The organism is Acidovorax sp. 100 (genome assembly GCF_003688355.1).
In the GTDB taxonomy this organism is placed as follows: domain Bacteria; phylum Pseudomonadota; class Gammaproteobacteria; order Burkholderiales; family Burkholderiaceae_C; genus Acidovorax; species Acidovorax delafieldii.
Genome location: NZ_REFD01000002.1, coordinates 1 through 115343 on the forward strand (window position 1 = coordinate 1; position 115343 = coordinate 115343).

The 115343-nt window shown below is 56.8% G+C and carries 108 protein-coding genes and 1 pseudogene (1 of these 109 running past the window's edge); 51 read left to right on the plus strand and 58 right to left on the minus strand.

Going from position 1 to position 115343, the window contains the following annotated elements:
- From C8C96_RS23560 to C8C96_RS24925, 4 genes and pseudogenes are all read right to left on the minus strand, one after another.
- Positions 1–938: pseudogene (locus C8C96_RS23560) on the minus strand (hypothetical protein); the annotation flags it as partial.
- Positions 935–1450: an ABC-three component system middle component 2 gene (locus C8C96_RS23565; RefSeq protein ID WP_056642957.1), complete on the minus strand. Its 516-nt coding sequence runs from the start codon at positions 1448–1450 to the stop codon at positions 935–937. The pseudogene C8C96_RS23560 and the gene C8C96_RS23565, both read right to left, overlap by 4 nt.
- Entirely contained in the window at positions 1438–2439 is a 1002-nt protein-coding gene (locus tag C8C96_RS23570; protein ID WP_199737512.1) for an ABC-three component system protein, read from the minus strand. Before C8C96_RS23570 ends, C8C96_RS23565 begins: the two co-directional genes overlap by 13 nt.
- Positions 2440–2523: 84 nt before the next feature.
- Complete coding sequence (locus C8C96_RS24925) at positions 2524–2682, minus strand: hypothetical protein (RefSeq protein WP_156391413.1); 159 nt, start codon at positions 2680–2682, stop codon at positions 2524–2526.
- Positions 2683–3511: 829 nt separating this feature from the next.
- Here C8C96_RS24925 and C8C96_RS25480 point away from each other — a divergent pair.
- The gene (locus tag C8C96_RS25480; protein WP_370107407.1) at positions 3512–4423 is read left to right on the plus strand and encodes a TniQ family protein; all 912 of its coding nucleotides are present in this window, start codon (positions 3512–3514) and stop codon (positions 4421–4423) included.
- Between the two features lie 307 nt (positions 4424–4730).
- On the opposite strand, the gene C8C96_RS23585 is transcribed toward C8C96_RS25480, so the two are convergent.
- Both C8C96_RS23585 and C8C96_RS23595 read right to left on the minus strand, forming a co-directional pair.
- Complete coding sequence (locus tag C8C96_RS23585; RefSeq protein WP_082576703.1) at positions 4731–6434, minus strand: TnsD family Tn7-like transposition protein; 1704 nt, start codon at positions 6432–6434, stop codon at positions 4731–4733.
- 647 nt (positions 6435–7081) lie between these two features.
- Positions 7082–7477 carry a helix-turn-helix domain-containing protein gene (locus tag C8C96_RS23595; RefSeq protein WP_056637541.1) on the minus strand — a complete coding sequence of 132 codons (396 nt, stop codon included), beginning with the start codon at positions 7475–7477 and terminating at the stop codon, positions 7082–7084.
- A gap of 111 nt (positions 7478–7588) precedes the next feature.
- Between C8C96_RS23595 and C8C96_RS25485 the strand changes: the two genes are divergently transcribed.
- From C8C96_RS25485 to C8C96_RS23620, 5 genes are all read left to right on the plus strand, one after another.
- Positions 7589–7855: a DNA-binding protein gene (locus C8C96_RS25485; protein WP_082576702.1), complete on the plus strand. Its 267-nt coding sequence runs from the start codon at positions 7589–7591 to the stop codon at positions 7853–7855.
- Between the two features lie 476 nt (positions 7856–8331).
- Entirely contained in the window at positions 8332–9060 is a 729-nt protein-coding gene (locus tag C8C96_RS23605; protein ID WP_147455635.1) for a hypothetical protein, read from the plus strand.
- Complete coding sequence (locus C8C96_RS23610) at positions 9057–11180, plus strand: hypothetical protein (RefSeq protein WP_147455636.1); 2124 nt, start codon at positions 9057–9059, stop codon at positions 11178–11180. Before C8C96_RS23605 ends, C8C96_RS23610 begins: the two co-directional genes overlap by 4 nt.
- 104 nt (positions 11181–11284) lie before the next feature.
- Positions 11285–12550 (plus strand): hypothetical protein, encoded by a 1266-nt coding sequence (locus C8C96_RS23615; protein WP_147455637.1) that lies wholly within the window; start codon positions 11285–11287, stop codon positions 12548–12550.
- A gap of 423 nt (positions 12551–12973) precedes the next feature.
- A complete protein-coding gene (locus tag C8C96_RS23620) occupies positions 12974–13594 on the plus strand; it encodes a hypothetical protein (protein ID WP_147455708.1) in 621 nt (206 codons plus the stop codon).
- A gap of 325 nt (positions 13595–13919) precedes the next feature.
- On the opposite strand, the gene C8C96_RS23625 is transcribed toward C8C96_RS23620, so the two are convergent.
- Both C8C96_RS23625 and C8C96_RS23630 read right to left on the minus strand, forming a co-directional pair.
- Positions 13920–14189: a hypothetical protein gene (locus tag C8C96_RS23625; protein ID WP_121944157.1), complete on the minus strand. Its 270-nt coding sequence runs from the start codon at positions 14187–14189 to the stop codon at positions 13920–13922.
- Between the two features lie 8 nt (positions 14190–14197).
- Positions 14198–14878 (minus strand): helix-turn-helix transcriptional regulator, encoded by a 681-nt coding sequence (locus C8C96_RS23630; RefSeq protein WP_121944158.1) that lies wholly within the window; start codon positions 14876–14878, stop codon positions 14198–14200.
- A gap of 171 nt (positions 14879–15049) precedes the next feature.
- On the opposite strand from C8C96_RS23630, the gene C8C96_RS23635 reads away from it, so the two are divergent.
- From C8C96_RS23635 to C8C96_RS23645, 3 genes are read left to right on the plus strand one after another with little or no spacing between them, the layout of a single operon-like run.
- A complete protein-coding gene (locus tag C8C96_RS23635) occupies positions 15050–15886 on the plus strand; it encodes a hypothetical protein (protein ID WP_121944159.1) in 837 nt (278 codons plus the stop codon).
- 17 nt (positions 15887–15903) lie between these two features.
- A complete protein-coding gene (locus C8C96_RS23640; RefSeq protein WP_121944160.1) occupies positions 15904–16197 on the plus strand; it encodes a hypothetical protein in 294 nt (97 codons plus the stop codon).
- Positions 16194–17138, plus strand: coding sequence for a hypothetical protein (locus C8C96_RS23645; RefSeq protein WP_121944161.1), 945 nt, complete (start codon positions 16194–16196; stop codon positions 17136–17138). The genes C8C96_RS23640 and C8C96_RS23645 overlap by 4 nt, the downstream gene beginning before the upstream one ends.
- On the opposite strand, the gene C8C96_RS23650 is transcribed toward C8C96_RS23645, so the two are convergent.
- From C8C96_RS23650 to C8C96_RS23670, 6 genes are all read right to left on the minus strand, one after another.
- Positions 17119–17643: a DUF6036 family nucleotidyltransferase gene (locus C8C96_RS23650; protein WP_121944162.1), complete on the minus strand. Its 525-nt coding sequence runs from the start codon at positions 17641–17643 to the stop codon at positions 17119–17121. The two genes, C8C96_RS23645 and C8C96_RS23650, sit on opposite strands and share 20 nt — an antisense overlap.
- Positions 17640–18314, minus strand: coding sequence for a helix-turn-helix domain-containing protein (locus tag C8C96_RS23655; RefSeq protein ID WP_121944163.1), 675 nt, complete (start codon positions 18312–18314; stop codon positions 17640–17642). The genes C8C96_RS23650 and C8C96_RS23655 overlap by 4 nt, the downstream gene beginning before the upstream one ends.
- Before the next feature lie 180 nt (positions 18315–18494).
- On the minus strand, positions 18495–19568 hold the full coding sequence (locus C8C96_RS24715; protein WP_147455709.1) for a hypothetical protein: 1074 nt from the start codon (positions 19566–19568) through the stop codon (positions 18495–18497).
- Between the two features lie 181 nt (positions 19569–19749).
- Positions 19750–23238 carry a hypothetical protein gene (locus C8C96_RS23660; protein ID WP_121944164.1) on the minus strand — a complete coding sequence of 1163 codons (3489 nt, stop codon included), beginning with the start codon at positions 23236–23238 and terminating at the stop codon, positions 19750–19752.
- A gap of 1 nt (position 23239) precedes the next feature.
- Positions 23240–24850: an ATP-binding protein gene (locus C8C96_RS23665; RefSeq protein ID WP_121944165.1), complete on the minus strand. Its 1611-nt coding sequence runs from the start codon at positions 24848–24850 to the stop codon at positions 23240–23242.
- A 48-nt stretch (positions 24851–24898) separates the two neighbouring features.
- Entirely contained in the window at positions 24899–25099 is a 201-nt protein-coding gene (locus C8C96_RS23670; protein ID WP_147455710.1) for a hypothetical protein, read from the minus strand.
- 796 nt (positions 25100–25895) lie between these two features.
- Here C8C96_RS23670 and C8C96_RS23680 point away from each other — a divergent pair.
- Positions 25896–28688, plus strand: a complete 2793-nt coding sequence (locus C8C96_RS23680; RefSeq protein WP_121944168.1) for a DNA methyltransferase — start codon at positions 25896–25898, stop codon at positions 28686–28688.
- Positions 28689–28739: 51 nt separating this feature from the next.
- Here C8C96_RS23680 and C8C96_RS23685 read toward each other — a convergent pair whose 3' ends face one another.
- The 3 genes from C8C96_RS23685 to C8C96_RS24720 form a co-directional block, all read right to left on the minus strand.
- A complete protein-coding gene (locus tag C8C96_RS23685; protein WP_121944169.1) occupies positions 28740–29546 on the minus strand; it encodes a hypothetical protein in 807 nt (268 codons plus the stop codon).
- A gap of 9 nt (positions 29547–29555) precedes the next feature.
- A complete protein-coding gene (locus C8C96_RS23690; RefSeq protein WP_158605787.1) occupies positions 29556–30101 on the minus strand; it encodes a ProQ/FINO family protein in 546 nt (181 codons plus the stop codon).
- A gap of 221 nt (positions 30102–30322) precedes the next feature.
- Positions 30323–30595: a hypothetical protein gene (locus tag C8C96_RS24720; protein WP_147455711.1), complete on the minus strand. Its 273-nt coding sequence runs from the start codon at positions 30593–30595 to the stop codon at positions 30323–30325.
- 176 nt (positions 30596–30771) lie between these two features.
- On the opposite strand from C8C96_RS24720, the gene C8C96_RS23695 reads away from it, so the two are divergent.
- The 3 genes from C8C96_RS23695 (at position 30772) to C8C96_RS23705 (ending at position 34340) form a co-directional block, all read left to right on the plus strand.
- Positions 30772–31821, plus strand: a complete 1050-nt coding sequence (locus C8C96_RS23695; RefSeq protein ID WP_147455712.1) for a hypothetical protein — start codon at positions 30772–30774, stop codon at positions 31819–31821.
- Between the two features lie 10 nt (positions 31822–31831).
- Complete coding sequence (locus C8C96_RS23700; RefSeq protein ID WP_121944172.1) at positions 31832–32932, plus strand: hypothetical protein; 1101 nt, start codon at positions 31832–31834, stop codon at positions 32930–32932.
- 130 nt (positions 32933–33062) lie between these two features.
- The gene (locus tag C8C96_RS23705) at positions 33063–34340 is read left to right on the plus strand and encodes an ETX/MTX2 family pore-forming toxin (protein ID WP_121944173.1); all 1278 of its coding nucleotides are present in this window, start codon (positions 33063–33065) and stop codon (positions 34338–34340) included.
- A gap of 143 nt (positions 34341–34483) precedes the next feature.
- Here the strand turns inward: C8C96_RS23705 and C8C96_RS24725 are convergent, their stop codons facing one another.
- The 15 genes from C8C96_RS24725 to C8C96_RS23770 all read right to left on the minus strand — a co-directional run bounded on the left by C8C96_RS24725 (position 34484) and on the right by C8C96_RS23770 (position 45694).
- On the minus strand, positions 34484–34975 hold the full coding sequence (locus C8C96_RS24725) for a hypothetical protein (protein WP_158605788.1): 492 nt from the start codon (positions 34973–34975) through the stop codon (positions 34484–34486).
- An 80-nt stretch (positions 34976–35055) separates the two neighbouring features.
- Positions 35056–35880: a hypothetical protein gene (locus C8C96_RS23710; RefSeq protein ID WP_121944174.1), complete on the minus strand. Its 825-nt coding sequence runs from the start codon at positions 35878–35880 to the stop codon at positions 35056–35058.
- Complete coding sequence (locus C8C96_RS23715) at positions 35877–37109, minus strand: hypothetical protein (protein WP_121944175.1); 1233 nt, start codon at positions 37107–37109, stop codon at positions 35877–35879. The genes C8C96_RS23710 and C8C96_RS23715 overlap by 4 nt, the downstream gene beginning before the upstream one ends.
- The gene (locus C8C96_RS23720) at positions 37106–37777 is read right to left on the minus strand and encodes a hypothetical protein (RefSeq protein WP_121944176.1); all 672 of its coding nucleotides are present in this window, start codon (positions 37775–37777) and stop codon (positions 37106–37108) included. Before C8C96_RS23720 ends, C8C96_RS23715 begins: the two co-directional genes overlap by 4 nt.
- Entirely contained in the window at positions 37764–41468 is a 3705-nt protein-coding gene (locus C8C96_RS23725; RefSeq protein WP_121944177.1) for an ATP-binding protein, read from the minus strand. Before C8C96_RS23725 ends, C8C96_RS23720 begins: the two co-directional genes overlap by 14 nt.
- A gap of 63 nt (positions 41469–41531) precedes the next feature.
- Positions 41532–42206, minus strand: coding sequence for a hypothetical protein (locus tag C8C96_RS23730; RefSeq protein ID WP_121944178.1), 675 nt, complete (start codon positions 42204–42206; stop codon positions 41532–41534).
- Positions 42207–42250: 44 nt separating this feature from the next.
- On the minus strand, positions 42251–42691 hold the full coding sequence (locus C8C96_RS23735) for a hypothetical protein (protein ID WP_121944179.1): 441 nt from the start codon (positions 42689–42691) through the stop codon (positions 42251–42253).
- 3 nt (positions 42692–42694) lie between these two features.
- On the minus strand, positions 42695–43069 hold the full coding sequence (locus tag C8C96_RS23740; RefSeq protein ID WP_147455714.1) for a hypothetical protein: 375 nt from the start codon (positions 43067–43069) through the stop codon (positions 42695–42697).
- Positions 43070–43071: 2 nt separating this feature from the next.
- Positions 43072–43356, minus strand: coding sequence for a hypothetical protein (locus tag C8C96_RS24730; protein ID WP_147455715.1), 285 nt, complete (start codon positions 43354–43356; stop codon positions 43072–43074).
- 12 nt (positions 43357–43368) lie between these two features.
- A complete protein-coding gene (locus C8C96_RS23745) occupies positions 43369–43602 on the minus strand; it encodes a hypothetical protein (protein ID WP_121944181.1) in 234 nt (77 codons plus the stop codon).
- An 11-nt stretch (positions 43603–43613) separates the two neighbouring features.
- A complete protein-coding gene (locus C8C96_RS23750) occupies positions 43614–43856 on the minus strand; it encodes a hypothetical protein (protein WP_147455716.1) in 243 nt (80 codons plus the stop codon).
- A gap of 12 nt (positions 43857–43868) precedes the next feature.
- Positions 43869–44051 (minus strand): hypothetical protein, encoded by a 183-nt coding sequence (locus tag C8C96_RS23755; protein WP_121944183.1) that lies wholly within the window; start codon positions 44049–44051, stop codon positions 43869–43871.
- Positions 44052–44059: 8 nt separating this feature from the next.
- Positions 44060–44395: a DUF6283 family protein gene (locus tag C8C96_RS23760; RefSeq protein WP_121944184.1), complete on the minus strand. Its 336-nt coding sequence runs from the start codon at positions 44393–44395 to the stop codon at positions 44060–44062.
- A gap of 31 nt (positions 44396–44426) precedes the next feature.
- Positions 44427–44954: a hypothetical protein gene (locus C8C96_RS23765; RefSeq protein ID WP_147455717.1), complete on the minus strand. Its 528-nt coding sequence runs from the start codon at positions 44952–44954 to the stop codon at positions 44427–44429.
- Between the two features lie 113 nt (positions 44955–45067).
- Complete coding sequence (locus C8C96_RS23770; protein ID WP_121944321.1) at positions 45068–45694, minus strand: DUF1643 domain-containing protein; 627 nt, start codon at positions 45692–45694, stop codon at positions 45068–45070.
- Between C8C96_RS23770 and C8C96_RS24930 the strand changes: the two genes are divergently transcribed.
- Entirely contained in the window at positions 45693–45851 is a 159-nt protein-coding gene (locus tag C8C96_RS24930) for a hypothetical protein (protein ID WP_158605789.1), read from the plus strand. The two genes, C8C96_RS23770 and C8C96_RS24930, sit on opposite strands and share 2 nt — an antisense overlap.
- Before the next feature lie 311 nt (positions 45852–46162).
- On the opposite strand, the gene C8C96_RS23785 is transcribed toward C8C96_RS24930, so the two are convergent.
- From C8C96_RS23785 to C8C96_RS23825, 11 genes are all read right to left on the minus strand, one after another.
- Positions 46163–46489, minus strand: a complete 327-nt coding sequence (locus C8C96_RS23785) for a helix-turn-helix domain-containing protein (protein WP_121944188.1) — start codon at positions 46487–46489, stop codon at positions 46163–46165.
- Positions 46490–46603: 114 nt separating this feature from the next.
- On the minus strand, positions 46604–46768 hold the full coding sequence (locus C8C96_RS24935; RefSeq protein WP_158605790.1) for a hypothetical protein: 165 nt from the start codon (positions 46766–46768) through the stop codon (positions 46604–46606).
- Between the two features lie 2 nt (positions 46769–46770).
- A complete protein-coding gene (locus C8C96_RS23790) occupies positions 46771–46971 on the minus strand; it encodes a hypothetical protein (protein ID WP_158605791.1) in 201 nt (66 codons plus the stop codon).
- Positions 46972–46987: 16 nt separating this feature from the next.
- On the minus strand, positions 46988–47266 hold the full coding sequence (locus C8C96_RS24735; RefSeq protein WP_147455719.1) for a hypothetical protein: 279 nt from the start codon (positions 47264–47266) through the stop codon (positions 46988–46990).
- A gap of 38 nt (positions 47267–47304) precedes the next feature.
- Positions 47305–47763, minus strand: coding sequence for a hypothetical protein (locus tag C8C96_RS23795; protein ID WP_121944190.1), 459 nt, complete (start codon positions 47761–47763; stop codon positions 47305–47307).
- 55 nt (positions 47764–47818) lie between these two features.
- Positions 47819–48214 carry a hypothetical protein gene (locus tag C8C96_RS23800; protein WP_121944191.1) on the minus strand — a complete coding sequence of 132 codons (396 nt, stop codon included), beginning with the start codon at positions 48212–48214 and terminating at the stop codon, positions 47819–47821.
- Positions 48215–48223: 9 nt separating this feature from the next.
- Positions 48224–48931 (minus strand): adenylosuccinate synthase, encoded by a 708-nt coding sequence (locus C8C96_RS23805; RefSeq protein ID WP_121944192.1) that lies wholly within the window; start codon positions 48929–48931, stop codon positions 48224–48226.
- A 47-nt stretch (positions 48932–48978) separates the two neighbouring features.
- Positions 48979–49224, minus strand: coding sequence for a hypothetical protein (locus C8C96_RS23810; RefSeq protein WP_147455720.1), 246 nt, complete (start codon positions 49222–49224; stop codon positions 48979–48981).
- A 238-nt stretch (positions 49225–49462) separates the two neighbouring features.
- Positions 49463–49819, minus strand: a complete 357-nt coding sequence (locus C8C96_RS23815) for a hypothetical protein (RefSeq protein WP_121944194.1) — start codon at positions 49817–49819, stop codon at positions 49463–49465.
- Positions 49816–50493, minus strand: coding sequence for a YkgJ family cysteine cluster protein (locus C8C96_RS23820; RefSeq protein WP_158605792.1), 678 nt, complete (start codon positions 50491–50493; stop codon positions 49816–49818). The genes C8C96_RS23815 and C8C96_RS23820 overlap by 4 nt, the downstream gene beginning before the upstream one ends.
- Positions 50477–50848, minus strand: a complete 372-nt coding sequence (locus C8C96_RS23825; protein ID WP_121944196.1) for a hypothetical protein — start codon at positions 50846–50848, stop codon at positions 50477–50479. Before C8C96_RS23825 ends, C8C96_RS23820 begins: the two co-directional genes overlap by 17 nt.
- 221 nt (positions 50849–51069) lie before the next feature.
- Between C8C96_RS23825 and C8C96_RS24740 the strand changes: the two genes are divergently transcribed.
- Both C8C96_RS24740 and C8C96_RS23830 read left to right on the plus strand, forming a co-directional pair.
- Positions 51070–51792, plus strand: a complete 723-nt coding sequence (locus C8C96_RS24740) for a hypothetical protein (protein WP_147455721.1) — start codon at positions 51070–51072, stop codon at positions 51790–51792.
- 77 nt (positions 51793–51869) lie between these two features.
- Entirely contained in the window at positions 51870–52757 is an 888-nt protein-coding gene (locus C8C96_RS23830) for a hypothetical protein (protein ID WP_121944197.1), read from the plus strand.
- 77 nt (positions 52758–52834) lie between these two features.
- Here the strand turns inward: C8C96_RS23830 and C8C96_RS23835 are convergent, their stop codons facing one another.
- The 6 genes from C8C96_RS23835 to C8C96_RS23865 all read right to left on the minus strand — a co-directional run bounded on the left by C8C96_RS23835 (position 52835) and on the right by C8C96_RS23865 (position 59344).
- Positions 52835–55453 carry an AAA family ATPase gene (locus C8C96_RS23835; RefSeq protein WP_121944198.1) on the minus strand — a complete coding sequence of 873 codons (2619 nt, stop codon included), beginning with the start codon at positions 55451–55453 and terminating at the stop codon, positions 52835–52837.
- A 53-nt stretch (positions 55454–55506) separates the two neighbouring features.
- Entirely contained in the window at positions 55507–56898 is a 1392-nt protein-coding gene (locus C8C96_RS23840) for a transposase (protein ID WP_121944199.1), read from the minus strand.
- 580 nt (positions 56899–57478) lie between these two features.
- On the minus strand, positions 57479–57913 hold the full coding sequence (locus C8C96_RS23850) for a hypothetical protein (protein ID WP_147455723.1): 435 nt from the start codon (positions 57911–57913) through the stop codon (positions 57479–57481).
- 220 nt (positions 57914–58133) lie between these two features.
- Complete coding sequence (locus C8C96_RS23855) at positions 58134–58421, minus strand: H-NS family nucleoid-associated regulatory protein (protein WP_121944202.1); 288 nt, start codon at positions 58419–58421, stop codon at positions 58134–58136.
- Positions 58422–58479: 58 nt separating this feature from the next.
- Positions 58480–59142: a phospholipase D family protein gene (locus C8C96_RS23860; protein ID WP_158605794.1), complete on the minus strand. Its 663-nt coding sequence runs from the start codon at positions 59140–59142 to the stop codon at positions 58480–58482.
- Position 59143: 1 nt separating this feature from the next.
- Positions 59144–59344, minus strand: coding sequence for a hypothetical protein (locus C8C96_RS23865; protein ID WP_121944204.1), 201 nt, complete (start codon positions 59342–59344; stop codon positions 59144–59146).
- A gap of 124 nt (positions 59345–59468) precedes the next feature.
- Here C8C96_RS23865 and C8C96_RS23870 point away from each other — a divergent pair, with 124 nt between their 5' ends.
- Complete coding sequence (locus C8C96_RS23870) at positions 59469–59936, plus strand: hypothetical protein (protein ID WP_121944205.1); 468 nt, start codon at positions 59469–59471, stop codon at positions 59934–59936.
- Here the strand turns inward: C8C96_RS23870 and C8C96_RS23875 are convergent.
- Entirely contained in the window at positions 59926–60372 is a 447-nt protein-coding gene (locus tag C8C96_RS23875) for a hypothetical protein (RefSeq protein WP_121944206.1), read from the minus strand. The genes C8C96_RS23870 and C8C96_RS23875 overlap by 11 nt on opposite strands.
- A 179-nt stretch (positions 60373–60551) precedes the next feature.
- Here C8C96_RS23875 and C8C96_RS23880 point away from each other — a divergent pair, with 179 nt between their 5' ends.
- Positions 60552–61043, plus strand: a complete 492-nt coding sequence (locus C8C96_RS23880) for a DUF1870 family protein (protein ID WP_158605795.1) — start codon at positions 60552–60554, stop codon at positions 61041–61043.
- A 393-nt stretch (positions 61044–61436) separates the two neighbouring features.
- Here the strand turns inward: C8C96_RS23880 and C8C96_RS23885 are convergent, their stop codons facing one another.
- The 4 genes from C8C96_RS23885 to C8C96_RS23900 form a co-directional block, all read right to left on the minus strand.
- Complete coding sequence (locus tag C8C96_RS23885) at positions 61437–62075, minus strand: DNA-binding protein (RefSeq protein ID WP_121944208.1); 639 nt, start codon at positions 62073–62075, stop codon at positions 61437–61439.
- Positions 62076–62310: 235 nt separating this feature from the next.
- Positions 62311–63258 (minus strand): hypothetical protein, encoded by a 948-nt coding sequence (locus tag C8C96_RS24750; RefSeq protein WP_147455726.1) that lies wholly within the window; start codon positions 63256–63258, stop codon positions 62311–62313.
- 1397 nt (positions 63259–64655) lie between these two features.
- Positions 64656–65759: a ParB N-terminal domain-containing protein gene (locus tag C8C96_RS23895; protein WP_121944210.1), complete on the minus strand. Its 1104-nt coding sequence runs from the start codon at positions 65757–65759 to the stop codon at positions 64656–64658.
- Entirely contained in the window at positions 65759–66886 is a 1128-nt protein-coding gene (locus C8C96_RS23900) for a ParA family protein (protein WP_233584371.1), read from the minus strand. Before C8C96_RS23900 ends, C8C96_RS23895 begins: the two co-directional genes overlap by 1 nt.
- A 444-nt stretch (positions 66887–67330) precedes the next feature.
- On the opposite strand from C8C96_RS23900, the gene C8C96_RS23905 reads away from it, so the two are divergent.
- The 25 genes from C8C96_RS23905 (at position 67331) to C8C96_RS24015 (ending at position 98548) form a co-directional block, all read left to right on the plus strand.
- On the plus strand, positions 67331–67651 hold the full coding sequence (locus tag C8C96_RS23905) for an H-NS family nucleoid-associated regulatory protein (RefSeq protein WP_158605796.1): 321 nt from the start codon (positions 67331–67333) through the stop codon (positions 67649–67651).
- Positions 67652–67953: 302 nt separating this feature from the next.
- Positions 67954–68313 carry a hypothetical protein gene (locus tag C8C96_RS23910; protein ID WP_147455727.1) on the plus strand — a complete coding sequence of 120 codons (360 nt, stop codon included), beginning with the start codon at positions 67954–67956 and terminating at the stop codon, positions 68311–68313.
- Between the two features lie 8 nt (positions 68314–68321).
- The gene (gene traD / locus C8C96_RS23915; protein WP_121944214.1) at positions 68322–70217 is read left to right on the plus strand and encodes a conjugative transfer system coupling protein TraD; all 1896 of its coding nucleotides are present in this window, start codon (positions 68322–68324) and stop codon (positions 70215–70217) included.
- A 2-nt stretch (positions 70218–70219) separates the two neighbouring features.
- Positions 70220–70828, plus strand: coding sequence for a DUF4400 domain-containing protein (locus C8C96_RS23920; RefSeq protein WP_121944215.1), 609 nt, complete (start codon positions 70220–70222; stop codon positions 70826–70828).
- Positions 70825–71499 (plus strand): EAL domain protein, encoded by a 675-nt coding sequence (locus C8C96_RS23925; RefSeq protein ID WP_121944216.1) that lies wholly within the window; start codon positions 70825–70827, stop codon positions 71497–71499. Before C8C96_RS23920 ends, C8C96_RS23925 begins: the two co-directional genes overlap by 4 nt.
- Positions 71500–71582: 83 nt before the next feature.
- Positions 71583–72017: a lytic transglycosylase domain-containing protein gene (locus C8C96_RS23930; protein ID WP_121944217.1), complete on the plus strand. Its 435-nt coding sequence runs from the start codon at positions 71583–71585 to the stop codon at positions 72015–72017.
- A 20-nt stretch (positions 72018–72037) separates the two neighbouring features.
- A complete protein-coding gene (locus tag C8C96_RS25245; protein ID WP_233584373.1) occupies positions 72038–75787 on the plus strand; it encodes a hypothetical protein in 3750 nt (1249 codons plus the stop codon).
- 151 nt (positions 75788–75938) lie between these two features.
- A complete protein-coding gene (locus C8C96_RS24755) occupies positions 75939–76544 on the plus strand; it encodes a hypothetical protein (protein WP_147455728.1) in 606 nt (201 codons plus the stop codon).
- Positions 76541–76819 (plus strand): type IV conjugative transfer system protein TraL, encoded by a 279-nt coding sequence (gene traL / locus C8C96_RS23940; RefSeq protein ID WP_121944218.1) that lies wholly within the window; start codon positions 76541–76543, stop codon positions 76817–76819. Before C8C96_RS24755 ends, traL begins: the two co-directional genes overlap by 4 nt.
- A complete protein-coding gene (locus tag C8C96_RS23945) occupies positions 76816–77622 on the plus strand; it encodes a TraE/TraK family type IV conjugative transfer system protein (protein WP_121944219.1) in 807 nt (268 codons plus the stop codon). Before traL ends, C8C96_RS23945 begins: the two co-directional genes overlap by 4 nt.
- Positions 77622–78737 (plus strand): type-F conjugative transfer system secretin TraK, encoded by a 1116-nt coding sequence (locus C8C96_RS23950; protein WP_121944220.1) that lies wholly within the window; start codon positions 77622–77624, stop codon positions 78735–78737. Before C8C96_RS23945 ends, C8C96_RS23950 begins: the two co-directional genes overlap by 1 nt.
- Positions 78734–80290: a TrbI/VirB10 family protein gene (locus tag C8C96_RS23955; RefSeq protein WP_121944221.1), complete on the plus strand. Its 1557-nt coding sequence runs from the start codon at positions 78734–78736 to the stop codon at positions 80288–80290. The genes C8C96_RS23950 and C8C96_RS23955 overlap by 4 nt, the downstream gene beginning before the upstream one ends.
- A gap of 5 nt (positions 80291–80295) precedes the next feature.
- Positions 80296–80799 (plus strand): type IV conjugative transfer system lipoprotein TraV, encoded by a 504-nt coding sequence (gene traV / locus C8C96_RS23960; RefSeq protein WP_233584380.1) that lies wholly within the window; start codon positions 80296–80298, stop codon positions 80797–80799.
- 22 nt (positions 80800–80821) lie between these two features.
- Positions 80822–81202, plus strand: a complete 381-nt coding sequence (gene traA, locus C8C96_RS23965; protein ID WP_233584382.1) for a TraA family conjugative transfer protein — start codon at positions 80822–80824, stop codon at positions 81200–81202.
- 34 nt (positions 81203–81236) lie between these two features.
- On the plus strand, positions 81237–83690 hold the full coding sequence (gene traC / locus C8C96_RS23970) for a type IV secretion system protein TraC (RefSeq protein ID WP_233584387.1): 2454 nt from the start codon (positions 81237–81239) through the stop codon (positions 83688–83690).
- 3 nt (positions 83691–83693) lie between these two features.
- Entirely contained in the window at positions 83694–84158 is a 465-nt protein-coding gene (locus C8C96_RS23975) for a TrbI F-type domain-containing protein (RefSeq protein ID WP_121944224.1), read from the plus strand.
- Between the two features lie 9 nt (positions 84159–84167).
- Positions 84168–84734 carry a signal peptidase I gene (gene lepB, locus C8C96_RS23980; RefSeq protein WP_233584391.1) on the plus strand — a complete coding sequence of 189 codons (567 nt, stop codon included), beginning with the start codon at positions 84168–84170 and terminating at the stop codon, positions 84732–84734.
- Between the two features lie 166 nt (positions 84735–84900).
- Positions 84901–85881 carry a TrbC family F-type conjugative pilus assembly protein gene (locus C8C96_RS23985; RefSeq protein WP_233584393.1) on the plus strand — a complete coding sequence of 327 codons (981 nt, stop codon included), beginning with the start codon at positions 84901–84903 and terminating at the stop codon, positions 85879–85881.
- A gap of 5 nt (positions 85882–85886) precedes the next feature.
- Entirely contained in the window at positions 85887–87029 is a 1143-nt protein-coding gene (locus C8C96_RS23990) for a TraU family protein (protein ID WP_121944227.1), read from the plus strand.
- A gap of 2 nt (positions 87030–87031) precedes the next feature.
- On the plus strand, positions 87032–90988 hold the full coding sequence (gene traN, locus C8C96_RS23995; RefSeq protein WP_233584402.1) for a conjugal transfer protein TraN: 3957 nt from the start codon (positions 87032–87034) through the stop codon (positions 90986–90988).
- A gap of 234 nt (positions 90989–91222) precedes the next feature.
- Entirely contained in the window at positions 91223–91501 is a 279-nt protein-coding gene (locus C8C96_RS24760; protein WP_147455729.1) for a hypothetical protein, read from the plus strand.
- Positions 91498–92478, plus strand: a complete 981-nt coding sequence (locus C8C96_RS24000) for a hypothetical protein (RefSeq protein WP_121944228.1) — start codon at positions 91498–91500, stop codon at positions 92476–92478. Before C8C96_RS24760 ends, C8C96_RS24000 begins: the two co-directional genes overlap by 4 nt.
- The gene (traF, locus tag C8C96_RS24005; RefSeq protein WP_121944229.1) at positions 92466–93455 is read left to right on the plus strand and encodes a conjugal transfer protein TraF; all 990 of its coding nucleotides are present in this window, start codon (positions 92466–92468) and stop codon (positions 93453–93455) included. Before C8C96_RS24000 ends, traF begins: the two co-directional genes overlap by 13 nt.
- Positions 93456–93457: 2 nt before the next feature.
- Positions 93458–94966: a conjugal transfer protein TraH gene (locus C8C96_RS24010; RefSeq protein WP_158605797.1), complete on the plus strand. Its 1509-nt coding sequence runs from the start codon at positions 93458–93460 to the stop codon at positions 94964–94966.
- A gap of 12 nt (positions 94967–94978) precedes the next feature.
- The gene (locus tag C8C96_RS24015) at positions 94979–98548 is read left to right on the plus strand and encodes a conjugal transfer protein TraG N-terminal domain-containing protein (RefSeq protein WP_121944231.1); all 3570 of its coding nucleotides are present in this window, start codon (positions 94979–94981) and stop codon (positions 98546–98548) included.
- Here the strand turns inward: C8C96_RS24015 and C8C96_RS24940 are convergent.
- A complete protein-coding gene (locus C8C96_RS24940) occupies positions 98545–98715 on the minus strand; it encodes a hypothetical protein (RefSeq protein ID WP_158605798.1) in 171 nt (56 codons plus the stop codon). The genes C8C96_RS24015 and C8C96_RS24940 overlap by 4 nt on opposite strands.
- A gap of 181 nt (positions 98716–98896) precedes the next feature.
- Here C8C96_RS24940 and C8C96_RS24020 point away from each other — a divergent pair, with 181 nt between their 5' ends.
- The 5 genes from C8C96_RS24020 (at position 98897) to C8C96_RS24045 (ending at position 107544) form a co-directional block, all read left to right on the plus strand.
- Positions 98897–99760: a tetratricopeptide repeat protein gene (locus C8C96_RS24020; RefSeq protein WP_121944232.1), complete on the plus strand. Its 864-nt coding sequence runs from the start codon at positions 98897–98899 to the stop codon at positions 99758–99760.
- A 55-nt stretch (positions 99761–99815) separates the two neighbouring features.
- Positions 99816–102665: a fibronectin type III domain-containing protein gene (locus C8C96_RS24765; protein ID WP_147455730.1), complete on the plus strand. Its 2850-nt coding sequence runs from the start codon at positions 99816–99818 to the stop codon at positions 102663–102665.
- 415 nt (positions 102666–103080) lie between these two features.
- On the plus strand, positions 103081–105981 hold the full coding sequence (locus C8C96_RS24035) for a fibronectin type III domain-containing protein (RefSeq protein WP_158605799.1): 2901 nt from the start codon (positions 103081–103083) through the stop codon (positions 105979–105981).
- Positions 105982–105995: 14 nt separating this feature from the next.
- Positions 105996–106685, plus strand: a complete 690-nt coding sequence (locus tag C8C96_RS24040) for a hypothetical protein (protein ID WP_147455731.1) — start codon at positions 105996–105998, stop codon at positions 106683–106685.
- Between the two features lie 73 nt (positions 106686–106758).
- Entirely contained in the window at positions 106759–107544 is a 786-nt protein-coding gene (locus tag C8C96_RS24045) for a DsbC family protein (RefSeq protein WP_121944237.1), read from the plus strand.
- 600 nt (positions 107545–108144) lie between these two features.
- On the opposite strand, the gene C8C96_RS24050 is transcribed toward C8C96_RS24045, so the two are convergent.
- From C8C96_RS24050 to C8C96_RS24060, 3 genes are read right to left on the minus strand one after another with little or no spacing between them, the layout of a single operon-like run.
- Positions 108145–109113, minus strand: a complete 969-nt coding sequence (locus C8C96_RS24050) for a hypothetical protein (RefSeq protein WP_121944238.1) — start codon at positions 109111–109113, stop codon at positions 108145–108147.
- Positions 109103–109801 carry a hypothetical protein gene (locus C8C96_RS24055; protein WP_147455732.1) on the minus strand — a complete coding sequence of 233 codons (699 nt, stop codon included), beginning with the start codon at positions 109799–109801 and terminating at the stop codon, positions 109103–109105. Before C8C96_RS24055 ends, C8C96_RS24050 begins: the two co-directional genes overlap by 11 nt.
- A gap of 7 nt (positions 109802–109808) precedes the next feature.
- Complete coding sequence (locus C8C96_RS24060; RefSeq protein ID WP_121944240.1) at positions 109809–111104, minus strand: GspE/PulE family protein; 1296 nt, start codon at positions 111102–111104, stop codon at positions 109809–109811.
- Between the two features lie 232 nt (positions 111105–111336).
- Between C8C96_RS24060 and C8C96_RS24065 the strand changes: the two genes are divergently transcribed.
- The 3 genes in view from C8C96_RS24065 to C8C96_RS24075 are tightly spaced (at most 22 nt apart) and all read left to right on the plus strand, a layout consistent with a single transcriptional unit that may run on beyond the window.
- Positions 111337–111723 (plus strand): hypothetical protein, encoded by a 387-nt coding sequence (locus C8C96_RS24065; protein ID WP_147455733.1) that lies wholly within the window; start codon positions 111337–111339, stop codon positions 111721–111723.
- Positions 111724–111725: 2 nt separating this feature from the next.
- Positions 111726–112595: a hypothetical protein gene (locus tag C8C96_RS24070; protein ID WP_121944242.1), complete on the plus strand. Its 870-nt coding sequence runs from the start codon at positions 111726–111728 to the stop codon at positions 112593–112595.
- A gap of 22 nt (positions 112596–112617) precedes the next feature.
- Positions 112618–115343 carry the 5' portion of a DEAD/DEAH box helicase gene (locus C8C96_RS24075; RefSeq protein WP_147455735.1) on the plus strand. The gene runs 484 nt beyond the window's last position, so the window shows 2726 of its 3210 coding nt (coding positions 1–2726); the start codon lies at positions 112618–112620; its stop codon lies beyond the right edge, outside the window.

The window sequence follows — 115343 nt, forward strand, 5'->3', positions numbered from 1 at the left end:
TCCTCGATGGAATGCAGCCGGTCCAAGTCGGAGTTGTAGACCGCCTGCAGCTTGGCGAAGCGTTCCAGGGTGATGTCGAGTTCTGCAGCTCGTGCGGTGAGTTCCTGGCGGCGGTCAACCGCGGCACGCCGCTCGGCGGCGTTGTCATCCAGCATGGTCTGCACGGCCCGCAGCTCGGCGGTGGTCGTTGCGCCACTGGCGTCCAGTTCCGCGAGCTGTGCGTCCACCTGCGTCCGGTCTGCCGGGGCGTCGCCCAGTTCCTTGTCGAGCTGCGCCAGCATCTCGTCGACGAGCTCCAGTTTGGCCGCCTTGGCGGCAATCCGCGCGGGCTCGGTGGGGACTGTCACGGTGGCCGCGTCGTCCTGACCGGTGAGGAGCAGCTTGAACAGGTTTTGATCGAGGGTGCGCTCCGTATAGCTGTTCGACACGTAGGCGGGGCTTCGCTTGGACATGATGTCCTCCTCCCCAACCACGGCGAACTTCGCCAGTACGCGGAAGGCCAGCTGTTCCTTCTCACCGCTGGCATTGCGCACAATCCACCGGTCCTGCAGGCCCAAAGTCTCGAGGATCCGGTAGGAGACAGAGTCGGTTGCCTTCGCGCTGTGCTTCCCTGACAACACCTCTCCCTTGCCGGTCGGGTGGGAGGTGATGAGACCCGGGAAGAGCTTGAGGTTTCCACCCTTGGTCGGACGATACAGGGTGAACTCGCCCTGGTCGCCAAGGGTCAGGCCGAGCCAGACTGCGTCGTAGGCCTTGATTTCATCGGTCTTTGGAAGCTTGGAAACCGCGCCGAGCATGAAGAGCACCGCTTCCGATGCGAACGACTTGCCGGTGTTGGACGCGCCGTAGATGATGTTCAGGCCGTCGACGAATTCAAGTTTGGCAGGCTCAATGTTGGGCCCGGTGAAGGCCAGGTGGCGCAGCCGGATACCGTTCATGCGCGTGCTCCCGCAAACGTCTCTTCAACGCGGAAGTCGGCGGTCCACCGCCCGATTCGCTTTTCCATCTGCTCGCGCATCTCTGCGGCCGGCTTGTTGGCAAAGCGCTCGGCCATCCACTGGGCGCGCTCCTTGAGCGCGACGGAATACGATGCCTGCAGCAGGTCGAGGTAGATCGGGGCGTCGTCGCTCGCACCGAAGGTGATGCCGTCTTCAGTCTCGAAGACGTCGACGAGGTGCAGCTGCTGCATCAGCCGAAGGCTTTTCTCTACCAGCGGACGCCTCACCACGAGCTCGGCCGCGCGGTTGGGCAGATCCGGGTGCAGGCTGCTCGGGGCATCTGGGTCGTCGAGATCCCCGGTGTGAACGACCAGGTGGTCGAGCCAGGTCATCTCCAGCAGGTCGCAACGCCGCGGATGGAAGGCTTCCAGCACGACCAGCGCGCGGATGCCTGTTTCGAGCGTGCTATTGAAGGGGTGCGTGCTGGGCGCCGGCCTGTCTACCGATCCCATGGCATGACCCCCTCGTTGGCAAGCAGGTGGCAGGTGCCCTGCTTGACCTGCGGCCCGGCATGCCGGCCCAGCACGCCGGAAGCTTGCAGCAGGGCGGCCTGCTGCATGACCTTGTTCAGGCGGGCGAACTTGTTGGTGTGATCGGCGTCGTGGACGTCGACAACGCCGTGGTGGACCTCGTCGCGGAAGGTCTGGACGAACTCCTCCGGCGTCGAGTCACGGTAGAAGCGGTCGAACGCCGTGGCGTCGAAGAAGCGGGTGCGCTGGATCTTGAGATGCGGCCCCACATCGGGGCAGGCCAGCGCGGCATCGGGATCGGGGTAGGTACCCGGCCCCCGCTCCTCGTACACCTTCAGCAGTTGGCCGAGGTAGGCCGATTCGCTGGCGTGGATCGCAGCGGGCACGACGCCCCTGGGGCTCTGGCCGGGGTCGGCATCAAACCATTTGACCAGCGCCGGCATGCATGCCGGATCCTTGGCCAGCAGCCTAGCGTCGAGCCAGTGGACGTTCGCGAAATCGAAAGCCCTGATCTTGGCCTCGATCTCCGGCGTCAGCTTTACCGTCGCGTTCTCCACCAGGTCACCCGCGATGTACGTGTCCCAGCGATCCAGGAACGCCTGCTTCAGCCGGTCCGGGTGCGCGACGAACTCGCGTACCTTGCGCACGACGCCCAGGGGCGCCACGAAGGTGTAGGCCCGCGGCAGCGCGTACGCGCCTGCCGCCGAGTGCATGAAGATCTTGCCCAGCTCTACGAACAGCGCCTTCTCGGACAGCGGCTTGCTAAGCTGCTTGCACTGGAAGTTGTCCCATGGCCCGTCCATCCGACGGTCGGTGACGTAGCCCGTGACATCGCGGCCCAGGTCGCCCGTGCCGCTCCACCGGTCGTGCGAGTGGTAGTCCTTGCAACGCTGGTGCAACCAGTCGTCGACGAAGTCCTCGAGCTCCGCCGCGGTCAGCACGGAGATCAATCCGGGGTAGTTCTTGTGCAATGGGGCTCCTCCCAGGTCCGATCTTAGATGGGGCGTCGATACCTGGCGGGCCAATGATAGCGACGCCTGAAGCTGTCCACGGTGTCAGCGCGGCGCCGGGCCCCGGCCGTAGACCAGCGCGTCGCGAATCTCGACGTCAAGGCCGGCGACCAAGCGCACTGGCGCTTCGGTGGTCAGGTCGGATCGGCTGTTGACGACCGCCAGACCGATGGTGCTGCACTCAAGGCACAGGGCGACGGTCATCCAGAATCGGCCGACCGCCGCACCCTATCGAGTACCCGGTCTCCGATGCGCAGCGGTCATACGAACCGCTGCACATCGAATGTCGGGTGACGAACGCGGCGGTCGCTCGGACCGTCTGCCGTGAATGACTCTGACCAGCCTGGAGCAGTCCTCAATCCTCGGACCTCGGTTTGGCAGTGCTGCAGGCTGCGTAGCCGTTCAACCAGCGCCTCGGCATTGGCCGCGGTCATACCTGTCTTGCCATCCACGAGGAACAATGAGCGATTGAACGGACGGTACAGCCATGAGCGGTCGTCAATAGCCAACCATGGAAACACAACGCGATCATTGGCACGTACCCAAGGCCTGCACTCCTGAAGTGGTTGCTTCAGCGACACAAGTGGGCACCTCCAGCCTTTCCTGGAAGAAGTATTGCGTGCTCTTCACGTCGATTTGCGCGTTACCTAGCAATGTGTAATAGTGGAACAATGTTCGTATATCCCACATCTCAAGGAGAGCTATTTCGAGCCGCGCGCGGTACACGCACGCAGGCAGAATTTGCGAAGTTGCTAGGTTGCGATCGCTCGTGTCTCTCGCGCTATGAGAGGGAGCAGCTCGGCGCTTCGCCCATGGTGATTGGTCGGTGTTTAGACATCGTTGCGAAGTCGATGAGGATCAGCGGGGAGACGCCTCGGCCGTATGAACGTGCGCTTGTGCAAGCGCGTCGTGTTGTCGCTGAACTGGAGAGGTTGGAGGACAAATGACTTTGCCGCGATTGGCTCCAATGCCCCATGAGTTCGTTCTTGCACATGCAGGGCGAATTGGGCTCTTTTGCTGTGGCCTGATCGATATGAATCGAAGGCTGCGGCTAGTTCAGAGAGTGGCGGAGGAGCACTGTGAAGGTGCGGCAGGTTTCTCCCTACTGGAGCAGTTGGCCACGATCGCGGGAATGAGCGTTACCGACTATGCAAGACACCACAGCCTCTTGCCCACGATACGAGTTGCAGATAGCGATACCGACCCAGTTCATCACGGATCTGCAAAGAGGCCGAGTATTACAAGGAACTTTGGGGCACGACTGCACACAGCGAAGGTGCACCTGTGCTGCAGGTGCGTTGACGAAGATATTTCGCATTGGGGCTATAGCTGGTTTCGACGTACTCACAACCTTGTGGGTGTCGAGGTCTGCCCCTTACATGGCGAGGCTTTGAACTGGGTGACGGATCCAGATCCGTTTTCACGTCTTCCACAGCACTGGGTGAAACTGGGCGATATCGAGCGTGTTGAATACGACCATGCTAGCCAAGCAGAGCGCCAGTTTCAAACGCGCTTGCATGAAATCTATGAGCTATTTCTCGATAGAGATAGGCCATTTGCCTCGCCTTCGATCGATGGTCCGTTGGCCTTGAGGTTGCATGAGCTTGGGCTGACGGGGAGCTCCAATGGGAAGAAGCCATTGCTTAGCGACTATGTTTTGAACTCCACGCCACGCGCATGGCTCCGTCGCCATTGTCCACAGCTTTGCGAGAAAGAACCAGGAGTGCGTTTTTCAACTTTCGATCGGCTTCCCAGACCCTATGCCCTGCCAGGTAGCGGTTTCGCATATGCCATAGCGTTTGCGACGCTCTTCGATTCAGCGGAAGACGTGGCTCGATCGATTTCTAGATCAGTTGTACGACGTAAGCGAGATTATGAAAACTCTGGGATGGAAACTCAGAAACGACGTAGTTCTGGAGAGTGGATGTTCCATGGGTGTGCGTGAATTGGGCGGCAGCGAATCGCAACCTTGAAGCAACTTGACCTTGGCAGGCGCTGTGTTGCAAGGAGAGCAAGAAGTCTCGTAGCGCCGGCCCAAAAGGGCAACGCCTCGCCCCACCGTTTAGGTGAATTGGTACGAGAGTGTTCGTGTTGGAAAGCAAGCAACTGCTAGCTCGGCTGATACTGTTGGGCTCTTTGCGTCACTGCCTCGTCTAGTGTCGCTTGGCTGTGTGATTTACCTTGCATCTAGAGTTGGACCGAGTGTCAGTCGCTTGGCTTGGGCGACCTGTTCAAGGATTCTGACGATGCTCTCAGAGGCCGGTCCTGGGCCCAACAACATCGAAGATTACAGCGCGCGTGAGCGGAAGGCGATCCAGCGTATTCAGCTTGGCCTTCAACTCGGGGATTCGCTGATAGAGATGGTGGAGTTTGATGCGCCGCACACGCTCTACTTCGACCAAGCTCAGCGCAGTCACGCGGACCAGATCGGCAAGTTCTCGATCTCGGGTATCCCAGTCGACGCGAGACTGAGGGCGTCGGGCTTCCTTGGCCATATCGCCAGTCCTTTCGCTAAGCCAGTCGCGGTCGTTGCGGTAGAGCCAAGCGTAAGTGGCTGGCTCAGCCATCCGTGCAGCCTTGACACCAGAGAGCGGGTTTATCGCGATGAATCGCTGCCAGGTACGTCGATAACGCAGTCGTGCGTTCTCGAACCCTGCAAGCCGCCAGGCCTCATGCAGACCCACTTCCGTTCTGAGCAATGTGGTGACGGTCTGGATGGAGACCTTGCTGTAGGTGGCCGCGTCAGCCTTGGGCAATCCCTGGCGCAGCAGCTTGATAAGCTGCGTCCGATCATTGCCCTTAAGCGTCTTTGGGCGTCGAGGCGTGGATAACCCGGCAGATGCAGCCCAGACCATGCCTGTTGTCGTGTCGATACCGGCCTCTCTTGAGGCTGCCGAGGTCGACAGACCGGAGGCCAGCACTTTGAAGAATTGCGCACGTCGCGGATCTACGGGACTCGGTGCCTCCCTCGCGTCTTTAGTGACCTCAAGTGCCTTCGGCGCAGTCGCCTGATCAACGCATGCAAGCAACTGGTCGAGGTTATCGAACAGCCACGCAGCAAGAGTAAGACGTCTCAACGGATGGACGCCGGATCGCTCTGAGGCGATCTGCCGGGCGATTTCGGCACAGGCTTCATCTGCGGATGACGGAAGTCCATCCATTTGCTCGAGGTTAAGCAGCGGCGCAAGGAATGCTACGTAGGCATCGCCTGCGGCGGCATGTTTTAGACGCTGCTTTGGACCTGTGAGAAAGCCTTTTTGAGCGAGCGCGGTCCGAAATGCTGCTCCCAGCATCGGTGTAGAGAGGCGTACGTCGGATCTGCCAACGAGATCAGCCACCATCCGCGCAAGCCGCACGGTGCTGTCGGCTATAGCGGTTGGCTCCGCTGGGTCAGTGAACTGGGAGGGCGAAGGCAATACCCAGTGAAACCTTGACACACCCGTGGCCTTGAGGTTTGATGTCTCTAGCTTGCGCCCGTGGCGAAGACACACCCAGACCCCTGGCAACTGATGCTCGCGATGCCAGTACGGCGTGCTGTGCGCCTTCATGTCCTCGTCCATGCAATAGGGGCAGGCCTTGAGCGGGTGGTTTGCCCGGAACCTGCTCGTGAGGAGCCCGAGTTGGAACTTCAGCCTGCCTGAAGAATTCAGGGCGGCCGCATTGAGGGTTGCATTGACTTGGTTTGTGCTGGCGAACCGAAGGTACAGCGGCAGGACTGTTCGGTGCTCTACGATGTGCTCAACGCTACCGAGTGTGTTTCCAGAAACTGCTAGGAAGTGATTGAGCCGCGCAGGAAAGTCGTGGGCGCATCCCTGGTTTGGATGTCCAAAAAGCAATCGACATGTCGTTGATGCCAGTCGTTGTCCACTGGCGCGGTGATACCGGCTACACAGGCTGAATAGCGTTTCGTCTGGCAACCAGGACTGAGGTAGCCCTAGCTCGATTGTGGCCAGCATCGTTCTCGCGCCATCAGTTGGCAGGACTACGACATCCTACGGAGGTGTCTACCGGCCTGGGACGTTTTCCTGCGGCGTTCGATTGCGACAAGTTCCTGCGCACGCAGCGCTGCTTTGGAGGCCCTTTTGATCTGCCAAGCGCCGGTGGCAAGTAGGATGATCGAGTAACCCGACCACATCAGTACGTCAAGATGGTCCTTGCCTGGAAGCGGTGCGACGGAGACGCACACGCAGAACGCAGCCAGAGCCAGCATACTGATCCCAAAATGCCGCTGCCTGTTGGCGAGGGCCTGAGATGGTTCGTTCAGTGACTCGCCAACTTCTCCCGCGAGTCCCTCAAGGCGCTCACTCATCTCCCGTTTGCCCGCGTGATCTATCAACCAAGCGCCAAGGAACATCAGCACGATGGCCAGGACGCCGAGCGCTAGTCTCCAAAATGGTAACGATGTAGAAAGCGGAGATAGCGCTGTAATCGCAACCATGCACCCGCTAGCAAGGATAAGCAGCGTGGTACCGGCAAGACGCTGACGGCGACGCAGCCCTAGAGTGCGAGGATCTGGCTGATGCAGCAGCAGATCCTGCAGTGCCTCATCCAGCAATATGGCAGTTTCGCTCGCAACATCAGGGGGAGGAGGGCGATTCACAACTCAGGCCGCCATCTGCAGAGTTTCGTTCAGCAGGTGTGCGTCGATCTGCTCTCGTGACGCGAACTGCAGGTACAAGTGCTTGACGAGCAGTGCCTTCTTCTCGGGATGCAGCTTGACGCCCCGCATTCTTGCCCAGTCGTCTACTGATTCTGAAATCTTCATGGCCAAATCCCAGTTCAGCAATCGACCAGCCGCTGTCTTACCTGGTTCGTCGGTAAGAACCTTGAGTACGTCAAAGCCGGCCGCACCGAGCTTCAAGAGTCGCTCTGCGCCGAGAGAGGTCTGGTCCGTTTCGATCATGCCGACGACTGATCTGCTGGTGCCGAGCACCGTGGCCACCGCTTCTTGGCTGAGCTTCAATCGTTTTCGCTCGGAAGCGAGACGAGAGCCAAACATTGTGAGTACTCCTTGAATGTACGGATGCTATCAAAATTTTGAGCACATGTCGCAATTTCGATCATATGCACAAAATTTTGACAAATGTTGGAATAAGAGAGACGATTCAGCATGCCATCTCTCAGAACGCCGACCGAGGCCCGCGCCTGGCTGCTACGCCACGGTGTAACCATTACGGAGTGGGCCCATGTTCATGGGTTTAAACCGTCAGTCGTGGCCTCGCTCTTGGCCGGACGGTCGCAGGGTAACTGGGGGGAAGCGCATCAAGCGGCAATCGCGCTGGGGCTGAGATCGCCACCGGCACCCGATGAGGAGCATCCGCTGGCTTCAGCCCAGCCGCAGGCTGCGCAGCTAAATCACGGAGGAGTTCCTTCATGACCTGACCCACAACCTCAACAATCGTGGGATAAAAGCACCACGCCCGGAGACCTCGCCAAAGGTCACCGGGCGTGTTTGGAATGTGCGAGCCAGTTCTTGACAAAGCGGCTTGGTTCGACTTTCCATCAAATCGCGTCTCCTGTCAATCCGTTTCGAGGAACCGGATTGCATCGCGTTGCTTGTCCCGAACTCGACCTTTCGGCTGCGGCCGATGCTTGGAGACGGAGATGGAAAAGCACAGGCTTACGGAGTCCCGCTATCGAACGATCCTGAGGCGCCAACTGACACCGACCTTTGGGCCAGGTTATGAACCCTCGATCAAGGCATGCCGTGAAGAGGCGCCCGCTAAGAGCAGTCCCGCGACCGTATGGTCTGACCTATTGCAGCGAGAAATACACACATTGTCGGAGCCCGAGCGATACGTCCTTGCGGTCCTGCTCTACTGCCCCTGGCTCGTGGACCTGCAGGAGCAGCGCATGTTGCCAAACGTTCCGGCTGCCCACCCGCTGGAAGGGCACCCACTTGCTGGCCCTATGGAACTGAAGCGGTTTCGAGGCACTCTGGCAGTAGCCGCCGATCTGCACCACATGCACTTTCATCCCGTCGTCACGTGGACCACCGAGGGCAAGGAAAAGCGCGAGACACCCGGCTGCTGGATCGGCGATTTCCTCGTGTTCCTGAAGGACGCGCAAGGACTCTACTGCGTCAACTTCAATGTCAAGCAATCGCGGGGCGAATTCACCGTTCCGGCGGTGGGTGTGACAGTAAAGACCAACATGAGGCGCGCTACGGTAAGAGAGACTGGAAGGCATGAAGTAGAGAAGCAGGTCTACGCAGAAGTTGGCATTCGTACCGTTGAAGTGGCTGCCGATGAGCTCCCGAGCATCTTGGTTGCCAATCTGCGATGGGCACAGAGCTGGCAGCGGCGAAAACACGGCCTCTCGACTGCGCAGCAGCAAATCGTCCTTGACGCGCTCAACGATGGCCTAGATAGGTATGAGTCGGCGTTGGACGTGATGAACGGTGTGGAAGTCTCCCATGGCATTGACCTGTATCGGCAAAAAATTGTTCTAGCGCACGGTGTCATGGCTCGAAAGGTCCGCCTTGATCTATTTGAATGTCACTTCTTCATAGACAAGCCGATGCTCCCCGAGCAGCAGGATGTACTAAAAGTGTTTGCTGACTGGTTCAGGCGGCCGACATGAGCATCACTTCTGGAACTGTCATCCACGCGCCAAAGGGGTTCCATGAACTAGCAACCGGAGCAACTTACTTCTTTCTGCGTAGCAGTCCGCAAACGAAGATTGTCACGCTGCTGGAGTTTGTGGAACGCCCTGCAAAGGTAGTTGTCGGCGAAAGTAAGAAAGATGAGGGCGGAGAAGATGGAATGAGAAAGAAGAGGCGGAGACGGACGGTCACTCGGTTGCCGTTGCCATTGCCAATTCCGATCCATCTGCCCCGCGACGTATGGGAGAGTGGCTTGCTACGGGGGATGGTCGTCGCTGGAGAGGCCAAGACAATGCCGCCTTGGCTTGATGCTCTCGAAGGATTGGACTTGGCGGAAATCGACCTACACCGCACCGACGCCGCGAAGCTACATCGGGACAGGGTCGATGACAAGCTCTTTTGCATCTCGAAGCTGGTGGCTGAGGCGCCCGAGATTTTGGACCATGAGAACCTCGACAAATACATCAATGCTCATGCGCGCAGCTTGATGCCCGTCCAGAATGAGACGCGCGTCAGATTGTGGTTTTACGTGTACCTAGTCTTCGGTCGAAACAGGGACGCGCTTCACTATCCGATCCATCGCATTGGGCACTGGGACCGAATGGCGCCTGAGCATGCGCAAGACGAGAAACGTGGCGCTCCGGGCCGCAAAGGCGGCTACAACACCACAACGGAAATGCGGCAGATGATCATCGAGTCATATCCGCGTCGCGCAGGAATTGGTGTCAGCGACGATCAGGTCTACACGGACGCGATGACAAAGGACTTCGGGTGTAAGTCACGAATCGTGTGCCGAGGCCATGTAAAACAGTTTGAGTTGTATCACCCTGAAGGAAAGGCGTTTCCGCAGATTGGAGCGTACTTCTACTACGTCAATCAGCACTTCAGGCCACACCTAGTGCGTGAAACGCGGCTAGGAAAGAAACGGGCGCAGTCCAAGTTCAAACCCGCTCTCGGTAGTTTTACCGAATCGGCCTGGAATTTGATGCAACGTGTCGAAGCAGATGGGTATCGTGTTTTCGACTTACCCAAAGGCTACATTGAAGGCAGCGACCTTCCGGCGTTAGTTGTAGTCACTATACGAGACGTCGCCAGCGGAAAAAAGGTTGGCATCGGGTTCTCCCAGGGCAGCGAAACCGCTGCTGCTTACCGCATGGCGCAGTTCTGCGCAGCAATTGGTCTGGAAGCCTTCGGGGCGCTTCTCGGTCTGAAAATCAAAGACAGTGCAAAGGGCGTTTCTCCGCACATGGTCACCGATCGAGGACCTGGTGCGACGGCTGGAGGGCTCCCGCGCGATGCGGAACTGCTGCCCGTGGTTCGGCAGCTCACGCCGTCCTATTCAGGCAAGTCAAAGGCCATTGTGGAGACATCCAATCCAAAGACACCGTCCGACGACGAAGCTCCTTCATTTCGCCGATCCAACCAGACGACCGTAGCACTCGCACGGCGTGAGGTCGGCAACCTGCTGGCCTACAACGAATTGACGCAGGTCGCTAACCGGGTAGATCCGGAGCTGGAACATCGCGTAAGCCGCCTTAGCCCCAATGGGGTCTGGGACGCGATGGACTCGGTAGGGCGCAATGACGCCGTCCAGGTGAACTTCGAGTCTGCAGTCCGCGGCTACCTGGACCTTGTGCCAGCGAAACTGAAAGACGGCTACCTGGAGATAGCAGGACGCAGGTACTACTCAAAGTCGGAAGCTTTTATGGAAGCTCTTTCCGCCGTGAAGGGCGGAGGCCGCCAGATAGATGTGAAAGTCTACGTCTTGAACTGCTGCATTCGGCATGTTTGGTTCGAGTGGAAAGGCAGGCTCGTTCAGCTAGACGTTCGGTATCCGACGCCCGTTTCTAAGGAAGTGATGGATATGTCGCTCGACGAAGCCGTCGAGTTCGACGCGCACATGCAAGGCCGCATCAAGGAGCACACGGAACATAAGCGCGGCGCAAGGGTCTTTTTCGAACAAGACTACAAGGAGCAGACCGGAGAAGAACTGGTGTCCGGCAGTCGCGTTGTCGGGCGACCCAAGCGTGGCGGTGCTGTAGCCCAACGGGAGGCCAAGGAGGCGAAAAATAGCGCTGTGGGGCGCAAGGTAGCGTGACCAAGATTGATCCATCAATCTGGGCTGGGCGGTACGAAGACGCCCTCAAGCCTGGAGTTATCAAATCTCGAGGCGAGAGCCGAGGCAGGCCTTTGCAGTCCCATATGACGTTGGACGTTGAAGCAGCATGTAAGGCAATTCGGGAAGGGATGGAAGAGGTAGTTCTGGTAACTGCTCAGGTGGAGGCAATCGCGACAACCCTGATCCAAAGAGCAAGGGCTCATGCCGTGGATATCTATAAGGATCCACATGCTGTACTGAAATTTGCGTACCACGGAACAACGATTGAGGACTTTGTTACACCGATGTTCCTGACGGGACTGGCTGGGGTCGGCAAGTCAAGCCTTCGAATCGTGCTCCGAAGGGTGCTTTCAGGACGCAGAATGGTTCAGATAGATGCGGCACATCCTGCTGTGCCCCTGATCGATTTCATCGACGGCAATATCGGTAGGAAGACCGGCCCCTCTGCCGTCGTGAAGAGCTTGATTGAAGAAGTCTTGGGCATCGGTGACATGGACGGTAAGGGAGGGGCGGTTGAAGAGTGCGCCCGTGTCATCCGCCTCAGCGGTGCGTGTCTCCTCGGTGCGGATGAAACGCAGTTCATGGCGCAGTCAGCCTCTGCAGCAACACTGATAACTCGCACCTTGCTGAGTCTCGCGAATCTCCAGGTTCCTTGGTTCGTGATCGGAAACTACTCTTTGGGGTGGAAGCTGTGTGAACGCGATCCCGAGGCGACGCAACGTCTTATCCATGACCCTGTGATCATGATGCCCGATCCGCCCGAGTCCTCAGATTGGGTAAATCTTTTGGCTGAGTACCAGGTCGTGTTAGCGGAGGTGCTGGACTTTGAGTTGTTGACCTATCAAGTTGAACTCTGGAATCTCAGCGCTGGCCTAAAGCGCGAGCTCGTCAGCCTTCTCGTGACCAGCTACCGCATATCTCGGCATGGGGGAGACTCGCAGATTTCCTGGTCACACGTACGCCGAGCTTTCGCCTCTGCATCTTTTAGTGTTGCGCGTGCCGACATAAACGCCTTGATCTCAAATGCTGGGCAGGGAGGCAAACTCAAGAAGGGTTTACGGTGCCCATTCGATGGTCCCGAGATCCAGGCCGCCATCAGCACGTATTCAGAAAAGCTCCGCGAGGCACGTGCTGAAAAGGTGGCAATCGCCACTGTGAAAGCGTCTATGAACCGGCAAGAACGAGAGGCTATCGAGAACATTGAAAAAGCCGCCGAGCCCTCGCGAGCATCGCCGGCGCAAGTCATCAAGATGCCAAAGAGTCGTAAACCTCGTACGCTCGAGGGCATGCAGGAGGCGGCTCAAGATTTCTTGGCATCGCTGGCAAAAGATCCGTCTGCAAAGACCTAGCCTCGCATTTCCTGAGCACTTTGCTGGGCAGCCTAGGAGCCCTTCTCGAAAGGCCAGCTCAGTCGCTTCGTGTGGGTATCGTCGGTAGGCGGCAACTGAAACGGCGCAGTTCTGTGTAGGGTCGGCGTCGGAACCGTTAGCGTTCTTCAGCTCGGGAAACATTTGGCGCGGCGGTCAGTCGTGAATTTGTACTGAGCCGCTTCGCATGCACGGCGTCTCGGATCTGACTTGGACTTCCGACGGACTATATTTACGATGGCGCAAGGTCTCCCTTCTGTTTGGCAATCTCCGACGAACTTTCGCGCAATGCGCAAGTGTCGAAAAATCAACAGCTTATGAGCGGTGATCTCGACGCACTTTATTTGTCCGAGTCACCGGAAGCAGCCCGATATACTCCTCGTAAGTTGTAACAAGCCCCCCAGCATGGCCCCCATTGCCCGCCGTCTTGGCCTCTACGCCATCCCTCTTCTCGCGTCCCTGTCCCTCCCGGTTTGGGCTGCAGGCCCCGTGGGGCTCGGGTATCTCAAGATGGGGATGAGCAAGAGCGCGATTGAGCAGGGCGACTCCAGCGGCGCGATCAAGCTGCTCGGCCCCCTGCAGGAACTGAAGCTGCCGACCAAAGCAACAGTGGCTGACGACTACTACACGACCCAGGCGGTATTACCGTTCTCTCCCGACCCTGTGAAACTCAGTCTTGGCTTCAAGGGGGAGTCTCTCTCGGTCATCAACATTCAGCTCCCCGATGAAGCCATGGAGAACAAGATCCGGGCTGAGCTTGAGGGCAAGTACGGCCCACCAAAGCTGGATGATGGCCGCAAGGACGAGCAGTGCATCTACCGGAACGGCAACAGCTTCACCCTGAAGTCGGGCGTGATGTCGGTGGGGTGGACGGACGAAGAAACCTCAACCACCACGGCGCTCAACCTGGTGCACTTCCAGTCCTGCCCTTCCAGCCTCAGTGGCGATATGGTCAGGACACGGCCTTCCCGCAGCCTCTCGATTCAGCGTCGGCCCGCCCCCGCCAAGGCCAGCGGACTCTTCTGACCGCCCTCCTCCCCCTCGGGCCGCAAAAGCGCCTTTTTGCTCAAGTGCGAAGCACTCACGAGTGAGAAAAGCGGTCGAACTCAACAGTCGGTTGTAGGAGGCAGAGCGCACGCAGCCTGACCCCGGATTTGGCCGGGTCATGTAATCCAAATTCATGACTTCGGGTGCCAAACCGCCTATTTTTTCGACCCAAAACAATGTTTGAAAAATCCACGGCATGGCCGTCGATTCAGAATGGCGGCGCCTTAGCGTAAGCCTTTGATTTCACTTGCGATTTCGGAATTCCGCGTATGGGCCATGCGCATGGGGCCACGGCATCCAGTCTCTACATGTGATCGTGTGACCCGGCGTGTTTGATGAGCATGCAGACCGCCTGAAAGCTCTCCATCACCATGAGTGTGCGGCTCCCTCCCTGCCCTTCCTTTGCCTTATCGCTCTCCGTGAGCGTGATCTTGGTCTTCACGCCCGATGGGTAATGCGCCTGGGACACATCCACCACGGTGCCAATCAACTGGACCAGCACCAGGGCGGAACGCGGCGTCACGAGGGCATCGCTGGTGTCGGTGACGACAGTGACATCGATATGCGCAGCCATCAATGCTTTCACTTGCCCGGATGGGGCATGTCATCCCGTGCGCGGGTCGGCAAAGAGCGCACGTCCGCGAGGTGGCGCTGGAACGAAGCCGCAACGGCGGGGCCGAATTCGTTCTCCAGCCGCTCTACTGCCTGTTCGCGGCCACCGTCGCCGGTATAGACCACCTTGAACTCATTGACGGCCAAGCGCGCCAGCAGAGAGTCCATCTCGTCACTGCGCGGCCGAGCCCCGTTGCTGCGCATGACCGTGAACTGCGCCAACATTTGGCTGCAGCGTTCATCGCTCAAGCGCCCCGACTGAACAAGCTTCACGAAAGCGTCAATCACCGCGTAATGCATCGGGTTCGACGCCACCACACTCAGGCTGTAGCTCTCTGGGGCATCCTGGGGCGGTGCGCGATCTAGCGCGTGGAGGGCTCTGGGGCTGTCTGGAAGCCCGCCCCGCTGGGCGTCTGTTAATGGCGACACCCCGCCCTCCTTGTCCATGGCCCCTTCTGCAAGCCCAAGAGCCCTTTCGATGCGTAAACAGCTATTGCGACCCATAGGAGACCTCTCGCGTTTGAAGTGGTTGATTGCGCTCTGCGACATGCCCACCATCCGAGCGAAATCCCATTGGGTCATTTTCCCGATGAGAACGTCAAGGTTGGCCAGTCGGATCTGGTTGAGGGGGTCGGAGACATCGGAGCGCATACGTTTAATAATTACTATTTATTAGTAATATTACCACACAGCAGCCAAAGGTCGAGTGTTCTTTGCTTCCGAGCCCCAAATGCAGGGTTTTGACAGCTGATCAGCCAGTCATCCCGCCGAAGGGCAATCGGTCAGCGCAAAATATCTATCCCACTACACAAGGCCCACTGCATGTCCAACCTCCGCGCGTATGTCATGAACTCCAAAGTCCAAGGGGAGTCGTTCAGCGAGGAGGTGGATGGGAAGGTTGTCCGCGACACATCGGTTTTCACATGCGAGGGGCAGCGGTTCATCTTGCAGACCAAGCCCGAGCAGCTGGCTGAAATCCTCGTTGAAAACGTCGCACCGGAGCGTGTGCCGGCAACCATGGAGGCCATAGAGCGCATCTGCTGGCTACTGGCGTTCGCAACCCAGTCGCAGGTGGCCTGCTACGGACACAACTACCCAGATGGCACCTCCCACAAAGTTCACAACTCCATCCATCGCCCTGGGCAGAACGCAGATCCCGTCATCGAACCAGCGGATGGCGCTGCGATTCGGAAGTTTGTGGACCAGACATACCCTCAGTACAAAGCCTTGGAGAGCGCGCGCAGCCTCAAGGTGGTGATCGATTACATGCTGCAGGCGGCTCGCCCTGGCCTGCCTATGGAGTGCAAGCTGGTCTTCCTGAGTGTGTTGCTGGAGAACTTGAAGCACACCTACGGAACGCAGCAGCATTACGCTTTCAGATCCGGGAAGTTCATAGACCCGGCAACGAACGCCAGCCTCAGCTTCAAGGTCATGATGACCCGCATGTTCGGCGCGGAGGGCATGGCCCCAAGCCTCAAACCTCTGGTGGACCTCCGTAACGAGGTCCTGCACACGGGTGTTGCAAGCCTGACGCACGCACAGCAGAAGCTCCAGTACGACGCTGCTACTGACCTGATTCGCGAGTACCTGCTGCGCCTGCTCGGTTTCAAGGGCAACTTCAACGTGAGCCCCACGGGGGGCTCAGTGAAGACGATCTGAACACCCGGCATACGAAGATGAGCATCGAATACGATTTTTTCCGCCCCAGGCAGGCCCCTGCCAGCGTGCTCTATGACGCCTTCCAGGCGGAGGCACTGCACCGCAAGGGACGCGATGTGGAGGAGTGGATCAGGCTTGAGCTGGAAGCCGTCCACCGGGCTGCGTGCAGCTATGCAGCGGAGCATGGTTTCAACCCGCCCCCAATGGAAGATGTCATAGCGGCCGAGCGGATCGCGAGAGGGTCCGTGGACTACGGCAGCAAGTGGGCCCTCATGGTCGCCGAGAAGATGACCAGGCCTGAGAAGAAATGAAGTTCAAGAACACCATCTGCCCGTATTCGCAAGTGGCCCTCAAGCGCTGTGCCAACGTGAACCAGGAACACATTCTGGGGAGCGCTTTGGGCGGGCCCGATGGCCTAGTCATCCGGTGCGAGGAGGCTCACAACCAGCGCTTGAATGTCGAGCTGGACGTGCCAGCGATGCGCATGGAGATGCTGCAACTATTGGCTGTGGCCAGCGGTGTGGTCTCCAGATCTGGCAAGGACAACGTGACACTCACGGGCAGCTTGCCAAATGGCGACCCCGCAAAAGTAACGCTTGCACCGAATGGGGCTCGTTTCACTGCGACAAAGCCGGTGGACGTAGATCCCACCACCGGCCTTGTCAGAGGAGTGACGGGCTTCGGCAACGAAGCTCAACAGCGCGCCGAAGAGGTGATTGCCCGCTACCGGAGCAAGGGCCTTCATCTACAGGCATCCGAGCCCCAGACTCTGCCGAGCGTTGTGAAAGTCAGTGCGACGCTGGATGGCAATCTCTTGTTGCGGTTGATGTGCAGAACTGCCTACCTGATGACAGTGGCAACTCTCGGGGATGTGGCCATCATCTCCGACAGCGGGGAGCAGTATCTACGCGCAATCAACACCAAGGGCATGACCCGCGACACCCTGGCTGACAACTTCATTGGCGCAATCCAGGCCGAGCCGTCACAGCATCCCCTGACCTTCGCAAACCCATATCCTGGTGGTCACACGCTGGCTTGTCTCGCAACGCACGACAGTTTGCTGAGCCACGTAGTGCTTTTCGGGGTCTTTTACGCCACGTTCATCACGCGCAATCCAGCGGGGTATGGTGGCGACTCCAGGGTGTTCTTCATCAACCCGGCCTCTAGGGAGTACAAGGCCAGCGACTTCAGCCGTGAGGTAACCTCTGGGCGAATCAAGGGTTTGGGGAGACCTACTTCGCCCAGCGCTTGATGCGGGCTACCAGTCGCGCGATTTCTGGGGGCTCCAGCGGCATGGAGGGAGCAAGTTCGAGACACCTTTCGAGAGTCACATATCCTCGACGCAAGAGCCCCGCGCAAAACTCCTGATCCTTCGGCCTTGCTGCAGCAGCCTTCGACATGAAAAGGTCGTCAACGTCCAGGCACCAGCCAATAAAGCTGTCAGTATTCCCGTTCTGCACCTTCCAGAGCCGTTCCTCCCACCCCTGAGGCAGGACTGCAGTCTCTGGGCCCACGCCTTGGGCATAAAAGCCGTTCGCGAGGTGAAAGTCGGAGCCCTCACCCAGCACCCCTTCGATCTTCTCCGCAAGCTCAGGCGCGTACCTGGGATAAATGTCAGCCTCTGCAGACATCTTGAACTCGGGGTCTGGGTAGGGAATCTTGCCCAGAATGGACTGGCTCCCGATCACAACGAATTCATACTCTTCAGTAATGGCACCGCTCGCCCGGATCAGATGCTCCAGCTCGTGACGATTCATGCAAGTGGCCCTTCCGCACCGAGAACAATCCCCTTCTTGAGAGCCGAAACATGACCCAAGATGCTTTCGCGCTCCTCTTTCGAGAGCAACGTGGGCAAAGGAGACGCCTGACGTAGCTCCTGTGCGTGTCTCGAACGGCCCAAAACCTTGCTCCACTTCTTCGCCATGAGGATCTTGAGCCACTCGGCGTAAAGGGTGTGGGAATGCGCGTTGCCACTTTTCATCCAGCGATCAACAGTGGCCTTGGCTTCCTCGATCAGCTCGGGGTTGGCCCGCACCCGCTCCACAGCCTTTTCGTGAAGAACCAGGCTCAATAGATCCTGGGCCTGATGCCGCTTGGTGTCCGCGCTGACCATGATTTGAACCTGAGGGGCCGGTCGGTGTGACCGCGCCGCCGCCGTACCTGGCTGTGCTGGATGAACCATATCCCCCGCCAAAAATGCCAAATCAGCGGCACAGCCCAGAACACCCATCACCCGTAGATAGGTGCCCATGGATGGGCCTGGGTCGCCAGCCTCCACGGATGAGAGTGTCATGCGGGAAATGCCGGCACGTTCAGCCATCTCGACCGTTGTGAGCTTTCGTGCCTTGCGCAGTCGGCGCAGGCGATCACCCAGCTGTAGCAGCAACTGGCGATGCAAGACGTGGGAGTCAGAGGTTTCGGGCTTCATTTGCCAAGAATTTTAAGCATTCCAGCAAGTTTTGTCCATAATTCTATACATTCACCCGGCCAGATCATCCCCTGATGGACAAACGTTCTAAGCGGTCACCGATATGACAACGCTTGGTTAGATCGCGGGAAACTCACAAAAGCCAACATTAGAAAATCCGCGTCTTCCGCGCAGTGCTATTCAATGCCAATCACTCGTATATTCAGTGCTGACCCACAAATCAGCACCAATACACTCAAGAGCACGTCCGAACTTTTGCTCAATCGACGCATAGAACATGCCATTAAAAGTTGCAATAGCGGTCGATAGATCGGTAAAGACTATGCCAACAACGATAGACGCCACAGCCGCTTTGTTTGCGGAATCTATAACTTGATCAATTGCATACTGCCCAATATTTCGTGGAAAAGTAACCGACAAATACGCGGCCAACTCTTGATCACGGAATTCCGTTGTGGCTTTCCAGAAGTGAAATTTAACACACCCCCAATTAACAAGCTCCCATGACCATGTAACTCGGCTTGCAGGCGCCCATGTTGCAGTAGCAAATCTGCTGACGACAGTATCCATACCATCGCAGTTATTCGGCATCCTAGCTTCAGCCGTTTTTTTAATATCCTGCTCGGGAATATTATTTGGATGCGGTGGCAGTTGGCGATAAGTGGTGTGATCTTGGTCGGAAATCAACCTTACACTGAAGCGTTCCTCTCGGACCAAAGGGTGCATCATCGCGTTGCAAGCAGTCTGATCAACCACCCTATTCCCAGCGATGTAAACAGTAAGCGATCTAGAAAGACCAAAATCATAGGGGCCAATTGATGTATCTTTAGCCAACCTCTCGGCCACAAAAACATCTACATCTCCACTCGTTGGAAAAATGTAATCCGCGAATGCATCGGAAATCTTCTTCTCAATCTCTGGAGTTAGGCCATCTCGCAGTATTAAATCAATAGACCCAGAAATCTCTATTTCTCTAGTAGCAAAGGTCTCAAGATTCACTTTTTGAACCAATTGCCCACCGGGCGCGTTTCGATGATCGAAGATTGAATAGCGCTGAGACACGCTCCAAACAACAAACAGCGGATTCTTTGGGTCTTTATGGGTCTTACCCAAAACGATTGGAGGCACATTCGCTTTGTGGAAACCAGTCTGCTCATCAAACAGAGCCAAAGATTGACCAATTGTTCCTTTTTGAACAAACTCCACGATTGCGGGATCTGATAAATCGCACTTGTCCTTACCTACGAAAATCATTGGCTCCTCCGGTTAAGAGTGGAGGAAAAAATGTAGCCGACGCGTGTTGACTGGACAAGAAGGAAACTGCCATCAACCGTCAAACAGTCGGCCCAAGAACGTCCGAAAGAACAGTTCTTACGACCAACGTTCGCAGAAGGCCTCGCGTGTTCCGACACCATCAGCACCGGCTGTGAAGGCGTCACGAGCCCCCTGTCTCTGTTACCTCGTTGATGACATACCAGCGCTCGAATCCTTCAGGCGGCTGGGGCGCGGCTGGCAACTCGACTGCAGCCACAAGGCGTGGATACTGCCGCAGGAGTCTTTCTTTCGCCTTTGAGGGGCTCGCCGCATCCCACGAGGTGCTGGACCAGCCACATGACCTCCCGGCCCGTGAAAGAGCCCCCTTGGCAAGCTTATCCACCACTCCATCCCCTCCAAAGGCACCCACGCGGCCAGATCCTTCAGCGCCGGCATCCGACAGCGGGGAAATGTCGAACCAGTGGCCGTATTCCGGGGTTTTGTCCGGGTCGTCGTTGGGCCTCAAGGTGATTTCCCGCACCCGCACCGGCTGGTAGTCCTCTGGCAGGGATATGGACAGAACCGGATCAAGGGCCAGCCGCCCATCGGCATCCAGCACCCCCGAAGCCGCCCAGAGCAACACCTTGGGATATCGAGTGCGCCAGGCTGCGAACCAATCCCCCAGCAGGGGGCTGGTTGACTGGCCGGGGAGGTTTTCGATGAAAACGCCCATATCGTCGTGGACGAACACCCCCCCATGGTCGAGGTACTCGGCTGCAGGCACCGCGCTGAGCCCCCAGCTCCGGCGATCAGGATTCCCTGCGAAGATCGCCCGTGCCCTGCCCTTGTCCATGTAGGGCCGTACAAAGATGGCCTTGAAGTCCTCCACAGCCTTCGGGCTCGGGGCCTGGCGCGCAATCAGCACCTGGGGCTGGGTGGACTCCACACAGAGATACCACAGTTGTCCATCCAGCACCGCAACAGCAATCGGGATGGCCAGATGCATTTCACGCACGTAGCCCCCGCTTTTCATGGCCTCGCGTGAACGTCGCCAATCCGCAAGGACGTGGGCGAAGGTGGCCTCTTCCATCGGCGCGGTGAAGGTGGCGAGCTGCTCCTGCCAGCCCTCCACCACAGCGAAGAGACTGGCCTTGCGACCGACACTGGCAAACCTGCTGCGCCGCGCCGTCCACCCCTGAGGATCGGGCCACTGAGCCAAGACCGTCACCGAGGCATCGCGCTCGGGTAGGACCTCCCAGCGGCGGCGTACCTCGGAAAACCCCGCCTTGTCCCGCGCCATGGTGATCCGGTGAACCCATGCATGGGGCTCCAGCCGGTTGTCGCACTCCTCCTCCTTGGGCGCGGCGTACAGCATGTACTTCGCATCGCCAGTGAGCACCAGGCGCAAGGGCTCATAACCAAGCTTGCGGGCCAATGCCTCGGCGTCGGCTTTACGCGTGTCCTCCAACCCGTCGCCCGCCATCACGAACATCTGGTCCAGCAGTGATTTCCAGGCCTTGGCATCGGCGGGGCTCGCCCCGTCGAACTGTGGGAGCGGCTGGCCCCGGTTCACGGCCCTCCAAGCGATCACAGCCCGATCCACCAGCTTGGGTCGGTCAGCAACCTCCCCGACATCGCCCTCGTGCAGCGCCTGCAGCAACTGAGCCCGCGCGCCAGCCTCGGCCGCACGGTCGCTCTCGATGAGCTTCAGGGCCCGCTTGAAAAACCGGATGTATTCCAGATGCCTCTGGCGCGTTCCCCGGTGCTGGATGTACCAGCGCAGATCTACCGGGTCCACCGCATCCAGCACCAGGTAGGGAACCTCTTCGCCCCTCCAGTCGGAACGATTCAGCTTGAGCAATGACACCTTGCAGTTGAACTTGCGGTCGCTGCGGAACGTGTCTTTCTGCACCCGCACATCCACGCACAGCTGGTCGCCGTCGCGGTAGACAACCGACCATTCGACCCGCGCCAGGGGCTTGGACGTGAACTCAACACCATTGCCACTATGCCCGTGGTAGACCTTGCAGGCCCCAGGTGCAGTCTGTGCATTCATCAGGCTGTACCAGTTGCACAGCACCCGTGAGCCGGAACGCAGGTAGCCATTCATGGCCGTGATCCAGTCCTCGAAACCCGGACGCTTCGGCCCGCCTGCAATCATCGTGCTGGCGTCGTCGTCGTGCAGGAACCGGCAAAACCGCTCCTGGAAATCCATCGACACGAAATGCAGGGACGCGGGCCCATCGTAGAAGTCGCCGAACAGCTTGAGCCGGTGATCGAGGCCGCAGGCCAGCAGCAGAAACCGCTTGAAGTGCAGCGCGAATCGCTCGTGCTTGCGAAGATGGTCCGTGTAGGCCACGTCTTCGAACTTGATGCGCGTGCCATCGAGCCCCCGAAAAATCTCTTCTTGGTCATTCTTCGTCGGGAACAGCCTGTCGGTGCCCAGGTGGGACTCCACGGACGAGTAAACCCGGTGGATATTCATCCCGTCTCGCACCAGCAGGTACACCACCTTGTTCTGGCCGTTGCGGGCCATGTTCGCCCAAGGGTCCCCGTAGTCGATGTAGCGGCGGGTGGTCGCCATCACCAGCACGCATCGCTCGGTGGGGAAGATCTGCTCCACCAGGCCGTCATGCGTGCGCAGCGCTTCCAAAAACTGATCGTCGCTGGCGTGGTCGAACCGCTCGTCCACATCCGCCCAGACGGCAAGCTCCTCGTCAGCCAGCAACTTCCGCTGCACGAAGGTCAAAGGCACATCGCGGGGAGCCCCCTTCCCTTCCCGCACGGTCTGCACCTCCACATCCTTGCCAAGGTACAGGTCCAAGGACTCAATCCCCTTCAGGAGATCAGACACGAAGGCGCGCACGTCCTCGGTCTGGGCCAGGGCGGCTGCAGCCTGCTCGCTGTAAAAGGGTGTGAGCTGCTGGATGGCGCCCGCAATCTCCTGCGTCTTGCCTTCGATCCATTGGGCCCGCACGGTGGCAATCTCATGTTGGCGGTTCGCGGCTGCGCGCAGCGCGGCCATCTTCTCTGGTGAGAGCCCACCCTCAATCGCTTGGGCTACAGTCCCCGTGGCCATGTCCACCACCTCGGCGGCATCCACGGGCGGCGCCACCGGCTCCGGAAGATTTCGGGGCTCTTCCTCAGATGGGGGCTCAGTGCGGTCTTGCTCATCAGCCTCGGCGGCATCCTCTGCCTGCTTGGCTGATTTCTCGGCCGCTTTTTCGTGCACCAGGGCGGCGATCAGGGCCGGGTTGCTCTGGCCCTGCACCAGCTCGTTTTGCAGTTCGCTGATGCGCGACTGGACCGCCTGCACCTCGGCATTTCGGATTTTCTGGTGGTCGGGTTCGAACTCAAAACGGGCCAGGAAGTCGTCCAGCAAAAAGCGGTGCTCGTCGTACTGGAACCATGTCCGCCGCGTGCCTCCCCCCTCCTTTGGAATCTCCAGATAGACGGATTTGCCGAACTTCAGGGGGTGGGGCCGCAGCACCACCGTGTGGGGCTTGTCGTCCACCACGCGGAGGGACTGGATCAGCAGGACCATGCCCGCGTCGATGCCCTCCTCTGGCACGTTTTCCAGGGCACGCCAATACTGGCCCGCCTGCAGGGTCTGGAACCGCGCCAGAGAGTGGATTTCAGCGTCGGAATGGGCCAGGGGGTGGTGGGTCATTTCAGGCGTCGGCTTTGATGGTGATGGCACGGAACATTGCGCAGCGGCGGAACGTGGCCACATCGAGGGGCTCATCGTGGGACTTCGAGACGCGCAGCGCCAGCCGCAGCAGCATCTTGATGTCGCGCGGGGCGATACCGGGGAACAGGTCCACCAGCTGCTCAATCAGCTCGGGTGACAACTCCGCTTTGAACTGGGTTCCCATCACCTTCCAGATTGCCGCAGCATCTTGGGCACCCGGAACGGTGTATTCGATGATGGCCGCGCACCGGGAAATGATGGCCTCGTCAATGTCGCTCGCTCGGTTGCTTGTCATGAACATAAGCGCCTTGGTGTACTCCAGCACCCGCAGGAACACGGCCACGATGGCGTTCTGTTCGATGCTGTCGCCGCGCTTGACCACGAAAACATCCGCCTCATCGAGCAGCAGGACGCAATCCCAGCGCGTGGCGCGGTCGAAGACCATCTTGAGGTTCTTCTCGATCTCCTCGGCTGTGGTGCCCAAGGTGCCCGCGTGCATCGCGTACAGAGGCCGCTTGATCAGCTCGGCGTACACCTCGGCCGTCAGCGTCTTGCCGACCCCAGCCACCCCCTTGCACAAGATGACGTTGGTGGCGCTCTTGGCTTCGATGATGTCGTTCACGAAGGCGTCGAGGTCCGTGGTGAGCACGTCCAGCAGATCCCGGTGGGTTTCAGGCAGGACCAGTTTGTGGCGCAGCGATTCGTCGTAGGCGTAGGGGTCCATGTTGTCCGCGTGAACCCAGTAGAACCCGTGGCTGCTCAGGTCAAACACCCTGACAACGGGGTGCTCGGGCACTTGGCCAACGCCATCCTCTGCATTGAACAGTGTTGAGTCGGCATGGCGCACCACGGCTTCATAGTCCCCGGAGTCGAGGTCGTGGATCACGCGGCGCCCCGTCAGGTCATCGCCGTCATTGCCGTCACGGGACTCCGAGTGGAAGGCTTTTCCCTTGATGCGAAACTGCTGTGCGAAGGCGCTCTGAATGCCCCCGTAGTGCCGATTCAGGCTCTTCTGGTGCGCAGCCTTCAGTGCTGGCGTTTCCTTGAAGATGCCCTGCTCGGCCAATATGTCCGCGACTCGGCGCTTGGCAACGATCTGGGGATGGAACCCATGCCGGCGCGTGAACACACCGAACGTGGGCTTGTAGTTGCCGTCGCGGCTGAAACCATAGCTGGCGGTCTCAATAAGCACCATTGGTGTCCCGTTGCGCCGGTAGTCCTGCCCGCTGTCAAAGGTGACATCCGTAACGAGCTGGGGATACAGCTTCCCATCGGGGCCCGTCACGTAAATCCATCCGTCGATCAGATCTGACTTGATGAACTCCAGCAGCACCGCCTGAAAGGCCTTGAAATTCGGTACCGGCTTGTCGAACTTGCCAGCCCTGGCCAGCAGGATGGACTCCAGGGCGCGGGCGGTCTTGTTGTCTTGCACAGCCTGGGCGGCATTGATCAGGTCGCTCATGCCCTCGTCGTTCAACTTCGCGGTGTCGATCACCTGATCGCGGTTGGCTCTGTCCGCATCTTGGCGATAGGACTCAAACGCGGGGGACTTGGTGAATGCGATGAGGTCAGGGCTGACGGTCAGGGACATGGAGGCTCCAAAACGGGGGGTGTCTGCAGGCGGTAAGGGTTGGATCGTTCAGGGCTGTGCGCCGCCAGACACGGCGGCTGCAGGCACGCCCCGCAGCACCTGTTTGCTCACGCGGTACTGGGCTCCGCGCTTTGTCGTGAGGACGTGGGTGTAGCTGTAGCCACCGCTGTAGAAGCTGGTTTGCAGTTCGGTCAGGGAGCCCCCAGCCCGCAGAGCGCTCAGAACCTGGTCGAGACCAGCGGATTTCATTTCATGGGGTGCAACGCTCACCCAATCGCTCTCCATGTGGGGGCTCATTGGGGCATCTGGCGTTGCTGACGCCCCGTTCGGCAGAGCGCTGGGTTGGTTGATGGCTTTTAATTGCATAGTTGCAATTATCAATTGCAATTAATTGCAATGCAATAGCCAATTCAGTTCATTTCGGCATTTGGTTCTTGGATATCGATGAGGGGACGATATCCGTCCATTTCAGTATTCGGATAGCGTCCAATTCAACATTGGCAGTGCGTCCAATTCAGCACTGTGATCGCGTCCACTTCCGCATCGCACCCATTTTCACCCTGGCCTCTAACGGCCATCCTCTTGGTCATTGAGGCACGTTCACAGCATGGGATTTGTGGCAAGCGGCTGCACCTTCCCCATAGCTGGTAGCTTGGAACCCTCGAACACTCCACAATGCGAAGCACCCCAGATACAAGGAGCCCGATGTGAAGGACTGGATACACAGGACAGAGGCAGTGGGTGTTGAAGACCTCGAAGAGATGGCCCGCGAATGCGGCTTGCTCGGGGCGGGGCAGTCAATGAGCCCCGAACTCCTCGCATATACCCAGGCAGTGGTTGAACAGTGTGCGTCCATTGCAGATGCCTACCCCCCGAAAGAAACGGAGGAAAGCGCCGCCGAGCACATTCGAGCCATGCTACCCACCTGATTGAGCCAGGCGGGGGAGAACAAAAAGGCTTGATAGGGTGTGCCCCTTTTCCGTGGGCGAGAATGGTGCTCGATTCGATGCACGAAATAGCGTCACACCGGACAAGAGGGAACCTGATGGCGAAAATCACCACGAACGAACTGCGCAAGCGCCTTTCAGCCTTTGCACACCAGTGGGCCGGCACCACTAGCGAAAAGGCCGACGAGAAACTCTTCACTGCACAGTTCCTGGCGTGCTTCGGCGTCCATCCGCATCAATACAGCCGCGAGTTCAGGCTGACCATGCGCGACGGCTCTCATGGGTTCATGGACGGGTTCATTCCCGGCAAAGTGATCATCGAGGGCAAGAGCCTTGGAAAGGACCTCAAGAAGGCCCGCGCGCAGGCTGAAGAATACCGATGGGCATGCCCGCCACAAGACCAGCCCCGCTACGTCTTGCTGCACGACTTCAATCAGTTCATCCTGTTCGACCTGACCCAGGACAAGTCGCACTCATGCCTGCTGCCAGAGCTGGCCAAACGTGCTGAATGGTTCCGTTTCCTGGTGGGTGACGCAGCCCCAGAGATCACCGAGGAGAGCGAGGCAGACCGTCGCGCGGCCGAGAAAATGGCCGCGCTCCATGAGGCACTGCTCAAAAGCAACTTCATAGGCCGAGACCTGGAAATCTTCCTCACGCGCCTACTGTTTTGCCTGTTTGCGGACGACACGGCTATCTTTGGGGACAACAGTCTGTTCCGGCGTCTCATGGAGGGTACGCGGGAGGACGGTAAGGATGTTGGATCGCAGCTCAGTGAGCTTTTCGCGGTACTCGACACTCCGATCAAGAAACGCAGCACCCTGCTCGATGAGGATCTCCGGGCCTTCGAGTACATCAATGGGCAACTTTTCTCCGAGCGTTCAGGTATCCCTGCGTTCGATAGCACCCTTCGCGCGCTCCTGCTGGAATGTGTTCGACTGGATTGGTCGAAGATTTCCCCAGCCATCTTCGGTGCCATGTTCCAAGGGGTGCTAGACCAGGAGGACGAGGGGCAGGAGGAAAAAGAGGAGCTGGATGGCGCCAATACCAAGAAAAAGAAAAAGGGAGCCAAGCGCCGCGAGCTGGGCGCTCATTACACCTCGGAGCGCAACATCCTGCGGGCCATCAATCCACTCTTCATGGATAGTCTGCGCGACCAACTAAGCGCCGCTGGTACCAGCCGCCCCAAGCTGCAGGCCCTCTACGACAAGTTGCCATCAGTTCGCGTTTTCGACCCAGCATGCGGATGCGGGAACTTCTTGGTTATCGCCTACCGCGAACTGCGGCGCCTTGAACTGGACTTGATTGACCGTCTGTTCAGCAAGGGCGGGCAGAGCAAAGGTCTGCTGGATATCAGCACCATGATCCGGGTGAGCGTGGAGCAGTTCTTTGGCATCGAAATTGACGAGAGTGCGGCTCATATTGCCCAGGTAGCCATGTGGATTACGGACCACCAACTGAATCTGGAAGCAGCTGACCGCTTTGGTAGCACACGACCTAGCGTTCCTCTTGTGCACAGCCCCCATATCCGCCATGGCAACGCGCTCCAGGTGGACTGGGAGGATGTCCTGCCTGCTGCTGAATGCACGTACATCGTAGGTAATCCGCCGTTTGTGGGGGCCAAGTACCTCAAACCTAAGCAGAAGGAAGATGTCGCCAGAGTCATGAACGGAGTGCCGAGCTTCGGCTTATTGGATTTTGTGGCCTGTTGGCATGTGCTGGCCGCTCGCTACATGCGCAAGAACCCCTTGGTGCGCACTTCTCTTGTCTCCACGAACAGCATTTGCCAGGGAGAGCAGGTAGGCGTGCTGTGGCCTCTGCTTCTGGAGCAGGGGATTCAGATTCACTTTGCGCACCGCACCTTCCAGTGGAGCAACGAAGGGCGCGGAGTAGCCGCCGTCCACTGCATCATTGTGGGCTTCGGAATGCAACCCACAGAGCAACCACGTCTATTCGAATACGGCTCCAACATCAAGGCGGCAGAGGCTCAAGTCCAACTCGTGAAGCGCATCAACCCCTACTTGGTGGATGCCCCAGATGTAGTGCTAAAGCGCCGATCAACTCCATTGAGCGCAGTCCCCGCTATGGGTATCGGCAACAAGCCGATTGATGATGGGAACTATCTCTTCACGCCGGAACAGAAAGACGCCTTTATTGCGAAGGAACCCGGTAGCGCCCCATATTTCAGGCGCTGGCTAGGGTCAGATGAATTTCTCAACGGGATTGAGCGCTGGTGCCTTCTGCTCAAGGATGCAACGCCAAACCAGTTGGCTGCGCTTCCTGAATGTCGCAAGCGGACTGAGGCCGTTCGCGCATTCCGAGAGAAAAGCGGTAGCGGGCCCACGATTGCATTAGCCGCAACACCTCGGCGATTTCATGTGGAGTTCTTCCCTGAACGCAGCTACTTGGTGGTTCCCAAAGTTTCGTCAGAGAAGCGAAGATTCATTCCCATTGGAATTCTGTCGCCGGACATTCTTGCGAGCGATCTGCTCATGACCGTCCCTGACGCTTCCATGTACCACTTTGGTGTCTTGTCTAGTAGCGCCCACAACGCTTGGATGCGGGCAGTTTGCGGACGCCTTGAAAGCCGATACCGCTACTCCAAGGACATCGTGTACAACAACTTTCCTTGGCCAGAGAAGCTCACTACCAAAAAGCAGCAGGCAATTGAGATGGCGGCACAGGAGGTTCTTGACGCAAGGGCGAGATACCCGGATAGCACCCTTGCCCAACTCTACAACCTTGCATCAATGCCGACTGATCTTGTTGCGGCACACGCGGCGCTGGATCGTGCAGTCGATGCAGCATACGGATACAAGGGCGGGTCAGCAGACACCAGTCGTGTCCAGTACCTTTTCGAGAAGTATTTACAGGCAGGTGGTGACACAAGGTAAAGCCTTGGGTGGGTAATGGGCCAGCCAGCTCCCTACCTCGGATGAACAGGTCTACATCAGCTCGAACGGTGAGAGCACTCCAGCCAAGTGGTCAGGCTGGCGCTGGTCCACGACAAGCCACAGCATCGGCCCATCCTGCACCTGTGCACCGGCCAGCACATCAGCAACGGTCATTCCCGCCCTGAGAAGCTCCTCGGGCGCGATTTCGCGCACCTGCATGCCGTTGCTCCTTGCGGCCGCGATGGACTCGCACAGGCGGGTTTTCCGGGGCCCTTCGCTGAGGTACTTGGCGAGCCCCAATTCCGACACCAGACACCAGGCCCCGTCCAACCGCACCGGCAGGAACGAAAACGAGTGCATCAGCATGAGTTGCCGCGCGTGCGCCACCGGGTGCCAGGATTCCACGGCAACGGGTGACGAGACCATGAGGTTCTCCACCGTTCGCTCTACACCAGCCATCAGGGCCTCCTCCAAACCAATACACAACTCGATTGCAGCCTGGGTTGCATGGCGCGCGTAGGAGCCCGTGTGCATGGCGTCGTTGCGCGCGGCCTGAACAATCGAGAAAAGAGCCCCAAAGGACTTGAAACGCAGCGGGAAGGCGCCGGGGAGTTCAGAAAAGACGAGCGCTCTGTTCGCCTGCAGAGCGATTTGGTCCCTGTAGAGCCCCAGCGCTTCCTGTTTGCCAAGAAGTCGAAGCCCAAGAGCTTCCAGCGCAAAGCAAATCTCCTCGAAGCCTTCGGCATCTTCCAGGGCAGCGTAACGCGCAGAGCGAAGACGGTCTCGATAGAAAAGGCGCTCGCGCGGCTGAAGGTCGATCACTGCTGGCGCTGCGCCGGAGGGGGCAGATCCTGCCATCGGGCCATTTCAAGCACGCTCGGCGGGATCGCCCAGGGTGGAGAGGGCGATTTTGTAGGTGGTCCAGGCATCGGCACCAATACCAGAGTCAACAGAGGCTTTCACCCACTTCGCCCTCCCCTCGCGATCAAGCCCGCTCCACCAGGCCATGCGCTCTTGGTCGTCCGCAATAGTCTCGATGCGTGACGGTAGACCGTTGAGGCTCACCTGTTCCATCAGATCCTCGAAAATCTCAGCAGCGGCTTCCGCGTCAGCCGGGGTGACCTGCCGGGAATTCTTGTCCACGCCGTTGATGCTGTGGCGTGGTCCTCCCTTCAGCACGCCCATCAGGTAGAGGGGCCTTCGAAGATGCAATTCGAGGAAAAGCCGGATCTTCGCCAGGGTCAGCTCTGAGCCCCTGCGTTGCGCGTCGTCGGCGAGGATCTTGTCGATGTTGATTTCCAGAGGAACGAAATCACCGGGCCCAAACAGGTTGGGCCACAGCCTGGCCATCTCTCGTGCGACCACGGTATCGCGCACTGGCATCGCCTCTAACAGGGCCAGATCTGTATCCATGGGGCTCATTCTTGTCTGCTTTCTTGGTTCATGTCGTCAGGATGGGCGTTTCATCATTGCTCTTTGCCGAGCATGAATTGGCTGCTACGTGCTGCCGAAACGTGGCTCCTACAGCCTCCCTATTTTCCCACTCCACGAACTTGAATGAGTCATCGGCCCCGACCAGGGGAAACTGACGCGTCTCGGCACCAGTGAGTTCGCAAGGTTCACCCACGCAAGGTCTACCGTGGCGAAGGAAGCGTAACTGCAGCCCCCGTAGGTGAAGTTCGTGATGCTGCATCCGGTGAATTCGGATTGGTTGCAGTGAGCGTCAAAAAGCTCGCCACCTGCAGGGTCACGTTATTGCCCTTGCTGATCGCGCGATCCGTCACCACGGCGCCCACGATGACCACGATTCCGAGAAAAACGAGAACGCGCATCCCATCACCAGGTGCACGGGCAAAAAGGCGTTTCAAAAAGGTGTTCATGACGATTCCTGTTGCGTCGAAATTCATGCACCCAGTTTTCCGATGAAGCAAATTTTCGGCGAACCCTACTGGGGGGGAACGCGCAAAACGTTGCGTGCTGACCATGAAATCCCTCTCACCCCCCCAGTAGGGTTTGACGCAGGAAAGGGGGGCGGTATATGGGGCTCACACCCTGATCCCGTGGTCAAATTCCCAGGATGGAGATGCATGTATCTGCCGATGCGGTCGGCCAACTGGGGGAGGTGTTCAGCCTGACAGGCGCGCACCAGACTGTGGCCGCGTCCTTCTGGGCATGGCTTGGCCAGCAGGACCATCACATCCGCCCGCCCGCCCCGGACACCATCGGCTCGATGTGCGGAGATCGTCTGCGCGTGCAGTGGTGGACTGACCCTACCGGGGCATGGTTCGCCGCCCAGGTGGTCGATATGACCGCGCGCAGCTTTTGGGAAGTTTTCCTGGTGCCCGCGCGCAGCGGTCAACAAGTAGCAGGACGGCGGCTCTGCATGGGCGATGCCAGCGCCATCGAACTCCTCGACACCCTCTGGCTGGAGGTCTTTGGCCCTCAGGTGGGCACCCAAGTAGTCGAAGCACGGTATCCAGCTTTCGCCGAGCTGGTAGCTGCAGGGTGCAACCCAAGCGGAGTGAAGACTGTCAGGGACGATGCCGCCATGGTTGCGCGTCTAGAGGCCGATGTTGCCTACTGGAAGCACCTGGCAGTATCGCTGAGCAAGACCGCGCCCACCCGCGAGAGCACCTACACCCCTCCCCCACCGGCTGAAGCCCCTTCTGCGGCCTCAGGCAGCACTGCAACGGCCCGAAAGTGGGGGCTCAAGGACATTGCTGAGTACGCCGAGGCGAATGCGCATCGGATCACGATCCTGCAGCGGGCTGTGTCTGCCACCAAGCGCAGTTCCTTTGAGAACCCGGACCTCCTCTACACCTGCCTGGAATTGCTGGCCATCGAGTACACCGAGGTCAAGACGGGCAAGGCCGACCGCAACGCCTTCAAGGTCAAAGCCGAAGCCTTGGGGATCGACTTCGGGGGCTCGGTTGATCCGAGTGTTGCCGGCGAGCTGGGCGACCTGTACTTCATCCGCCTGGGCGGGAGACGGCGGTTTCTGGACCAGCATCTGGGCAAGGGGAGCGCCCGAGATCCACGGTACTGCATGCGCATCTACTTCTGCTGGGACGAGGACACAAACCGCGTGGTGATCGGGCACATGCCATCCCACCTGCCCACCAGCTACACCTGAGAAGCCCCCCATGGCATCCAAGCTGACCAAGGACCAAAAGCGCGAGAAAAAGAAGCGCGAGGAGCGCAAGCTCAAGCTGCGCCGCGAGCATGAGGACAACCGGCACTTCAAGAAGGTTGACGGTCTGATGATGGCGATCACCCAGGCTCTGCAGGGCGAGGGTACCCAACAGGAACTGGATGCGGCGGTTTTGAACCTGGGCAGCGGCAAGTCTGTTGCCGTCAGTGACAAAGAGTCCCGTTTCCAGAGCCCAGAATGGATGAGGCTGCGGGGGTACACCACGCGCTTGGTCTCCATGCTTCAGGCTAACCCTGACGCCCACTACGCAGGATTTGGCCTGGACGGGCGGATCTTCCTCAACGGGGATGGCGATACCCAATTCAGGTCGGCCCACTTCCCTTTGAATGCGATCTTGGCCTCCAACTGGCAACCTGATGAGGTCGTTGCCAACACCTCCGTTGAGCTGGAACCAGAGCCCACGCAAGGGGCTTACTGTTTTGGGGTCGAGGTGCGCAACCTGGCGGTGCATTTCGCCATAGCGTCTACGGCCGACCCGGACGATCTGCCCGAGGTTTATTTTGTGTCACCCAAGGGCTGGCACCGTCTGGACTTCGAAATTTGGCGCCATGAACTGTGGCCATCCCTCGCACGCGTCATCCTGGCCAAGGATTTGATTCGGGGTCCCGATGAGAACCAGTACGCCCTGGATCGGCTCATGCAGGATACCCTGGCGCGCAAGACCGATGCGCAAGAGGCGCAGGATGGGCCCGTCCAGGTGATCGATGACAAAGCGCGAACCGTCATCCGCAGCCTGGGATCAGGCCTGCTGCTGGAAAGCGAGTTCCTGCTGAGCGCGGCCGAGGATGAACGCGCACGCCAGAACAAGGATGCACTCGCGCTGGAATGGAACCAGGGGTATGAGTCGCGCCAGGCGGAAATTGATATCCTGAATGAAAGGTATCGAACGCTAGAACATGAAAATCTGACGCTCAGGCGATTGGTTCTGAATCCGCCCTCCCAATCTCCGTCACCGCCAGAAGTGCTACTGGAGAAATCAGCACCCCCTGCTATGTCTCTTGAAGCTCGCATGGGAACGCTTTTGGGGCTGTAGCTGCGATGGAGGATCAGCCTTCATACATCGCATCCAACTGTCTGTCCTCAGCGCGATCACTGCGCAAAAAAAAGCTTGCACCCCATTTCAAAGCTACTCAGAATTTCCTTTCTTTTTGAGAGGGAATGCCATGACCGCCTTGAAATTAGTCAATAGATTAGTGCTACTTCCTGTTGTCTGCATTTTATTTACAAACGCAAACGCGGCTGAAAATATAATATTGACAGATATACAGAAAGAAATTACCAAAAAACTTGCAACAAAACCTGGAGCAAGGAAATTGAAGGTTACCGAGACTGTTGAAACAGTCTGCGGTGGGGGATTGGGACGGAAAATACCATGCTCAAGCCCCGTAGACAAAATGTCTTACCCTATTGAATTAAAATCAGCAGGCATGAGCGGCACCACTCCCATGTGCTACGAGCCAAGATGCTTTGACAAAGTAACAAGAAAGGAGTCAATTGCCATTGAGCCGCTTATTGCGACAAATGGCCGAGTAATTCAAGTCAGCCAAATGCAGGTCCTGGAAGCTCAGACAATTCAATTTCCACCCAAGACTTTCATAAAGCAAGCTGAAAAAATCAATTGCTCGAAAACGGAAAAATCAAAGATAAATGAGAATTTCTCATTTACATCACAATCAACCGTTTCAACGCAAGTTCGAAAGGGTGTGTCGTCAACAATTGGCGTCAATGCACGCGTTGATTACAAACTCCCGAGTGGATTCGGTGCAAGCGTTGGTGCCAGCGTAAGCCAGACTACAAGCCTGGACAGAACAGATAGCCAATCATCTACCACCACCATCAACTACACGTCGCAAGTTTTGGAGGACGTTCCTCCAATGACGAGAACGCGCGTTGACTTGATTTTGTTCGAAACTTCTTTGGAAGTTCCATTCAGCGGATCAGTCATAGTTGATGGTGACCTAGATCCAAATATGGATGAAAAACGGCAGGCCAGCCAGATTCTCAGCGAGTCCGAGCGAACAATTGAGGTAAATGGTGTACTGGCTGTTACTGCCTCAACCCTCTCCAAATCTAGGCGCAACGACTTTCCAGTTACCTCGCAAGATTGTGACGATGTTGAAAAAGGACTGGCTCCAGCTTATGTCATCCGCGACATGAATTACGTGGGAACAGGCTTCAACACCCTTACGACGACACCTCAGGACATCGCTGATCGCAACAAAAGAAACGGACTGCAATCAAAAGGTGCCAAACCACAAATTCGCTTCAAAGCCTTTGCGACCCCAGGCTCAATGTGCTACATGGGTCCCTGCGACTCACCTCCAAACGGCTACAGGGAAATTTGCTTTGCAGACGATGATGGCGCTTGCACTGTTTGCACCAGCGAGTCAGATGCTGTGTGTGAGCCTATCAGTGAACAACGACAAATCCTGAAGCGTTAGGAAACCCACAAAGCGTTTGCGACGTGCGCCTGGATTATGAGTTCATCAACTAGGCGCCCGTCAGCATACTTTTTGAACAAGAAAATTGTACGGAGCAAAAATGAACTCATCGCAAGCTTGAGGCTGAACACGAAAGATTTTTATCAGGGCGAATTCGAACTAGCAATGCTCCGACACTGACCAAGAACGCTCGAATCTCCAGCTTCAATTTCTTCGAAGAAGGTTGGCTTTGAAGGGTCGCGATTGCATGCCAGAGCTTTGAACACCCATTTCTTCTCCTGAAATGCGTAAGTAGCCCTACATTTCGTTTCAACAAAATCTCGGAGTTCTCCCTGCACTGATTCCTGAGAGTCGCCTTTGGCAAATCGGTTGTTGCACTCGAAATTGACCAATCCTCGATAAGGTGAAACGAGCGAATCCGTTTTCTGTACATCAAACTCCATCGTCGGATTGGTATATATTTTTCGCGCCCACCACTGTGTGTAATATGGATCGCCGGGCTTAGGCGGGGTGATTACAGGCTTCTGGTTGTTGAGCTTCGTTTGTAAATTACCCATAACAGATTTCAGCCCGTCTACAGGATCTGATGACGATGTTTTCCCGCACGCAGCAACAAAAAGCACAGCAACAGTCACAATCGAAGTCCTCAACATACCCACTCCCGTAGCCAAAATATTAAATGTAACGAACCAGCAGCATATCTGAATGAGATGACTCATTCAGGAAAATCGCCTCCAATACGAACGGGAAAATGCTCCTGATCGAGCCCCATCTCCAACCTTTTCATGAGCCCCCAAGCGAGCCCCACGTCGCCACCTGCAGGCTGGGCTTCCAGATGAGGCCGTGACACCTCCACGGACCCCAGATACAGGTTCTTGCGCCGTTGCGCCCTGACAGCCACCTCCAGACTGTCCAGCGGCGGCAAACACAAGGCCTCGCGCCGTGGCACCGAAGCGGCCATGGACAGCCCCTTGGGGTCGAAGTCGAAGAACGCCAGCACGGGCCGATGGTCCTGCACCAGCAGATCGTTCGCCACGTCCGTGCGGAAGTACCCCGGTGCCCCCCGGAACAACGCCAGCGCGGGGCGCCCCTTGAGAAATCCCGCCAGCCACTGGTATTCGTGCAGCCGCAGCATGGGCTCCAGGTTCTCGCAGAACACCAGTACCTCAAAGGGCAAGGCCAGCGCTTGGCGCACATCCATGCACAGCATGCTCCCCGTGGGGATCAGAACCCCCTGCAGGCCCAGCGGCACCACCGCAACCAGGCCCTCAGAGACGCGCAGGGCGCCCCATTTCTCGGATTCACCAGGTTGCACCTGACTGCGCGGTACCGGCTCCACCTGGCGCGATATCTCAAAGCTCCGCGCCTTGAGCAGATTGCGCGCCGCCGCAAAGTCTCTCTGGGTGTAGACCACCCTCCTCCCCTGCACCTTCCCGATGCCCTCGGCATTGAGCAGATATTCGGCGGTCGCGCTGTAGGGCCGAAAAGGCGGCTCTGTCTCGATCAGCCGCCTCAGGAACGTCACCTGCTGCTGGTTCATGCCTTCGCGGCCCCCGCAACCGAGGCCGGGTGAACCATCGCATCGTGGAACCGGTGCCGGAACCGCTCACCGGGGCGCGCGGGGCTCGATACCACCTCCACCCGGTATTTCTGCTCCCGCAGTGCCAGGACGGCAAAGCCCAGCCAGATATGGGGCTGCAGGGTCTTGGCAAGGTCGTCGGTCTCGCGCCATTCAGCCAGCGAGAACTTGTCGGTCGCGTGCTTGGCGGCACCGGCCAGTCTGTCCAGCGCAATCGCGGCGTCGGACTTCTTTTTCACGGGCCGCTCGTCCACCACCCGCTTGAAGCGCTTGATCTCCTTGGGTTGGGGCTCTACAGGCTGCGGAGGGAGCGCCGCCACCTCCTTGACCATGGCCTCCACGAACTGGTGGTCGGTGTCCTGGGGCTCGATCTGTGGCGCGAAATCCGGCAGACGCGCGGCCAGTAAGAAGTCGGGGATGCGCGCCGCAGGGTCCAGCTCAAATCCCAGCCATGAAGGCTGCTGGCGCATGAGCAGATCCAGCCGCGCGAGATGCTTATGGCTGCTCTCCACCTCACGGATGCGGAAGATCTCCCGTGACAGCTGCGCCTGCATCTCGGCCATGGCATGCTGCCAGGTCTGCAGGTGAGCCTGCAGGTTCATGCGGACGAACTTGGCCAGCTCGGGCATCCCGCGAGCGGTTGCCTCGCTCTCGATCTTGTGAAAGACAGCCGCCATGCGCGACATGTCTTGGGCGAGGATGTTGGCTTCGCGCTGGTAGAAGCGGTTCTGCGACTTCTTGGCCTCCAGCGTGCGCACATTACCGTAGCGAGTGGACAGGAGCGTGTGCAGGTACAGCAGGTTGCGCTCCACACTGTCGCCGATATCAAAGACCGTGGATTCGATGGTCTCCACGATGTTCTCCACCGCGCTGTAGTCCTTGGCGCGGAACAGATCGTCCACCTCATTCCAGAGCTGATTCGCCTGGCCTATGCGCGAACCGATCTCGGCCAGGGTCTGGTAGGCCGGGAAGAGCTGCAGGTGGTCGTTCAGGAAGTCGCGCAGCTTGGGGTGCAGCCGATAACCATCCTCCCCCGCAGGGCGCAGGGCGTTGGCCTGCCGCAGAGCCCCCACGGACGCCTGCGGGGCATCTTGCGCCGGCACAATGATGCCGTCGCGCCGGGTTTGCTCCACCACATCGGCATGCTGGTAGAGCGTCTTCAGTACGTCCTTGGTCGGTGAGGAGGTCATGCAGCCCCCGCCTCGGGAGCCTCAGCCTCTTCCAGCCGCGCCTGGGGGTCGATCTGGTCCACCACCTGCTCATCAGAGATGTGGGGGGTGTTTTCGTTGATGAAGGCAATGAGCTGCAACAAGTAGTCCACCTTGCCGGTGAAGGTGTAGCCCTTACTCACCTCGTTGGTCTGCTGCAGGTAGCCCGCTTCCTCCAGGATCTTGAACATCTTCTGGACGCGGAACACCGTTGCACCGCTGTCCGTCACCCGGTTATCGGCGAGTTCGCGCATGTCGGCCAGACGCCGCTCCAGCGCGGAGGAGTTGCGCACGGCCTCGCTGATCTCGGTCAACCACACCACATCACCCGCGTGGAGCTGTGGATCGCTCCCCTGCGCCTCCCGCAACAGGTTGAAGAAGCCCACGTAGGGCATCAGCCGGTGGCGCACCGTTTTGAGTTCCTCGCGGATGCGAGCGCGGGTGTCGGTGGTGGGCGATTCGTCATAGGCCATGAAGAACGCCCCCTCGTCGTGGAGACGCGCCAGCCGATACCCCACGGCCGACAGCCATTCCTGGGCATGCTGCTGGCCTTCCTGTGTCGCCAGTGCCTCGTACTCACTCTCAAACCGGACTTTGCAGACAAACTCACCCTTGGCGAGCAGCTTGAGCGCGGATTTAAGCGAGTTCATGCTCGGCCTCCAGTTCGTGGGTCTCGTTGGTGAAGATCGCCCCGGTGTTCTCGAACAGGCTCAGGCGCGGGAAGTGGCGCGCGAGCGCCGGATCGACACTGGGGCTGGCGCTGATCACGTCGATGTTGTTCAGGGCCAGGGTCTTGAGGAACGCGCCGACGTTCTTGGCGTCAAACCGGCCCAGTTCGTCGGTCACCCACACCAACCGAACTGGCGAAGAGCCCCGGATCATCTGCACAAAGCCCATGAGGAACATGGCCGTGATGAGGGCGGAATTGCCGTTGGAAGACACCGCCCGGAACTCCTCCTCATTGCTGATGACGGAACGCTTGCCGTTCTCGTAGAGGCTGAATTCGAGGCGTACCTGCTCGTTCAGGTCCACCTGCACCCCACCATCGGAGCGCAGAATGTCCTTGTACTCGCGCACCAGGGCGACATCCTCATCCGAGGGCAGCTCCATGCCGACACGGGAGTACGAGCGCCCTGTGAGCGCAATGGTGGGGCTCCTGTCCCGCATCTTGCGCAGCACCGAGAGGAACGCCTGCTGGCCCACGCTCGATGTGACGCGCACGCTCAGGTTCTTGAAGCGCTCGAAGTGCTCGGCCGTGGCCAGCGCCCTGCCCAGTTCGGTGTTGAAAGTCGCCACCAGGCGGTCGAAGGTGTCCAGACGGCTCACGAACACACTGGCGTTTTCGAAGAAGCCGTTCATCTGGTGGGTGAGCTGTTCGATGAAGCTCCCGCATTCAGTGCGTTCAAACCAGTCGCACAGCTGCTCCGCTTCGAGCCACAGGTACTCATGCTCCAGACGGGTCTGCCGGTCAGGTAGCTCCTTGCGCTTGAGCTTGAGCCAGTCATTGGGCCCGCCCTCCTTCTTCTCAAACTCATTGCGCAGGGACAGGACCTCGCTGCGAAGGGCCGCAGCCTCATCCACCAGCGTGCGGAGTTTGCGGGTCACCTCCTGGTCGAGTTCCAGCATGTAGCGCCCGGTGTAGGCGCTGCTGGGCACAAAGTCGAGATAGTCTTTGAGCTTCTGGGCGCGCAATTCCTCCAAGCGCTGTGCGTCATTGGCGGCGGTTGAAATCTGCCCGTCGAGGGCTTCAAGCACCTCCTTGGCCTCCTTGGTCAGATCATTTCGGCGGGTTTCCAGACCTCCAAGGTTCTGTGACGCCTTGAGATAAGCGGTGTGCAGTTCTCCCACCTTGCGCCGGGTCGTTTCAAAGTGCGGTAGCTCGTCCTTGCAGAATTTCTTCCAAGCGACCACCTCATGCCGGTTGTTGGCAATCGCATCAAGCTGGTCCCGCAGCCCTTTCAGTTCTTTCTCCACGGCATTGATGCGCACGGTATCGAGCCCCATGCCAGCCAGCTTGCGCTCATAGTCCTGTCGTGCGTTGGTCAGATTGGTCTGCAGGGTCGCTTCAACTTCTTGTGACTCGGCATCCAGCTTGTTGATCTCGCTGTTCGACTCGGCCTCCAGGACCTCAGCCTGGCGCTTGTACCCGGCGTTGATCGCTTCACGCTTATCCTTGACGCCTTCGCGGATGGCTCGTTCTTCATTGACAAGCACGTTCAGAGCCGTCCTCAAGCCATCAAGGTCCTTCCGAGCCTGGGTCTCAGCATCGCTGCGCTCGGTCTTCACAAGGCTGTCGAGGCGTCCTTTGTCTGTGACCGCAGCATCAAAGGCCGACTTCGCCAAACCAAGGGTAGCTACCGCGCTGCCATGGTCGGTTCCGGCTTGCTTCAGCTTCAGTCGGGCTTTTTCTGCATGGTCCGCAGCTTTGTCCACCGACGCGTTGATGTTTGCGATCTGGCCTTTTGCCGTTTCAAGCTGGTGGCGCACCGAATCCATCGAGAACCACTCAGGCAGGGGTAGCTCCTGAGTGCTCACCGTGGCATTGCCCACCACCACGGCCCCCTCCTCGCCTCTCTGTGCGGCTGGGATGTCCAGCATCACTGGTGAGAGGTCGGTTCGGTGGATCACTGCCTCCGCGATCAGCTTGCTGGCATGGGGCCATACAGGGTCGTCGCTTGCACGGATGAAGGCGAGCAAGGAACCGGGTTCCGGGGTGACCTGGGCGGTCAGGGCATCAATGTGGTCCAGCAGCGCTTTCTGGCTGGCCTCAAGCTCCTCCAATTTCCTGATTGCCGCTTCAAGTTCACCGCGAGCCTGTGCCTCATCTTTTTCACGGTCAGAGGCTGCGTCTTTGGCTGTGTCGAAATCCTTGCGGCGCTGTTCGAGAATGGCCTCAGCCTCCTCTTGTGCAGCAAGGGTCTCATCCGTGGCAGCGGGGTTTTTGATCTGTTGGTTGATCTCGCCTTCGCGGGTGGCCAGGCGGGTGCGCTCCTTGGCGATCTCGGCGAGCCTGGGGGGCTCCTCCAGCGCCTGCAAGTCCGCGTCCTTGGCTTCACCGAGGGTCAAACGCTTTTTGAGCCCCGCGCTTTGTGCTGTGGCTTTGCGCTCAGCGATCTCATTTTGTTGACGCTGTGCGGACTGCTCGATTTCGAGACAGCTCCTTTCGTATTCGGTCAGGAGAGAACCCGATGCAGAGGTGAGGCGCTCATGCTCTTTCTCCTTGTCCCGCGCCTGCTGCCGAAGTGCGGCCTCCCTGGATTCATTGGCCTCAAGGGTCTTCGCATCGATCCGGTCGAAGTGATTCTGGCGACTGGTCACGCCCTCAAACGCTGCATTGAGGAGCTGCCACTCGTTATAGGCTTCGGTTTTTTTCTGCTCGGCCTCAGTGATTTCGTTGCCCAAAGCACCAAGCGCCTGATCGAAGGCCTCTGCCTGGGACTTGCGCTCACTGGTCAACCGTTCTTGGTCCGTTGCCGCCTGGGCGAGTGCTGCCTTGACGGCCACATGGAGCGAGCACAACTCCATGTGAACCCCTTTGATGCGGCCGATGCGTTCCTTCATCCGGTCAGCGTCGGGTTTGCGCTTCAAGATATCGGCCATGTGGGTGCGACTGTCCAACCAGGTGGTCACATCCTCGCGGCGCTGCTTGAGTTCGCGCACGTTCTGGCGCTTCGATTCCGTGGCCTGGTCCTCGGCCACACGCTCCAGCACGATGTTCTGCAGGTCCCGAAAACTGATCTTCTCGTTGGCCATGGCAGCTGCAATCTGGTTGAGATTGCGCAGGGGGCGTGGCCCCAGTGAATGATCGCGGGCCAGCAGTGCCATCTGCTTGGCGTTCTTGCTGCTCATGCGCTCATTCAGGATGACGCTGCGGTACTCGTTGAGCTGCAGGACGGGCGAGACATTGATATTGCGCGCGTGGAGCCGGGGGGCGAACTCCGTGCGCGTCACAAACGTGTTGTTCTCGTCGTAGAAAAAGGTTTCATCAAACCCGGCTGAGACGATCCGAAAGTCCGGGATGTCCTCGCCATCCTTGGCGTACATCACCACCGTGCGCAAATGGGAGTCACTCTCACGCTCGTACTCATAGGCCACCGCGCTGCTGGGGTCGGGCAGCGTGTGCCGGATCATGGACGCCTTCCCGGAACCCTTCAGGACCTGGGAGGGGGTTGCGCCGTAGAAGAGAGGGATCAGGCGCAGAAAAGTGGTCTTGCCCACCCCGTTGTCGCCCACTGCCAGAACACCGCCGCGTGGGTCCAGTTCCGAGATCCGCCCCGAAGGGTTGCTGTCGCTGGGGTTCCTGATGTTGATCGCGATGATGCGGCGAAGCTGATGGGGCATGTGGTTCGATCCCTCGGATGTGATTAGACAGGCTGTGATTTCATTGTGCCTACGCAGCCCCGCTCAAACAGCGCTGCCTTGCTTGAGCTTTCCAATGAGCGCGGTGAGCTTTGCAGGGTCGATGTGATGCTCCGTGCGGGAGACACCCGTCGCCACCAGGATGTGCGTCAGTGCCGGCGCGTAGGTCGCCACGTTCTCTGGGGTCATGCCGCTGGCGATGGCCAGAGCCCCGCCCTCCCCCATTGCAAAGATCTTCTGCGGGTCCGGTGCGTGGCCGGTGGCATCGCCGCTGGTGGTGGGGATGAATCCTGCGGCACGGGCGTGAGCAGCTGCTCCGACCGGATTGGGCTCGTGCGGGCGGTACTTGAAGGCAACGCTGGCGAAGAGCTGCAGGTGGGGATGGTCACGGGCAATGGTGGCCATTTCCTGGCCTGCAGCCGTGAGCCCCTGCGAGTCCACTCCCATATCGTCGGCCCAGAGCATGTCCGACCCCGCCTCCAGCGCCATCATCGCGGCTCGGACGCACCCCATGGAGAGCAGATTCAGCCCTATCGGGAACCCCGCGTTCTCCCGGATGGCGGTCCGAGCAACGTCCACCAGTTCAAGGTCCGCGCCGTCATGCGAGATCAGGAACACACCGTCCGCGCCGCATGTTCGTGCGACTTGGATTTCGGAAAAAGTGGTGGGTGCATCCAGGTGATGGATGACGGGGTAAACAAGGGGCGGCAGGGCGTTCATAGGGGCACGTTGTTGGGGTGTGTTCGACGGATGGACTGCCAGCGTCAAGCGGCGGTAAGAGGTTGGGCAGGATCGGCCGAGGTGATGGACGCAACGAAGGCGTCCAGGTCCTGCGAAGTGAGAATGCTGAACAGCACCTCTGTCTTGACTGGCGCACGCATGGCCTTGGACTGGTAGTGCTGGGCGGCGGTGGGCAGAAACACGCCGTGGGGGACCCCCGTGGCATCCCCAAGCCACATACGGGCCCGGATGTCGCAGCACTGACCTGCGGGCAGCGTCACCCACCAGTGCAAAGGGATGTGCCCTGAACCGTCCACCGTGAGGCTTCCAACGTGGATCGCGTGGTCAATCCCGACATGCAACAGGATCTGGGAAAGGGCTTGAGAGGCGCCATCGCACTCCAGCGGCATGCCGTGCAGGACCTCCAAAGGCAGAGCGTCCAAGGCTTCCAGTGCGCGGGCAGCGAATTCGGCGGGGGGCATCATGTTCTAGGCCTTTGGGGTACCGTGCTGAGCAGCCTCTTGCTCCGCAAGCTCCCGTTGTAGCTCCTCGTGCTCTTCGGCGAGCACGGCCTGGTACCCAGCTTCGTACTCCTCCATTTCGCGCCGATACCCAAAAATGTCCAGGTCGGAGCGAGGCGAGTCGCCTTCGAGCGCGCCAGGTGGGACATAGACAAATTGAAGCTGCGGTGGTGGGTTCTCTTGCTCATAGAGTTCTCGCCGCCTCGTATCCAGCCACTGGCGCGACTCACGAAGCCTGAGCTGGAGATCGATTTCCTCCGGCGTCTTCCCCAAGGCCTGCTGCTGGGCAATGAACCTTTCTCTGGGAGAAAACCAGAGCGCAATTCGCTTGAGCCAGCCCACCCTCAACGCCCTGCCAAGGATGGGGGTTGCTGAACGGCCTTGGCTGCAGCCCATGCATCTGCCCAGATGGTCTTCATTTCATCGCCCGAGGGGTCTTCCCAGTCCCGGTGGTACTTGGCCTCGAATGCTGCCTTCATAGGGTCTGCAGGCGGGGTTGCGCCAGCACCCAGGACCGCATCGACCTCGGATGCGAGGTAGTAGCTTTCGCCGTGGATGGTGTCGTCACGGCGCAGCGGTTGGAAGACGGGGCTCTTTGCCCCGAACCATGTGTTTCTCTCTGGTGGCACGTCATTCCTCCATCAATGCTTTGCGGCGTTGGAGATGGCTGATGCAGCCATGGCCTGGACAGCAGCAGCCGCGTCGGATGTAAGCGCTACTAGCGAACCGCCTACTTCATGGACTTCAAGCTGCTCTCGGGTCGAGGTGTTGAACACCCAGGCCTTGCCTTGGACTTCCAACATCGCTTTCAGCCGTAGCTGCCCTGCGACTACCTCCAGACCACCACCGTCAGCGTTCTTCACATAGATCGTCATGTCGGAATCCTCTACCGCAGCCTGTAGAAAGGCAATGTCGAGAGGCTTTGCTTCTGCGCGGCCCCATCTTTCCGTCGATCCATTACTTCAGCCCATCCAGGCCAAGCCATCATGTCGATGGCACCAGTAGCGCTGCGTGGTTGATCTTTGCACCACTTGGAGATCTGCTCTGCCTCCGTGGCAGTCAAAGCAGACATCAATGATTTCGGCTCGCCTGACGCGCCGAACATCAACTTAACTTCTTGGAGCTGCATGGTCGCTTCCATTCAGGATGTGATGCCGAACTTGGCGGAAAGCTCAGCAATCCGCTGTTCGCGCTTCACCTCGGCCGCGTGTGATTCATCGGTTGCCAGATCGGGGCGCACCGCAACCGATGTGCAATAGCGCTCGCTCATGCGGACCAGGCCCACCAGTTCGCTCAGTTCCTTGCGCATGTTCTCGAAAACCATAGAGCCCCCTATTCCGTTTCAATATTCGCCTGGGCCAGATCCAACGTAGTCGGATCAATGACCATGGCAGCACTCGCTTCGATGTCGGCCGATGTGATGACGCCGTAGACCAGCCCAAGCCTCGCGATCACCGGCAGTCGGCCTAGCTTGGACATCACGCCGACAGCCCCGGCGCACGTCATGCGCTGAGTGGAGGAGTCCAACGTCTTGTGGCACACGAACGTCTGCTGGTCGTCTCGAAGCAGGCCGGAAACGATGCCCTCGATCCGACCTGGCTCCAGCGGTATGCCCTCCCCGTCACAGCGAAAAGGGCAGTTCGAGCAAGGGCGTTTCGTGATGGGCATGACCAGGGGCTCGTGAGTTTTCAGAGCAGCATCACGGCTTGGAGCCCGATGACGACTTTACGCACTCGAAGGGCTTCCAAGCGCCATTGGGGTGCTTGACCTCCTTGCCCTCTGCATCGATCAGTTTCGTGACCTGGAACGTCGCAGAGTTGCCTTCGAACTTGAAGCTCATCACTGTCTGGTCTTTGCCTGGAGCGAGTTCAAAAGTAGTGCCACGGATGTGAGTCAAACGGCCTTGTCCGCCTTGTGACGCTTGTAGAAAAATCGCAAGGTCTAGGGGCTGAACGGCTAAACGAAACTGGGTAGGCGTCAGGGTCACGCTGCTGCCGTCGATCTTGTAGGTCCCATTGATCTCCGTCGATGCCCGCCCGCTTGCCTGTGGCGAGTTGGGATCGCCGAGGGTGTCTTTGAGATACAGCCCCCCTGCTTTGAACTCCATGTTTGGACGTTCTGGACCGTCGCAAGTCCAGCTCCCGATCAGCTTCTCGCTATTTCCGCCACCACTGCATGCCGAAAGACACATCGCGGCCAGCACCACGGGCAAAGACAGTTTGTTCATTCGAAGCGCCCCCTCCACAGTTGAGAACCAATTTTTTCATCGCATGTTCGATTGGATTTCATACACGTTATAACGTGTAGTCAACGCGTCAGCATGCATAAACCCCATGCGTTTCAATCAGAGAAATACGGCACCAGTGGCGCATCGGTACGTTGGTACAACGGATGCGTTGGAGAGCCATCCTTGTTGCGGCCGAAACAGAAAACCTTGGCCGGATCACACACCTCCAGCAGGATCTTCTCAACGGCCTCCGCGCGGCCCGACTTGAGACCCGGCACCCCCCAGCCCACGACCACTAGGCGAGCCTTGGAAGCGATGCGGCGAATCCACTCATCATTCTCGGGAAGGTTCACGACCTCGGTTTTGGCCAGATCTGCTGAATAGGTTCCGCGAATGGACATCACGTTGAGCTGGTAGTAGGCGCCAACGTCCCAGTGCAACTGAGCGCGGCGGCACATTCCATCCACCGTGGGGTCGCCCACGTCCTCGGCCGCGCCGGATGGATTCATGCAAATGCCGCAGGCGAAGTCCTCGATGTCCCCCCAGTGGCGAAACAGGGTCATCCTGTGAGTGCGATCCGCATTGAAGACCGTGCGCTCGACCACTAGCTGATCGACCACAGACGCTGGCAAAGGAGCAGAAGAGCCAATGGCCGCTGTGGCGTATGCCTTGCCACGCCCTTTACGTCCGCGAGTGACTGGGGGCTTCTCCAGATCCGGGAACAGGTTCAGGCTATCCATGTCAGAGCCCCCCATTGAGCCCGTAGGCCTCTCGAATGGCTCTGTCGAACTCGCGGTACCGGCGTACCGCATTGTTCAGCGCATTGGGCTCCATTTTGTGCGCGAGGGCCGCGTCTGCCTGTGTCAAGCCATCCACCAGGACAAGACGCGCCGCTGAGCGCGCGGGCTCACGGGCCCGAATCATCCTGGCAATCGTGTCGAACTGCTCTCCCGTCATCAGGCCCCCATTCACATCCAGGTCTCAACGATTTGGGGCTCATCCCCAGGCGAGCGCGGCATGCAATGCAGGCCAGCCGGAAGCTTCGCCCTCAGCCCCTCAAGAGTCTTGTCCTGCAAAAGCTCACTCGTCGGCTTGTCCAGCACCCACTTGCGGGCCACGAAGCGACCGGGGAGATCTATCGGGCTGTCGTAAATAGTCCAAAGCTCAAGCATGCTGCCCCTCAAAATCCAGTATTGGAAGATGGACCGTCACCTGCGGCCTCTTCCCCATTTCGACAGTTTCTCCCGCCCGTACTCAACGAGGGCCGGGTCTTTTTCCAAGCAGAAAATCTGGTCCGCCTGATCCAGCAAGTCCAGTGCCGAGAGCACCTTGAGCAAGCTGGCAAGCGTGACGCCATCGTGCCCCGCTTCAATGGATGAGATGGTGCTGAGCCCCACATTGGATAAACGCGCCAGGTCGGCCTGAGTCAGGCTTCGCGCCTTGCGCGCTACGGTGGCGCGATCAGCCATGCTCTGCAGTGCGTTGTGGACATCCACCGGAATTGGATTGACCGGGTTGCCGACTCTCTTTGCCATGGCAGAAATTCTATCTGCAAAAAGTTTGCCATGGCAATTATTTTGCAAGTCGCGAACCCTTGGTGAGAGCACATGGATCAGCGCGTGATCCACCCGCAAATTAGAGGCGTGGCCTTACCGCTTGAACCCTTCTGTCAGAAGGGAAAGGTCGGCAAATGTGCTGGCCAGCAAAAGCCAGAGAGCAAACACTACCGCGAACCCGATCTGGCCATCAGTCAGCCCCAGGAACCGCCTTTTTTCTGATGCCTTGACCCGTTCAGCCTTAACTCTCTTCACCATCGTCACACTTCCTCAATGCCATTTGTGAAACGGCTCATTGCTTTCTTGCGGAGGTTGTCGATTACCTTTGCTTTTGTTTCGTTTTCCTGGCGAAAGTGCGCACGAAGGGCCATGCTTAAATCGAATTCGGTAACGGGTTTCTTCTTCTGTGCAATTGGGCGCAGCACAGCCTTACCCGATTCGTTGAAATTAAATCTCTCCACAAACTCAAGACCCTTATCACCAAGAGGGGAGATAATACTCCGAATAGCGAGATAGCTGAAATAAAGCATCATCGCGGACACCCCCCCCAAAAAAGGCACAGGCAAATAACAAAGGCTCAAATGCTAGGCCATAGGTATAAAACCCCATAAAAGAAAGAATAGCAAGAGCCAGGCCAATACAAAGCGTTACCACAGCAGGATAAATCGGCAAGTAAAGGAATATCTCTGCATCCGACTCATCCTGAGTCGATAAAACAGATTGCGCTGCATTGTCTCCAGTGGTTTTTCCTGCCATATGCACTCCTACTTCATTCGTTCAAACAGCACTTGAACTTAGCCAGCCTTCAAGGGCAAACCAAGCTTGCGGATAAGGTCAACCTGCCCCTCTTTAACCAGCACATCGACAAGAGAAGCCTGACTACCAGGCATGGGTTGCGATTTGGAATGCAAGGTCGCATCACCGTCAATCCAATAGTGAACCTTGTAGATGCGCCCTGCAGGTGTTTTGGCCCAGACAAGCCAGTTCCGAAAAGACATCGACTCGAAATTCAATCCCGAGTAATCTCGCTGAACGTACAGGATTTCGCTGTCGGCCCCAATCCACTGCAAGGCCTCACCATCGACCGAGCTAATGCCTGACCACCTCAAGAAATCCTCTTTGATAAGGGCCGGGGCTCGACTTACAGCAGCATCAACTTTGACCTGTTTTTGATGGCTTTCGTAGAGAGTTGCCACCACACAGGCAAGGCCAATAAAAACGGCCAACAGAAATAATTTCGCCTTGATTGGCATACCTTCGAGTCCCCGGCTTCTATGTCAGTTACAGATGTCTCTTAATCCTTGATGCTCAAACCGGCATTGCGACGTGTTTGGCCACATCAGCCTCGGAGAGACCCGACACATCCAGGCCGCGAGCTGCCAACTGGTGCTCAAGGCCACCGGCTGCACGCTGCTGGGAGCTTGCTCCCCACAGGCTCATGAATGCCAGCGCAGGGAAGGCAATGGCAGGGAGTACCTTGGTAACCCATTGCAGGGCGGGAATCCACGCGTACTCGCTCGTGATGTCTGCTGCAGCGCTGTCAATGAAATAGGACAGACCGATGACGAAGCAGCCAAAGATCGCCAGAGCAAATGCTTGCTTGCGACGGCGCGCAATACTGCCCAGTGCGCCAAAGTAGTTGAAAACGATGCCCTTGTCGCTCTCGCTCAGGTTGGGCAGATCGTTGACGGTGAGTTTCTTCATGGGAGCCTTTCAGGTTGGGGTTAAAAAAAGGGGCGAGGCCTGCATAGGCGGCAATTCGCCATGCATGCCTCGATAGCGGGCCAGCTCATCGCGCAGGTTGAAGATCTGCACTTCAAGCGTTTCAGATTTCCGCTCAGCGAGGCGAAGCTCCTGCTGGAGGTCGGTCACCCGGAAGGCAAGGCGGTTTCGCTCCTTGCCCATGTCCACGAACTTTTCTGGGTCGCAGATCCTGTCGAACATGCGAACCAAGAGGAAGAACTCGCGCGCCGTCTCCGATTCATGTCGCATCGCGGCGAGACGCTGGCGCTGCAGTTCGTAGTTGGAATCCGTGTACGCGCCGACTCGGGTCTTCAGATGCCCACGGGCGTTCACCTCCACCAGGCCCCACTTCTTAGGCAACTCCTCTGGCGAGATGAGCCCCTCGGGAGCCATGTAGTAGCGCCAGTTACCGATGCCACCCGCGTGCCTGTGAGGCTTGGCCTTGTCTGCCAGGAAGTCCGAGCGAGAGACCTTGCACTCGACCAGGACAGTTCCATCCATGGACGTGTCCTGCATTCCGGAGTATCTGTAGCCCACGGCATCGGGGATCTCACCGCTCCAGCCAGTACGGCACTCGTCAATGGCGACTGTGCAGCCGTGGCCTCCGCGAGAAAATGGGCGTTTGAGCCAAGTCACCGCTAGCTTGCAAAGATCCGAGTGTTTCAGGGCGGTTGCCATGGAATCAGCGTCTGGAGGTCAATTTTCGCGCCCCCGTGAAAGGGGGCTCAGCTCTTATCTCGCGTATTTTTCATGAACCGGTTTTGATAATAAGAACCGTAGATCGAGAAAATAAGTATTGACGCAACCAACGCAACAATTTTGTGAAGCAAGCCATTGGCAATAATTGACAAAAGAGACATTCCAATCAAAATAATTAGAGCCTCGCGTCGAACAAAAAATGAGTCCTCCAACCTCTTGCTAAAGCCCAGCTTGCAATGCAAATAGGCCACAGGAACGGTGATCAAAGACATCACATCGACAATATCTAGAGAAATCATTTTTAGTCGAATGCGCAACCAGAAAAAATGCGCTATATAAATTTGTTGTTCACAATTCTCGTGGACGCCCCACCTGCAAACGGTGGCGAAAAGCAAGCGAAAACGTGACGTTTAGCTTTTTTTGATGATGGCCCCCCGCTGAACGGCGCCCCTGGGCCAGGCTGGTCTTGCCTCGGTCGAGATGCAGGCAGCCGCAGCTGCCTTTTCCCAGTCAGCGTCCCCGGCTGAAAAGGGGGTGCAACCGCCAGAAGTCAGCCTCTGTGACCTCGCGGGATGCCATACCGTAGTGCCCCTCAAGCGCAGGGACCACTTGGGCGACAAAAGCTGAACGCAGGCTTTCGTTGCCGTGGAAGACCCGGCCTCCACACTCGAAGCAAAGAGCCCCATCGAGCCCCGTCACATCGACACCAGCGCGATCCGCAATGGCGTCAAGGCCAGGAATGGGGTGATGCCCGTAGGGAACGGACAGGTAGCCAGTGCCGCGCCGTTTCGGTACCAGCACATGGAAGTTGCTCGCCGCCCACGAATAGAGCAGCACGAGATGACTGCGCGGCACGGTCTGGCTCACGGTAGCTCAGTCTTCGGGAACCAGTTCCTGATGTCGTCGTAGTCCTGGTGAGCCCCAAGGATGACAACCGAATCGACGTGGTGTTCCTGGGTGTTCAGGTAGGGGACGTTGATGGTGCCGCCCTCCACGAGCTGGCACAACAACGCGTCTTCATCCATGTTCAGGAGAAGTCTGCACTGAAGGGGGCGGCTTGAGTAGATCCCGCAGCCGTCATCCCTCAGGAAGGTACAGGGCTTGCCAAACGCTACCTGCGTTGCCGCCTTGTAGCTCTCGCTGTCCTCTTCCACGTTGGCCATGGTGTACTTCCCTGCCAAAGGGTTCAGTGGCGCCCCAGTTTCCTTGGCGATGACCAGCGCCTCGGCTCTGGAGATCATCACGGCGATATGGCAGCAATGTGAGCACCCCTTGCGGCATGCCGCCAACGGCGCAGCACTGCCCGTGACACTATCAGCCGCCTTGCGCAGCCATGTCACCCGCTTGGCCGCGGTGCCGGCCTTGGCCGCTTGGTCGAGGAGCCGGGATTCCTGCCTGCGATCCACACCTTTGAGCGTCTGCAGCTTGGCCTCCACGCGTTCGCGCAGGCCTTCCCACCGGCGCTCGATGCGCCCCATGACCTCGGGGGTTGGGGCTTGAACCTGCCCACCGGGCACCAGGAAGTCACTGTCGGCCGTCATGGCTTGCCCCTGCTCCAATGGGTTCGAGGCCTTCATCCAACGCGGCACAGGCCAACATGACGGTACGGGGTACCAATTCGGGGCTCATGTGCAGGTACTTGGAGTAGCTGGCGCGGCTGATACCCAGAACTGCGGCGCCGGAAGCCAGGGTGTGCTTGTGGCGCTCGTGCCAAACGGAGATGTTGCGCACGCACTGCCCGAGAGTGACACCTTGACACGCTAGACCCACCAGTCGAGGCAAGCTCTCGCGCTTGAGATAGTTCCAGAACATGGTACGGCCCAGCCCTAGAGCCTCTGCTGCCTGCTGGTAGGTAAAGCCATGGTTCTTTTGCCAGGCGGCAAGCGATTCATTCATGGTGTGTGAGAGGCTAAATATTGAACTTGCAATTGCAATTAAAATTGCAATAAATTGTAGGTTCAAAAGTCAACTTCTCGAACACCGATGAAAACGAAAGCTCTTGAGAAAGACCTGCAGCGACTGCGGAGGCTGCAGACCTGGGCTCTTGCTACCAATCTGGCCGCAGTAACCCTGGCCGTCCCTGTCGCGATCTGGCTTGTGGTCCGTTTTTTCACAGCATGAGCAGCCCCGCACGCCTACTCGCCATCGTTGCCGTGCTTCCTCAAAAGCGCGTTCAATGCATGCAGCCAGGATGCGGACACGGCGTGTATGCGGCCATCCATGTTGTCGAGGAGAACGGGCAGATCCTGGTGCTGGGCTCCACCTGCTTTGCCAAGAGATTTGGTAGCGCCTCTGCCTTGGGACTGCCCGCGTACTCAGCTGGAGGCGGGAATGGCAAGCCCCTGACTGAGGATGAGCGTCAACTGCTCATGAACAACACCGCAGAGCTGATGGCGCGCTTCAAGGCGGAACACGATGCAACCATGGCGGCTGCTGAAGCAAGGCTGCGCGAGTTGCGCGAACGGGCGCCGAGCTTCAACATCGTTCGCAGGCCTGCCCCGCCACCACCGCCGCCACCACCAGAGCACCCATGGCCATGGCAGCATCGCCAAAACTCCTCTGTTGCTCTCCTGCGGGGATCTGATGGGCAGTGCTGGGTTCGCGTCATGCACCAGAACGGCAAACAGATGCTTTCTCCGTGGCCGATGTTTCGTGGATGGGAAACGGCGTTGCCCGCCATTTGCGGAGCCCCTGACCTCGCACTGAAGGCCTACGTGGTGCCCAACATCGTCACGGCCATTCAGGCTCTTCGCCAGCTTGGGTACGCCGCACCTGAAGTTACCCGCTGGCCAGAAATTCTCAAGATTGCGCCTCGCCTTCCTCGCCCTGCAGCACGATAGAGCGCGAACTTTCTAACTCTGCACACCTCGGGCCAGGTGCCACAATTCCCCGTCACAACTATGCGGGGAGTCTGCTCATGGAAATCTATTGCTACGGCACAGCGAGAGTGCGCCACGCCGTGACTGGGGAGGTCTACTCAATTTCGGCCGACGAACTTGACTGGCAAGACGCAGGCGGCGACGAACGCCCAATGGGCCCAGCCTTCCACCATAAAGCCATGGTCGAACACCCGGAGTTGGGGCTCATGAGCTGGGGGGTATGGGAATACCCAGAAGGCGCGGAAAACATGACCGAATCCAATGTAGGTCAGCACATCCTGGTCGAGGACTTCGACTTCGGCCTACAACACGAAGAACCAGAACCTGAAAATTGGTTGGAGTATGTGCCCCCAAACAGCGCCTATCGGTCATTTCTGACAGCAAGCGCCGAAGCCATCGACTTGCTCAACGAAAGAGGCACGGAGGAAGGGAGTTCCAACATCAACCGGATGCTCTTCACTCAACAGATCGTGATACTTGAAGCCTATCTCTGCGACACACTGATTGCGGAGGTAGGGTCTGACCAGCAGGCCGAGGATCGCCTCATTGCTGAGGCTGAAGGGCTATCAGATGCGAAATTCACCCTTGAGGCGATCAAAGCCACCCCTGACTTTGCCAAGGCAAAAGCCCGTGAATATCTGCGCGATATGCTGTATCACAACCTACCTAAGGTGGACGTGCTCTATAGGATCGCACTGGGAATTCGAATACTGCCTCTTGCGGCGGACAAGGACAGCCTGATGAGGGCCATCCTTCTTCGTCACGACTGCGTGCATCGCAACGGCTACGACAAACAGGGCAACAAGCTCAACGACTTCACGCGGGCCTATGTAACGGCGACGGCTCTCCTGATACGGCAGTTTGTTCAGGCCATAGAAACTGAAGTCATTACGCGTCCGAAACCTGCAATTCAGTCTAAAAAATGAACTGATAATTCCAGCGAAGCCCCACCACAAAATCCGATATCGGAACCATTGTCGTGAGGCTGAGCCCAGCGCTGTGTCTATACGGGAACCGGACCCGCCTTGCGCTTCTTGACTGTCTCCTCGGATCGCTTCACGACAGTGGCTCGCCATTCGTCTAGGGCTTGAATATCGGCCAGCAGTTCGTCAGGCTCAGGAACAGCCACGCCACCAATCATGGCCTTGTCATGCGCATAGTTTGAGCACTTGGACATCCCAGCGGTAATCTTGGCGTAGTCATCGTCTTCAACGCTCACACCCAGTAGGCGCTGCGTCTCAATGCCCTTGCGGAACCTCAAGATGACCTCGCGCAGCAGTACCTCTTCAACTGCACGCTCCCAAGCCATCCTGAGACGGAAATAAGCGTCCACAGTCATCCGCTCGTGCTCAGCCTGGTTCCCTTCGCGATAGAGTTTGGCCAGGGTCTGATGCTGGGCTTTCAAGGCGCTGATCCTTTTGCTGGCTGATTTGCCCTCAAACGGCAGCTCCGGGTCTGCAACACCGAATCCTTCCGGTCGCTTCGTGAGGCTCTGGGTAAGAACGGGGGCTCCCACCTGCTTGGCCTCCTCCACCAGCAAGCACAGGAAGTAAATGTCGTGAGTGAAGATGATCACTTGGCGCTGATTCGCCTCAACGGCAAGTCGCCGTGCGACTCTTTCGCGCCTGCTGTGGTCGAGTGAGGACACAGGGTCATCGAAGACAACACCCCCTTTGGAGCCACTCAGGCCCACCTCCGCAAGGAAGGAGCCGATGGCGATGGCGCGTTGCTCACCTTCGCTCAGTATCTCTGCAGGGTTGCGGACCTGCGGTAGCTGCAGCTTGAGCTTGTGAAGTGCCCTGCCCCGGTCAGCACGGCTCTGCAGGGACACGCTGAGGTTTCCAACGCCCAGAGCCTTGAACTCTCGGTTCAACGCTGCTTCAAGATCCTTGGAGACTACTTTTTCAGCCAGTTCTGACGCCTTGAGTGAAATGCCGTTGGTTCTGACCGACGCCAGGCAGCTCGTCAGCTTCAATCGATGTTCGAGTTTCGCGATTGTGACCAACACCGCATCTTTGACCATGCCCAGCTTCTCGCGCGCCTGAAGTTCGCTCAGTTCAGCCAGAAGGGCTTTTCGCTCATTCTCGTCTGCCGCTTGTTCCAGCGCCTCAGCCTCCTGGTTCAAAGCCATTTCGAGCTTCAGCAATCGCTCGCCAGGGTTGATAAGTTCTTCTGCTGGACCCGCCCAGTCGAGCGTTTCTACGGACTTCAGAATGGAGAGATGGCGGGCCTGCACACGCCCCTCGAATTCACGCAACTCTGGAATCAGCAATGGGTCCAGTCCTGACAGTTCAGCCTCGGTAATCGCATCAAGGTTCAACGTCAAATCCATTTTGACCAAGGGATCGAGAACCACGGCCAAGGCCTCTTTGCGCTCCTGTGCTGTGCGCTCTACATCCGCTTGGATGAAAGCCTCGAAACGCTGCAGCCGCTGAGCGCCGGCATCCAAGGGCTGCTGGCACAAGGGACACGCTGCATCCACCCCAAGGTCAGGGAATTCGCAATCAGGATGGGATTCAAGAGCGAACCTTTTGGCCGCATCAAAAAGCTCTCTCCAGGCCTGCCCTCCTGTGCCAGGGAGCAGCTTCTCACCCTCTTTGAAAGCCTTCGCGGCAACGGCTGCAGCTGCCTGTGCATCTCTGCACTCATCCACAAGGCCTTTGAGCTTCGCAATTGCTCCAAGCCCCAGGGCGCCAGCCAGCACCTCGGCTCGGGTCGCCAAGGCATCAACCCTCTTCGCCTTGACGCCCAGGGCGACAGCCTTTTCCTTCGGGTTGTTCTCTTTGAGGCTTTCCTCCAATGTCTGCTTTCGTAGAAGCTCCTCATTGGTGATGTTGGCCAGGCCCTCCACCGCTTCGGGATCGGTCTTTGCTGAGAGGGTATCAATCAACCTTCCGACTGCCGTTTCTCCCTTGAGGTGAGCGAACACCTGGAGATCTACAGCATGTTCACGCTGTTCGGCTTCAAGGCGGATCTTGAGTTGCTGGTACAGCTTGGCCAGGCTATCCAGCACATCGAGCCCATATGGCACGTAGGCGAAATCGTCCTCGCTGTCCAGGTAGGCACGCGCACACCGAGTGTCAAAAATCGACAGGGCCGACAGCTCCTTGGGCGCCTCCCTGCCTTGCTGCCATAGATATTCATCAACCTGGCCATTCACGCATACGGTGAAGGTTGCCTGAGCGTTACCCATTTTGGCCCCAGCCACATTGGCGTTGGGGAGGATTTGTTCTGACTGGTCGCGAGCCCTGCAGGCACGCTTGAGGACCCGCGAGTACCCAGACTTTCCACTTCCGTTGGAGCCATAGATGACCGTCAAGCCCTTGGCTCCAACTTCCAATTGCTGGTTTTCAGCGATGGCGTTGACGTTGCGCAAATTCTTGATGACCAGCAACTCGATTTCGGTCTCAGCTTGGATCGGCGCCGGAATCTGGTCTTCGGCAAGCGGCAAAGGCTCCCGTTTCTCTGGATCAGGTATGCCATGTGCCACCTTGAGAAGGGCATAAAGGTCATCTTGATCAGCGGGCGAAAGCTCTTTCTTTGCCAGCAAGCGCGCCAAGGCGTCACTCTGCCAGGCTTGGAGCCCCTTTGTCCAAGCCAATAGTTCCTGCATCAACGCCATGCATCCCCCGTCTCGTTAGTTCTCCGATTTCAGTTTAACCACTGAGACGGGATCTACTTGGGGCTCAGTGGCCTTCTCAAGCGGGTGAGACTGGCCCCAGGGACGGACATTGAGAAGACTGGCACGCTGGGCGGAAAAAGCATCTTCGCGCGGACCGCCTGGATGGAGTTGCCGCGTCCGCTGCGCTCCACAATCTGCTGAAGCTCGCCGACCGTGGCCACATCCCAGGCAAACCGCAATCCCTCGATGGGACCAAAGGCGTTGGCGATATACCGCCCCCACTGAGCCCACAACCGCTGGAAGGCGCTGAAATGATGGGCCATATCGGGCCCTAGAGTGCTCCAAGCAACTTCAATAGCCTTCACCGCCAGGTGGGGCTCTGCGCACCGCCGTGCAGGTTCGTACAGGGCCATTACAGCCCTTTTGAAGTCGTAGGCCTTTCTGAGGGCTGGAGATTGCTGGAACCAGCCTTCCAAGCGCAGCCGCTGGTCGTCAGTGAGACTCCATTCCGAGGCTTCCAGCAGTTCCACGTCGCCTGACATCTTCCGGCACGAGTAAGGTGTCATGGCCGATCTCACCACAGCACGGGCCTTCAACAGGCCTTGCATCAGCACGCCCTGTACCTCCCGAGGATCAATGAAGGGAATGGCCTGAGGCAGAGTAGCCTGGAGTGCCGCGAGTGCGATCGGATCAAATCCGATGCTGACGCTTCCCACTTTCTCACTGCCCTTCAGCGTCTTGAGGGTTTGCGTGAGGCCGACTTCCTGCCGATGCTCCAAGACATCGATCAACATCCCGTGCGTGGTGTTCAGGATCACGTACCGTTCGCAATTGAGGGCGGTTATCGGAACGATTGCCAAGCAGGGGGCAGCGAGCGTGCGAACCTGTTGCTGCATCTTTGCGAGGTGGTCCGCGAACACAGAACGCACCGTCTTCTCATCGATCCTAGCCTCGGCAGCGATGGACACATAGGTTCTGTCCAGCGCCTGTTCGCACACCCACCGGCATAAGCGCTGGGTCATGGCCCGGTGGTCAGCAACGGCTGGCAAGGCTTGGGAAAAGGTCTTGCGGCAACTCGGCGACGAACAGCGATATCGCTTGAAGGTGATGGTCAACTGCACTGCTCGGCCGCGACGTGGCAGGTCAGCTATCACCTGATCTCTGCGGCCCCATGATTTCGCCCCCTTTACCCCACAGTGAGGACACGCACCAAGTGCTACTTGGCACTCCATGCCAACCCGCAGTGTCCCCTCATCCTCGGAAAAGCTATGGACCTTGTAATGGGGGCTCAGGAGAGGGGCGTCGGCCAGATGCAACCGCAGCGGTGCGATTGATCGCGAGTCATCAAAGCCCATCAGCCCGTTCCGAGGCGAGGGATGCGGCGATCCGTGCAGCATCCTCGGGATTCGCAACAGCCCAGGCAATGGCGTCGGCCCACACAGCATCGGCCTGCCGATTCCGTTCTCCTGAGCCTGCAGATCTCCGAGCCTCCGCGACCAGGTTCAATGCCCAGGGACTCCACGACAGGCATTCGATGGACACAACGGGCAAGGCGCCATCGTCTGTACGCATGAGAGCTTCGCCCCTCACTGCTGGGCGGAATGCCCTCACACGGGTGCCGGCGCGGGGCTCGCGTGAAGGATGAACCCAAAGGGTATCTCCAGGCTTCACCGGTTTGCCTTGAACCTCGAAGAGGACTTCTGTCATAGCTCGCATCCTTCATCAGACCCGCACTCCAGTTCCCCAAGCTCATGGACAACGGTGAAGCACAAAGAGCCAAAGAGGCGAAGGTAGTGGCCAGGGTTACGCCGTACCAACTCGGCACACTCACTTCGGAGAGCTTCAGGGTCAAGATGCTCGTTCAGCATCAGCGCACCGAGATCATCGGGTTCGTCTGGGGACCAGGGGCCGTCGAAGGCCCCCCCGATATCCACCAGCAGCCCGCCCAGCTCGAACATGGACGGGGTATGGCTCACATTCAGGCGTGTGTTCGTTTGAGGACTCATTTCGGGGGGCTCTGGTGAGTCAAACACAGGCAATCCGCGACCATCGAAGCTGGATCACAAGCACCAACCACAGATCTATACCCCGCAAAAGCGAGTTTGTTGACTTGCGGCTTTCCACTATCCCCTGCGCCTTGGGATGCAGCCTTTGTCCGTCAAGAAGACGCAGGTACTCGGTGGGCGCAGGCGCAAAGAGGGGGCGTGCTTCAAGGTAGGTCACCACCGAGGCCCCTGCACCCATCAGCAAACTCAGGCAGAGCATTGCCGGGTATGAATCAACTCCCACCTGCGTGCCCATGTGCAGATGAGCACCCATCAAAAACGAACCCAGTGCCAGGCCGAGGTAGATGAGAGAGATCAGCGGGTGACGTTCGCCGACATAGTGACGCGCACTGAGCGTCCAAGTGCTGGGGTGTTCCAGCGATGCCGGGTGAGAAGCAGGGATGAAGTCTTTCAAGGCAATCCTCCTGAGAATTACTTCTTTCGAAGTTGTCAGGAGAATTATCAAAAGCACGGCTTTCGATTTACCCCTTGAAAAGCAAGCAAATCGATGACATTACGAAAATCCGTTCTCGGAAGTTCAAGCAATTGCGCGATTGATCTAATCAGGAGTGATCAGAGGCCCCAAAAACAAAACGCGGCTTATTTGAGCCGCGTCTGGTCATAGGTTGATCAGGTCAAGCAATCGCGAACTGCGCGCGATCCTTTCCAGCAATCCAGAGTGGGGGCTTGCCCCGGCCGCTCCAGGTTGCACCCGTAGATGGGTCGCGGTATTTGGCAGCAACGGTTGTGCCCTTGACCTTGGATTGGCGTGTCCCGCCGAAGATGTCTTGAGCCGTCAGGCCGAACTCTTGAACGAGCTGCCGAGCTTGCGAAACCGCATTGGCCAATTCGCCTTTACGTACCTCAGCGATCTGCGCATCGAGTGCATCACGCTGCTTGAGAAGATCTTGGTAAGTGGTCATTGTTCAACCTAAATATTGACGTTTGAATTGTAGAGGATTGCAATTCAATTGCAATAGTTCAGAAGGATGGATTGAAAGCTTTTGACAACTTCCAGTTTCGAGCAAAGTGCTCTGCATATGCCGAAGCCAATTCTGGGTTGTCCCAATGAACAATCACGTTTTCTGAATTCCTTTTAGCCGCAGCATCACTGTAGTTAAAACTGCCGGTCTGCAATACTCGACCATCGCTAATTTGAACCTTGTCGTGAAAGATGGGGTAAGCATCAACCACTCGGACATGAACCCCGGCCAAGCTCAAGGCTGAGAGCGCAGCCCTGCCCTTGGGCCCAGCCCCTGCCCCGAGATTCTGCTTTTCGTCTGCAAGAAGGTAGACGTTTACACCTCGCTTAGCGGCACGAATCAGGGCTGACGTGATTTTTGAGCTGGTGAATGCATAGGCCATGACGCGCAGATCCTTCTTCGCGCTGTCAGTCACCCGGATCACCAGCTCTTCAGCACCCAGATTCGGTGAAAAGGCGACCTCAATCTGCCCTTGCGCCTGGACTGGAGTTGCGGAGTTGGTGAAGGCCTCCCGAACTGCCTTGACGCCCTCCCCTGCTGAGGCGGCCAGCTGCAAAGCCTTTTCGCCTAACCCTGAATCACGGGCAAACGCAGAAGTGCCTAACACCGTGACAGCCAAAACCACTGCCGTTCGCATGATCGAAGCGAATGAGATGGCCAATTTATTTCGATGCAACATTCACCAGGGCAGGTTCAACCTGCTTCAATAAGCCAACCACGACATGTGCACCACGGTCCATCGAGGAATGCACCTGTCCGAGCACCCGCTCGACCGCCCCCTCGGTACCAGATGCGGTCTCCATCACCACTGCGATGCTAAAGCTCATAGCTGCGAACACCAGCGCACTTCTGATCAAAGACATGTAACTCTCCTTGTTGTTTCAATTGTTCAAATAATTGCATTTGAATTGCAATTCAATTGCAATTCGCGATCAATTCGGGTAGGATTTCCTCCATCAACACGTTCACAGTTTTGAAGGAGGGAAGATGTTGAAAATTGCGAAAGCTGCCATCGTTGCTATTGCTATCGGCCTGACTGGTTGCGCCACGGTCTCGCAAGAGAAGGCTGCTCAGATTGAAAGTCTGAAACGCTCCTCGGGAGGTTTCACACTGATCGCTGAAGGGCGCATTGTGAGCACTCACATCGGTAAGGCCCCCGCAGAGGTGGCCACTGCCAAGGACACTGTTGGGCTGGCTACGAAGAGCACCACCATCAGAGGGGCCAGCCTGGTTCTCGGGGCTCTGGAGATCCTGGAAAACAACAAGGATTTGTTCCACATCCGGTACAAGGAAGTGGGCTCCGACGAAGAGAAGCTCGTGCTTTCTCAATACGTCCCGCAACGACCTGACCAGTGGAAAACCGGCATGCTGTTCCGCTACTTCGAGACGCGTGACGGCTACCATTTTTTGCGTGGTTTCAACAACGAAGCTGATTTCCAGGTCTTCAACCAGTGACGCGCTGGGCCGAAGCACTTTGCTGACGCACACGGCGGGCAGCATTGATTGACTCGTTGAACAAGGCTTGCGCTTCGGGGTGCGCGTGGAACCATGCGTCGGTCCAGGCGCGGGCCGAAATCAGCGCCTCTTGAAATACGTGGGGCTCAAAGACAAGGATGGATTGGCCCTTCCCTACCGAACCCCATTGCGCTTGGACATTGGCGCTGACTGTGTGACCAAAGATCTTGTCAGACCGAACTCCCAGAAAGTTGGAAGTGAAGTCCTCCGGGATCTCCACCCTCAAACCATAGGAGGCACCAATGAACCCACGCTGGCTGTTGTCGTGACCGTAAATGGAGCACCCTTTGTACGACTGGTACTCCTTACGAGCGGCAACGACAAAGCCCTGATTGACAGCTTCGTTGATGGATGAAAAGTTAATGGTTCTGGTCATGGGGTACCTTGACCCGCAGTGTCCAGAAAGCACTTTCATCTGTCAGATTTTTGGCCCCGAAAAATCGAAAAGCGAGCGAAAGCCGTGTTTTTCAAATGGCGACCGTTCGAATTCCGCATGAGCGGTATCCAGTCCCAACCCTGCGAGTGCTGAAAGCACCCGAATTTATGGAGGTTTGCATGAGCATGAACCAACGAATTGAGCCAGGCTGTGTCTACCTGCAGGTGCTGCGGAACACCCTGTTCCTCAGTCCAAATGAGGCCGCATCACTGTTCCCGAACATGACCCTCGATCATTGGAACAACATCGAATCCGGCCGTTCGCCCGCGCCCTCGATGGTGATGGACAGGTTCAACGCGATATTTGAGTACCGCAACAAGCAGCTGGTCATGTATCGCCAGATGATTGAGTCAAGTCCCAATGCCCGATTCGATGAGTTCTGGTTCCAAACCATGGACGACTGGATGGCAATCGATGACCACGAGCCAGAGGGCTTTCGGGTCACTCAGTCACTCAATGCTTCGCTGGCGACTGAATACCCCTCAAGGTTCAAGCTCTATCCCTTTGACCTGGTGGGCTTCACAGCCTGGGCTTGCGGCCGACCGGCTACCGCTGAACTTCTCTCAGAATACCTGGGCTTTGTCTCTTCCCCTCGGGCGGTAACTGGTTGACGCCGGCACGGCCAAATTTCCATATCCCTCACACACAGAACCCCGACAGGGGTTTTGTTGTTTCTGGAGGCACAGAAACCTACTTCCCCACTTTGCTTCCAACAAGGGCAATTGCGCGGGGCATCCATACATAACGCCTGGTGTGGCGCACTATTTATCGACACCCATCCCACAATCCATCGGGCCAAGCTTGGTGTGTAGTGTATGTAGTAGTGTAGGCCTACAAACTACAGTCTCAGAAGGGTTCAAGCTGAACTGGCACTCCAGTAGCAGCCCAGAGTCACCTGGAAATGCCCACCGTAAAATCTCATCCTCTTGTAGCACTTCAGCCGCAGCATAGGATCACTTCCCGGTAGAGTCATTTCAGCATCACTTCAGAGTGAGGTCTCTGAGTTACTCCTTGGCCAGGATTTTTGCATTCTGCTCGGTGAGGGTTGATAGCTGGGCTCGTAGACTTTGAATCTCATCATGCAGACTGGAGGATGTTGAAGCACTCTTTGCGTCAGCTAATTCCTTCCGTAATTCACTGACTCGTTCCTCAAGGTTCACTACCTTGGTCGTCTGGACCTGGAGTTGAGTTTCAGCATCTGATCGGCCGCGTGATGCCTCTTCCAACTTGGCTTGAAGCTCTTCAGCACGACTCTGAATCTCAGTCATCTGGGTAGCCATTAAATCCGCGCTGCGCAATACCTCTGTCATTTCCTCCTGAAGCCGCTTGTTCTCCAGGTTCAAGGCTTCACGAGCTGCTGCTAGGCCCATCTGTGCTTCAGCGGTTGCTGCCTTCCACAGGTCACCTGCTAGACGCTGCGCTAAATCAGAGACGATTTCTGGCGGAGCTTCCACTGCCGTTTGTTGACGGTCCTTTTCTTTGCGCCACTCACGAAGCGCTCTGGTGAGTGTCGTGTAGCTTCCACCGCCTACCTTCAGTTTGACGGCTTCCAAGCTGGGAACTTGGCCAGTTTCAGCAATCTCTGTCGCTGCCTGGAAGACCAAGGCCCTTCTGCTTTCGTAGTCCATGCGTTCGTTCGACATTTTGGCTCCTGTGTTTGCCAAGTGTAGGCCTATCAACACGGGGATCTGCTTGGCCTCCTGAAGTTGCGGATCTACCCATCTCGCCCAGAGTCCAGTTTCTGTTAGCAAGTCTTGAATGTGCAGGCCCTATCCCGCAAGTGAGGTTATCCACAGGATGCGTAGCATGTATTTCTATAGATTGTTTATTTACTGATCTAGAAGCCGCAGAACTGCGACATGACCCCTGTGTAACTTCCTAGTTGTGTTGCACCAGTTTCCCGGCCTCTAGCGCCTCAAGGAAGGCCCTGTTGAACGGTGTCACCCGTGATTGCCCGTTTACCGTTTCGCGGATCACGCCGGATTCGACCTGGTAGACCTTGCCTGTCTTTCGAGAAGTAAATCTACGGCCTTCATAAATCTCAGCTTTTTCCAAAAGATAGGACTTTTCGCGTTTTTCCTCATCTTTTTTCGCTTCCTCTCGATATGGTGCTGAGAAGTCCCGACCGCTGGTTAAGAGGGTTTGGAGGTAGGCGTAGAGCTGGTTTGCCTTCAGGTTTTCCAGGTACTTTTTGGCGGCATGCACCACGTCCGATAGTCGCTGTGAAGCAGTCCTTGCCCTCTTCATCAGACCTAGAACAGCAAACGGCGATAGGCCCTTACTGCAGAGCCATATGAGATCTGTAGGCAGGCAAACAGCCCCAATGCGCGTGTAGCCACCCTCCTCCTTGGCAGAGGTTGTGGAGCTTGGTGTTAGTTCTGGACCGTTTGAAGAACTCGTTGTGAGTTGACCATCGTCCATTCCTGCAGGGGCTGCTTTTGCGGCCTTTTTGGGCTCGACAGGAACCCCACGTTCATCCACCAGGCCCAACGCCAACAGGAGGGATTTGGTCGGCACCAGGGGCGACCGTGATCCACGAAGTCCTGCACGGGCCTTCCGCTCCCTTTCGATGAGGTTGTTCTGCTCAAGCCATTGGATTGAACGGTGGACCGTATCCAACGATTTACCTGCCTCATCCGCAAGCGTTTTGCGTGAAGCAAAGATTTCTGAAAAAGGATTTCGAAGATTGATTTTTTGAACAATCTTCAAAACAACCCGGAGAAAACCATCTGGCATTGCCACGAATGGTGAAAGGTAAGGCAACTCCGAGCACGCCCGAACAATGGCGTATGGGTATCGGATTTCTGTAGGCGCGAGTTTATCCATCGCAGTCTCCACGTAAGGACACGATCTCCTTGACGGCGAGGCATGGAAAAACTACTATTCGTACCTGAGTTGGCTGTGCTTAAACCGATTGGCGTCGGTTGTTGGAACGAGTAGCAGCTTCGAGCATCACCATCACGATGCTGAGAACCCCGGTAGTTGGAGCTACCGGGGTTTTTTATTGGCCGGTTCTTAGGTCATCTTCAATCTCCAATTCCAAGTACCCCAGATGCACAGAACCCCGCTCATGGCGGGGTTCTGTTTTGCTATCCGGGTCTTGCTGCGTGTGAGCCGATGAATCCGTTGGAGCGGAAACCGGGCTCGGTGAATGTCTGAAATAACGATGCCCACTGTGGAGTGCAAGTTGCCTTGCCAGTGGGCATTGGTATTGAGACTGCCAGGTCGTTCTGTACGTACAGAGCCTTGGGAGTGCCGGCGCATGATCTGTACGTACAGAGGTGACGACACGGACGCTATAGACCAGTCCACGGGCTTGGAATGCCGTTCTGTATGTACAGATGCTTTGGTGGGTCTGTGGCTGTTCTGTACGTACAGAGGTGCCGAAAGGTCTGTAGCACTGGCAGTACGAATCGCAGTTGCCAGCTCTGTTGTGCTTGCCAACACAGCGTTCTCCGGGGTGCGCATGGATCGACATTCGACAGACCATTGCGAAATGCTACAAGCGCAGATGCCTGTGGGAAAGGTTGTGATCTGAAGATTCGATTTACAAATTACGTCTGCCCGTGTCCATAGCGAGGCGTTTGACGTGAGCCCCAGTAAACGAGGGGCTGTAAAGACGAGGGCTGGCTGCACGGTCTTCTTGGCGGAACTCTGTTGGCAATTTGAATTGGCGCAGCCTGGCAAGCCCCTTGTTATCCTGGCTCCTAGTCGCTCAGCTTCTGTACGTACAGAAGTGCTGCCATCGACACCCCTTGGTGTTGGTCTGGAAGAGATGATGAAATGAAGGGCTCGCAAGAAGGGCTCGCTGATTTCGCCCATGATTTCAGAGGGTCTGTACTCGTGGGTGGTTGGTGTTCTGTACGTACAGAAGTGGATTGCGATGCCGCTGGGCGAGGTGAAGGGTGCTTGAATGCAGTCAAGATCGGCAGCTGAAGCTGGCGCGCAGAGCATCTTCTGTACGTACAGAAGAGAGGATGAGTGGGCTACTCCGTTGTGCGGCTCTTCGCTTAGTTTTGTACCTATAGAACCGAGTGCTGGATTTGTTGGGGAATCACTCAGCTTCTTATGAGGCAACGGCTGGTACTCATTTTTCCCGTTAGGTCTGTACGTACAGAAAGGAAGTGGCAGTCTCTGCGTATTGAATGAAGTCCCAATTTCGGAACCCCAAAAAGCAACAAAGGACGCTGAGCGTCCTTTGTTTTGAGTGGCCTGAGTGATGGTCACTGCTGATTGTCCGTGGGTGTGTTGATGTTACTTGGCTCCTCAGAGCCGAAGTAAGGGCGCAGCAGCTTGTCCATCGTTTCGTTGAATTGCTCCAATTTATCTGGAGGAATCATGCCCACGATTTCGATCTTTCCATCCGACCGTTGTTTGAAGTGCCCATGCTCGTACCGGCGCTGGAACTTCACGGGACTGCTCTTCCGGTCAGGCCGTTGTTCCATCGTCAACGAGTCAACACGTTCCTTGAGCCAACGGAATGACTCATCGTTATCAACGAACGTCTTGCACAACGATATCGCTGCCTCAGCGCTCTTTTTAGCGGACACGAGACGCCACAGTTGGTTGACAACATTCACCGACACCTTTTCGGGATGGCGTTTGGCATAGTGGAGAATATCCACATCAAGTTTGCTGTAATTTCCATATTGGGAAAGACTTCCCACGGGAATGCCAGTTTTCTTGGAAATTTGCTCCCAAGTCCAGCCTTGATCTCGCCACTTTTGGTAGAACTTTGCACGGTCGAAATCGGTGTGGGCTTCGCGTTCTTCGTTTTGGGCGTAGCCCATCCAGGCAATGTCTTCCTCGGACTTGTCCGTGTGGATGATTGCCTTCAATTGAAGATTGAGAATGTCCCTCATTCGGACGGCCTGAACCCGAGTCCAGCCATCCCCAATGATGAAACGACCCGGCTTCGCAGGGTTGGGAATTACATGAATGGGATCTCGCTGGCCATTCGCCTCAAGAGAATCAGCGCGTTCTTGGAGGGTGTTATCGCCATAGATTTCGCGTGGCGCGAACCTATTCGGATCAATGTCGTGAGCACTGATGTAAACAACCTCGTAGGCATGGGCTGCGGCTGATGAAGGCAGCGATTGATGCTGGCCTCGCTCGTCGGCTTGTTCGGCAACCGGATTTGATACGGGCGAAGGCGATTCAACAGGCTCGTCTACCGTCCGTGCCAAAGCACCGGCCCCTGGTGTGGTGATCGCTGGAAGGATCAACGGGGGCGGTGCAGGCTTTTTTGATGCTGGGGGCCGCGTTTCAGACTTGACCGAAGTTTCGGCCTGGTTATCTTGAACCGGGGCAAAAGGCGCACGTCTCATTATTTGCCTCGCTGCTCTTCTATGTTCATGAGCCGACGAAGTAGGAAATCATTGAATTCCTTGTATTCTCGGCTTGCTTGACTCAATGGCTTCTGCAAACTCAGCGGAATATAGTGTTCAAGGGATTTTGGTAAATCCTCAGAAAGCGAAATCGAGACTGGCGCTAGATTTTTCTGATAAGCCTGAAGCGCTTGATGCATCCGCTGGATGCGAGAAAGTTGTGGGGCGAAATGGGTGGCAAGAATGACTTGATCCGCCACAATCGCGTCTCCGTAAGATTCGCGGAGAAGCGCAATTTCATTGATCAAACGGGTTAGACCCTTGACACCGAAAGCGTCCAAGCGGACCGGTGCAACCACGAGATCTGCAGCAGCCAGCGCGGCAGTGCTCGTCATAGTGACATTGGGTGGACAATCCATCACAACAACGTCATATTCTGAAACGTTCAACTCTGGAATCAAGCCTCGCGCAGATTCAGAAAAGAGTTTTTTCAGGGTTAACTCTCGCGCGCCCTTGGAAGAACTCAGTGCAAATTCAATATCGCCTAGATTTGCATCAGCGGGAATCAGGTGAGGCCCATTTTTGCCAAAAGGCATTTTTATCAGGCTACCAAACGACTCTCGTGCAGATCGACCGACATAAGTAGAAACGGTGTGGGCAAATGTTTTCCCAACAACGGCATCGAGACTCAGGCCCATTGGCTCGATTTCGTCCTTGTTCAGATCTGCCTCGTAACCCATGTACTGGGTGAGGTTGGCTTGCGCATCCAAATCTATCGCGAGAACGCGAAGACCAGCCAGTTGCATGTGCAACGCAATCTCAACAGCTGTGGTGGTCTTCCCAGTGCCACCCTTAACGATGTCCACAGCGATGAAGTAAGGGCCCTTCTGGGGAGTCTTGACGAAGCCCTTGGCTCGACGGTACTGAGCGAGTTGAAAAAGGGTGTCTGGATCGAAGAGCCGCACTGCGACGGCTTTGGAGTCAGCCTCGTTTGCTCGGCGAACATGGATGCCTGAGTTCTCGATGTATGACTTGGTTGTGTTCTCAGCGATGCCCAGCAGAGCCGACGCAGCACGTAGGCGGTATTGGAGACCAGAAGTGTCCGAATAGGTAGAACGAGGGCTCATGGTAGGGCGTAACATCACATTGATGGCGAATTATGTGGTTGGGCAAGTTGTCATGTCAAGGCGAATCGTCGTTGGTGGGCAAACGGTCAACATCCTAGAAAAAAGCCACCAACGAAAATTAGTCGGTTACATGTTGCGAACTCGGCAAGACACTTGTTTCCCGTCATCGCCTCGCGTAGGCATCAGCCCCCTATGAGGACAGCCCTTCTGTACAGGCATTCTAGGTAGCACGCCAACCCAAAAGGGTGCCGAAAAGTAAGCAAAAACATGACGTTTAGCCCTTCGTGGCCCAAAAGGGTGCCCTTCTTCAGCGATGTCGGTCCCTGGTGACGAGAAAGGGTGCTGATGAATTAGCAGTGGAAATGCAATTAAATGTGCAATAGAATTGCAGTTAATTGCGCCTAATCCAATGGAGGAATTGCACGCATGCAACCAGGACGCGTCATGACATCCGAAGAACTGGCTGAGGCCCTCGCAGAGCGAGAGAGGGTCGAGGCAAAGATTGAAAAATTCCGATTGGCCGCGCTGGATGATGTGATCCAGGACGTTCGCAAGACTATTGAGCTGTACAAGCTAACTCCCACCGATCTCTTCCCAGATGTGAAAGTTGTGCCACGCAACACGTCCAGGCGCGCAAGCGCGCGACCCGTTAGATATCGGAACGAGAAGGGGCAGACATGGGGTGGCGGCGTTGGTCCAAGGCCGCGTTGGATCAAAGAAGCTTTAGCGCGAGGTGAGGACATCGAAAAGTACGCGGTCACCTAGCCTTGTTACCGTAGTGATTTCAAGACGAGAACCTTTCATGGTTCTCGTTTTTTTTGGCTCGTAAAAAGGTCGCTCAAGGTAAGAACGCGTGAAGCAGGGGGGGGGGGAGCGAGACGACAAGTCTTGACGATGCTGTACATGCATCGTGAGCCCCCTGGATTGAGCAGAAAAATCGAAAGGTCTTGAAAATCCGCGCTTTTTAGGGGTGGTCTGGCTAGGACCGGTTGATATTCTCAATACACGTTTGTGAACAGGAGATACGTGTGTGGATGTTTGACGGGAGCCCAGAACATGTCGGTGCCATGGTACCTGACGCTTCGGCCCAGGACGGCGGCTACATCATGGTGTTCGTGCTGGAGAGTGGCTCCCCGAGGATCGTTGCCACTCGCTTTCCGGCCAAGAATGTCACCAGTTGGAAAAGCCGATCTGCACGCTACGGCGGCGAGACTTTGAACCGTGTTTTGGTCACCAAAGCACACCCTCGCTACGAAAAAATCAAGCGACTGCTGGCGCATCAGCTTTCCATTGATGATGAAGGTAACGCAAGCCCTGGTCCATTGACCATTGAGTTGATTCGCACCAAGGTGGACAGTTTGTTTGACACGCTGACGCCTGAGGCCGCTCGGCCGCTGTCGGCTGGCACGTTGTCGGCGGCGCACTGAGGATTGACATGGCGGAGCAGCTCTTCGACTTTGACAACCCTTGGCGCCCAAACTACGAGGCTGGTCAAACCCTCGGTTGGTTCGGAGCTGTTGGGATTTGCATTGTCTCGGCATGGTATCTGCCACTGCCGACGACTTTTGCAACGGTTGCAGCAAGCGGTTGTTCGCTCATGGGCTTTTACCGGATGGCTAAGGCGTGGACACGGCACTCCGACATGGCCCGAACAAATTTCACTGGCAAAACGTTCATTGATATCGAAGGGTTGAAGAAGGCATCGAAGGGAGCGATCAAGCGTGACGAGTTATGGCTCGGCAATGGGTATCAATGGACCGATATGGTGGCCCAGCGTATGCATGCGCTGATTGCCAGCGGGGTCGCCAAAACATTGGGCAAAGAGGCGCTCAGCAAGGACGGTAGCTATTGGCTCCACGGGCTGGACAAAGAGGACGACATCACTGTTCCACTAGAGTTGCTGGAAGGTCACACCCTCATCGTAGGGTCTACCGGGGTGGGGAAGACGCGTCTATTTGACCTCTGCATCGGACAGGCCATCCTTCGAGGGGGCCCAGTGGTGATCATTGACCCCAAGGGCGACCAGGGACTCGCGGACAACGCCCGGAGGATTTGCGAATCACTTGGTCAGCCAGAGCGGTTCGCATACTTCAACCCCGCTCATCCAGACAAGTCCGTCAGTCTCGATCCTCTCCGCAACTGGAATCGGAAGACGGAGCTGGCCTCTCGGGTGGCTGCATTGATTCCCTCCGAAACAGGTGCCGATGCGTTCGTTGCTTTCGGCTGGAAAGTGCTCCAAGACATTTGTGCGGGCTTGATCGCTACTGGAGAGCGCCCGAACTTGGTAAGCCTCCGTCGCTACATCGAGGGGGGACCAGATGATCTCCTGACAAAGGGCCTCCTCTTTCACTTCAACCAGAAAGTGCCCAATTGGGAGAAGGGCGCTGCGAGCTATATCAAAACCTCCAAGGCGAAGAACAAGGGGCCTGAAGCGGTTCTTCTTGCGTACATCGCCTACTACAAGGAAGTGGTGATTCACGAGTGGCCCAACGTTGATTTAGCTGGCCTGATTTCGACGTATGAACACAACCGGGATCACTTTCAAAAGATGGTGGCCTCGCTCATCCCAATTCTGTCGATGCTCACTGCAGATCCTCTTGCAGAGCTGCTATCGCCCAAGCATGAGCCCGGGAGTGAAAAGGTGGTCTTGGATATGTCCAAGGTCATCCGAAACAACATGGTTCTGTACATGGGCCTGGACTCACTCGCTGACCCAACGGTTGGCAGTGCAATTGGCTCCGTGATGCTCGCTGACATGACCGCAGTTGCGGGCGACATCTACAACTACGGGCTGGACAAGAAGAAGCCCATTGACGTGTTCGTTGACGAAGCGGCAGAGGTGATCAATACGCCGACCATCCAGCTGCTCAACAAAGGTCGTGGGGCGGGTTTCAGACTCACTGTGGCAACTCAAACCTTTGCCGACTTTGCAGCTCGGCTTGGCGATGAAAACAAGGCGATTCAGGTCCTGGCCAACACGAACAACAAAATTGCTCTAAGGGTTCAAGATCCGAGAACCCAGCAATTGTTCGCGGATGGGATTCCCAAAATCAAAGTGCAGTCGATGTCCGTCAGCTACGGGCATAACGTTGCATCTGATCCCAGCGAGCACTACGACGCGTCATACAAAGAGCAAGCCTCGGCTGAGGAAGCCGATCTGATACCACCACCGGTATTGAGTGAGTTGCCGCCGTTGCACTTCTACGCACGCATGTCGGGTGGACGGACTTTCAAGTCTCGCATTCCCATCCTCTTGACCAATGGGCCTTTGCCAAAGCCAGCTAGGCCGCGTTTCATCACCATGTTCACCTCTCTGTGGGGGGGAAAATAGTCATGGCAGAAAAGGGGAAAGAGGGAAAGCCTTCGCTTGCTTCATTGACGCTGGTCGTTGTGCTCTTTGGCACCCTGGCAGTTCTTGTACTGTTGCCGCTGCCTATCTTCAACGCAGTGCGTGACGCTGAGCAGCGCCAGCTCGTAGCGTGGCTTGGGCATGAAACTGACCAATGGATCATGGAGCAGATCTTCTCTTTGCTGGAGACGGTCAATCGAGAAGTCGGTCATGCTTTCGAAAGTGCTGAACTCTCGGGAAACGAAAAAGTTGATCGTTGGTTGATGGAGCGTGCATTCGCAGGCACTGTCTGGACACATGTAATCCTGTATCGGGGCGGAATGCTCTTGATGTGGACGCTTTTTGCTCTTCCCTGCATTCTGGCCGCTATGGCTGATGGCCACTATCGCAGACAGATTGCCAAAGCGTCTTTCTCCTCACAGAGCCCCATGCTGCACAAGCGTGGGGTGGACCTTGCCAAGTTGGTCGGAGTGTCGTTGGTCGCTTGGCTATTCGTGCCTATCTACGTCTCAACGTGGGTGGCTCCATTGGCAATCGCCGGTCTTTCTTTTGCGTGGTGGCTATGGGTTGCAAATCTTCAGAAGCGCCTGTGAATGTCAGTGCTCTCGCAAACTTCCGCGTTCAGCCCATGCTCGCGTGTGAGTCGCACGAGATCCTGGGGTTTGAGTTGCTGTACAGGCATCGGGTCGATTTCACCAACCGCCGCCAGATGCTTGAGGTTGATATTGCAGCACTGAAAGCGGCGCGGTTCCTTTGCACGGCCTACAAGTCCAAGCTCAGGGTTCATTGCAATGTCGAGGCCTCGTCAATGCTTAATCTGGATTGGGTGGTGGCGATGGCCGAGCACATGGTTCCTGGAATGGTCATCGAGATCGTGGAGAGAAACGAGCTGATCCGTCACCATTGGGGATTCCAGCGCATCAAGAACCTCTGTGAGGGCATACGAGGCCTCGGAGGTGAAATTGCGCTGGATGATGTTGCCGGCACAGACTTGGAGGAGCGCATGATCGAAGTGTTCAGGCCGAGGGTTCTGAAAGCAAATGATCGTTCGGGTCTCGATTTCATCTCCAGCTTGGGAACTGGAGCCATCGTGGTTGCGGAACACATTGAGTCCTCTGAGATCGCAACGCAAGCGGTCAAGCTCGGAGCCAGCGAGTTGCAAGGCTACTGGTGCGATGTCCTCAAAGAGCATGAGGTGCCGCGAATTCTGACTCCACCTGGCGTAGCGGCCAGAAACCGACAGCTGCAATTGGCTGCGGCATGAATCGCTCACAAAATCGAAAAGCTCGGATTTTGCTTACTTTTTAGGGGTGGTTTGAGGGGGGCGACTTCGTAGCATCAGATGCTATGAAATCGTGGTTCATCTCGTTCGCGCTCTTCTTTTTCTCGTTCGCCCACGCTGCCTGCTTTGAAGAGGCTGCGCAGCGGTATCAAATTCCGGTCGAACTCCTCAAGGCTATATCGACTGTCGAGTCGAATGGAAATGCAGGCGCCATCAACACGAACAAGAACGGTTCGGTTGACTACGGGCATATGCAAATCAACGACTGGTGGCTCCCGAAGCTGGAGCCATATGGCATCACCAAAGACAAGCTGGTTGAACCCTGCATCAACACCAATGTCGGTGCTTGGATCTTGGCTCAAAGCATTGCAACGCATGGCTTCACATGGAAGGCCATCGGTGCATACAACGCAAGCACTGGTTACAAGCGGCTGATCTACGCCCGCAAGGTCGAGCGCGTGCTGGAAAAGATCAACAGCGTTCAGGTAGCAAAGAAATGACCACCCACCGGGAGAAGTTCATGAAGCAAAGCCATCATCTGCGTGCAACCGCTGCAGCGGCCATCATCCTCTGCAGCGGATACATGTCGAGCGCGCAGGCCGCGCTCGTGTCTTCGGTCTGTGAAGTCAATGGCACCAACGTCTGTGATGCCGGTAATCCGACCATCACGCCATCTGGTGTCTTGACAATTCGTGGCTATGCATTCGACATGGCGACGGGTGACAGGCCCAGTGATCCTGTGACCGGATACGTGCTGCTACGGAATGACGATACGTTGGTCAACTACAAACTGCCAATTCAGCGCGTAGAGTCTCGACCAGATGTGATCGCGGACAAGATCACTGGTGAGTTCACGGAGGCCCAGTATCCCGTTCTCAATGCTGGCTTCGTGGCCCAGGTCATATCAGCATCTCTCCCTGCGGGGACCTACTCAGTCCAAGAGGTTCGAGTGGGTATGAAGCAAGGACTTGTCCAGAGCCTGCCCCTCGACCGTGCGGAAATCAAGGGCCGCTTCACGATCTCGGATGCTCAATCCCCCCTCAAACTCATACAAGGCGGGAATGAGATCCCACTGAAGATGGTGCGCGGGTCCAGTGGGGCGGTACTGGCGACAGGGTATCCTGCACTCCGCGATGGACCGATGACCATCAAGGCCACCGTGAATGCGGGCGCCACCGTGGCCGAAAGCTCCGTGAACTTCACATACAAGAGACCCGAGCTTGCGGTTCCAGTATCTCTCCCCATCGTCCAAGACTTTCCAGGCATCAGCACCCGCCTGGCACCGATCAATCCGTTGAACAATCGTTCGCTGGATGTCGCTGCTTTGCCTGTCGTTGTCGATTCCGGCAGCGTCGAAAGCTTAAAAGTCAATGGACAAGATGTGTCCCAATCTGCCGCCTTCGAGCTTCCTCGCCAAGCCAACGTGGCAGGGACCTATCCAGTGCTTGTGGGCGATTCAACCGATCAAGAAGCTGCACGCGATGTGCGACTGTGGGTCAATCTACCAGATGCACCTAACATCGTTTTGCAGACCACAGCGTGGAACCCTGCAAGCAAGATCAAGGTTTCTCAGTCTCACACGAGCGTGGCTATCAAGGTTCAAGACGCAGATGTGCAGGCAAAGCTTGAAGGCGCAAGCAAAGAGACTTGCAACACGTTGAGCATGATTCGCCCCGACTACATGCTGTCGCAGACGGCCGGTGTGAATTGCGCTATCCGCTTCGGCGCGCTTCCCGAAGGTATGAAGTACAACCCGTATGCTGCTAACGCGCTTCGCGGGTCGTTGCCTTTGGTGGGCGACAACACCATCGAGTACACACCGGGCGTCGTCTACACCAATCCAGCTACGCGCCAAACAGCCTTCTACCCCGTGAAGAGCGGATCTGGGTCAGTCACCATCGCAGGGACAACCCCAAGTCCCATAGCGCTGACATTCAAAAACGACAAGCTGCTTGATACCTTCTACGCCAAGAACTCGGCACAGTTCCCTGGAAAGATGTTTGCGACCGTTGACAAGTCGCAGCCCCGTTCACTGGGTATCGTGAACGTCAAGGCCGGTTATCGGGAGATCACAACGCGGGTCACTTATCCCGGCGACTCCGTAAAGGAGTTCAACAGCTCGATCCCTGAGTCCAACGTGGCGCTGGTCATGCAGGCTGATACGCCGTGGGCCGAAAGCAAGGTAAAGGTTGAGTCCTGGTACCAGCGAGCTCCTGAGTTCAAGACAGTGCAAGAGTTCGATTTCATTGGAGTACCGCAGGGCCCTCTGGTTGATTTCGAGAAGACCTTCACCTCACACGACCAGGCCGAAACAACCGTGAGTGGCTTTATCGGGATCGCTCGTGGTCAGACGGTGGTTTTTGAGCCCGAGTCGATGGGTCAATGGCAGGTCACCATCAAAGATGAGAAGTCTGGCGCATCCATGTCCACGGCAGTTCCAGTAGACGCCGAAGGAAAATTTAGCGTGAACCTTGGGCGCTTGACCGCTGGTACCCGTTTCATCGTGGCAGAGGCGCGCATGGTCAACGATGGCGCGGTCATCAACAGCGCGGTAACCTCTAAAAGCCGTGCCCTGGTGACTGCTGCAGGTGACGTTATCGAAGCGACTTTGACTGCACGGGCGACAAGCGGAAAAGTGCCTTTTGCGCAGACCCTGAATGCCAACGTCAAGAACGCCAAGATGCTTGCCAATGTGAAGGCAGTGGCATGGGAAGTGCTGGGCGAGGATGGCAACTGGACACGCGTCATGCGCACGGAAAGCATTGAGCAAACCGGGGTGAACTACACCGTCCGAATGGAGAGCGTGGGCAGTGCCACCTACCGTGCGGTCTTGGTCAACAAGTATTCCGGCGCTGAGTTCAAGACTGAACCGCTGACACTCACGGCATTCGATGTGCCCACTTTCACCGTCACCGCACCAGGCGTGGTGCTGGTTGGCCGTCCTGTTGAGTTGAAGGTTCAGGCTCAAGAGGGATTTGACGCCTCCTACCAGTGGCGGATCATCACCACTGGTGGTGTTGAGCAGGTTTCGGGTGAGAACACACCGACTCTGACTTTCACGCCTACCGAGATCAAGAACTACTCCATTGAAGTGCTGGGGCGTGCAGCGAGCGCGCCGGATAACCCAGCTGCTGACGTGAAAAAGACGATTGGGGTGAAAGCCGTCAATCCTCTGGCGGCCAGAGCCTCGTTGCAGGGGCCGTCTTACGTCGAGGCCGGAAAGCAATACACCTACAAGGCCATCATCAACGATGTGGTGCCCACTACTGCCGCCAAGTCCTACGAGGTTCTGGGCTACTGGATGCTTCCAGATGGAACGCGCGTTGACGGTACAGATCTGCTGTACACGCCAGCGCCAGGGGATAAGGTGATCAGCTACTACACCTATGTGAAGGGCTATCCAGAGGAGACCACGGCGGCTACCTTGAGCATCAAGACTTGGGCCTACAACTGGCCCAGCACTTGGAGGATCAAGTTGGTACCTCAAATCACGGATGTTCCAGCCGTTGTGAAGTATTACGTGGAAACCCCCGACTTCGATCTGAAGAGCCTCAACGGCGAGCCGCTGTCGTACACCTGGTCACTTCCACAAAATGTGACTCGCAGCAGTGGTAGCGATGTGGCGGGAAATCTGTCGATCACAAGCCAAGGAACTTACCAGCTTGCACTGCAAGTGAGTGACACCCGTGGGAATGTGACGAACGTTACTTCGGACGAGTTCACGATTCTGCCTCCTGCAAGCGTGCAGACACAGGCCTCCATTGTTTCGAAGTATCCGGGTCAGTTCTTTGCGCCTGGGTCCTATTACCTGGGCCTAAAAATCCTGGGCATGCCTCGGGGAGACTCCTTCCTGCGAAATGATGTGCTCATCAATCAGACAAAGGTTGGTGAATTCACCGGCACAGGCCACTACGTGAATTTCCAAACGCCTGGACAGTACGAGGTCACAGTCCGCACGATCACGCGCGCCGGGAACTATGGGGAGCAGGCGCTTCCCGTTGAAGTGAAAGACCCTCCGAAGCCTGTTTGCGTTGTGAAGCAAACGAGCACTTCCAGCGGTGTCCTGCTCACGCCAGAGTGCCAGGTCGATGCGGGCGTACTGCGCACTACGACTTGGAACTACACACTTGATGGAGTCGCCCAAAAGGCTACTTCCAAGTCTTTTGCTGTACCCAAGGCATGGCTGGGAACCACCAGGTTGACAGATCTGCGGGTGTCAGTTGATACCGACCTCGGCGCTATTACTGAGCAGCCAGTCACCATTCAATAGTCTTTGTAGACATAAAGCCGTCCTGGGAAGGACGGCTCCCAGCAGGGGTGCTAAACGTCACGTTTTTGCGTGCTTTTCGCACCCCTTTTTGCATGTTCGGCCTCGTAATATCTGTGCTACCGCTCAATGAGCACATGCAGAGGATAGGCCGGTGAAACTTCGAATCTTGGGGCTGATTTTGGTAGCTACTGCTGCCGTTGGCTGTGCCCCTCAATTCATTGATGTTCCGCCCACTCAGCGAAAAGCTATGTGGATTGAGCGGGATGCAATTACTACGCATGCCGCAATTGGCAATTCTGAGCAATCAGAAATTGTTCTGAGCAACGTGGCAAATGATCAGCGCCTGAACCCTGAAGAGCGCGTCATTTGGGTCTCAGGCGTCGATATGAAGAAGAGCAGGCTCCAACGCACTATGGAGCGAATTGGCGATTCTGATGCAGAGAGCAATGCAATTCGAGTTGCGCAGAACTCGGCAATTGTTGAATCCCATTCTTTCACCGTTGTTGGTTCTTCTCTCGGCGCTAAGGGCCAATTGAGTATTCAAAAGTTCAAAGCCAATGAAACCGGACGGTTTTATGTGGAGTTTTTGAATGATGGGCCAATGACTGAAGAGCGTGTAAATCACATGATGACCGCATGGCGTGAACTGGCTGCACGCCTGAAAGAGCGTGGATTGAATACCGCAAACGTAATCATGGGCGGCGCCAAATATGAGCAGCCAATTAATGCCATTGTGCTTGTGAAGGTTGGGAAATGACTGAAAAACCAATACCAAATCACGTTGACGACCAAATGCAGGTTTTCTTCTGGGAAATTGACGAGTTCTTCCCTGCGCTGGTGATTTTTGTTGTGCTCTTCATGTGGGACCAACTGATGTTGGGCCTCATCTCCACCTACGTGTTCGTGAAGCTGTTCGGCCGCTTCAAGAACGCACGCATGGATGGTGTTCTGTTCCACATGGCCTGGTGGGCAGGACTCATGTCGATGAACAAACGCTTCGACAGTGGCGCTATGCGCGAGGTGCATCAATGAAGTTCAAAGATGCAATGCGCAACATGCGCGAGCTGCAGCTGATGACGAAGGGATTGCTCCTTTCCAACATCATTCTTGGCGCGGGTTTTGTCTGGGCACTGGCGACTATATCTGGCGAGCGCGAGCGCATCGTTCTGGTGCCCCCCATGCTTGATGCAAAGGCTGAGGTTGCATGGAATTCGGCCAACAAGGAATACATCAAGGGCTTCGGGATGTATATCGCCACGTTGGTGGGGAACATCCAGCCGAAGTCTTCGACGGTGGTATTGGATGCCGTTTCGGCATTCATGGACCCACAGATCTACACCGAGTTTCGCCGTCAGCTTCTGACGCTGATTGAAGACCCAGTTTTCAAGGCCTCGGGTTCGGTGATCACCTTCCAACCCAACTCGATTCAGTACGAGCCAGAAACGAACCGCGTATTCGTCACTGGAACGCTGATTACGGCCACCTCTGGTTCGCAAAAGTACCAGAAGCAGGTCACCTACGAGATGGGCATCACGATCCGCGAGGGGCGCCCGTGGGTTTCCCACTTCCTCTCCTATGAGGGAACCATTCCACGAACAGTGTCCTGGCACGTCAACCGCAGCTCGCGTGAAGGTGTCGAGATACCCGAATACGCAACACCTGCGCGCTACCGCAAGAAGCAATCTGCTGCAGACAAAGCGAATGAGCAGCTTCTCGATCTCGACGGGATGAAGCCAGTTGGCACTCCCATCCCAGAGGGCACTGGTGCAGTGCAAGAAGTCGTTGAGGGCGTGTCCAAGCCCGTCAAGGAAACCGAATCTAAGGAGCAGAACTGATGCGATCAACGAAGGCGCGAGTCTCGGCGTTGCTGTTGGCCGTAATGGCTGGATTTGCATTCGCGAACGACGATGCTGCAAAGGCAAAGGAAGCTGTTGCGCAGACGAAGGCAGCAATTGATGCTGAGCTTTCGAAGCCACTGTCCAAGCCATTGGCTCCGACAGTCGTCCAAGAAGCTTCCCGCATGGCCGGGGCAGAAGCACCTACAGGGTCCAACCGGTTTGTCGAACGTCCCAACACAGGGGACTCGAAGTTGGTGCGCACAGCTCCTCCTGTTGTTCTTCCCAAGGGCCCACTTGGAAAGCCTCCCATCGATCCCCTGAAGGCGATTGCAGAGGGGCAACGTGAGGGTGGTGTTGGGCTTGATGCGGTACAGCGCGAAATCAACCTCCCAGGCCTGAAGAAGGACGATCCGAGCCTCAAGCCATTTGTCATTCACACCCGCAACGGTGTCAATGAGATTGTTCGCATGTCGAGCAAGTTGCTCAACCGTATTGCCACACCCTTTGGTAAGCCGGTGGTGATCGACACCTCGTCCTCCATGGCGAAGGTTGTTGGCAGTGATGTGTATTTCATCCCCAGCGGTGAGCAGCCAATCGGCCTCTTCATCGTGGACCAGGCCAACACCTCGCAATCCATCTCGCTCACGATCATTCCTTCCGGTGCCATCCCAGGTCAGTCGGTGATCGTCAAGCTGGAGGATCTGCGCGCTAGCAACAGTGTCGCCTCATTGAGTGAAGAAGAGGCAGAGATCACCACTCCTCGCGCCAGTGATTACATGGGCTTCATCCGGTCGCTGATGGCTCAGGCAGTACGCGGCAAGGTTCCTGGCTTCAACCCGGTTCCGTTGGAGGGCGGTGTAGCACGCATGGGCCCCTTGCAAGTGACTCCTGAAATCGCGTTTACCGGTGCGTCTGTAGATCTGTATCGCTACCAGATCGTCAACAAGTCAGGTCAGAACGTGGACCTTACGGAGACAGCTTTCTATCGCAAGGGCATCAAAGCCGTTTCCTTCTTCCCCAACATTGCGCTGAAGCCTGAGCAATCGGGGTATGTCTTCCTATTGGCGGACAAGCCCAAGTCTGCGGCGAACTTGGCAATGGAGGCGCAATGAGCATCACTCAATCGCTCAACAACCTGCAGCCCAAGACGCGCAGGATTGTCTTATCTGTTGCAGCTATCAGCGTGGTCGTAGGCGTGTCGTGGGTGCTGACCAACCTGACGGAGCGCAAAGCTGCTCGCACTCCCCGTGCGAACAAGCCGGAGGTAACGGTCGTTAGCCCGCAGCGCGCAACGGGAGTGGAGCAGTTCGGCGCACGGTTCGACGGGATGGAAAAGTCCTTCAAGGACATGCACACGACTTTTGAGCGCCGTCTGTCCAATCTGGAAGATTCAAAGAAGGCAAGGCCAGAGGGAGCACCTCCAGAAGAGGGCGGCGCAACACGTTCTTCCGAGCCGACTGTTCCCCCACTGGAGCCCGGTACGAGTGTCTTTGATGCTCCCGCCGCAAAGGCACCCACTCTGCCACCGCCGCCACCGGTAGCGCACTCTGCACCTTCCATAGCGTCCCCATCGGGTGGCGTCCCTAGTGCGCCTGGAGCGCCAAGCGCAGAGCCAGCCAAGGCCGAAGTACCTGGTGCCGCAACCATTCGGCTCCTTGGCGAAGGCGGCGAGATGGACGAGCAAAAGGCTGAGTTGAAGCTGAATACTGCGGCGACCGATGCCAAGCCCAAGAAGCGGCGCGAGAACGAAACGGCATACATCCCTGGTGGATCTATGTTCCCCGGCGTTCTCCTGAATGGTATGGACGCACCAACGTCCTCGGTTTCGCAGAAGAACCCGACACCAGTGCTGATTCGGGTGAAGAAAGAAGCGGTCCTGCCGAACTTCGCATCCATCGATGTCCGAGAGTGTTTCGTCATGGGTGCTGGTTTTGGCCAGCTCGCATCCGAACGCGCACTCATCCGCACTGAAAGCATTGCCTGCGTGCGCCATGACGGCAAGGTGTTCGACACCAAGCTGGAAGCGTATGTTGTCGGTACAGACGGCAAGGTTGGCATTCCAGGTCGCCTCGTCTCTAAGCAGGGTCAGATGATTGCGCAGTCGTTGCTTGCCGGTGCTTTGGGCGGCATCGGCCAGAGCCTGACGCGTTCAAAGGTGCCAGCGATCAACATCAATCCAGGCATGGACGCCAACTTGTACGAGTCGGACTCGCTCTCGTCCATCGCGCAAGGGGGGCTGGCTGGCGGTATCTCTTCCGCCACCAACATGATCGCCAAGTTTTATCTCGACATGGCGAAAGAGACATTCCCTGTGGTTGAGACACAGGCTGGTCAGGTGGCAACCGTCATCGTCACGCGCGGTATGAGTCTCCCCCTCAAGGGATCTACGTCGCTGGAACGGTATGTCGAACCCAACGGGCAAAACGGATCGCGGCCTGTCGCTGCCCGTGGTCAACGTGATGAAGACGATGACCACTCCGGTACCCCAACCGCCTTCCACAACTCACAGGCTGCTGCCAAGCAAGTTGGGGCAGGGTCCAACACGGCGACTCAGATTGGTGCGAACGCACAGGCTGCAACGGTAGTCGGCGCCCATCAAGTGCCGGTCGCAATCCCTGGCGTCAATGCGCCTGCCGCAAAGCCATCCACAAAAGCTCAATGGTGAAGCAAATGCTCAATTCATATCGCCCTGCGGCGCTCGTTTCCTTGTTTGCGGTCGTTGCACTGACGGGATGTGCGAGCGCTTTGAACACTGCGTCCGAGTCCAAGTTCGCTTGTGACGCCTCCACCAACAACTGCCCGACCCCTCTGGAGGTCTACCAGGCCACGCACAACACGCCCAAAGCCATTCGTAACGGAAGAACGCCCGACGAGTGGAAAACGGGGGCCAAAGACAGCGGTCAGATCAAGCAGCAAGACCCCACTGAGGAGCTTGCACGCGACCTGACTGAAATCGCACCCTCATCACAACTCCTGACTGCGGCCGAGCCCCCTGCGCGCCCTATTCGTCAGGCGAGTCAAGTGATGCGGATATGGGTGGCGCCGTGGGTTGACAGCAGCGACAACCTGAATTGGGCCACGCATATCTACACCGAGGTTACGCCGAAGCGCTGGAGCTACGGCGAACAAGAAGTGAGGCATCAAGGGATGCCCGCTGGATTCATCCCCCGTTAATTTTTCAACCATGAGGATTGCCATGTTCCCTTTCACTTTCAACAGCGCTCTGCGCTTCCTGCCCGCTGCTACCGGCACGCAAACGCGCAAGACCCCCTCCGTCGAAAAGCTGCTGATGCTGGCGCTCTTCATCGGCTTCATGTTCAGCTCGATGAGCAGCATGGCCGGTGCGGGTGGTACGGAGTTCACCCAGGTCTATGACCAGATCACTGGCTGGGCAAACGGAACGCTGGGCAAAACGCTCGGTGTCTCCGCTCTTCTGGTGGGTCTGGGTGTGGGCGTGATCAAGCAATCCGTGATCGCTGCTGTGGTTGCGGTCGCCATGGCTCTGACGGCGGGTTTCGGACCCGGCGTTATCGACGGCGTGATCTCGTCGGGTCTGACCATCGTCACCCCCATCTGAGCAGCCAGGCACGACTACACACAAGGGGGATTGAATGTCTGCTCTGCATCGCGCGATGAGTCGCGCCGCCGAACGCTACCGTCCGAATGACTACATTCCGGTCATAGCGCAGGACGCCGATACGGGGATTTTTCTCTGCAACGATGGCCACATCGGAGTGTGCTACTGGGGCAACCCGGTCAATGGAGCAGATGACACGACAGCGGAAATGCTCAAGGGAGCATTTTCGCTCCCTCTCCCTGAAGGCAGCTTTGTTCAGGTGAGCCTGTTCGCAATGCCCGACATCGATATCCCGCTTGGGCGATACGAGGCGCGTCGCGAGATGGGTATCCATCGGCTCCAGAACGCGACGACAAAGCAAGGGGTCGAGGCCTACTACAAGCGCCGGATCGAGTTCATGTCCAAAGGGCGTGAGCAATCGAACTTGCCAAGTTTCGGGACAAAGCTCTTGGACCGGTTCGTGGTCATCACCCTCAAGATGCCCTACAAGGGCGAAGAAGCGGACAAGGTTGAACTGGAGCTGCTCTCGGAAAGTGGGGCCAAGCTCTCCGAATCATTGCAAGCATGCGGGCTGTTCACCAAGCGAATGACGGACAAGGAATATGTGCGGTTGGCGCACCGGATTACGCATCCGTTCGAACCGCCAAAAGTCGATGATGTTCGCGAAGATCAACCGCTCTATGAGCAGGTATTTGTTCCAGGAGAGTGGATAGCCACTCATGAAGACCATCTGGAGTTCTCAGATGGCACATTGAATCAGATCTTGTCAGTTCAGCGCTGGCCGAAAGAGAACGCCTTGCACCTTATGGCGTTCATGATCGGTGACCCACAAGGCGCAAACAACCAGATCAAGTTTCCGTATCACATCAACCTGACGATGCACTATCCGGCACAGCACAAGAAGACTTCTGCTGTGAAGACCAAAGCCGGGATGATCACCTACCAGGCCTTCGGACCGCTCATCAAGTTTGTGCCGAAGCTGGGTGCAAAGAAGCAGGGCATGGACATCATGGTGTCGGCGATTGACACTGGTGCGACGGTCGTTGAGGCATCTCTCTCGGTTTCTGTCTATGCCAAAGAACGCGAGCCCCTATCGCGCCAGATGGCCGCGATGCGCACCTACCTCCAGGCGTTCCAGTTTGCAATGGGCGAAGAGAAGTTGGTCATGTGGCCAGTGTTCTGGAACGCTTTCCCAATGTTCCCTTCTGCAGAGAGCATCAAGAACACCTTCCGTTTCAAAACGATGGCCGTTGAACATGCGACAACGTTCTTGCCCATCCTGGGGGAGTGGAAGGGAAGCTCCCACCAGCTCAAAAAGGACAAGGGTTACGCGATGCTGCTGCAGAGTCGTCGTGGCCAAATCATGTCTTTGGACCTCCGGGATTCGAGTACCAATGCGAATGCAGTGATCTTTGCTGAATCTGGCGCCGGCAAGAGCTTTTTGACACAGGCCATGGTTGCCGAATATCTCTCAATGGGGGCGAAGGTATTCACCATCGATATCGGTCGGTCGTACTACAAGCTGTGTAAGTGGCTCGGTGGCGAATTCATCGAGTTCAACCCCGACTCAAGCCCATGCCTCAATCCCTTCACCCATGTCAAAGACATCGATGATGAGGTCGGTCTGATTCAATCGATCATTGAAAAAATGGCGGCGCCCGAAGATGGATTGGAGGACTATCACCGTTCGCGGATTGAAGAAGCTGTCAAGGCTGTTTTTGGTAGCAAGGGCAACTACTCAAACATCACCGATGTGGCCCAGTACATGCGCTCACTCGAAGGGGATGACAACCAGCGGGTCCGCGATATCGGCGACATGCTCTACCGGTACACGGATCACGGCTCTGAGGGACGTTGGTTCAACGGCACAGCCAATTTGGATCTGAACAAGGACTTCGTTTGCCTAGAACTGGAAGCACTCGGGCCCAAACCCGCGCTACAGCAGATCGTCCTCATGCAGATCATTGCCGCAATTCAGGCGGAGATCTACATGTCAAACGATGGCCGTCCACGCGTGGTGGTCATTGATGAGTCTTGGAACTTGCTTGACGACCCAATGGTTGCCCGCTTCATGGAGCACGCTTTCCGCCGCTTCCGTAAGTACAACGCGAGCGCCATCATCGTCACCCAATCCATCGCCGACCTCTACCAATCTGCTTCTGGAAAGGCCATTGCTGCCAATAGCGCATTCAAGCTGATCATGAAGCAGACCAGCGAAACCGTCGAGACGGTTGAGCGCGAGGGATACCTCTCTCTTGATCCGTACTCCTTCCAACAGATGCGCACCATTCACAGCGTTCAGGGTGCCTACTCTGAAGTGATGATCTATGCGAATGAGAGCGTCGGCATTGCCCGCCTCGTCGTGGACCGCTTCACCCAGGTTCTGTTTTCCACTTCAGACCCAGAGCGGTCGGAAATCATCAACGCCATTGAAAAGGGCGTCAATCCAGTTGAGGCCATCGAGAGCTTCATTGCCAAGCACGGGTGACACATGAGCGAAAACAAAACTACAAACACCGGGGCGTCCAAAAATGGGGGGGCGGCGTCAGGCTTGCTCTTTGATGCCATTGTGATAGCCATCATCTCATTTATCGTCGCGGTGAGCGTCGTGAGGTTCGGTGGTCCATATTTCTCAGCGCCAGCAGAGCGCAAGAGCATCGCTGTAGTGAACTTCGAGAAGCTGGTTCAGGAATACATCATGGGGCTGAGTGAACAGGTGTCCACGGGTACCGTTCCAGTCGGCGAGATGACTGCGAAATCAGCGGCCTTTACGAGCGAGTTGCAGCAGCGATTGCGCCTCTATGCGGAGAGCGGAACAACTGTATTGCGATCAGATGTGGTGATTGTTGCCCCTGATGATCTCGTAGACATCACGGACTCTTTGCGCAGCGAGTTGGTAGCGGCTGGATTCTTGCCCAAAGAGCAAGCCAAGACAGCGCAGCCACCTGCGAGATAGGGTAAGACCATGAGCATTTCAGATGCACGCCCCCCGGAGAAGCGGGGTGGCGCAGGGATGCGCTTTGTCCGCTCGTTCGTGCGTTTCCAACTCATCTCCACGCCGATCTGCATAGGTTTGATCTGTCTTGGGCTTTGGCTCACCGGGATTCGTATAGGCCTAGACGTTCAAAGACTCATAGGGCAACCAGCCTGCATGCCTTCCCTGGTCTACCTGTGGAAGCCGGGAATGCCTCATCAGCCCAAGGTCGGCGACTACGTTCTCGCCCGTATGCCAAAGACGGGATTAGGCGTCGGCGCCAGAGAAGGTGACCGGATCGTGAAGAAGATTGCAGCGATTGCTGGTGATTCCGTGAAGGTCGAAGGCACCGAGCTTTGGATCAACGGAAAACACGCCGAAAGGCTTTGGCTGGCGAAAAGCATACCAGGTAAGGCGCCTGGTGACTTCGACGCTGAATTCACGCTGCAGGAAGGCCAGCTCTTCCTGATGGGTACCACAAAAGAGAGTTTTGATTCCCGCTACTGGGGGGCTGTAAATCGTGAAGCATTCTTGGGCTACGCTATTCCTTTGTTCTAGTCTGCCGCTTCTGGCTGCAGCCCAAGCACCCGCAACCCGCGCGCCTTGGCAGGACAACCCGCACCAGGTCAGCAAGCCTGTTCAACTTCAACAGCAGGCTCAGGGCACACTTCGAGACTTTGGCGTCTCTGCCAATCCATCCACACCAGCGCCGTGGATGCAAGACATGCGCGAGAGCTATTCGAAGCAAGTCTCGCCAGAAGGCGAAACAGCCACGAACGCCCTGGACTTCGATGTACAAATCTTCATTTCCTCAGGCATGCCTGAAGGTGTGTTGCGCTCGCTCTTCCGGCAGGCATTGGACGAAGGCGCAAAGCGCGTTCGATTCGTAGTTAGAGGGTTCGAGCCCCAGAAGGTGGGAGAACTCCTGAAAAAGCTCAGGATGCTTCTACCTGACCCGTACAAGGATGATGTCCTTGTCGAGGTCGATCCGAACGCATTTCGTGCATACAACGTTACTGAGGTCCCGGTGTACCTCGTCAAAAACAAAGACAAATGGTATTCCGTGAAGGGGACCGTGAGCATTGATGGCGCGCGCGAGCGCGCTCGAAAGGGCGGGAACTACAAGGCAGGCGAGTTGTATGCCATTGCCGAACCCGACATTCTCTCGGTCATCGAGGAGCGCTCGAAGAAGTACGACTGGGAGGGCGCTTTTGCGCGTGCTCGTTCACGCGCTGCGCAGAACCTCAAGCCGAATTTCGATTTGCCCACGGTGGTGCAGGACTCCACGGATTATTTTGTTCCCACATTCACTGTCCCTGAGGATGTGACGGGTCCAGGTCCAGACGGCAAAGGCACAGTTGTGCTTGCCAAGGAAGGGCAAACCTTCCGACTCCTTGACCACACAAAGCTGCAGGTGCCAGTGATCGCGGTTGACGCAACCGATGAGCGCCAGGTACGGCTTGTCCAATCGTGGCTGCGCAGGCCCGAATACAAAGCCGCTGACGTTTTCATTGTCGGCAGCACCATTCAATCACCTGGTGGTGGCGTGGCCATGGAAGAGCTGGTGCGGAAATTCAACCGACCCGTGTTCCCTCTCTTTAAGCGCCTCGGTGATCGATTTGGAATTCAAGCGGTTCCTGCCATCGTTGAACAGGATGGCGACCGACTGCGCATCCGCTACTTCAACCCTCAAACCAAGGGCTGACTCCCATGTGGAAATCATTGAAATCCGTTCTCCTCGTGATCGGGATGCTTCTGGCTACCTCGGTCACTCCAGCCCACGCCGAACAGATGAAGCTGTCATGCAGCAGCTACAACCCCTTGGAAACCATGTTCAAGGATGTGTGCTGGTCTGGGATGTTCCCAATGAAGCTCATGGGCGCCACCATGATCCCCGGTAAGAGCGGGGAGCCAGCAGATCGAACAAACAAGATCATCTGCGCTTGCGGTGGTGACCTGACAAAGGGTCAGTTGCCCCGCATCGGCTTCACAGTTGGATTCTGGGCTCCAGCGAAGATCTTGGATGTCACGCGCCGTCCATATTGCCTACCGTCCCTGGGTGGCATGGAGCTACCGTTTGCGAGCATCAATTTCTTGAATGGAGGGGCGAACCTCGGCCGCAGTGATCGCCATGAGGCTTTTGCCAACTGGACGCTTTACAGCTTTCCTCTCATCTACATGCTCCGTTTGATCGATGACGGCGCATGTCCACCTGACGGCCTCACGGAGTTCGACCTTCTGCAGTCGAGCCCTATGTTCCCAAACTGGAACGATGCGATTGGCCGCTACACCACGTTCATCAACCCCGAGATGCTGCTTTTCACGGGAGTGAACGCAATGTTCGCCATGCCTGTGGATGGGGCGTCATCTACTCTCGGCAAGCCTTTGAACAACCTGTTCTGGGTTGCTGGCACTTGGGGAAACATGTACCCAATCACCGGATTCTTCGGAAATGGTGTCGGGAAGATGGTTGACCCCGTGCAGTTCACGAGCTTGACAGGTGCACGGGCGCTCTCGCTTCTGCATCGTCTGGGAATGCTAAACGAGACAGTAGGCAATGACAATCTGTGTGAGCGCAACACGCGTTTCATCATTCGCAAGGATGCGTATCGGTGGCAGTTCCTAGCACCCTCACCTGAGGTCAACGGCAGGCTCCCCGGCGCCCCAGCTCCAGCTACTACCACCTCACAGGTTCAGGAAGTAAATCCTCCCCAACGCTTTGGGACATGCACCCATGCCACAGGATCAAGCACGGCGGCATGGGGCATGTGGAGAGACGTACCCGCCACAGGTGAGGACCACAGCTATCTTTTGTTCCAGTGGACCGACTGCTGCTTCGGCATTACCCCATGATGATGAACGACCACACTGAAATGGTGCCCACAACCCGTGAACGCGTTGTCAAGGCTGTTGGCAGGGGAATGCTGGTATGGGCGGCGTTTGGCATGCCATTCATGTCATTTGCTGCATACGCGCAAGGACTCCCTGACCTTGACACCACCACTCAGCAGCGTGAGGCTGCAGTGCAAGATAGGCGAGATGATGACGCCACGAGCGATACGCTCATCAACCGTCGCGCTTCCAAGCTCCTGACTGGCCGATATGGCGAAGCCACCCAGGTCCGTGGCCCTCGGATCGATTCGACCGAGCCACCGGTACGGGACCCCAAGATCATTGCAGATCCAGGTGCGGCAGCACAGGCCCAAAAACAGGCAGAGCGCGCCGGCACCCGTACCGTTCAGGAAATTGTGACTGGTGCAGAGGCTGGGGGAGCGATTGGACGTTCGACCTTCCAACGTGCCGACATGGCTAACCAGGTCAATAGCACCGACCGTGTTGAGCCCGGTTCTAACCAGACAACTGCAGGCCGTTCCAATTTGACAGAGGTGATGCCTGGCTTCAACAAGTCAGAAGCGGACCAGCTGAGCAATCTGGGCAACACCCTTTACAACAACCCTGCTTTGGCAGGCGATGCAGCAGAGCAGAACCGCCGCAATCTGCGGCGTGATGGGTGCCGCAAGACAGAGTTTGTCCTCCGCGAAAGGCAGAACGTTGATTTAGCCGCGACAAGCCCGAATCACCGCATCCTGAAGGTGGAGTTCTTCGATTTGGTCAAGGAACCCATTCCAGGTACAAACCCTGTTGAGTATCAGACCATCACGAAGCCAAGCACACACAAGGGTGGTCCTCTGAACCTGCAAGTTGCCACTCTGGGTGCGACGGCCAGCGTTTATTGGGAAAAGGTCAGTGACACCCACACGGTCAAGTACACGTATACCCCGTTCACCAGCTCGAAGGGACGGAACTACTTCACGTACAACCACTGGTTGGGGTATTCAACGGGTGGTGGCGTGCAGCGCATCATCGGCCCCTTTGTCAGCTATGGCTCGCCTGCAGACGCGTTCAAACCAGTCATCAACTACACCCTGCCCGTAGGCTCCACGGCTGTCTACCTCACGGCAGATCTGTATCAAACCAAAGTCACGTATACGGAACCCGCTGCAGGGACACCTTGCCCGTCTGATCCGCCCGAGGTGTGCGAAGTGGCATCCATCGGTGGAGACCCCATCCGCTGGTGCCCAGGTGCTTTGGGGGCCAATATTGCTTCGATGTACGACGATGTGCAGAACCCCAGTGCAGATCGCTACGGGAAGACGTTCAATGATCAGATTGCCGCGAATGGTGATCGCAAGGATTACAGCAGCGACCCGTCCATTCGTGCGGGTGTGATCGCGGGCGCAAACGCAAGCTCCAGCGCCAAGGCCAATGAGTTGGTGGGTCAATGCAGGCGTGATTCAGTTTCACGCATTGAGGTCGTGCAGGGAGGTTCCTACGGGATTCCTAACATGCAGATGTGCTCAGAGACGCTGGTGAATCCGTTCCCAGACGGTTTCAAAGGCATCAAGCGCTCGTTTGGCCTTTCCTTCATCGGTGATCACAACTATCTGACAGTCAAGGCCTTCAACAAGATCAAGGTGCCCATCATTGATCCGTTGACCGGCAAACAGGTCAAAGATGCGGATGGAAACCTGCTCTATACCTACAAGAAAGAGTTGGCCAACGTTCAAGGCCCCATTGACGTGAGTTTCCCCATCATGGGCGCTGCGCAGTGTCCTGGTCAGGGTCGATGCAGTACGGAGATTCCTGATGACCCGCTGGGCGGGAGTGAAGGCAGGTTCCTTGAATACATGCACTACCCGATGGGTGGGGACGCGAAATCCTACGCCTTTGACGGTGTTCGTGCTGAGTTGGGAGCTACCGGTGGCTTCACCAATTTCGGTTCCCCTTCACAGCAATGGTTGCCATCAGGAACTGCCATTGGAGACGGCTCCCTTCATGAGGTCCGTTTCATTGCCAAGGCCTACTCTGTCACCATCAACACGTTTGCCGGTGGCGAGAAATACATGGAGTACGTTGCGGACGGCTTCTGCAAGGGTGGTAAGTTGGTATGTACCGACACTGCGCCTACGCGAACCGTTGGCGGGGTCACTTTTGGACCTGGACTTCCCAATTCAGGCATCGTTGAGTTGCTGAAGAACTGGGGCACTGACGCGTCAGCAACGATGCCGACTGACTACGACAACGGCGTGGGAGCCGAGCCTGTGCCCAACGGTCCTCCCATCAAGATGATTGATGACCAGATGTGCTGGCAGGCCGACGCGGAGCCGTTCACGAGCTGCTCGACCATGAACAACGAGGCAGGGACACTGCGCTCATTTATGCGAGATGGCCAGCAATGGGCCACAGACTGCAACTTGGCAACCGATGACAAGGGTGTCCCCCTCGAAAACTCCACGAGTTGCAAGCGTGTTCCTTCTGCCGATGGCTGCGATACACGCTTTAAGGGCCCTTTCACAGGTCAATGCTACAACCCGACGATTGCTTACGACTGCGGAGAAACGAAGCAGTCGAACATCCCAGTGATCGTTGAGGAGCTGGGCGACTCATGCTCGGGTGCGATGCGCTGCCTCGGCACGCAATGCCACAGGCCGAATTTGGCTGGATCGCACGGTGGGGACTTCGCGCGTGCTGTGGGTGCGATGGAGGCCGTCAACGCGATGATCGATGACATGGTGTGCCTCGAAACTGGTGAGAAGCCCACCAGCGTCACGCAGACTTGCACTCCCTACATCTTTGGCGGCAAAGCGATGTACTGCAAGATCCCGATTGGCAATGAGATCGGCCTTACACCCAACTGCTGCAAGGAAGCCCGTAAAGGTGCCTCTTCAGCACCAGGTTGGATGGAGTACCTGCAGGCAGCAATGACGCTGGGCAAACTGGCTCAACGCATGGGCGTGATGGAGGCCATGCAGGGCGCTGACATCTACAACCAGGTCTCTCGGTTCTTTGGTGAAATCAAAGCACCCGTAGTGGATGCCTACACCAGTGCCTCCCAGTTCGTCACTGATAAATTCATCACCCCCTTCCGAGCTGGGTTCGACAACTTGTTTGGCGGGGGGGCATCTCCTGTTGGCATTGCTGATGCTCCCAAGGGGATGGGTGTTTCAAACCTGATCGATGGGTTCCAGCAGCAACTCATGTCAGGGCTGAATAACGTGCTCACCCAGGTTGGGGGGCAGGACTTGGCCAGCATGGTGATCCAGTCGGGACCAGGTGGGAAGTTGGAGTTCACTGCCGGTTTCCAGAACCTGATGCTCGCTTTCCAGATCTACAGCATTGCGCGCCTCATTGGTCACATCATCTTCGCTTGCAAGAAGGAGGAGTACGAGTGGGGGATGAACGACAAATGGCGTCTCTGCACCTTCGCTGATACGTGCTGCAACAAGAAGGTGTTCCTCCTTGGTTGTGTCGAGAAGAGGCAGCTCTACTGCTGCTACAAATCGATTGCCGTGAGGGTGATTTCCACGCAGATCATCTCGAAGAACTTGGCAGGCTCTCGGCCGCGCGGTTTCAGGTCCGCCAATGATGGAAGTACCCTGGGGGGATGCAACATCAACTGCGGCGGCTTTACGGCCTTTGAACTCGCTGCAGTGGACTGGTCGCAAGTGGATTTGACGGAGTGGACGGATGCGTTGATCGAGAGCGGACAGTTGAACCCATCAGATCCACGCACGAACTTCGGCGTGTCTCAGAACCAGCTCAAGGAGACCATGGTCGTTGGCCGCGATGCGGACCCATCGGGCAACTACACGACGCAGGTACCAGCCATGAAATCGGCTGAGTTGCTGGGCCAGAATACGGACACAGTGATGGGCAACACGCAGACATTGCGTGATATGGGCGAACACTGTTTTGACCTAGATCGACGCAAGATGCCGTTTACCTATCCCGGATGTAAAACGACTCCTTAATCGACAACGATAACCACCCCTTGAGGTCACCACCAGGTGGCCTCTTTTTTTTGGTTTCGTTAAACGTCACGGTTTTGCGTGCTTTTCACCACCCTTTTGAGGGGGGGCGCTTCGTACCATCAGTTGGATATTTGGGCCGGATTCGATTTCTTTAGGGCCTGTCTTTCAACTACGGAGAGTGTGGCACGTATGGGGTCAGGTAGCTTGCATCAATGGGTAGCGTGGGGCGCTGTCTTGATTGTTGTCGTTGTCATCTTCATCGCAGTGGCCGAGGAGAAGGGTAACAAACCCATCGCGAAGAACAAGGGCAAAAAAGGTTTTGACACTGGTGCAGATACCAAGCGTTCAGCCCTGGCCGAAACAGCGGTCCAGAAACCCAGGTCCACCACGCCAGATCAGGAAGAAGCGACGCGGGATTTCGCTTTAGCGCAGGCCACAAAGGTTTTGATCCCACCCCCAGGTGAAAAGCGCATTGAAGCTGTCGCACCTCGGAACGGGGGGAAATTTCGATGAAGAGCAAATTTCGTTTTTCGGTAGTGGCAATCACTGCTTTGGTGTGCCTGCCCTCGATGGGTTCTGAAGGTGTTGTCCAAGCGGTACAGGAATCCGCGAAGGACAACAACCGTATCTCCGTCTGCATTCACCTGGCCAAGTCCAATGAGCCCACAACCAAAGCCAACGCCGAGGCCAAAAAGAAGTCGGTTGAACAGGTCCTCGCGAAACTGAAGATTGGTGATGCATTGATGCTTCGTGCGCGTGGCGACGTGGCGCGCAGGGGACTCTACGGCTACCCGAAGGATGAGGGTATGGCCCTGAGGATGTACGAACGCGCGCAGAAGTCTCCTGAAGCTGGATGGAATGCAGCCTTGATGCTGTACCAGTCAGCTACCGATGGTGTGAATCCCCAACTTGCACAACGGATCGTTGGGTTGCTGAACAGGTCTGGAGCCTCCTCGTTCATCTCCCGTGGAGCAGTTGGTGCCCAGTCTCACTACCTGGCTGGCTTGCTCAAGGAAACCGGGGCCACGGGCAAGGTCGATGAGAAGCAGGCCTTTCTCCACTATCGCGCCTCAGCGCGGAATGCCTACATTCCGGGTGCCTACCACTACATGAGGCTCCTCACTCAATCCCTTTCGAAGCTATCTGAAGGTGAGCGTGCCGTTGCGCTGCATGAGGTGCGAATGATGTCCAACCGGTGGAAGTGGCAGTCGCCGGAAATCATGATGCTGACTGGCGACCTCCATGCTTCCCGCTGGTTCCCCGACGAAGAGAACTTCACAGCGCAGTACCACTGGCGTCTCTCAAAGCGCATGGCAGCACGCCTCGGTGGAGTAACCGAGACCACCGATTTCGAAGGGGCGATGCGCCAACGCATCAAGGCAATGCCGGCTGACAAGGAAAAGCGTCTTGAAGAGGCGGTGGAAGGGGGCATGAAGAACGCCACCACGACCAAACACGAACTGGAGTATTCCGATCTATGCATGGACTGAGCATTCGACGCGTCCTGTTGCCGATTTTGGCGGTGGCGTTGCTCGGCACGGCAGTCGCGCAGCAGCGCACCCCTGTGCGCAACGACAACATCTACAAGGCTCAAGAGGAGGGCTGGTTCTGGTACGAGCGCGAACCAGAAGCTCCCAAAGAAGAGAAGAAAGAGCCGCCGAAGAAGGCACCTCCGATGCCGTCCATCATCAAGCTGGAGGCCCCGAAAGATCAGAAGCCGCCAGAGATTGAGCCTCTTAGCGTGAAGTGGTTTCAGCAGGAGTATTTGAGTGTCATCAACACTGCCATCGATGACCCCTCGGAAGACAACGTGCGGAATTACCGCTATGCGACGCGCGTGATGCTCGACAAGGCGAGCAACTTCACCCGGCAGTTTCAGAAGCAGTCGCTGCTCGACCCCCTGTTGGATGAATCCGTGCGATCACCCTTTAGCTCTGGCATGCGGGGTAGCTTCCAGGGGTGGACCTTTGAGAGCAAGCGCAAGGCCACTCGCGCAATGAACAAGAAGGCGGGGCTGTGGGTGTTCCTAGACGACCAGTGTCCCTTTTGCGCGATGCAGTACCCCATCGTTGCTCGGATGGCGAAGGAACTCGATTTCGAAGTGTTCTACATCACTCCAGACGGAAACCGGCCGAGCTGGTTGATGGGCAACGCGCCTGTGCTCAAGGATGCAGGCCAGTCAAAAACGCTTCGGATTGGCATTCGTCCCGCTGTTGCGTTGGTGGTCCCGCCAGCAAAGATCACTGTTCTCACTCAGGGGCTGCTTTCACAGGATCTGCTGGAGGAACGCCTTTTGGTCGCAGGTGATGCAGCGGGACTGATTACCGGTCAAGAACGCAAGAACGCATTCCCAGAAGAGCGCGGCATCTTGACCCCGGATGACATCAAGAGCTTGGGCTCTGAAATGGCGAAAGACAAGGGCGCGCTGACTCCCGGTGCGCAGAAACGAATCGAGCAGAGGTATTGATGATGAAAATGAACCCTTTGAAGAAGTGGTATGTCGGTACCGTCAACATGGTGCTGTCGGCGGCGCTGTTGGCCGGGGTCTTCACCCCTCGCGATGCTCAAGCGGGACTGAAAGACGCTTTAGGCGAGATGTTCTTGACCTCTGGCACCGAAGCCCAGTCCATCAACACTCAGCGTCTGCGCGGCTTTTACGGTGGTTCTCTGTCGCTCCGTTCGCCAGGTCGTTCATTTGAGATTGTCCAGTTTGCCGCGCCGAAGATTGATGCCGGATGTGGCGGCGTGGACATCTTCTTTGGATCGTTTTCGTTTATCAACGGTGCGCAGTTCGAGCAGCTGATTCGGGCCATCGCAGCGAATGCTGTGGGCTACGCCATCAAGCTAGCGATTCAGGCGATGTGCAGTCCTTGTGGCGCTATTCTTGAAACGCTGGAAGAGGCGATCCGGGATCTGAATGCGTTGGCGAAAAACACCTGCGCCATTTCGATGGCTTCGTTGACGCAGACGGCCGACAAGATGATGGAGCATGGTCGAAAGATCGGTGAAGCGCTCAGCGTTTCGGCCAATCGCAGCGCTGACGCGACCGCAGCTACCAACAAATCCCAGTCCGAGCGTCCGACACAGACTGCCACGGGTGGTGACGCAAATACGGCGAAAAGCAACCCCGTTCTTGGCAACATGGTGTGGCGAGCTGCCCAGCAGACGATGGACTCGGGCAATAACACTCTGCGCGCCTTCATGTCCTCGCGGGAAGTCACTGAGATGGTGCAGTCGATTTTCGGTACGGTGGTCGTTCGCAGCAAAGAAGCCTCTGACGGTGAATGCACTGCCGGGGCGTCCAGTGAGCGATGCGACAACAAGCCACTGGTAATTGGATCGGCTGTATCGCACTGGGACAAGCTCCTTCGTGCTCGATCTGCAAGCCCCCAGGGTGTGGGTATGTGGCGCTGCTCCAACTACAACGAGGGATGCACGCGCGTCGTGTCCTCCAAGATGACGTTGGCAGAGTGGGGGGGTGTCGAGGACATCGTGAACTTGGCGCTCTTTGGTACCACTGAGGCCTATAACTCTGCGGCCTACACGTCTGACTCGCTGATCGGCTCCTTCATCCACAAACAGGCCATCAACGAGAACGGCAGCAATCTTTCAGTGCGGGCACGTCAGATGATTGCAGTCATCCCAATGCCCATCCTGCTCATGCTGATGGAGCTGCAAAAGACGCCCGGTGCTGCACAGACGCTTGGTCTGGTCCTTTCGCAACAACTCCCGAAGTATTTTGAATACATCATCGCGATGGAGTTGTTGAACATTGCGGCCAACACGTTCACGAATCAAACCGAGGTCGATACCCCCGAGGATTTCAAGAAGCAGATCGAGATCATGACGGCCCAGCTCACGGCCATGCGTCCCCAATCACGGGATGTGATGGACATGATCGATGGAGCATACAAGGTCATTCAGCAGTCGCAGACGCTGACCGTTTCGCCTCTCCGCTCCTCAAACAATCAGCGTTAAGTCGGTATCGATATGGCGTTCACCATTTATACGGTCTCCGACCCCGCTACCGTTGGGGCAGCTCTTCAGTCCATGGCCATGTTTTTTGGCCAGGATGGATGGGTCGGCTCAGCCATCAAGACAGGCTTGATGTTGTCGTTGCTCTTCATCCTCGCACAAGGGGTCACCCGTAATGGGCTTCGGCTGGATGTGATGCTGGTCCAGCTCCTTGTCGTGTGGGCAATGTTCATGCCCAAAACGACCGTCACTGTCGAGCAGTTCGACAATGCCGCCCCGCCAAGGGTGGTGGATGACGTTCCGTATGCGATTGCGCTGCCAGCTTCTATTGCCGGTGCTTTTGCGCTCTATATGACGAACAAGATTGAGGCTGTGATGGTCAACGTCGATGGGGATTACCTATCGATCAGTGGCGGCTCGCACCCATTTACGCCAGCCAGGGCATTGATGGCCATCACCATGTGCCCATCGGACCCGATGTCTTGTGTCGATCAGAACCTCGTGGAAACGATGCGCCTGGCGGCTCGTTTCTGCGCAGGCCGTGAACTGTCCACAATGGATTTCCGCGTCAAATCCGATGTGCTGGGTGCATTCGCTGACACGATGACACTTCAAGCCCAAGTGGTCATCTATGACTCGACCAATCCCTACATTCCCGGTGGGGGAGGGGGCCGGGTTGCCTCATGCCCAGAGGCTGCTGCTCATCTCCGTGCTGTAGCTGAGGCTGAACGAGCTGGTACAGGAACCATCTCCAAAGCGATGAATGGCCTTGCGAATCGGTCCGAGATCAAGCGCTACAACTCCATCGCGCGCGCGCAGGACAACACAGAGCGCACCTGGGATGAGGCACTGAATGACATCAACAAGCTCCGCGATTCCAACTCCAAGATGGATTCGCTGGCATTTGCGAATGTCACGCTGTATTCGCTGGCCGACACGATGAAGTACAGCGCCAGCGCGCCGATTGATCAGGCCATCACATTACGTCGCGATTCGAGTCTGTTCGAGTGGGCGAAAACAGAAGCGCACCAGAGCATGCTGGTGAGCACCACCGCGCCCAAGTTCATGGACATCCTGTTTTTCGTCTTCATCGCATCCACCCCGATTGTGATGTTTGTGGTTGCTGCCAATCCTGCTGGTGGCCTAAAGGTGGCTGGTTCATACGCTCTCTTCGGGCTGTGGACGCAAAGCTGGATTCCGATGATGGCCATTGTCATGTCCTGGTACCAAGGCGAGATCCGCAATATCTCAAGCCCGGTGGCCATGACGCCGGAGTACATGGCATTTTTCATGCGGCATGCTTACACCTCGACAATTGCCGCGTCCAACATGATCCAGCAGGCCCCCTACCTGATGTTTGCCATCATGACGGGGAGCATGTTCGCGCTCTCGGGCATGGTGTCGAAGGCAATGCCATCTGGCAAGGGTGATGCGTCCGGTGTGCTCAAGGGCGGCGGTGGTGGCGGTGGAGGTGGCTCGGATGTGATGAATCCTGGGGCAAAGGGTGGCATACCCGGCGCGGGCATGAAGCACGCGATTTACGGTGGCCAGGCCGCGATGGCGGGGGGTATGACCTCATCTGCGGTGGGTATGTCCGGGGATGGTGGCGCAGCCTATCCAAGTTTGCCTTCATTGAGTGCGAGCGGTGCTGTGCAAAGTGGAGCAAGTCTCCAGAGTGAGCAAAGTGCGGCTGTCCGCAAACAGATGCAAACGCAGGCCCAACAAGCCTATTCCGAACTCGCCCAGACTGTTCAGAGCGCGGCTCAAAAAATGGGCGGGTCTCAGCTGGCACAACGTATGACCGCTGCTGGTGTCACATCTTCTTTTGACGCCAAGACGGGCACATTGACAACTCAATATGGGTCGTTCGACGTGGGTGCATCCCAGTCAAATACAAAGGGTCAGTCCGCTGCGGCAAGAGTTGGCCTTGAAGGCAGCGCTGGTTTTGAAGTTCTTGGAACAGGGGCCAAGGCCTCAGCATCTATTGCAGGCGCAGTTAATGAAGCTGTAAATCAAGAAGTTCGTGCCGGTAACGGAAAGGGAATGCGCAACGACAAATCAACTGGTACGACGGAAGGGACAAGTGTTTCTTCTGGTTCTACCGCCAGTTCTGGTGTTTCCGGTACGAACGGCTCCGAGTACGGCAACACTGCAAGCAAAGCCAAAAGTTTGCAAGACACGTTTTCGAAGATTGCATCACAAGCGGAAGCACTCGACAAAACGGATAAAGCAGTCACTCAAGCCGGACAAACAGCGGGTTCACAGGTAGGCCAAGAAGCTAAGGGAGGTGATGTGGTCACCAACTGGGCTTCGCAGGTCGGCAATAGGTTTGGTTCCTCAACCGGTAACGATGGCGTCGCTTTGGATCGAGTTGCGAGCATTGCGCTGCAATCTCTAACGCCCGATCAAAAGGCGGCGTTTACGGATGCTGCAGCTCAGAAAATGAAGGCCTCCGATGCCATGGGTTCTTCCATAGGCCTCAGTCGTGACCAGGTGGCAATGGCCGCAGCCTGGTCAACCCTGTCCGATATGTCTGCCAGTGCATCCACACCTCAACAGAAAATCTCTGCGCAGCTTGGAATGGCAGAGCTTTCAAAGGCGGCTGGTGGCGCCGATATGACTGCCGGTTTGAAAGCCGTCAAAAATGGCCTGGATAAGGTTTCAGAAGTTGCTTCTAATATCGCCGACATGGGCAAGAAAATAAATGGTGATGTTGCCAATGCCGTTAGCGGTGCTGAATCGAAACTGAATCCCGCTGCAACAAACTCATTCGGCAAAACGGTCGATGCTGATATTGCAGCCAACAAGAAACGAGCTGAAGGCCTCAATGCAAGCGCTCAAGGTGGTCTCGCTGCAGTTGCGGCTGCAGGGGCGAAAGCCCAAGAAAATGCCGAAAACAATAACAAGCGTGAATCTGGAAAGCTATTGGATATGCAGCCGTTGGTGAATGCAACAGAACAAGGTTTGCGAAATCAATCTGGTGCGCCCCAAGCTCACGACATCTCACAATTTGGGGCTGGGAACAACACAAGCATCAACCATAAGCTCTTTGGTTCCCCAGAAGAAGGAAAGAACAATGGAGTTATGGGAGCTGAAGGTACCGGTGGCGTTGTTCCAGCAAAGACTCTGCCGAGTCTGATAGACGGGGCCGCGAAGGAAGGTCAGAAGGCTGCTGACGGCGCCATGCAATGGTTTTCTAACAGCAATAGCGGTAACAGCGGCGGTGGTTCAGTTGACAAGGCCGCAGGAATGGTGGGGGAGGCAGCAAAGGCGGCTGGCATCTCGTCACAGGGCGTCGTTGATAGAGCCGTCAGTATGGTGGGAGATGCATCGAAATCGGCTGGAGGTTCGGCGTCGAATGCGGCGGGTGGGTCTAGCACTACCGTGGTAATGCAAGGCGGTGCCGAGGGTGGACTGCCGAAGCTCGGAATTGATGGTGGTATCAACCTGACGCCATCTGGTGGAGGTCATGCACCTGCGCCGACCAACTCATCCCAACCTACTTTGTCGAAGCCTTCGACTGCAAATCGTGGTGGGAGTGAGAAAAGCTCGCCCGGAGCAAAAACTCCCTCCCCAAAGCGTTAGAGATTCAGGTCGCCAACATCACGAATTTTTCCGTTGGCGTCCAGATCCTTAAAAACTTGAATCTCAGAGTCAGCCTCAGTTGGATGAGGCTGACTTGCGCCACCTTGGGACTTCTTGATAAAAAAGCCGATAACAAGCACAACACCAATGACGATCAGCAGTTCCATTTTCGATCCTTTATTTGATTGATTGTATTATAGCGATTATTAAATTAATTGTCAATTGCAATTCAATTGCAATTCGTGCAACTAGATCGAAACGTTCGGTTTTTGCTTGCTTTTTAGGGGTGTTTGCGGGGGTCGGTCTTCCTACCATCTTCTCATCTTCATTTTCAGATGAGTCAGAAGAATGGACAAGACCAAGGCTGTTCGAGCAGAGGTGATTCGCCGACTGCTGGCGGTTTCAGCGGTGTTCCTGCTTGGAACAGGTGCGGCTCACGCCTGCTCACCCAACCTGAGCCAGGCACAGGTTGACCAGGCTAACCAACTCCTTGACCAGAACCGGTCGAAAGACGCTTTTGCTCTCATGTACCCGCTCTCAAAAGAGGGTAGTGGTGGTGCTAACCGGTTTCTGTCGGAGATGTACCAGAAGGGGCGGGGGGTTAAGCAAAGCTCATTCATGAAACGTCATCTGAATTGGATGGGCGCTCAAGATAGTGATCCTGTAGCGATGTACCGGACCGCTATGGACTTCTTTGAGCGGGGTCACAGGAAGGATGGCGAGTTTTGGGCGAAGCGAGCTATCGACTGTGGCAACCCCGATGCCCTTGTGTTGCTGATTGAGAAGTTTCTCTTGGCAGGCAGGCAGGATGAAGCCCGCACCCTGATCGAAATGGGATTAGATCGGTCAGTTTCTCGGGTGAAATTCATCATCGCAGAGCAGTTTGATAAAGGCGGGATCGGCCTTTCCAAAGACACCAAGTTAGCCTACACCTGGTATTACTTGGCAGCAAAAGAGGGCCAAGTCGATGCAATGGCTGCAATAGGTTACTACTTCGCGCGGGGCATACACGGTGTCCAGGACGATGTGGCGGCTATTCACTGGTATCACAAAGCAGCGCTTGGAGGTCATGTTGAATCCATGACAGCTTACGCGTGGATGCTGGCAAATGGAAAAGGGGCCCAAATTGATAAGGAAGAAGCACGTCGCTTTTTCCTGGCAGCTCATCAAAGGGGTGATATTAATGCTTACCGCTTTCTGAATGAGATGTGAGTTCGTTAATAGACCGTCTATCCCCCGTAGCTATAAAACTTTCGTAGGTGTAATGATGGGCAATTTTTTGGCGCGGTTATGCTTCGCTGTGACATTGATGCTCTGTTCGCTGAGTGCTAATGCCGCATTTGTGACAAAAGTAATTAACAAGACCGGGGCAGACATCACCGTCACCTTCTACAATATGGCATGTCAAACATGCCAAATGGTGGCAAAAAATTCAAATGTTGCTGTAGCTCCCTATCAAACGGTTACCTTCAGTGGGGACTACGCTGGTGAGTATTTTGTTAAAAATAATAGCCCTATCACTGTCGAGCCGGTATCGGTTGATGATAGTGGTTATGAGAATAACTATGGCCCTCTACCATACGGGAATGGTGTTTATGGCGTGTGGATTGGGGGTGGGGCGAACGTTGAAATAAGGACCTCTGCTCCAGCTCAATGTCCAGCGTCAGCTGTGAACTGGGGAGCTGGAAATTTCTGTTCTGCTGTGCCCGTGGCAACCACTTCCGGTGGCTCGGTGAGTTTGACAAACTCCGTTGCCGGTGCCAACGGGTCCGCTGTCGCTTCCTGTTCTGCTGGAACTTGGACTATTAGTAGCTCAACATGCACTGCTAACCTAACGGTACCTGTTGGTCTCTTTGCTACCGATGGTGCAAATACTGGAAGCATTAATATCAATTGGGGAGCCGTTCAGGGCGCTGGAACATATCGCTTACAACAGAGAAAGCAGGGGACCTCTGCATGGACTGATCTGGTTGCATCTTCAGCAACAAGTTATAACTGGACTGGCCGCACAGACGAAAGTATTTTTGAGTTTCAAGTTCGGGCCGAGAATTCAGTAGGGGCCTCGGCATGGAGTGCTATCGAGACTGGCTACATCAGGCCTGCTCTTGCCCCCGTTTTTGTTTCACAAACCGGCATCCCTTCGAAGATTGGTGTTGGGCAAACCTTTACTTTCTCGCAGGTCTGGAAAAACACCGGTTCAGAGACTTGGACGGGCACCGCATATGGGACATCCCATCACGCTGCGAACGGCGCAATCCAATGGGGCATCGGCTTTACCTCGTTCACTGGTTCTACTGCAACAAGTGCCCAGGTAACGACAACAATGACCGGCACGGCGCCAGCTTCAGCTGGCACCTACACGCTGCAACGTGTCATGCAGAAAAGTGGAACAAGCTATGGCGTTCCGTCCACTGCTGCTACGGTGGTTGTGTATGACACACCCAAATGCACGGCGGTAAATACCGATGTGTCCACGACTTTCAATCCCACAGGTACTGTCACCGCTACCCTCGCAGGTGCTTCGTCAGTCGAGACGGCTGTGCTTCGAGTTTGGGGTGAGATCAAAGGTGAGTCCAATGGTGTCGATTACCCATTGAGCTTCAACGGTACTAACTGGGTTGCCACCTTCCCTGTTGCCCCACATCTTTCACCTGACGAGGTGAAGATCAACCTCAAGGCATCGGTATCGAACAGTGTTTTCGCATCGAGTGTTTGCGCCACGTCAACTCTCGTATATCAGCAGCTTCCGTTGCCTGCGGTCACATTGACACCCACATTCGGCACTTTTGGAGACGCTGCCCGCCAAGGCTTCGTGGTTAATCGAGCTGGTGGGGAGTTCGCGAAAATCAACGTCGATCTTGGTGCCTTCTCCGGCAGTCTCAAGGCCCGCGTTGAAGTGCTTGACCCTGCGGATGGTCTGCTGAATGTTGCTTTGAACGGCATCAATGCGGGCCAGCAAACTTCAGTCCTCATGGCTTCGTCCACCCTGAACGCAACTCCATCATCTTGGCAGCAGGTGAACGCTTCTATCCGCGTTTCCTATGCTGATCCAGCCGCAGCAGCCCAAGGAAAAGTAGTCGTTGTGCCCATTGCTTGGACGGTCGCCCCCGCAGGGCTGACGGTGACGGCATCGGGAATCAAAGCTTCGACCCCCACGGTGAGTGCGTCGATTGCACCCTCCGGTGGCGGCTTCAGTTCTAGTCTTCATGGTGCCTTCAATGGCTACCTCAGGCTGGCCCCGAACGCAGGTACTGTTGGGGCCTCACAAGATGTCTCATCTGATGGCACTTGGACTATCGGTAACCTGGATTACGCCCAGCTGTATGCCGCCCAACTTGTTGCTGTCGCCAGAGCCGTCCCCCCTGCCGGAATCACGCTCTTCAATCCGCTCGAATTTGTCAGTCCCGCGTTCGGATTGCCCGTTCAGGCCCCATTGACGGTTGCAGCAACAGATGGAAATCGTGAGAACGATGTGCAGGTGATTTGGCCAGCCGTAGCGACTGGTAGCGCCATTCGATATCGTGTCTTTCGGGACGCAGCAGAGGTCACGCCCGCGACGGGTATTTCCGGTATCGAGTTCATCGACATACCGCCGAATCGGGGAACGACCTACACCTACACGGTCAAGACCATGATCAACAACGTGGTGAGCCAGAGCGAAGCGAGCGATACGGGATTCGTTCCTGCCTGCCGTGCGGCCCGCCTGATCGGCGCCAGCCTCAATGCCGACATGTCGGCCATCAATGGCCTTATCGAGCGTTGGGAGTGCCTTGAAGGTGCCACAGGCTCGGGTGCAGTGGATGCCGGCACAGCATCCGCAGTGCCGATCACGGGTAGCGCCACCTACCGCAGCTTCAGCTACGTCCTGGACCCAGCCTTGGCCGATGGAGCGCACGTCCTGCGCCTGGGTATCGAATCGAAGGGTGTGGTGATCAATGCGACCCGCAGCTACGACATCCCGTTCACGCTGGGCCGTTCCTCGATCTCGCTGAAGAGCCTGACGATCCTGTATGACGGGTCCACAGCGCAACCAGGCCTGGAGGCTACATCCATCGGTCGCTTCGGAGCCCGCATGGAGGGTGGCACGGGCCTTGGCTTCGCCGAAGAGATCAAGTGACATTCACTATTCAGCCAGGCCTATCTTGCAGGTCAGGTCGGCATAACACCATCACCTAATAGCTGGCCCCCCCAAGGGCCAGTTTTTTTTTGCCTCTCGTCCAGCTTGCTCCTTCGCAAGCTTGCAGCAGTGGCGTTGTTTCGAGCACCTGGGCGGCGTCAAACATCGGTCAGGCTGCGCAGCAACGCATTTGGTGCCAATCCGATTCACGAACTTTGAAACGTGAGGATTTTGCTTGCTTTTTGGGGGTGTTTTCAGGGCCTGCATTGCCTACGATCAGTCTTCGCACATTCCCTATCGAGATGAAGGAATGCCTTTGAACATGACTGAAATCAGTTGCAACAGCGGTCGGCATTCACATGGTCTTTCGAATCAATCCACGGCTGTCTCGTCATCGACTGAACTGAGGATGTCTATGTATAAGCATGTTTGTGGTTTCCTGCTAAGTCTGATCGTTCTGTTTGCGCCGTTGGCCCATTCCGCGACGATGTATGGGTATCTCAAAAACGAAACACCGCGCGAAGCTCAAGTCACGCTCACCAACGATGGTCCGGTATTCGGTGGTGGGGCTTCTGGAACAACCTTCAAGGTCGCGAGTGGAGCAACGGGCAGTGGTTCCTTGAATGCCACAGACGGCATTCGCCTTGAGCCCTACATCAGCTCATTCAGCATTGGTGGTGGGTCTGCTTGGAGTACCTACTACTGCTTCCGCTGGTCAACGGTTTCGCTCGCTGATGCGTCGTCAAAGCCATGCGACAGCAGCAACACGTTCAAGACCGGCGCCTATACGTCCTCGCCGTCCCTGCTCCGTGCGACAGTGATGTATGCAGTTCTCACTGAGGTACCGGCGCCAGGTTGTAGTGCAACGACTCTTGGCTGGGGGGCATCCAACTTCTGTACAGCCACAGTGCCCGCCACAAGCACTGGAGGTGCCTTGTCGCTGACCAACTCATCAGCAGGCGCAACGGGATCTGCGTCCGCTTCCTGCACTGCATCTGGTTGGTCTGTCTCTAGCCCAGTGTGTTCAGCTTCCCTGGCAACCCCAATTGGTCTCTTTGCCACCGACGCGGCCAACACTTCCAGCATCAACATCAACTGGGGTGCGGCAAGTGGCGCTAGCACCTACCGTTTGCAACAACGTAAGCAGGGCGCTTCAACCTGGACAGATCTCACGGTTTCCGCCGGTACCAGCTACAACTGGACTGGGCTTTCGGACGACAGCATCTTTGAATTTCAGGTTAGGGCGGAAAACCCCGTGGGCGTATCCGATTGGAGCCCTGTGGAGGCAGGCTCTATTCGTCCTGTACTGGGTCCTTTGTTTGTCTCTCAGAGCGGCATTCCATCGAAGATTGGTGTTGGCCAAAGCTTCACCTTCCAGCAGGTGTGGAAGAACGTGGGTTCTGAGACCTGGACTGGAACGATGTACGGCACCGGGCACTTCGCTGCCGATGGGGCGATCCAGTGGAATGTGCCCTTCACTCCATTCGCCGGAACTACCTCACTGAATGCACAGGTCACAAGCTCCATGACTGCGACTGCGCCATCGGTCGCGGGTACCTACACCCTTCAGCGGATCATGCAGAAGAACGGTACTGGCTACGGATCACCCTCCACTAAGGTCGCGGTGGTCGTTTACGGCATTCCAACGTGCGCTTCTATTGCCACGGACGTTGAGACCACATTTAACGCCAACGGCTCCATCACAGCCTCCTTGGTAGGCGATGACTCCGTAGAGAGCGCCACACTTCGCGCATGGGGCGACATTCAGGGCGAGGGCAACGGGGTTGATTACCCGATGAGCTTCAACGGGTCCAAATGGGTGGCAACTTTCCCTGTTGCAACCCATTTATCTGAAGGTGAGGCAAAGATCAATCTCAAGGCCTCGGTTGCTAACAGTGTGTTTTCATCCTCGGTATGCGCCACTTCGTCGGTGGCGTACCAGCAACTCCCCATGCCGATAGTCACGCTGACGCCAACTTTCGGTACCTTCGGTGATTCGTCAAAGCCGGGGTTTGTTGTGAACCGCGCGACGGGAGAGTTTGCGACCGTTACCGTAGATCTTGGAGCTTTCGCTGGCAAGCTCAAAGCGTATGTGGAGCTGTTGCCCAGCAGAAGTATGTTGATGCCTGCGTTGAATGGTGTGATATCGGGTCAGCCTTCAAAGCTCAGCATTGCCACAAACGTTTTGTTGAACAGGCCTGCTGCATGGCAAGCATGGGATGCGACAGTCCGCGTTGCCTACGCTGATCCTGCTGCAGCCTCACAACGAAAGGAAGTTCTGCTCCCTATCCAGTGGGCATCAGCACCAGGAGGGCTGGTGGTTACGGCCAGTGGCATCAAGGCCATGTCCCCCGCAGTTCAAGCAAAACTCTCTCAGAACGCAGGGCCGTTCGATGCTGCGGTGAGCGGTGCATTTACGGGGTCTGTGCGTATTGCCTCATCGTCAACAGCCGTGGGTTCAACACAAGAAGTGGACGCCGATGGCGTATGGAATGTCAACAGTCTCGAATATTCCCAGCTCTATGCAACGCCTCTCGTTGCCGTTGCACGAGCAATTCCACCGGGCGGCTTCAATCTCCTGAATCCTCTGGAATTCATCAGCCCCGCTTTCACTCTGCCTGTGCAATCACCTCCGTCCGTGGCCGCGACGGATGGGACGCGAGAAAACGATGTTCGTATCGAGTGGCCCCCAGTTGCAACGGGTAGCTCCATTCGATACAGGTTATTCCGAGACTCGCTGGAGCTAACTCCCGTGACGGGGATTGGAGCGGTGGAGTTCATCGACATACCGCCGAATCGGGGAACGACCTACACCTACACGGTCAAGACCATGATCAACAACGTGGTGAGCCAGAGCGAAGCGAGCGATACGGGATTCGTTCCTGCCTGCCGTGCGGCCCGCCTGATCGGCGCCAGCCTCAATGCCGACATGTCGGCCATCAATGGCCTTATCGAGCGTTGGGAGTGCCTTGAAGGTGCCACAGGCTCGGGTGCAGTGGATGCCGGCACAGCATCCGCAGTGCCGATCACGGGTAGCGCCACCTACCGCAGCTTCAGCTACGTCCTGGACCCAGCCTTGGCCGATGGAGCGCACGTCCTGCGCCTGGGTATCGAATCGAAGGGTGTGGTGATCAATGCGACCCGCAGCTACGACATCCCGTTCACGCTGGGCCGTTCCTCGATCTCGCTGAAGAGCCTGACGATCCTGTATGACGGGTCCACAGCGCAACCAGGCCTGGAGGCTACATCCATCGGTCGCTTCGGAGCCCGCATGGAGGGTGGCACGGGCCTTGGTTTCGCCGAAGAGATCAAGTGAACGAGGTAATTTCTATGGATCAGATCGGCTTTAGCCGCCGAGTATTTGTGCTGCTTGCGGGGATCGCGGCGGTTCAGTCCCTTGCAAACGCTCAGCAAGCAAACGGTGTTCGCGGTGGCGGAATGACAGAGCAGCAAAAGATGCTGATTCCGTCACTGCCAGTCTTTCCATGGCTCAGTATTGCCGAGACCAAGAAGACGCAGGTGCGTTCTCCTATCCAATCTCTGATCAGCTCTCACCAGGGCTATGTCATGGTGACTGACGGACATTCGGTTGAGACTGGAGGCGCTTTCATCAATCTGGCTACCTCAAGCAAACAGGGCCTGCTCGGAATCGACGGTTGCTCCATGATCAACCTCGACTTCGGCCCCGATGAGAAAGCACAACTTGTGTCCTTGTCCATCGACCGTGGATGGCGGAACAAGAACGTCCAGCCCTTGATTTCAAGCCTTACTGGTCGGTACGCGGCGATCACTCCACCCATCTTCATCCGTGATGGTGAAAGCGAGGCCACTGATGCAACCGTCCTTTTCGACATCGGGCGTTTCGTAGTCGAAGCCTTGATTCCTCAACACGGCACCCTGCTGACCGTGAATTTCACGACCAAGGATCTCCTGGCCAAGCTTCGGACCGCTGATCGCACCATAGACCTCATCAGGCCCTATCTCCAAATTCCATCACGGCCAACCACTTCAAAAAGCTAATTGAAACGTATTGAAATGCAATTCAAATGCAACTAACATTGCAATAGACAAACAATTAACAACCGCTAATTAAATGACAATCATCAAGCAATTCAGAATCATCCTTGCATCCGCAGCACTGGCCGTGGCCACTCTCTCTGTGACTGCGCTTCCTGCTCATGCCTCAGGGGAGCGTGCTCCCCAAGTGGCGTCGAAGTCGGATGTGGATGCTCTTTCCGCGAAGCTGCGCAAGTCGATGCCGGGTTTGGTCATCGACTCGATCAAACCTGCCCACATCCCAGGCCTCTGGGAGCTGGTGTCGGGTGGGGATGTGGCGTATGTCACCCCTGATGGCGTCTACATGATTCAAGGGACCATGTTCAACGTCCAAGAACGCCGTAACCTGAGTGAGGACGCCTTGACGGATCAGCGGGTCAAGGCCATGGGCAGCATCAGCAAGGATGCGTTGATCGTGTATCCGGCGAAAGGCAAGGCCAAGCACACCATCACCGTTTTCACGGACCCTTCATGCCCGTTTTGCAAGCGCCTCCATTCCGAGGTGGCCAGCTTGAACGACCTGGGCATTACCGTTCAGTACGCCCCCTACGCCCGCTCTGGCAACGGAACTCTGACTAGCCGTCAGCTGCAAGAAGTGCTCTGTTCTGCAGATCCTCGCCAGACCATGGACGGTTTCATGGACGCTCCACACAAGAATGCGTCGGGCGCTGACTGCAAGGCCGCGCAGGAATTGGTCCAGATGTCCAAGGTGGCCAACCAAGTGGGCCTCAAAGGCACCCCCCACATCGTTGCAGACAATGGCAAGGCCTTTTCGGGCTATATGCCTGCCAAGGATCTCCTGGCAGCTTTACAGGCCAAGTGAGCAAGGGTTCGCATCGCGGACTTTTTTACTTGTTGAAAAATATCATCTAGTCCGATACTCAAGTTTCCTCCGACCCTCCCGCCTCTATTTGAGGCTTAGCCGCCCGAGAGGGCGGTTTTTTTTGCCACAAGTTCCTTAATTCATCATTAAGGAGGGCATGCTGCATCATATTTATCAACTAAGTAATACAACTGATTACAAATTGGTTTGTATGCACGACAATTCATAGCATGATCGAATCAGGAAACCATCTTGATCTCTCGTTTCGAATCCCTCCAAGCCTGTCCTTTGCGGATCTGCAGCTACGGTGGGGATCGGATGGGCAGATTCTTTTCGAATGGTCCGCCATTGAATTGCTATGCGAGGCCTCAGGCATTGACGTAGGCATCTTTAAGCTGACAGACCCTTCTAACGTAGCGCGATTGATAAACCATTGGTATGAGATACACAGAAGCAATGGGGGTGCCATTGATCTAGTGAAAGAAGAGGCCATGAGCTACGGTGCTCAGGTTTCATGGGTGGCAGAGACCCCTCAATCACCCTGTCCTCTCGCCCAAAGAAAAAGCGCCATTTGATGGCGCTTTTTTTTGTCCGACAAACTTACTTGCTCGTCAGCAGTTTTTTCCACTCCGGTGCTGAAAGTGGCACCGGGACGTTCCTGGTCTTCCCACCGGAACCGATGTAGATCAGGGGCAGGGTGTCCAGCTTGGCCAAGAGGGCTTGGGTCGAGTTTGTGTCCAGCTTGAAGATGCCAGTCCCCAGCATCTGCTTGGTGCCGGCGTCGTTCCCCAGTTTGCGGGGTTGGAGCCAGGCAGTCTTCTCGCCAGCCCGAGCGAACTCCACCAGGCGCGCAATCCCATCGCCACTCGCGGCGTGAGAGCCATAGGCAATCGCCATTGCAGCGCCAGACAACTCGTTCTTGGCATTGGTCACCATGATGAACTTGACCGTGCGCGGGTTGTCACCAGACGCCATGAGCGACCTGTGCATCTGCACCACATTCAGGAAGCTGTCCCTCCCAGCTTGCGGCCCCAGATCGACCACAAATGTGAGGGGTGGGGCGTTGGTCTTCCCACCTGGCATGTCGATGCTGTGCATCTCCTCGGGGCGCAGCGCCTTCGCAGGGCTTTCCGCGAGTTGGCCACGCAGATAGCGTTCCAGATCCATGCTGACATCTCGGCCGCGCTTCATGTCGATGGCCATGCCAACGAACAGGTATTCCTGAGCGGCGTCTGAGTAGAAGAAGTAGAGCTGCTGCTTCCCGTCAGGGTGATCGTCACTGAACTCCGTTCCCTCCACCACAAAGGCATCGAGGCCTGCAAACACCTTGCTGACCTTGTGTACGACTTTGGGGTTTTCGATGCGGACTTTGGCATCGGAGCCCAGCATGTCGTTGAGTTTGCGCGAATCCTTGAGCCACTGAGGGATCTCTTCGGCCGCAGGAGCCTGCAGTTTTCCAGGCTTGCCGTTGGAGCCCTTGAAGTAGTCCGACAGGGGGGTGGTCTGGGCCACCGCCACGGACAGCGAGAGGCTTGCGACCAACAGGGATGCCAGCTTGTTAAAGCGCATGGGTGTCTCCTTGGACAACGCGGCTGACAATGCCGTTCAGAAGCAGCAGCATGTGCTGGGGATTGCCCTGTGAATGGTCGGGATTGACCACATAGCGACCGCCGATAGCCACGGAGGGGGTGGCGGTCAACTGGTAGGTTTTGATCGCGCTGACGTGCGCCGAAAGTCTCTTCTCGATGCCCTTGCCCTTGGTACGCAGAAATTGCTGCATCTCGCGCTGGTTGACCCCAGCTTGTACCAGGGCGTCCAGTACATCATCCATCGTCATTTTCGAACTGGGAAGAATGCTGGACATGGGATCGCCCTGGATGGCCGTGTACATGGCGTAGTCAAAGGCGGGCAGGGACTTGGGAGCGAGGGCTTGGCCAATCAGGCGTCCAACCACGGCCATCGCAACCTTCGGGTTTTCGCCGTCAGGGATGACGGGGTAAGCATCAAAAGTCACGCCAGATGGCAACGATGCACCCCAGCTCACGAGGCCGTTGTGATACCGCAAGCAGAAAGGGCAGTCGTAGGCAAAGAGTAGGCGAACGCGCTTGCGATCACCCGCAATGGGCTGTGCAAGCACGTCATAGGGCTTCGCGTCAGGCGCTGGGACCTGTGGTTGTGGCGCCTGGCTGCGCAATTGGGCGAGGGCGGGAGCTGCAGCTGTTGCCGCCAGCAAAGACAGGATGTTTCTTCGTTGCATGGGTTTCCTATTCGGTAGCGTCTTCCGACACGACCATGGCTGAGCCGGTGACGGCCATGGCCTCTCCGACGCTGGTGATCCCTTTCGCGACGAGCCGGTAGGCATCGTGCGACAGGGTGCGGTACTGGGGCTGCAGGGCTGCTGCTGCCTTGAGTGCTTTGAGATCGCCGTGCTCGACGGCAATGCGGACTTCTGGGGTCGCCAGGATGATTTCGAACACAGGGGTACGACTGAGCCATCCGTCATGGCAATGGCTGCACCCCGATGGGTTGTTGGTGTAGATCAGGCCAATGGCGTCGATTTCCTGCTCCGAAACACCGGCTTCAATGATTTGGGAGCGGATATACCCGTCGAGAGGCTGCTGCTGGCGGCAATGGGGGCAAAGAGTCCTCACAAGCCGTTGGGCGAGAAAGCCTCCGAGGGCCGCTGAGAGAGCGTTTGGGTCCACCTCCAAGTCCAGCATCCGGTTCAGGGTCACTGTCGCGGAGTTGGCGTGCAAGGTGGAAAGGACAATGTGTCCAGTCAAGGCCGCTTGGGTGGCCAGGCCTGCCGTTTCTTCATCGCGAATTTCGCCCACCAGAATCACATCCGGGTCTTGGCGAAGCATGGCGCGCAAGGCCCGTGCAAATGTCAGCTTAAGGTTTGTTGCGGCCTGGACGATCCCCTGGATGCGAAATTCAATCGGGTCCTCAATCGTCATAGTCTTGACGGCTGGGGAATTGATCTGTTTGAGGATGCCGTAGAGCGTCGTTGTCTTGCCGGAGCCCGTGGGCCCAGTGACTAAAAAGAGTCCTTGCGGCTGCGAAATCACATGCCGGATGGCTGAACGGATGTCCTCTGGCATTTGCAGCTCATCCAGAGTGACCAGATGGGCCGATTGATCAAGCAAACGGCAAACAACTGACTCGCCAGAGCCCAGCGGGAGCACGCTTACACGCACGTCCACCACCCGGCCGTCAACAGCGAAGGCAAATTTGCCGTCCAGCGGGGCCATCCGCTCCACGAGCGACATCTTGGACTTCATTCGGATTTTCGCGTTGAAGTCCGCTGACAGTTGCCTGCTCACCACATCAACGATCTCCAGGACACCTCGATTGCGAAAGCGGATGAAGCAGTTGTCTCCGCTGTCCTCGAAATGCACATCGCTCACACCCTCTCGTGCTGCGCGAGGGAAGAGTTCGTTGAGGTATTCCACCGCCTTCTTGTCGTTCCCGCCCGTCGAGATGAAGTGCAACGGTTCGTTGGAGTGATGTGGGTTCCCTCCCGCTGGTGATTTTTTGAGGACAGCATCAGCGAATGACATGTGTGAATTGCTCCATCGAGAAAGTGTAATTGTCTGTTGCAATGCGGCATCAAGTCAAGAAATTGAACTCTTTACATGCAGAGTGTGAACTGAAATTGGTGCATTAGATAATTGTATAAATGCAATTGTCAATTGCAACTAAAGTAATTACAATGCAACTACCCGCAATGAAACGGGGTCCAGCGAAAGTGCAAACATGACGAGAGCCCCTACCGAGAACCAGGCTTGCCAAGTGAGCGAACAGAGCGTCCTGAGAAAAATCTTTGGCGCCAAGAAGGTCTCTCGCATGGAGCGCGCCGCGCGTGCAAACCGACTGCGAGAACTGTTGCTGTCGCTCAAGACGGCCGCGCTATCCATGGAACCATCCGAGCGTTTGGCCTTTGCGGAGTTGGTACAGCTGGCCAGGGACGAGCATCTGGCAGCGACAGAAGACGAGGGTGACGCTACGGAGGTTGAGTCGGTTTCGTTGCTGGTTCAAAAGATGGTGAGTGAACTAGACGCCTTGCGCGATGCGAACGCGAAAATGCATGCCATCGCCAAGCGACTGCAGGCAAAGGAATCAAGCTCACTGTGGACGCGACTTGTAGGCAAGATCGGCGTTCATAAAACCAAGGAATAAAAGTGTCAGTTCTCGCAGTCAGCACAGATCCAGTAGAGGGCGGTGACTTCATCACACGCTGGAAGTGGAAGACCAACCCGAACTCTCGCCCCGTACAGGGGAGCCTCCGGGTGAGCGTGAATGAGGTTCATGCCTCCGACCGCGCGGCCTTGGCGGAAATCCATGCCCTTCACTACTTGCTTGAAGTTCGCGAAATCCACGGCGAAAACAGGCTCGGCACGGACATGCGGGTATGCCTCTCATCCAGCGCTGTTCGCAAGGCGCTTTTGAAGGGTTCGCTGAAAGTTCACGGAACTGGCAAGGCTGAGAGCGCCGCAGTGGGAGCTGCAGCAACCTTCTTGGCAACCAAATATTTCGAAGCGACCTACGAGGTGCAACGTTGGAAAGATGAAGAACCTAAGGCTGTAGAGCCTGAGATGCTTCTTTCTTTGGGGCCAAGGTTTCCGCGAGTGGAGCTGCAGTGCGGCTTGCTCAATCGCCCCGTCCAGATCACCAGGCACGCAATGCACCGCTGGGTTGGAAGAATCAGCGAAGGCCTCGACCGGTACTCGGAAAACGACCTGTCCAAGATACCGGATGCTCGATGGACCAAGGCCTGGCGCACTTTAGCTGGGGTGCTCAATCACAAAGGACTGCTTCGCGCAGATCTGCTGCCAGAGGTTGCAAGGAAGTATCAGCAGCGATACGGCATGTCCTGCGTCTATCTGCATTTCTCTGACGCGATGGCCGTATTTGTTCTGGTCGATGGTCCTCAGGGTTTAGACCTTGTGACTGTCACCAAAACCAACCCACACACGCCCATCCTTTCGCAGCAACGGTTCATGGTGGGGCAGCAAATCAAAACGAGTCGCGGCACCATCGACACGCCTTGAGCGTGTGGTGAGGGGGAACACAGTGAATAGCAACGTACTGGAATTTTGGCAAGCCATTGAGGCGCTGACCCCGCAAGACGCATTGCGCGTCAATCCGAGTGACGTTGCTTGCCCCGTGTATGGCATCAAGCAATCCATAGACCACTCATTCCCGTGGAGAGACCCAGAGCACCTTGCAAAGCCTATAGAGGCCAACATGGTCTGGGTCTACGACGCGCAATGTGGACTGTACGAGACCCATGCACTTTCGGCGCTTGTTGTCGAGGCGCTATCGCGCGATATGGATGAGGAAGAAGGCGACAAGCGAGATGGAGTTGCACGACTATTTGACCTCCGCTTTGATCACACCGGTATGCCGGTTGTGCAGTCGTTCTCCTTGTCTCTCTCGGCATGGGCTTCTGGCTTCATGTTGCGTGATGGGGCAACGTTGGACGAGTTGCTAGAAGGCGGTGAATGCGGTCACGATGATCTGCCAGAGCCATCAAGTGAAGTCCAGAATCCACAAAGCGGCTTCACAGGTTTCAATGTGATCTCCATGGGCCTCTCGCAGTGGCTTGCTCATGAGGTAGAACGGTTCCATGAACACCAGGAGCTACCTTCCTGCCAGTGGCTGCATGCGCTCGTGATTAAGGTCGCTTCGTACCTGAATATCCCGCACCACGTAGTTCATCCAAACACGATTGCCCGTGTACGTGCCACGCGCGCCCGCAAAGACCAGGCCCAGGACAGAAACGAATCTTCCGAGGGACTTTCAAGCTTCTATGCAGCGGATCTGCAGAAGATCACCGCAGCAGTGGAGCGTGGGGATTTCGGAAAGGGGCTGCGACAGTTTCTTGACGGTGGAGCGGTGGCAAAAATCCGCGCCCGCGTGGATGTTCGTGAGGAGGGGAACAACCATCTTCTTGCCGAAGCTCTGTCGCCCAAAAAGATGCCGAAAGGCCGGTGGCCCGCCGACCACGCACTGGCATTTAGCCAGCAGTTCGCGGTGAACAGCATTTTCTCGTCGCTAAGGAATGATGCTGGTCTCTTCTCTGTGAACGGCCCTCCAGGCACGGGCAAAACGACACTTCTGCGCGACATCGTTGCTGAGGTTGTCACCGAGCGTGCAAGCGTCCTGATGAAGCTTGGTGACGAGGCGTTTGGATCAAAGAGCATTGTCAAGATCGGTGAGATCGCGGCGCCCTTTTATCCACTGCACGAGAGTCTGCGGGGATTCTCGATTGTGGTGGCCACCAACGGAAACGGTGCTGCAGAAAATGTGACCTTGGAAATGCCTGGGCGAGACGCAGTGCCAGCTAGAGTTGCGGATCGTGGAAGTTACTTCCCCGAGCTTGCTGAGATCGTTGCCGGTAAATCGGCATGGGGACTTCTTGCCGCCCCCCTTGGCAACAGACGCAATCGCACTGACTTTGTGTCGCGTTTCTGGTGGGGTCAGCGAAGCAAGAGGCAAGAGAGTGCAGCAGCACAACCCATGCGCGAACACCTTCGCGGCCTTGTGAGTGGTGACATCGCACCTCGCATTGACTGGGGAACCGCTGTTGCCCGTTTCAAGGCCGCACTGAAGCATGAAGCCGCGTGCCGCAAGCGGGTGTCTGAAGCCGCTGAAATGCCAGCAAAGATTGCCCAGCTCGTGTCAGAAGCACAGCAGGCTGAGTGCAGTTTGCGAGATGCGGAAGTGGAGCAATTCGAATCTCGTGATTCGCTTTCAAAAGCTGAGATCCGTCTGTCTGAACTCAATGGTTCTCTTGCTAAGGCCGAGGAGCATGAATCACATGCCAGAGATGCCCTGGCACGGCATGAAGACTTCGCTCCCGGCCTGTGGCACACGCTGACTACCTTGGGTAAGGCGAGAGCCTTGTGGCGTTCCGACAGGGAGGGTCTGGTCACGAATCTCGATATCGCGAGGAGTTGGGTGACCCAATGGCGTGACCAATATAGCCAATTGGAGCGATTGATATTGGATCTGCGTGTCAGCGGAGCCCGTCTCAACTTGAGGGTTGGCGCTGCGACCGCCCATGCTTCAAAGCTCAGAACTCTGCGGGCGGAACTTGAGAGCGATCTTGGTCGGGCGATGAATCAACTCGGGGGCGCATGGCTTGATGTTGACATGGACCAGGAGCAGCGTGAGCACGTAACGCCTTGGGGCGAACCAAGATGGCTGGCAGCGCGCGAGGAAGTGTTCCTGGCGGCTCTTGACCTTCATCGGGCTTTCTTCGAGGCGCACCCCGTACAGATGGCGGCCAATTTGGCTATCGCCTGTGACTGGCTGGCGGGCAAACGGGTTGACGGCAACCTAGTCGCCCCTGCGCTTGAATCGCTCTGTCTGGTAGTTCCAGTCGTGTCCGCCACGTTCGCCTCCTTCCCTCGAATGTTTGCGAAGGCGCCCCGTGAATCCATTGGCTATGTGCTGGTTGATGAGGGCGGGCAGGCCCAAGCTGCCCACGTTGCGTGCGCAGTGTGGCGGGCGCGTCGAACTGTCATAGTGGGAGATCCCCTGCAACTGGAGCCTGTTGTCACCGTACCCGAGGGCATAGAGTCAGAGCTTGCCCGCCACTATGGGGTGGACACGCCGTGGATGCCAAGCTGGAACTCGGCCCAGGGATTGGCGGATCTGTCCTCACGGTTCGGCACCTACCTTGGAACAGTGCCGGGAGACAGGCTGTGGGTCGGTTGCCCACTGCGTCTCCATCGGCGATGCGCTCCCGAAATGTTCCGTATCAGCAATGAGGTGGCCTACGATGGCCTGAT

Excerpts from the sequence above, each read along its gene's own strand:
- C8C96_RS23565 (WP_056642957.1), bottom strand. The coding sequence starts at position 1,450 with ATGGGATCGGTAGACAGGCCGGCGCCCAGCACGCACCCCTTCAATAGC.
- C8C96_RS24925 (WP_156391413.1), bottom strand. The coding sequence starts at position 2,682 with ATGACCGTCGCCCTGTGCCTTGAGTGCAGCACCATCGGTCTGGCGGTC.
- C8C96_RS25480 (WP_370107407.1), top strand. The coding sequence starts at position 3,512 with ATGAATCGAAGGCTGCGGCTAGTTCAGAGAGTGGCGGAGGAGCACTGT.
- C8C96_RS23585 (WP_082576703.1), bottom strand. The coding sequence starts at position 6,434 with ATGCTGGCCACAATCGAGCTAGGGCTACCTCAGTCCTGGTTGCCAGAC.
- C8C96_RS23595 (WP_056637541.1), bottom strand. The coding sequence starts at position 7,477 with ATGTTTGGCTCTCGTCTCGCTTCCGAGCGAAAACGATTGAAGCTCAGC.
- C8C96_RS25485 (WP_082576702.1), top strand. The coding sequence starts at position 7,589 with ATGCCATCTCTCAGAACGCCGACCGAGGCCCGCGCCTGGCTGCTACGC.
- C8C96_RS23605 (WP_147455635.1), top strand. The coding sequence starts at position 8,332 with ATGTTGCCAAACGTTCCGGCTGCCCACCCGCTGGAAGGGCACCCACTT.
- C8C96_RS23610 (WP_147455636.1), top strand. The coding sequence starts at position 9,057 with ATGAGCATCACTTCTGGAACTGTCATCCACGCGCCAAAGGGGTTCCAT.
- C8C96_RS23615 (WP_147455637.1), top strand. The coding sequence starts at position 11,285 with ATGACGTTGGACGTTGAAGCAGCATGTAAGGCAATTCGGGAAGGGATG.
- C8C96_RS23620 (WP_147455708.1), top strand. The coding sequence starts at position 12,974 with ATGGCCCCCATTGCCCGCCGTCTTGGCCTCTACGCCATCCCTCTTCTC.
- C8C96_RS23625 (WP_121944157.1), bottom strand. The coding sequence starts at position 14,189 with ATGGCTGCGCATATCGATGTCACTGTCGTCACCGACACCAGCGATGCC.
- C8C96_RS23630 (WP_121944158.1), bottom strand. The coding sequence starts at position 14,878 with ATGCGCTCCGATGTCTCCGACCCCCTCAACCAGATCCGACTGGCCAAC.
- C8C96_RS23635 (WP_121944159.1), top strand. The coding sequence starts at position 15,050 with ATGTCCAACCTCCGCGCGTATGTCATGAACTCCAAAGTCCAAGGGGAG.
- C8C96_RS23640 (WP_121944160.1), top strand. The coding sequence starts at position 15,904 with ATGAGCATCGAATACGATTTTTTCCGCCCCAGGCAGGCCCCTGCCAGC.
- C8C96_RS23645 (WP_121944161.1), top strand. The coding sequence starts at position 16,194 with ATGAAGTTCAAGAACACCATCTGCCCGTATTCGCAAGTGGCCCTCAAG.
- C8C96_RS23650 (WP_121944162.1), bottom strand. The coding sequence starts at position 17,643 with ATGAATCGTCACGAGCTGGAGCATCTGATCCGGGCGAGCGGTGCCATT.
- C8C96_RS23655 (WP_121944163.1), bottom strand. The coding sequence starts at position 18,314 with ATGAAGCCCGAAACCTCTGACTCCCACGTCTTGCATCGCCAGTTGCTG.
- C8C96_RS24715 (WP_147455709.1), bottom strand. The coding sequence starts at position 19,568 with ATGATTTTCGTAGGTAAGGACAAGTGCGATTTATCAGATCCCGCAATC.
- C8C96_RS23660 (WP_121944164.1), bottom strand. The coding sequence starts at position 23,238 with ATGACCCACCACCCCCTGGCCCATTCCGACGCTGAAATCCACTCTCTG.
- C8C96_RS23665 (WP_121944165.1), bottom strand. The coding sequence starts at position 24,850 with ATGTCCCTGACCGTCAGCCCTGACCTCATCGCATTCACCAAGTCCCCC.
- C8C96_RS23670 (WP_147455710.1), bottom strand. The coding sequence starts at position 25,099 with ATGAAATCCGCTGGTCTCGACCAGGTTCTGAGCGCTCTGCGGGCTGGG.
- C8C96_RS23680 (WP_121944168.1), top strand. The coding sequence starts at position 25,896 with ATGGCGAAAATCACCACGAACGAACTGCGCAAGCGCCTTTCAGCCTTT.
- C8C96_RS23685 (WP_121944169.1), bottom strand. The coding sequence starts at position 29,546 with ATGGCAGGATCTGCCCCCTCCGGCGCAGCGCCAGCAGTGATCGACCTT.
- C8C96_RS23690 (WP_158605787.1), bottom strand. The coding sequence starts at position 30,101 with ATGGATACAGATCTGGCCCTGTTAGAGGCGATGCCAGTGCGCGATACC.
- C8C96_RS24720 (WP_147455711.1), bottom strand. The coding sequence starts at position 30,595 with ATGAATTTCGACGCAACAGGAATCGTCATGAACACCTTTTTGAAACGC.
- C8C96_RS23695 (WP_147455712.1), top strand. The coding sequence starts at position 30,772 with ATGCATGTATCTGCCGATGCGGTCGGCCAACTGGGGGAGGTGTTCAGC.
- C8C96_RS23700 (WP_121944172.1), top strand. The coding sequence starts at position 31,832 with ATGGCATCCAAGCTGACCAAGGACCAAAAGCGCGAGAAAAAGAAGCGC.
- C8C96_RS23705 (WP_121944173.1), top strand. The coding sequence starts at position 33,063 with ATGACCGCCTTGAAATTAGTCAATAGATTAGTGCTACTTCCTGTTGTC.
- C8C96_RS23710 (WP_121944174.1), bottom strand. The coding sequence starts at position 35,880 with ATGAACCAGCAGCAGGTGACGTTCCTGAGGCGGCTGATCGAGACAGAG.
- C8C96_RS23715 (WP_121944175.1), bottom strand. The coding sequence starts at position 37,109 with ATGACCTCCTCACCGACCAAGGACGTACTGAAGACGCTCTACCAGCAT.
- C8C96_RS23720 (WP_121944176.1), bottom strand. The coding sequence starts at position 37,777 with ATGAACTCGCTTAAATCCGCGCTCAAGCTGCTCGCCAAGGGTGAGTTT.
- C8C96_RS23725 (WP_121944177.1), bottom strand. The coding sequence starts at position 41,468 with ATGCCCCATCAGCTTCGCCGCATCATCGCGATCAACATCAGGAACCCC.
- C8C96_RS23730 (WP_121944178.1), bottom strand. The coding sequence starts at position 42,206 with ATGAACGCCCTGCCGCCCCTTGTTTACCCCGTCATCCATCACCTGGAT.
- C8C96_RS23735 (WP_121944179.1), bottom strand. The coding sequence starts at position 42,691 with ATGATGCCCCCCGCCGAATTCGCTGCCCGCGCACTGGAAGCCTTGGAC.
- C8C96_RS23745 (WP_121944181.1), bottom strand. The coding sequence starts at position 43,602 with ATGACGATCTATGTGAAGAACGCTGACGGTGGTGGTCTGGAGGTAGTC.
- C8C96_RS23750 (WP_147455716.1), bottom strand. The coding sequence starts at position 43,856 with ATGCAGCTCCAAGAAGTTAAGTTGATGTTCGGCGCGTCAGGCGAGCCG.
- C8C96_RS23755 (WP_121944183.1), bottom strand. The coding sequence starts at position 44,051 with ATGGTTTTCGAGAACATGCGCAAGGAACTGAGCGAACTGGTGGGCCTG.
- C8C96_RS23760 (WP_121944184.1), bottom strand. The coding sequence starts at position 44,395 with ATGCCCATCACGAAACGCCCTTGCTCGAACTGCCCTTTTCGCTGTGAC.
- C8C96_RS23765 (WP_147455717.1), bottom strand. The coding sequence starts at position 44,954 with ATGAACAAACTGTCTTTGCCCGTGGTGCTGGCCGCGATGTGTCTTTCG.
- C8C96_RS24930 (WP_158605789.1), top strand. The coding sequence starts at position 45,693 with ATGTCAGAGCCCCCCATTGAGCCCGTAGGCCTCTCGAATGGCTCTGTC.
- C8C96_RS23770 (WP_121944321.1), bottom strand. The coding sequence starts at position 45,694 with ATGGATAGCCTGAACCTGTTCCCGGATCTGGAGAAGCCCCCAGTCACT.
- C8C96_RS23785 (WP_121944188.1), bottom strand. The coding sequence starts at position 46,489 with ATGGCAAAGAGAGTCGGCAACCCGGTCAATCCAATTCCGGTGGATGTC.
- C8C96_RS24935 (WP_158605790.1), bottom strand. The coding sequence starts at position 46,768 with ATGGTGAAGAGAGTTAAGGCTGAACGGGTCAAGGCATCAGAAAAAAGG.
- C8C96_RS24735 (WP_147455719.1), bottom strand. The coding sequence starts at position 47,266 with ATGGCAGGAAAAACCACTGGAGACAATGCAGCGCAATCTGTTTTATCG.
- C8C96_RS23795 (WP_121944190.1), bottom strand. The coding sequence starts at position 47,763 with ATGCCAATCAAGGCGAAATTATTTCTGTTGGCCGTTTTTATTGGCCTT.
- C8C96_RS23800 (WP_121944191.1), bottom strand. The coding sequence starts at position 48,214 with ATGAAGAAACTCACCGTCAACGATCTGCCCAACCTGAGCGAGAGCGAC.
- C8C96_RS23805 (WP_121944192.1), bottom strand. The coding sequence starts at position 48,931 with ATGGCAACCGCCCTGAAACACTCGGATCTTTGCAAGCTAGCGGTGACT.
- C8C96_RS23810 (WP_147455720.1), bottom strand. The coding sequence starts at position 49,224 with ATGTCTTTGATCACCGTTCCTGTGGCCTATTTGCATTGCAAGCTGGGC.
- C8C96_RS23820 (WP_158605792.1), bottom strand. The coding sequence starts at position 50,493 with ATGACGGCCGACAGTGACTTCCTGGTGCCCGGTGGGCAGGTTCAAGCC.
- C8C96_RS23825 (WP_121944196.1), bottom strand. The coding sequence starts at position 50,848 with ATGAATGAATCGCTTGCCGCCTGGCAAAAGAACCATGGCTTTACCTAC.
- C8C96_RS24740 (WP_147455721.1), top strand. The coding sequence starts at position 51,070 with ATGAGCAGCCCCGCACGCCTACTCGCCATCGTTGCCGTGCTTCCTCAA.
- C8C96_RS23830 (WP_121944197.1), top strand. The coding sequence starts at position 51,870 with ATGGAAATCTATTGCTACGGCACAGCGAGAGTGCGCCACGCCGTGACT.
- C8C96_RS23835 (WP_121944198.1), bottom strand. The coding sequence starts at position 55,453 with ATGGCGTTGATGCAGGAACTATTGGCTTGGACAAAGGGGCTCCAAGCC.
- C8C96_RS23840 (WP_121944199.1), bottom strand. The coding sequence starts at position 56,898 with ATGCTGTGTGGGCCGACGCCATTGCCTGGGCTGTTGCGAATCCCGAGG.
- C8C96_RS23855 (WP_121944202.1), bottom strand. The coding sequence starts at position 58,421 with ATGACCACTTACCAAGATCTTCTCAAGCAGCGTGATGCACTCGATGCG.
- C8C96_RS23865 (WP_121944204.1), bottom strand. The coding sequence starts at position 59,344 with ATGTCTTTGATCAGAAGTGCGCTGGTGTTCGCAGCTATGAGCTTTAGC.
- C8C96_RS23870 (WP_121944205.1), top strand. The coding sequence starts at position 59,469 with ATGTTGAAAATTGCGAAAGCTGCCATCGTTGCTATTGCTATCGGCCTG.
- C8C96_RS23875 (WP_121944206.1), bottom strand. The coding sequence starts at position 60,372 with ATGACCAGAACCATTAACTTTTCATCCATCAACGAAGCTGTCAATCAG.
- C8C96_RS23880 (WP_158605795.1), top strand. The coding sequence starts at position 60,552 with ATGAGCATGAACCAACGAATTGAGCCAGGCTGTGTCTACCTGCAGGTG.
- C8C96_RS23885 (WP_121944208.1), bottom strand. The coding sequence starts at position 62,075 with ATGTCGAACGAACGCATGGACTACGAAAGCAGAAGGGCCTTGGTCTTC.
- C8C96_RS24750 (WP_147455726.1), bottom strand. The coding sequence starts at position 63,258 with ATGGATAAACTCGCGCCTACAGAAATCCGATACCCATACGCCATTGTT.
- C8C96_RS23895 (WP_121944210.1), bottom strand. The coding sequence starts at position 65,759 with ATGAGACGTGCGCCTTTTGCCCCGGTTCAAGATAACCAGGCCGAAACT.
- C8C96_RS23900 (WP_233584371.1), bottom strand. The coding sequence starts at position 66,886 with ATGAGCCCTCGTTCTACCTATTCGGACACTTCTGGTCTCCAATACCGC.
- C8C96_RS23905 (WP_158605796.1), top strand. The coding sequence starts at position 67,331 with ATGACATCCGAAGAACTGGCTGAGGCCCTCGCAGAGCGAGAGAGGGTC.
- C8C96_RS23910 (WP_147455727.1), top strand. The coding sequence starts at position 67,954 with ATGGTACCTGACGCTTCGGCCCAGGACGGCGGCTACATCATGGTGTTC.
- traD (WP_121944214.1), top strand. The coding sequence starts at position 68,322 with ATGGCGGAGCAGCTCTTCGACTTTGACAACCCTTGGCGCCCAAACTAC.
- C8C96_RS23920 (WP_121944215.1), top strand. The coding sequence starts at position 70,220 with ATGGCAGAAAAGGGGAAAGAGGGAAAGCCTTCGCTTGCTTCATTGACG.
- C8C96_RS23930 (WP_121944217.1), top strand. The coding sequence starts at position 71,583 with ATGAAATCGTGGTTCATCTCGTTCGCGCTCTTCTTTTTCTCGTTCGCC.
- C8C96_RS25245 (WP_233584373.1), top strand. The coding sequence starts at position 72,038 with ATGAAGCAAAGCCATCATCTGCGTGCAACCGCTGCAGCGGCCATCATC.
- traL (WP_121944218.1), top strand. The coding sequence starts at position 76,541 with ATGACTGAAAAACCAATACCAAATCACGTTGACGACCAAATGCAGGTT.
- C8C96_RS23945 (WP_121944219.1), top strand. The coding sequence starts at position 76,816 with ATGAAGTTCAAAGATGCAATGCGCAACATGCGCGAGCTGCAGCTGATG.
- C8C96_RS23950 (WP_121944220.1), top strand. The coding sequence starts at position 77,622 with ATGCGATCAACGAAGGCGCGAGTCTCGGCGTTGCTGTTGGCCGTAATG.
- C8C96_RS23955 (WP_121944221.1), top strand. The coding sequence starts at position 78,734 with ATGAGCATCACTCAATCGCTCAACAACCTGCAGCCCAAGACGCGCAGG.
- traV (WP_233584380.1), top strand. The coding sequence starts at position 80,296 with ATGCTCAATTCATATCGCCCTGCGGCGCTCGTTTCCTTGTTTGCGGTC.
- traA (WP_233584382.1), top strand. The coding sequence starts at position 80,822 with ATGTTCCCTTTCACTTTCAACAGCGCTCTGCGCTTCCTGCCCGCTGCT.
- traC (WP_233584387.1), top strand. The coding sequence starts at position 81,237 with ATGTCTGCTCTGCATCGCGCGATGAGTCGCGCCGCCGAACGCTACCGT.
- C8C96_RS23975 (WP_121944224.1), top strand. The coding sequence starts at position 83,694 with ATGAGCGAAAACAAAACTACAAACACCGGGGCGTCCAAAAATGGGGGG.
- lepB (WP_233584391.1), top strand. The coding sequence starts at position 84,168 with ATGAGCATTTCAGATGCACGCCCCCCGGAGAAGCGGGGTGGCGCAGGG.
- C8C96_RS23985 (WP_233584393.1), top strand. The coding sequence starts at position 84,901 with ATGCGCGAGAGCTATTCGAAGCAAGTCTCGCCAGAAGGCGAAACAGCC.
- C8C96_RS23990 (WP_121944227.1), top strand. The coding sequence starts at position 85,887 with ATGTGGAAATCATTGAAATCCGTTCTCCTCGTGATCGGGATGCTTCTG.
- traN (WP_233584402.1), top strand. The coding sequence starts at position 87,032 with ATGAACGACCACACTGAAATGGTGCCCACAACCCGTGAACGCGTTGTC.
- C8C96_RS24000 (WP_121944228.1), top strand. The coding sequence starts at position 91,498 with ATGAAGAGCAAATTTCGTTTTTCGGTAGTGGCAATCACTGCTTTGGTG.
- traF (WP_121944229.1), top strand. The coding sequence starts at position 92,466 with ATGCATGGACTGAGCATTCGACGCGTCCTGTTGCCGATTTTGGCGGTG.
- C8C96_RS24010 (WP_158605797.1), top strand. The coding sequence starts at position 93,458 with ATGAAAATGAACCCTTTGAAGAAGTGGTATGTCGGTACCGTCAACATG.
- C8C96_RS24015 (WP_121944231.1), top strand. The coding sequence starts at position 94,979 with ATGGCGTTCACCATTTATACGGTCTCCGACCCCGCTACCGTTGGGGCA.
- C8C96_RS24940 (WP_158605798.1), bottom strand. The coding sequence starts at position 98,715 with ATGGAACTGCTGATCGTCATTGGTGTTGTGCTTGTTATCGGCTTTTTT.
- C8C96_RS24020 (WP_121944232.1), top strand. The coding sequence starts at position 98,897 with ATGGACAAGACCAAGGCTGTTCGAGCAGAGGTGATTCGCCGACTGCTG.
- C8C96_RS24765 (WP_147455730.1), top strand. The coding sequence starts at position 99,816 with ATGGGCAATTTTTTGGCGCGGTTATGCTTCGCTGTGACATTGATGCTC.
- C8C96_RS24035 (WP_158605799.1), top strand. The coding sequence starts at position 103,081 with ATGTATAAGCATGTTTGTGGTTTCCTGCTAAGTCTGATCGTTCTGTTT.
- C8C96_RS24040 (WP_147455731.1), top strand. The coding sequence starts at position 105,996 with ATGGATCAGATCGGCTTTAGCCGCCGAGTATTTGTGCTGCTTGCGGGG.
- C8C96_RS24045 (WP_121944237.1), top strand. The coding sequence starts at position 106,759 with ATGACAATCATCAAGCAATTCAGAATCATCCTTGCATCCGCAGCACTG.
- C8C96_RS24050 (WP_121944238.1), bottom strand. The coding sequence starts at position 109,113 with ATGCGCTTTAACAAGCTGGCATCCCTGTTGGTCGCAAGCCTCTCGCTG.
- C8C96_RS24055 (WP_147455732.1), bottom strand. The coding sequence starts at position 109,801 with ATGCAACGAAGAAACATCCTGTCTTTGCTGGCGGCAACAGCTGCAGCT.
- C8C96_RS24060 (WP_121944240.1), bottom strand. The coding sequence starts at position 111,104 with ATGTCATTCGCTGATGCTGTCCTCAAAAAATCACCAGCGGGAGGGAAC.